This is a genomic window from Alteromonas sp. ABE4_545 (assembly GCF_056161325.1).
The window spans coordinates 57,672-173,014 of the sequence record NZ_JBSWYY010000006.1 but is presented as its reverse complement, the minus strand read 5'-3'; the positions used below and the strand labels follow the sequence as shown (position 1 = coordinate 173,014).

At 43.8% G+C, this 115,343-nt stretch carries 103 protein-coding genes and 1 other RNA gene (1 of these 104 only partly in view); 58 read left to right on the top strand and 46 right to left on the bottom strand.

The window, feature by feature from the left end; translation table 11 throughout:
* Window positions 1-204: 204 nt before the first annotated feature.
* Together ACXAH6_RS08375 and ACXAH6_RS08370 are read right to left on the bottom strand one after the other, a co-directional pair.
* A complete protein-coding gene (locus ACXAH6_RS08375; RefSeq protein ID WP_474876205.1) occupies window positions 205-759 on the bottom strand; it encodes a GDSL-type esterase/lipase family protein in 555 nt (184 codons plus the stop codon).
* Window positions 760-866: 107 nt separating this feature from the next.
* Complete coding sequence (locus tag ACXAH6_RS08370; RefSeq protein WP_474876204.1) at window positions 867-2,717, bottom strand: acyltransferase family protein; 1,851 nt, start codon at window positions 2,715-2,717, stop codon at window positions 867-869.
* A 226-nt stretch (window positions 2,718-2,943) separates the two neighbouring features.
* Here ACXAH6_RS08370 and ACXAH6_RS08365 point away from each other — a divergent pair, with 226 nt between their 5' ends.
* The 4 genes from ACXAH6_RS08365 (at window position 2,944) to ACXAH6_RS08350 (ending at window position 8,141) form a co-directional block, all read left to right on the top strand.
* The gene (locus ACXAH6_RS08365) at window positions 2,944-4,083 is read left to right on the top strand and encodes a glycosyltransferase (protein WP_474876203.1); all 1,140 of its coding nucleotides are present in this window, start codon (window positions 2,944-2,946) and stop codon (window positions 4,081-4,083) included.
* Window positions 4,052-4,834 carry a heparin lyase I family protein gene (locus ACXAH6_RS08360; protein WP_474876202.1) on the top strand — a complete coding sequence of 261 codons (783 nt, stop codon included), beginning with the start codon at window positions 4,052-4,054 and terminating at the stop codon, window positions 4,832-4,834. Before ACXAH6_RS08365 ends, ACXAH6_RS08360 begins: the two co-directional genes overlap by 32 nt.
* Before the next feature lie 25 nt (window positions 4,835-4,859).
* Entirely contained in the window at window positions 4,860-6,119 is a 1,260-nt protein-coding gene (locus ACXAH6_RS08355; RefSeq protein WP_474876201.1) for an O-antigen ligase family protein, read from the top strand.
* 63 nt (window positions 6,120-6,182) lie between these two features.
* The gene (locus ACXAH6_RS08350; protein ID WP_474876200.1) at window positions 6,183-8,141 is read left to right on the top strand and encodes an acyltransferase family protein; all 1,959 of its coding nucleotides are present in this window, start codon (window positions 6,183-6,185) and stop codon (window positions 8,139-8,141) included.
* On the opposite strand, the gene ACXAH6_RS08345 is transcribed toward ACXAH6_RS08350, so the two are convergent.
* The 4 genes from ACXAH6_RS08345 to ACXAH6_RS08330 are packed head-to-tail and all read right to left on the bottom strand — an operon-like array spanning window position 8,138 to window position 11,171.
* Window positions 8,138-8,626 carry a glycosyltransferase gene (locus ACXAH6_RS08345; RefSeq protein WP_474876199.1) on the bottom strand — a complete coding sequence of 163 codons (489 nt, stop codon included), beginning with the start codon at window positions 8,624-8,626 and terminating at the stop codon, window positions 8,138-8,140. The genes ACXAH6_RS08350 and ACXAH6_RS08345 overlap by 4 nt on opposite strands.
* Window positions 8,623-9,075, bottom strand: a complete 453-nt coding sequence (locus ACXAH6_RS08340) for a hypothetical protein (RefSeq protein ID WP_474876198.1) — start codon at window positions 9,073-9,075, stop codon at window positions 8,623-8,625. The genes ACXAH6_RS08345 and ACXAH6_RS08340 overlap by 4 nt, the downstream gene beginning before the upstream one ends.
* A gap of 18 nt (window positions 9,076-9,093) precedes the next feature.
* Window positions 9,094-9,987 carry a glycosyltransferase family 2 protein gene (locus ACXAH6_RS08335; RefSeq protein WP_474876197.1) on the bottom strand — a complete coding sequence of 298 codons (894 nt, stop codon included), beginning with the start codon at window positions 9,985-9,987 and terminating at the stop codon, window positions 9,094-9,096.
* A gap of 35 nt (window positions 9,988-10,022) precedes the next feature.
* Window positions 10,023-11,171: a glycosyltransferase gene (locus ACXAH6_RS08330; RefSeq protein ID WP_474876196.1), complete on the bottom strand. Its 1,149-nt coding sequence runs from the start codon at window positions 11,169-11,171 to the stop codon at window positions 10,023-10,025.
* A gap of 369 nt (window positions 11,172-11,540) precedes the next feature.
* On the opposite strand from ACXAH6_RS08330, the gene ACXAH6_RS08325 reads away from it, so the two are divergent.
* On the top strand, window positions 11,541-12,173 hold the full coding sequence (locus tag ACXAH6_RS08325; protein ID WP_474876195.1) for a hypothetical protein: 633 nt from the start codon (window positions 11,541-11,543) through the stop codon (window positions 12,171-12,173).
* 66 nt (window positions 12,174-12,239) lie between these two features.
* The gene (locus ACXAH6_RS08320) at window positions 12,240-13,628 is read left to right on the top strand and encodes an O-antigen ligase family protein (protein WP_474876194.1); all 1,389 of its coding nucleotides are present in this window, start codon (window positions 12,240-12,242) and stop codon (window positions 13,626-13,628) included.
* Here the strand turns inward: ACXAH6_RS08320 and ACXAH6_RS08315 are convergent.
* From ACXAH6_RS08315 to ACXAH6_RS08300, 4 genes are read right to left on the bottom strand one after another with little or no spacing between them, the layout of a single operon-like run.
* Complete coding sequence (locus tag ACXAH6_RS08315; RefSeq protein ID WP_474876193.1) at window positions 13,609-14,301, bottom strand: VpsP family polysaccharide biosynthesis protein; 693 nt, start codon at window positions 14,299-14,301, stop codon at window positions 13,609-13,611. The genes ACXAH6_RS08320 and ACXAH6_RS08315 overlap by 20 nt on opposite strands.
* Before the next feature lie 30 nt (window positions 14,302-14,331).
* Window positions 14,332-16,560 (bottom strand): GumC family protein, encoded by a 2,229-nt coding sequence (locus tag ACXAH6_RS08310; RefSeq protein WP_474876192.1) that lies wholly within the window; start codon window positions 16,558-16,560, stop codon window positions 14,332-14,334.
* Window positions 16,561-16,583: 23 nt separating this feature from the next.
* Window positions 16,584-17,123 (bottom strand): polysaccharide biosynthesis/export family protein, encoded by a 540-nt coding sequence (locus ACXAH6_RS08305; RefSeq protein ID WP_474876191.1) that lies wholly within the window; start codon window positions 17,121-17,123, stop codon window positions 16,584-16,586.
* A gap of 9 nt (window positions 17,124-17,132) precedes the next feature.
* The gene (locus ACXAH6_RS08300; protein ID WP_474876190.1) at window positions 17,133-18,323 is read right to left on the bottom strand and encodes an outer membrane beta-barrel protein; all 1,191 of its coding nucleotides are present in this window, start codon (window positions 18,321-18,323) and stop codon (window positions 17,133-17,135) included.
* A 308-nt stretch (window positions 18,324-18,631) separates the two neighbouring features.
* Here ACXAH6_RS08300 and ACXAH6_RS08295 point away from each other — a divergent pair, with 308 nt between their 5' ends.
* From ACXAH6_RS08295 to ACXAH6_RS08265, 7 genes are all read left to right on the top strand, one after another.
* Window positions 18,632-20,086: an undecaprenyl-phosphate glucose phosphotransferase gene (locus ACXAH6_RS08295; protein ID WP_474876189.1), complete on the top strand. Its 1,455-nt coding sequence runs from the start codon at window positions 18,632-18,634 to the stop codon at window positions 20,084-20,086.
* Between the two features lie 179 nt (window positions 20,087-20,265).
* Window positions 20,266-21,174 carry a LysR substrate-binding domain-containing protein gene (locus ACXAH6_RS08290; RefSeq protein ID WP_474876188.1) on the top strand — a complete coding sequence of 303 codons (909 nt, stop codon included), beginning with the start codon at window positions 20,266-20,268 and terminating at the stop codon, window positions 21,172-21,174.
* A 209-nt stretch (window positions 21,175-21,383) separates the two neighbouring features.
* Window positions 21,384-21,926 carry an RNA polymerase sigma factor gene (locus tag ACXAH6_RS08285; RefSeq protein ID WP_474876187.1) on the top strand — a complete coding sequence of 181 codons (543 nt, stop codon included), beginning with the start codon at window positions 21,384-21,386 and terminating at the stop codon, window positions 21,924-21,926.
* The gene (locus tag ACXAH6_RS08280) at window positions 21,919-22,602 is read left to right on the top strand and encodes a hypothetical protein (RefSeq protein WP_474876186.1); all 684 of its coding nucleotides are present in this window, start codon (window positions 21,919-21,921) and stop codon (window positions 22,600-22,602) included. Before ACXAH6_RS08285 ends, ACXAH6_RS08280 begins: the two co-directional genes overlap by 8 nt.
* Before the next feature lie 13 nt (window positions 22,603-22,615).
* A complete protein-coding gene (locus ACXAH6_RS08275; RefSeq protein WP_474876185.1) occupies window positions 22,616-23,539 on the top strand; it encodes a hypothetical protein in 924 nt (307 codons plus the stop codon).
* 225 nt (window positions 23,540-23,764) lie between these two features.
* Window positions 23,765-24,421, top strand: a complete 657-nt coding sequence (locus ACXAH6_RS08270; protein ID WP_474876239.1) for a transglutaminase-like cysteine peptidase — start codon at window positions 23,765-23,767, stop codon at window positions 24,419-24,421.
* A gap of 11 nt (window positions 24,422-24,432) precedes the next feature.
* Complete coding sequence (locus ACXAH6_RS08265) at window positions 24,433-26,361, top strand: bifunctional diguanylate cyclase/phosphodiesterase (RefSeq protein WP_474876184.1); 1,929 nt, start codon at window positions 24,433-24,435, stop codon at window positions 26,359-26,361.
* A 493-nt stretch (window positions 26,362-26,854) separates the two neighbouring features.
* Here the strand turns inward: ACXAH6_RS08265 and ACXAH6_RS08260 are convergent, their stop codons facing one another.
* The 7 genes from ACXAH6_RS08260 to ACXAH6_RS08230 form a co-directional block, all read right to left on the bottom strand.
* Window positions 26,855-28,609, bottom strand: coding sequence for a metallophosphoesterase (locus ACXAH6_RS08260; protein WP_474876183.1), 1,755 nt, complete (start codon window positions 28,607-28,609; stop codon window positions 26,855-26,857).
* Between the two features lie 72 nt (window positions 28,610-28,681).
* Entirely contained in the window at window positions 28,682-29,653 is a 972-nt protein-coding gene (locus tag ACXAH6_RS08255) for a universal stress protein (protein WP_474876182.1), read from the bottom strand.
* Between the two features lie 126 nt (window positions 29,654-29,779).
* Entirely contained in the window at window positions 29,780-31,051 is a 1,272-nt protein-coding gene (locus tag ACXAH6_RS08250; protein ID WP_474876181.1) for an inorganic phosphate transporter, read from the bottom strand.
* A gap of 283 nt (window positions 31,052-31,334) precedes the next feature.
* Window positions 31,335-32,051 (bottom strand): phosphate signaling complex protein PhoU, encoded by a 717-nt coding sequence (gene phoU, locus ACXAH6_RS08245; RefSeq protein WP_474876180.1) that lies wholly within the window; start codon window positions 32,049-32,051, stop codon window positions 31,335-31,337.
* Window positions 32,052-32,065: 14 nt separating this feature from the next.
* The gene (gene pstB / locus ACXAH6_RS08240) at window positions 32,066-32,872 is read right to left on the bottom strand and encodes a phosphate ABC transporter ATP-binding protein PstB (protein WP_474876179.1); all 807 of its coding nucleotides are present in this window, start codon (window positions 32,870-32,872) and stop codon (window positions 32,066-32,068) included.
* An 8-nt stretch (window positions 32,873-32,880) separates the two neighbouring features.
* Window positions 32,881-34,512: a phosphate ABC transporter permease PstA gene (gene pstA, locus ACXAH6_RS08235; RefSeq protein ID WP_474876178.1), complete on the bottom strand. Its 1,632-nt coding sequence runs from the start codon at window positions 34,510-34,512 to the stop codon at window positions 32,881-32,883.
* On the bottom strand, window positions 34,505-36,676 hold the full coding sequence (locus ACXAH6_RS08230; protein WP_474876177.1) for an ABC transporter permease subunit: 2,172 nt from the start codon (window positions 36,674-36,676) through the stop codon (window positions 34,505-34,507). The genes pstA and ACXAH6_RS08230 overlap by 8 nt, the downstream gene beginning before the upstream one ends.
* A 149-nt stretch (window positions 36,677-36,825) precedes the next feature.
* On the opposite strand from ACXAH6_RS08230, the gene ACXAH6_RS08225 reads away from it, so the two are divergent.
* From ACXAH6_RS08225 to ppx, 3 genes are all read left to right on the top strand, one after another.
* Entirely contained in the window at window positions 36,826-37,332 is a 507-nt protein-coding gene (locus ACXAH6_RS08225; RefSeq protein WP_474876176.1) for a glycine cleavage system transcriptional repressor, read from the top strand.
* Window positions 37,333-37,422: 90 nt separating this feature from the next.
* Window positions 37,423-39,495 carry a polyphosphate kinase 1 gene (ppk1, locus tag ACXAH6_RS08220; protein WP_474876175.1) on the top strand — a complete coding sequence of 691 codons (2,073 nt, stop codon included), beginning with the start codon at window positions 37,423-37,425 and terminating at the stop codon, window positions 39,493-39,495.
* A complete protein-coding gene (gene ppx, locus ACXAH6_RS08215; RefSeq protein ID WP_474876174.1) occupies window positions 39,492-41,042 on the top strand; it encodes an exopolyphosphatase in 1,551 nt (516 codons plus the stop codon). The genes ppk1 and ppx overlap by 4 nt, the downstream gene beginning before the upstream one ends.
* A gap of 2 nt (window positions 41,043-41,044) precedes the next feature.
* Here the strand turns inward: ppx and ACXAH6_RS08210 are convergent, their stop codons facing one another.
* The 4 genes from ACXAH6_RS08210 to epd all read right to left on the bottom strand — a co-directional run bounded on the left by ACXAH6_RS08210 (window position 41,045) and on the right by epd (window position 45,716).
* Window positions 41,045-42,220 (bottom strand): GGDEF domain-containing protein, encoded by a 1,176-nt coding sequence (locus ACXAH6_RS08210; protein ID WP_474876173.1) that lies wholly within the window; start codon window positions 42,218-42,220, stop codon window positions 41,045-41,047.
* A 246-nt stretch (window positions 42,221-42,466) separates the two neighbouring features.
* Complete coding sequence (locus ACXAH6_RS08205) at window positions 42,467-43,366, bottom strand: fructose bisphosphate aldolase (protein ID WP_474876172.1); 900 nt, start codon at window positions 43,364-43,366, stop codon at window positions 42,467-42,469.
* Between the two features lie 133 nt (window positions 43,367-43,499).
* Complete coding sequence (locus ACXAH6_RS08200) at window positions 43,500-44,675, bottom strand: phosphoglycerate kinase (RefSeq protein ID WP_474876171.1); 1,176 nt, start codon at window positions 44,673-44,675, stop codon at window positions 43,500-43,502.
* Window positions 44,676-44,705: 30 nt separating this feature from the next.
* Window positions 44,706-45,716 (bottom strand): erythrose-4-phosphate dehydrogenase, encoded by a 1,011-nt coding sequence (epd, locus tag ACXAH6_RS08195; protein ID WP_474876170.1) that lies wholly within the window; start codon window positions 45,714-45,716, stop codon window positions 44,706-44,708.
* A gap of 721 nt (window positions 45,717-46,437) precedes the next feature.
* On the opposite strand from epd, the gene metK reads away from it, so the two are divergent.
* Window positions 46,438-47,583 carry a methionine adenosyltransferase gene (gene metK / locus ACXAH6_RS08190; protein ID WP_474876169.1) on the top strand — a complete coding sequence of 382 codons (1,146 nt, stop codon included), beginning with the start codon at window positions 46,438-46,440 and terminating at the stop codon, window positions 47,581-47,583.
* Window positions 47,584-47,763: 180 nt separating this feature from the next.
* Entirely contained in the window at window positions 47,764-48,261 is a 498-nt protein-coding gene (locus ACXAH6_RS08185) for a hypothetical protein (RefSeq protein ID WP_474876168.1), read from the top strand.
* A 6-nt stretch (window positions 48,262-48,267) separates the two neighbouring features.
* Here ACXAH6_RS08185 and ACXAH6_RS08180 read toward each other — a convergent pair whose 3' ends face one another.
* Window positions 48,268-49,005 (bottom strand): hypothetical protein, encoded by a 738-nt coding sequence (locus tag ACXAH6_RS08180; protein WP_474876167.1) that lies wholly within the window; start codon window positions 49,003-49,005, stop codon window positions 48,268-48,270.
* A gap of 166 nt (window positions 49,006-49,171) precedes the next feature.
* Between ACXAH6_RS08180 and ACXAH6_RS08175 the strand changes: the two genes are divergently transcribed.
* A complete protein-coding gene (locus ACXAH6_RS08175) occupies window positions 49,172-50,311 on the top strand; it encodes a histidine kinase (protein WP_474876166.1) in 1,140 nt (379 codons plus the stop codon).
* Window positions 50,308-50,952 (top strand): response regulator, encoded by a 645-nt coding sequence (locus ACXAH6_RS08170; RefSeq protein ID WP_474876165.1) that lies wholly within the window; start codon window positions 50,308-50,310, stop codon window positions 50,950-50,952. The genes ACXAH6_RS08175 and ACXAH6_RS08170 overlap by 4 nt, the downstream gene beginning before the upstream one ends.
* Here the strand turns inward: ACXAH6_RS08170 and ACXAH6_RS08165 are convergent.
* Both ACXAH6_RS08165 and ACXAH6_RS08160 read right to left on the bottom strand, forming a co-directional pair.
* Entirely contained in the window at window positions 50,949-51,461 is a 513-nt protein-coding gene (locus ACXAH6_RS08165; RefSeq protein ID WP_474876164.1) for a 3'-5' exonuclease, read from the bottom strand. The genes ACXAH6_RS08170 and ACXAH6_RS08165 overlap by 4 nt on opposite strands.
* A gap of 153 nt (window positions 51,462-51,614) precedes the next feature.
* Window positions 51,615-52,760: an iron-containing alcohol dehydrogenase gene (locus tag ACXAH6_RS08160; protein ID WP_474876163.1), complete on the bottom strand. Its 1,146-nt coding sequence runs from the start codon at window positions 52,758-52,760 to the stop codon at window positions 51,615-51,617.
* A gap of 162 nt (window positions 52,761-52,922) precedes the next feature.
* Here ACXAH6_RS08160 and ACXAH6_RS08155 point away from each other — a divergent pair, with 162 nt between their 5' ends.
* The 9 genes from ACXAH6_RS08155 to ACXAH6_RS08115 all read left to right on the top strand — a co-directional run bounded on the left by ACXAH6_RS08155 (window position 52,923) and on the right by ACXAH6_RS08115 (window position 66,088).
* Window positions 52,923-53,837, top strand: coding sequence for an AraC family transcriptional regulator (locus tag ACXAH6_RS08155; RefSeq protein WP_474876162.1), 915 nt, complete (start codon window positions 52,923-52,925; stop codon window positions 53,835-53,837).
* Between the two features lie 72 nt (window positions 53,838-53,909).
* Complete coding sequence (locus ACXAH6_RS08150; protein ID WP_474876161.1) at window positions 53,910-54,644, top strand: queuosine precursor transporter; 735 nt, start codon at window positions 53,910-53,912, stop codon at window positions 54,642-54,644.
* Between the two features lie 244 nt (window positions 54,645-54,888).
* Entirely contained in the window at window positions 54,889-55,602 is a 714-nt protein-coding gene (locus ACXAH6_RS08145; protein ID WP_474876160.1) for a hypothetical protein, read from the top strand.
* Window positions 55,603-55,814: 212 nt separating this feature from the next.
* Window positions 55,815-58,502 carry a TonB-dependent receptor gene (locus tag ACXAH6_RS08140; protein ID WP_474876159.1) on the top strand — a complete coding sequence of 896 codons (2,688 nt, stop codon included), beginning with the start codon at window positions 55,815-55,817 and terminating at the stop codon, window positions 58,500-58,502.
* A gap of 61 nt (window positions 58,503-58,563) precedes the next feature.
* On the top strand, window positions 58,564-60,012 hold the full coding sequence (locus ACXAH6_RS08135; RefSeq protein WP_474876158.1) for a CehA/McbA family metallohydrolase domain-containing protein: 1,449 nt from the start codon (window positions 58,564-58,566) through the stop codon (window positions 60,010-60,012).
* Between the two features lie 177 nt (window positions 60,013-60,189).
* Entirely contained in the window at window positions 60,190-61,491 is a 1,302-nt protein-coding gene (locus ACXAH6_RS08130; protein WP_474876157.1) for a jacalin-like lectin, read from the top strand.
* A gap of 225 nt (window positions 61,492-61,716) precedes the next feature.
* A complete protein-coding gene (locus ACXAH6_RS08125) occupies window positions 61,717-62,208 on the top strand; it encodes an RNA polymerase sigma factor (protein ID WP_474876156.1) in 492 nt (163 codons plus the stop codon).
* A gap of 20 nt (window positions 62,209-62,228) precedes the next feature.
* Complete coding sequence (locus ACXAH6_RS08120) at window positions 62,229-63,197, top strand: FecR family protein (protein ID WP_474876155.1); 969 nt, start codon at window positions 62,229-62,231, stop codon at window positions 63,195-63,197.
* 5 nt (window positions 63,198-63,202) lie between these two features.
* Window positions 63,203-66,088 (top strand): TonB-dependent receptor, encoded by a 2,886-nt coding sequence (locus tag ACXAH6_RS08115; RefSeq protein WP_474876154.1) that lies wholly within the window; start codon window positions 63,203-63,205, stop codon window positions 66,086-66,088.
* Window positions 66,089-66,153: 65 nt separating this feature from the next.
* On the opposite strand, the gene metE is transcribed toward ACXAH6_RS08115, so the two are convergent.
* On the bottom strand, window positions 66,154-68,433 hold the full coding sequence (gene metE, locus ACXAH6_RS08110; RefSeq protein WP_474876153.1) for a 5-methyltetrahydropteroyltriglutamate--homocysteine S-methyltransferase: 2,280 nt from the start codon (window positions 68,431-68,433) through the stop codon (window positions 66,154-66,156).
* 117 nt (window positions 68,434-68,550) lie between these two features.
* Between metE and ACXAH6_RS08105 the strand changes: the two genes are divergently transcribed.
* From ACXAH6_RS08105 to ACXAH6_RS08095, 3 genes are all read left to right on the top strand, one after another.
* A complete protein-coding gene (locus ACXAH6_RS08105; RefSeq protein ID WP_474876152.1) occupies window positions 68,551-69,459 on the top strand; it encodes a LysR family transcriptional regulator in 909 nt (302 codons plus the stop codon).
* Between the two features lie 385 nt (window positions 69,460-69,844).
* Window positions 69,845-70,831 carry a DUF1852 domain-containing protein gene (locus ACXAH6_RS08100; protein ID WP_474876151.1) on the top strand — a complete coding sequence of 329 codons (987 nt, stop codon included), beginning with the start codon at window positions 69,845-69,847 and terminating at the stop codon, window positions 70,829-70,831.
* Between the two features lie 25 nt (window positions 70,832-70,856).
* The gene (locus ACXAH6_RS08095; protein ID WP_474876150.1) at window positions 70,857-71,885 is read left to right on the top strand and encodes a methionine synthase; all 1,029 of its coding nucleotides are present in this window, start codon (window positions 70,857-70,859) and stop codon (window positions 71,883-71,885) included.
* A gap of 632 nt (window positions 71,886-72,517) precedes the next feature.
* On the opposite strand, the gene ACXAH6_RS08090 is transcribed toward ACXAH6_RS08095, so the two are convergent.
* The 3 genes from ACXAH6_RS08090 to ACXAH6_RS08080 all read right to left on the bottom strand — a co-directional run bounded on the left by ACXAH6_RS08090 (window position 72,518) and on the right by ACXAH6_RS08080 (window position 74,831).
* Window positions 72,518-72,829 carry a hypothetical protein gene (locus tag ACXAH6_RS08090; protein WP_474876149.1) on the bottom strand — a complete coding sequence of 104 codons (312 nt, stop codon included), beginning with the start codon at window positions 72,827-72,829 and terminating at the stop codon, window positions 72,518-72,520.
* A gap of 182 nt (window positions 72,830-73,011) precedes the next feature.
* Window positions 73,012-73,941 (bottom strand): hypothetical protein, encoded by a 930-nt coding sequence (locus ACXAH6_RS08085; protein WP_474876148.1) that lies wholly within the window; start codon window positions 73,939-73,941, stop codon window positions 73,012-73,014.
* A 65-nt stretch (window positions 73,942-74,006) separates the two neighbouring features.
* Entirely contained in the window at window positions 74,007-74,831 is an 825-nt protein-coding gene (locus ACXAH6_RS08080) for a hypothetical protein (protein WP_474876147.1), read from the bottom strand.
* 177 nt (window positions 74,832-75,008) lie between these two features.
* On the opposite strand from ACXAH6_RS08080, the gene ACXAH6_RS08075 reads away from it, so the two are divergent.
* Together ACXAH6_RS08075 and ACXAH6_RS08070 are read left to right on the top strand one after the other, a co-directional pair.
* On the top strand, window positions 75,009-75,764 hold the full coding sequence (locus ACXAH6_RS08075) for a DNA/RNA non-specific endonuclease (protein WP_474876146.1): 756 nt from the start codon (window positions 75,009-75,011) through the stop codon (window positions 75,762-75,764).
* Window positions 75,765-75,894: 130 nt separating this feature from the next.
* Window positions 75,895-76,836: a hypothetical protein gene (locus ACXAH6_RS08070; RefSeq protein WP_474876145.1), complete on the top strand. Its 942-nt coding sequence runs from the start codon at window positions 75,895-75,897 to the stop codon at window positions 76,834-76,836.
* A 39-nt stretch (window positions 76,837-76,875) separates the two neighbouring features.
* On the opposite strand, the gene ACXAH6_RS08065 is transcribed toward ACXAH6_RS08070, so the two are convergent.
* Window positions 76,876-77,130, bottom strand: a complete 255-nt coding sequence (locus ACXAH6_RS08065; RefSeq protein WP_474876144.1) for a recombinase family protein — start codon at window positions 77,128-77,130, stop codon at window positions 76,876-76,878.
* Between the two features lie 166 nt (window positions 77,131-77,296).
* Here ACXAH6_RS08065 and ACXAH6_RS08060 point away from each other — a divergent pair, with 166 nt between their 5' ends.
* Together ACXAH6_RS08060 and ACXAH6_RS08055 are read left to right on the top strand one after the other, a co-directional pair.
* Complete coding sequence (locus ACXAH6_RS08060; protein WP_474876143.1) at window positions 77,297-77,806, top strand: hypothetical protein; 510 nt, start codon at window positions 77,297-77,299, stop codon at window positions 77,804-77,806.
* On the top strand, window positions 77,806-78,210 hold the full coding sequence (locus ACXAH6_RS08055) for a hypothetical protein (protein ID WP_474876142.1): 405 nt from the start codon (window positions 77,806-77,808) through the stop codon (window positions 78,208-78,210). The genes ACXAH6_RS08060 and ACXAH6_RS08055 overlap by 1 nt, the downstream gene beginning before the upstream one ends.
* A gap of 128 nt (window positions 78,211-78,338) precedes the next feature.
* Here the strand turns inward: ACXAH6_RS08055 and ACXAH6_RS08050 are convergent, their stop codons facing one another.
* A complete protein-coding gene (locus ACXAH6_RS08050; protein ID WP_474876141.1) occupies window positions 78,339-78,884 on the bottom strand; it encodes a recombinase family protein in 546 nt (181 codons plus the stop codon).
* A gap of 145 nt (window positions 78,885-79,029) precedes the next feature.
* Between ACXAH6_RS08050 and ACXAH6_RS08045 the strand changes: the two genes are divergently transcribed.
* Window positions 79,030-79,995, top strand: a complete 966-nt coding sequence (locus ACXAH6_RS08045) for a hypothetical protein (protein ID WP_474876140.1) — start codon at window positions 79,030-79,032, stop codon at window positions 79,993-79,995.
* Here the strand turns inward: ACXAH6_RS08045 and ACXAH6_RS08040 are convergent.
* From ACXAH6_RS08040 to rnpB, 4 genes are all read right to left on the bottom strand, one after another.
* Window positions 79,992-80,186, bottom strand: a complete 195-nt coding sequence (locus ACXAH6_RS08040) for a hypothetical protein (RefSeq protein WP_474876139.1) — start codon at window positions 80,184-80,186, stop codon at window positions 79,992-79,994. The two genes, ACXAH6_RS08045 and ACXAH6_RS08040, sit on opposite strands and share 4 nt — an antisense overlap.
* Window positions 80,187-80,608: 422 nt before the next feature.
* Window positions 80,609-80,947, bottom strand: a complete 339-nt coding sequence (locus ACXAH6_RS08035) for a hypothetical protein (RefSeq protein ID WP_474876138.1) — start codon at window positions 80,945-80,947, stop codon at window positions 80,609-80,611.
* Between the two features lie 358 nt (window positions 80,948-81,305).
* Window positions 81,306-82,781: a tyrosine-type recombinase/integrase gene (locus tag ACXAH6_RS08030; protein WP_474876137.1), complete on the bottom strand. Its 1,476-nt coding sequence runs from the start codon at window positions 82,779-82,781 to the stop codon at window positions 81,306-81,308.
* Between the two features lie 265 nt (window positions 82,782-83,046).
* An RNA gene (gene rnpB / locus ACXAH6_RS08025) (RNase P RNA component class A) lies at window positions 83,047-83,396 on the bottom strand.
* A 440-nt stretch (window positions 83,397-83,836) separates the two neighbouring features.
* Here rnpB and ACXAH6_RS08020 point away from each other — a divergent pair.
* The 4 genes from ACXAH6_RS08020 (at window position 83,837) to ACXAH6_RS08005 (ending at window position 89,858) form a co-directional block, all read left to right on the top strand.
* Window positions 83,837-86,746, top strand: a complete 2,910-nt coding sequence (locus ACXAH6_RS08020) for a TonB-dependent receptor (protein ID WP_474876136.1) — start codon at window positions 83,837-83,839, stop codon at window positions 86,744-86,746.
* Between the two features lie 135 nt (window positions 86,747-86,881).
* Window positions 86,882-88,438 carry a tryptophan halogenase family protein gene (locus ACXAH6_RS08015; RefSeq protein ID WP_474876135.1) on the top strand — a complete coding sequence of 519 codons (1,557 nt, stop codon included), beginning with the start codon at window positions 86,882-86,884 and terminating at the stop codon, window positions 88,436-88,438.
* Between the two features lie 15 nt (window positions 88,439-88,453).
* Complete coding sequence (locus ACXAH6_RS08010; RefSeq protein ID WP_474876134.1) at window positions 88,454-89,188, top strand: SapC family protein; 735 nt, start codon at window positions 88,454-88,456, stop codon at window positions 89,186-89,188.
* The gene (locus ACXAH6_RS08005) at window positions 89,181-89,858 is read left to right on the top strand and encodes a DUF6445 family protein (protein WP_474876133.1); all 678 of its coding nucleotides are present in this window, start codon (window positions 89,181-89,183) and stop codon (window positions 89,856-89,858) included. The genes ACXAH6_RS08010 and ACXAH6_RS08005 overlap by 8 nt, the downstream gene beginning before the upstream one ends.
* A gap of 1 nt (window position 89,859) precedes the next feature.
* Here ACXAH6_RS08005 and ACXAH6_RS08000 read toward each other — a convergent pair whose 3' ends face one another.
* Window positions 89,860-92,961, bottom strand: coding sequence for a TonB-dependent receptor (locus ACXAH6_RS08000; protein WP_474876132.1), 3,102 nt, complete (start codon window positions 92,959-92,961; stop codon window positions 89,860-89,862).
* Window positions 92,962-93,223: 262 nt separating this feature from the next.
* Between ACXAH6_RS08000 and ACXAH6_RS07995 the strand changes: the two genes are divergently transcribed.
* Window positions 93,224-93,781 (top strand): RNA polymerase sigma factor, encoded by a 558-nt coding sequence (locus tag ACXAH6_RS07995; RefSeq protein ID WP_474876238.1) that lies wholly within the window; start codon window positions 93,224-93,226, stop codon window positions 93,779-93,781.
* Window positions 93,774-94,817, top strand: a complete 1,044-nt coding sequence (locus ACXAH6_RS07990; RefSeq protein WP_474876131.1) for a FecR family protein — start codon at window positions 93,774-93,776, stop codon at window positions 94,815-94,817. The genes ACXAH6_RS07995 and ACXAH6_RS07990 overlap by 8 nt, the downstream gene beginning before the upstream one ends.
* A gap of 93 nt (window positions 94,818-94,910) precedes the next feature.
* On the opposite strand, the gene ACXAH6_RS07985 is transcribed toward ACXAH6_RS07990, so the two are convergent.
* The gene (locus ACXAH6_RS07985) at window positions 94,911-95,636 is read right to left on the bottom strand and encodes a YebC/PmpR family DNA-binding transcriptional regulator (protein WP_474876130.1); all 726 of its coding nucleotides are present in this window, start codon (window positions 95,634-95,636) and stop codon (window positions 94,911-94,913) included.
* A gap of 108 nt (window positions 95,637-95,744) precedes the next feature.
* A complete protein-coding gene (zapE, locus tag ACXAH6_RS07980; RefSeq protein WP_474876129.1) occupies window positions 95,745-96,848 on the bottom strand; it encodes a cell division protein ZapE in 1,104 nt (367 codons plus the stop codon).
* A 389-nt stretch (window positions 96,849-97,237) separates the two neighbouring features.
* On the opposite strand from zapE, the gene ACXAH6_RS07975 reads away from it, so the two are divergent.
* The 4 genes from ACXAH6_RS07975 (at window position 97,238) to ACXAH6_RS07960 (ending at window position 100,878) form a co-directional block, all read left to right on the top strand.
* Window positions 97,238-97,678 carry a ZapG family protein gene (locus ACXAH6_RS07975; protein ID WP_474876128.1) on the top strand — a complete coding sequence of 147 codons (441 nt, stop codon included), beginning with the start codon at window positions 97,238-97,240 and terminating at the stop codon, window positions 97,676-97,678.
* An 82-nt stretch (window positions 97,679-97,760) separates the two neighbouring features.
* Window positions 97,761-99,125 (top strand): DegQ family serine endoprotease, encoded by a 1,365-nt coding sequence (locus ACXAH6_RS07970; RefSeq protein ID WP_474876127.1) that lies wholly within the window; start codon window positions 97,761-97,763, stop codon window positions 99,123-99,125.
* A 188-nt stretch (window positions 99,126-99,313) separates the two neighbouring features.
* Window positions 99,314-100,387, top strand: coding sequence for a trypsin-like peptidase domain-containing protein (locus ACXAH6_RS07965; RefSeq protein WP_474876126.1), 1,074 nt, complete (start codon window positions 99,314-99,316; stop codon window positions 100,385-100,387).
* A 32-nt stretch (window positions 100,388-100,419) separates the two neighbouring features.
* A complete protein-coding gene (locus ACXAH6_RS07960; RefSeq protein WP_474876125.1) occupies window positions 100,420-100,878 on the top strand; it encodes a hypothetical protein in 459 nt (152 codons plus the stop codon).
* A 91-nt stretch (window positions 100,879-100,969) separates the two neighbouring features.
* Here the strand turns inward: ACXAH6_RS07960 and murA are convergent, their stop codons facing one another.
* Genes murA through ACXAH6_RS07925 form a run of 7 tightly spaced genes read right to left on the bottom strand, consistent with a single transcriptional unit; the run spans window position 100,970 to window position 105,641 of the window.
* Window positions 100,970-102,238, bottom strand: coding sequence for a UDP-N-acetylglucosamine 1-carboxyvinyltransferase (gene murA / locus ACXAH6_RS07955; RefSeq protein WP_474876124.1), 1,269 nt, complete (start codon window positions 102,236-102,238; stop codon window positions 100,970-100,972).
* A gap of 16 nt (window positions 102,239-102,254) precedes the next feature.
* The gene (locus tag ACXAH6_RS07950) at window positions 102,255-102,512 is read right to left on the bottom strand and encodes a BolA family protein (RefSeq protein WP_474876123.1); all 258 of its coding nucleotides are present in this window, start codon (window positions 102,510-102,512) and stop codon (window positions 102,255-102,257) included.
* 35 nt (window positions 102,513-102,547) lie between these two features.
* A complete protein-coding gene (locus tag ACXAH6_RS07945; protein WP_474876122.1) occupies window positions 102,548-102,856 on the bottom strand; it encodes an STAS domain-containing protein in 309 nt (102 codons plus the stop codon).
* A complete protein-coding gene (locus tag ACXAH6_RS07940; RefSeq protein WP_474876237.1) occupies window positions 102,856-103,524 on the bottom strand; it encodes an MlaC/ttg2D family ABC transporter substrate-binding protein in 669 nt (222 codons plus the stop codon). Before ACXAH6_RS07940 ends, ACXAH6_RS07945 begins: the two co-directional genes overlap by 1 nt.
* 60 nt (window positions 103,525-103,584) lie before the next feature.
* Window positions 103,585-104,055: an outer membrane lipid asymmetry maintenance protein MlaD gene (mlaD, locus tag ACXAH6_RS07935; protein WP_474876121.1), complete on the bottom strand. Its 471-nt coding sequence runs from the start codon at window positions 104,053-104,055 to the stop codon at window positions 103,585-103,587.
* 12 nt (window positions 104,056-104,067) lie between these two features.
* Entirely contained in the window at window positions 104,068-104,844 is a 777-nt protein-coding gene (mlaE, locus tag ACXAH6_RS07930) for a lipid asymmetry maintenance ABC transporter permease subunit MlaE (RefSeq protein WP_474876120.1), read from the bottom strand.
* Window positions 104,844-105,641, bottom strand: coding sequence for an ATP-binding cassette domain-containing protein (locus tag ACXAH6_RS07925; protein ID WP_474876236.1), 798 nt, complete (start codon window positions 105,639-105,641; stop codon window positions 104,844-104,846). Before ACXAH6_RS07925 ends, mlaE begins: the two co-directional genes overlap by 1 nt.
* Before the next feature lie 489 nt (window positions 105,642-106,130).
* Between ACXAH6_RS07925 and ACXAH6_RS07920 the strand changes: the two genes are divergently transcribed.
* The 11 genes from ACXAH6_RS07920 to ACXAH6_RS07870 all read left to right on the top strand — a co-directional run bounded on the left by ACXAH6_RS07920 (window position 106,131) and on the right by ACXAH6_RS07870 (window position 113,875).
* The gene (locus ACXAH6_RS07920; protein ID WP_474876119.1) at window positions 106,131-107,087 is read left to right on the top strand and encodes a calcium/sodium antiporter; all 957 of its coding nucleotides are present in this window, start codon (window positions 106,131-106,133) and stop codon (window positions 107,085-107,087) included.
* Window positions 107,088-108,065, top strand: a complete 978-nt coding sequence (locus ACXAH6_RS07915) for a KpsF/GutQ family sugar-phosphate isomerase (RefSeq protein ID WP_474876118.1) — start codon at window positions 107,088-107,090, stop codon at window positions 108,063-108,065.
* Window positions 108,066-108,620, top strand: coding sequence for a 3-deoxy-manno-octulosonate-8-phosphatase KdsC (gene kdsC / locus ACXAH6_RS07910; RefSeq protein ID WP_474876117.1), 555 nt, complete (start codon window positions 108,066-108,068; stop codon window positions 108,618-108,620). It begins immediately after the preceding gene.
* Window positions 108,617-109,180 carry an LPS export ABC transporter periplasmic protein LptC gene (lptC, locus tag ACXAH6_RS07905; protein WP_474876116.1) on the top strand — a complete coding sequence of 188 codons (564 nt, stop codon included), beginning with the start codon at window positions 108,617-108,619 and terminating at the stop codon, window positions 109,178-109,180. The genes kdsC and lptC overlap by 4 nt, the downstream gene beginning before the upstream one ends.
* The gene (gene lptA / locus ACXAH6_RS07900; RefSeq protein WP_474876115.1) at window positions 109,149-109,676 is read left to right on the top strand and encodes a lipopolysaccharide transport periplasmic protein LptA; all 528 of its coding nucleotides are present in this window, start codon (window positions 109,149-109,151) and stop codon (window positions 109,674-109,676) included. The genes lptC and lptA overlap by 32 nt, the downstream gene beginning before the upstream one ends.
* The gene (gene lptB, locus ACXAH6_RS07895) at window positions 109,676-110,401 is read left to right on the top strand and encodes an LPS export ABC transporter ATP-binding protein (RefSeq protein ID WP_474876114.1); all 726 of its coding nucleotides are present in this window, start codon (window positions 109,676-109,678) and stop codon (window positions 110,399-110,401) included. The genes lptA and lptB overlap by 1 nt, the downstream gene beginning before the upstream one ends.
* Before the next feature lie 68 nt (window positions 110,402-110,469).
* The gene (locus ACXAH6_RS07890; RefSeq protein WP_474876113.1) at window positions 110,470-111,954 is read left to right on the top strand and encodes an RNA polymerase factor sigma-54; all 1,485 of its coding nucleotides are present in this window, start codon (window positions 110,470-110,472) and stop codon (window positions 111,952-111,954) included.
* Between the two features lie 29 nt (window positions 111,955-111,983).
* Window positions 111,984-112,271, top strand: a complete 288-nt coding sequence (gene hpf / locus ACXAH6_RS07885) for a ribosome hibernation promoting factor (protein WP_474876112.1) — start codon at window positions 111,984-111,986, stop codon at window positions 112,269-112,271.
* A 10-nt stretch (window positions 112,272-112,281) separates the two neighbouring features.
* Window positions 112,282-112,728 (top strand): PTS IIA-like nitrogen regulatory protein PtsN, encoded by a 447-nt coding sequence (gene ptsN, locus ACXAH6_RS07880; protein ID WP_474876111.1) that lies wholly within the window; start codon window positions 112,282-112,284, stop codon window positions 112,726-112,728.
* 29 nt (window positions 112,729-112,757) lie between these two features.
* Entirely contained in the window at window positions 112,758-113,603 is an 846-nt protein-coding gene (gene rapZ, locus ACXAH6_RS07875; protein WP_474876110.1) for an RNase adapter RapZ, read from the top strand.
* Complete coding sequence (locus tag ACXAH6_RS07870; protein WP_474876109.1) at window positions 113,603-113,875, top strand: HPr family phosphocarrier protein; 273 nt, start codon at window positions 113,603-113,605, stop codon at window positions 113,873-113,875. The genes rapZ and ACXAH6_RS07870 overlap by 1 nt, the downstream gene beginning before the upstream one ends.
* 20 nt (window positions 113,876-113,895) lie before the next feature.
* Here ACXAH6_RS07870 and ACXAH6_RS07865 read toward each other — a convergent pair whose 3' ends face one another.
* Window positions 113,896-114,711, bottom strand: a complete 816-nt coding sequence (locus tag ACXAH6_RS07865; RefSeq protein ID WP_474876108.1) for a hypothetical protein — start codon at window positions 114,709-114,711, stop codon at window positions 113,896-113,898.
* Between the two features lie 94 nt (window positions 114,712-114,805).
* On the bottom strand, window positions 114,806-115,343 hold the 3' portion of the coding sequence (locus ACXAH6_RS07860; RefSeq protein ID WP_474876107.1) for a DUF2145 domain-containing protein. Its footprint extends 266 nt past the window's final position; the window shows 538 of its 804 coding nt (coding positions 267-804); the start codon falls outside the window, past its right edge — the gene reads right to left on this strand; its stop codon occupies window positions 114,806-114,808.

Here is a 115,343-nt window from a genome sequence, read left to right as displayed (position 1 = left end):
CAAAAGAGGTGCTGTTGAAACTTTGACTTACCTTATCGTCTTCCGGTTTGATCTATCGGCTAATTTTTCATCTGTAGCGTCTTTTGTTAAGTTCTGAGTGGTAACCCTGGTTTTCTATGCATCATCAAACTACTGATAATACTCCTTTTCATATTTGACTAGAGACACCTACTATTTAGACTTTTTAAAGGGAAGTAGACGAAGCTATTTATCACAATACGATAATATAGACTCTTCAATAATTTTGTAGGAATCGGCAGTTAAATGTAAACCGTCCGTCCATAGTTCAACATGACGGCGTAGCTCTTTTCGAAATAATAAATTTGTATCCAAGACTCTTATCTGTGGAGCTTCCAACTCCGCTAGTCTATCGTTAAGGACTTTAATCTTAGAGTTATCTCTAATAAATCCATCAGTAAGTATGACCTGATACAAGATTATCTCTTGTACCGAAAGTTTCAAGTAATCCACAATATCTGTAATATTACCAAACACGGTATCAACAGCTTCATTACGACCAATATCGTTAACTCCAACCATTAAAACAACTTTTGAACTTGGACTAAAAGAGTAACTTTGAATCCTTTTCTTCAAAAGTGAAGATGTTTCACCAGATATCGCCAAATTAGTAATACTACAATTACTAAAATTATCTATAGCCAATTGTGAGAGTAAACTGTCTCCTAACAAAACAATGTCAGCTTGAGATACTTCTATCAGGCTAAGTTCTCTCACTTTTTTACGGTAATAGTCTGTCACAGATACATCGGGAGTCCGTAATTTACGGCACTCGCCCACTATCCAATGAAAGTTGGTTGCCACTACGACAGTAAATATCAGAAAAAATAGGATGAAAACTACCGACTTCATTTTAGAAAAATAGTAGGTTTTTGCTTAATATAAGCATTAGCTAGCCACATATTCCCATAGATACTCAAATGATCTTTATCGAAGTAAAACACTTTTTCACCATCTTTAAATTTTGTCGCGTCTTCTACAAAAATAAATGGGTCAAAAAAATCGACGTTATTTGAAGTGGCGATATCCCGAATGACATTGTTATATGAAGGGTATAAGGCTGAAAAACTAAGTGAGTTTCCACAATCTAAACCTAATCGATTACAATTGATCACTTTAGCCGGATTTTGCTCCAATAAAGGCGGCTGAGCCAATAGAATAACTCTTGTAGCCTGTTCTTTGACCTCTTTCAGCAATCGTTCTAACGCGATTAAAAATCTCGTGTTTTTAACATCGAGATCCCATCGAAATGCGATAACAACTACGTCAGGTTTATCTGTTTTTATTGCTTGGAAAAACGCCTCCCGTATCCTTGAGCAAGTGAGATCATTACTCCCAACTTCACAACCGCCCTTTGCATATAGCTCTGCGCGATAATTCATACTCTCAGCTACGGATGATACGAATTCAAAATAGTGTTGAGCGTGACTATTACCAAAAAGAATAACACTTTTTTTCGAATCAACAGCCCCAGCTAAGCACCCTATATGTGATAAACCAGGGCATTTATCCCTGTCGATGTGAGTAAACTGCATTTTAGCTTTAACATGCTCTGTATCGAGCCTTGATGGAACTCCGTCCTTTAGAAAAATAAATGACGACAGCGTTAGTATTATTAACGTCGGGCTTAAAAAATAAAGTACAGCCGTTGAACGAGGAGATATGTTGATGTTTCGGAGAGGTTTTTCTACGAAATGATAAGAAAAAATACTTATGCTGACCATACACAAAGCACACAGAATTTGGACATGCGTCTCTAATTCCACTGAACCGTCAACATTGAAAAGATAACGAGTATAGGCAAGTACTGGCCAATGAAACAAATATAATGAGTATGAGAGCAAACCGAAGTTAATCATAATTCGATTTTCAAAGAACAATTTGGTGACCCGATTGTCAGAATTGATGATAATTGCAGCTAAAAGACACAAAAGTAACGCTATAAAACCCGGAAATACCGTTCGTTCGTTAACCAAAAAAAGCATGATGAGTAAACTAGCGAAAGCAATCCCAGTGACGAACGAAGATCGAGTCCTCTTAATAACATTTTGTGCTTGGCATAAGGCTAATAGGGAACCAACCAATAGCTCTCCCATTCTTGTGCCAACAAAGTAATAACTATAACCCTTCAGTTCTTCTGTTCTACTAAACCATTCAGCTAAACAAAAACTAGATAATGCGATAATAGAAAGAATGAGTAACTTGTGCTTTCTGCACTTAAGTAAACAAACAAAAAGTAAAAGAGGGAAAAGAAAGTAATATTGCTCTTCAACTGACAAGCTCCAAGTATGAAGCAACGGCCATTCAGCGGAGTCGTTTGAAAAATAATCACCTGTACGCATAGCATATTGCATATTGGCCACAAATAGAACCACGCTAGCTGATGAAATCGCAAGCTTATAATATTCATAGGGGAGAAGTAGCCAATAACCAGCCGCTAGTACAATAAACAACATGAAAAATAGCGGAGGTAAGATACGTTTAGCTCTACGCTTGTAAAACTCGGCAAAAGAAAAAGAGTCATTTAACTTCTGCTTATAGATAATACCAGTTATCAAATAACCTGATATAACAAAAAAAACGTCTACTCCCAAAAACCCCCCAGGCATGTAGCGTTCATGGATGTGAAAAATTACCACTGCCAACACCGCTAACGCTCGCATTCCATCTATGTGGGCTTGATACTTAATACTCGACATATTCTTGTTTATCCTTCAACGAAGAGATGATTATATTTACGACGCCAGCCTGACACCCATGATGTCTGTAGTAAAGGTTCCCCCTTCATTTTCGCATTGCGTCAGAGACTTATTCAACGAAAAAAGTATGGCTACTATTTAACCTCAATGAATTTAGGATGACATTAGGCAACCAATTCGTCATTATATGGTATAAGTTTGCTGAATAAACACAGGATTAGGCACAATGCCAAGCAAGGAACTTGCAATACACCTCTTTGCTTTTATCACAAGCAACAATTACGGTGACTATCATCGTCGACGCGAACTAGAAGCCCTCACTAGTAAAATTGAAGCAGCTGGAGGTTCTGTCACTGTATTTGAAAAGCCCAAATTTATACTCTCATGGCTTTGGGAAAAATTCAAAACAAACAAGCCTCGGTGCGTTAAAGAATCAAAACCGCTACTTACATTTGGTTCAATTCAATATTTAATTGACCACCCCATGCTTTTTAAACTTTTAATTGCGCTTCCAATTCAAATCCAGATCAGCTTACGTAAGAAAAATCGCCTTCATGCGCTTGCTCTCATATACAAGCCTGATCAAGCACGTTATTTTCAAAGCAAGCTGCCATATATTTATATTCAGTACGACAACTACTCCAAAGATAGCGGGTACTTTCTCGCTCAGAATCCAAGTTTTGAGACAATCAATCAAGAAGTCATTAAAAAAAGTGTAATTTCGATGTTTTCTAGTAGAGCTTTATTAGAGGAACTGTCTGGAAACCTCATAGATGACAAGTGTTTTCACTATCCAAATGCAATAGATCGCAATTGGTTAGGATACTATGAACCGAAACTCTCAACAAAAAAGCAGAATATCATTGGTTTCGTTGGACAGATAGATTGCAGCTTTGACGAATTATTAGTCGAAAAGATTGCGCGAGCATATCCTAAAAGTACATTAAGAATAGTCGGAAGCATTAAAAACGAACATGCATTAGAGAACTTAAAAAATCTAAGTAACGTGGAGTTTTTGGGAAAAGTCTCCCACTCTGAGTTACCAACAATACTTCAAGACTTCGACATTGGAATTTGCCCTTATAAACAAGATGATTTCAGTAAATATAGAAACCCACTGAAAGTATATGAATATTTTTCTGTTGGACTGCCTATCGTTACAATGCCATGTGACCTACCAAAAGACGCAATAGAGTTATTGTACTACGCAGAAAATCACGAGCAATTTTTGAGCTTAATAAAGTTTGCCTGTTCCGAACAAGATTATGCTAAGAAAACACAACGTATTAGTTATTCATCATCAAATTGCTGGGATAACCGAGCAGTTTTTTTGATTGAAAAAGTCTCCCCCCATATACTTAATTGAAAATTCTCGTAAAAAAATGATACTTCATAGGAATAAATTACTAACTTTTATTATTTTACTTTTAATCACTAGCGGTTGTTCGACCACTAATATCAGTAAAAATATGTTAAAACCCAATTTTATGGAATGGGAGGTAGAATGCAAAAAAGGATTATTAGTTGACGCTACCACTATTGATATAAAATTGCCATATCGACAACGAAGATGTGAATTAGTGAACCATGATTGGCTTCAGCTTGATCAGCCTTTTCAACTATCATTTAACCTTGAGCCATTAACACTGAATACGGAAGATGGTGAATGGCATATTATTGGGCAAATTCACTCTTTTCCAGATCCAGGAGAAAATTGGCGTTGCCCAATATTATCGCTTGAGGTCAAAAATGGTATGTTACGTATGTATAACCGTTGGGATGACAATCACATTTCAAAAACACCAAATGGTCCGTGTGCAACGAAAGACAACACCATTAAATCAAGGCTTGTTTTTAAAGATTATCAACTAGAACTCCATAAACGTTATGACATTAATATAAAAGGAAAGCTGTCTTTTCGTTCAGATGGTTGGCTGACAATATACGTTAATGGTGAGAAAGTTGGCGACATACAAGGTGCTACAGCATTTAATGATAAACGAGGGCCCTATTTAAAGTTGGGCGTTTACAAACCCACACGATGGGTATCTATAGAAAAGCCATATTATAGATACACAAATATCCGCTTTCAACGCACATTTCAAAATATACTGTGAGTTCTCAGAAATTATGCACCTACAATTGAGATTTAACAAAGCTAAATTCGATCGAACTATCTTAAATGCATTAGTTTGGTTGGTTTTAATTCGTGGCACAGACATGGGGTTTGGTTACCCAAGCCACCAAGACATGATAGGCTCAATCCAATACGGGCCACAAAAAGTTATGCAAGCCATTGTATTTCTATTACTGCTCTTATTTATTCTAGTTAGAGGGAAGAGCCTCATAGGTATTCTCAAGCCGACACCACTGATGACCACATTTATCGGTATTGTCGTACTATCAACCATCTTTTCAGAAAGTTTTTTCGAAACACTAAGGTTTGTGGTTTTGGTAACCACAATATTTTTACCTTTATATCTGTACAGCCGGTTCTACGGCTCACAAGAACTTTATAATATATTTCTAACGTTCTGTGTTTACGTAGTCATGATTAACTTCGTATATACAATTGCATTCCCCCAATACGGTATGATGACAGGTTTGGGACAAGACGGAGCATGGAGAGGCATGTTTGTGCATAAAAACGTTTTTGGCGGATTTACCGTAGTAGCTACAGGCTTGTTTTTTTATCATGGATTCATTCTCAAAAACCAGACTAACTTCTATTACAAATTAGCTTTTTTAGTTGGCCTTTTATCAATACTGATGTGTAAGTCGGCAACCGCTATAGTATTAACAACCCTATTTTTCAGCAGCTTTATATTCTTGAGTTTTTTGAGTCGCCAAAGTGGCCCAAAAAGGCGGACAGTCTATTTTCTTCTTTTTTTATTTATATCGGTTTCTATTCTGTCACTGATCAATGCTTATCTTGATGATATTTTGGCGGCGTTAGGCAAAGACCCTACACTTACTGGTAGAACTGAATTATGGGAAGTCTTATTTAATGAAATTCATAAAAATCCCCTATTGGGATTTGGCTTAGGTCATTTTACTCGACCTGAAGTTATGTTTCAGTTCTCAGTAGACTTTGGTTGGGTAGCAAAATCTTCACACAACTCATTTTTAGATTTGTTACTAGGTATTGGCTGGTTTGGTTTTGGTTGCTTTATATATTTATTTCTAGCTAAATTAATATCCCTAATTCTATTTCAAAAATCTTCAATTTTTCCAGGAAAAATTGCAATGTTAGTTAGTTGTGTGATTACAATCATTTGTTATGGATTTTCTTCAAGCAATGTTATTTTATCACCAACAATCATGTGGATAATTACGTTAATATTGATTTTCACACTCTATGATTTCCCCCCCATTAAAAATAAAAAAAATCTTGATTCATAAACTTAGCCACTGTAGTTTAACCATATAAAGCTTATTCACAATCAACAAAATTCTTCCTGAAAAATGAAATATAGACCCGAAATCGATGGTTTAAGAGCAATAGCTGTTATTCCCGTAATACTTTTCCATGCAGGTTACAGTTTTTTTATTGGCGGGTTTGTCGGAGTAGACATATTTTTCGTTTTAAGTGGTTACTTAATTACAACAATTATTTTAACTGAACTTAAAAACGAAAGCTTTAGCATCGTTAATTTTTATGAGCGTCGCGCAAGACGTATCCTACCATCGTTGTTTTTTGTTTTGACCTGTAGCTTCTTGGTCGGCTACTTTTGGCTTTTACCTAGCGACTTACAAGCTTTTTGCCAAAGTTTAATTGCAGTTGTTATTTTTTGCTCAAATTTATTTTTCTGGCAGACCATTGGATATTTTTCCTCAGCAGCAGAGCTATTACCTTTGCTTCACACCTGGAGCTTGGCAGTAGAAGAACAGTACTATGTATTTTTCCCTCTCGTTTTAATGTTTGTTTTTCGATTAGGCTTTAAGTTTATTGCGCTCATTACCTTAGCCACATTTATTTTTAGTCTCGCACTTAGTCACATAATTACAGACCTAAAACCTGAAGCAGCCTTTTTTCTACTGCCAACCAGAGCATGGGAACTACTTCTTGGTGCTATCATAGCCATGTATATTGACCGCTATGGTTTTGAGGAAATAACTAAGAAACGTCTGACAAGTCAATGTTTGAGTTTCATAGGTTTAATACTTATCCTAACCTCTATTATTACATTAGACCAAAACTCTGGCTTCCCAGGCCTTATTGCATTAATTCCTACTGTTGGTACTGGATTAATCATTTTATTTGCCATTCCAGGCACTCTTGCTTTTAGGATCTTAAGTCACCGTTTGTTAGTAGGTATTGGGCTCATTAGCTACAGTGCGTACTTATGGCATCAACCTTTGATGGCTTTCGCTCGACACAGAGCACTAAAAGAACCTGACCATTTTATAATGGGAATTATATGTGTATTGACCCTTGGGCTTGCCTATTTGAGTTGGAGATTCATAGAAACCCCTTTCAGAAATAAAAATCGATTTTCACGCTCGAGTATTTTTAAGCTTAGTGCTTGTGCAAGTGTCATTTTTATTCTTATTGGAGTAGCAGGTATAGTCACAAATGGGTTTTCGAGCAGGGTAGATAACAACGAAGTAGTAAAGTTAGAATCGCTTATCCGGCACAACCCAGGGCTTTCAGAAAACTGCACTGACAAATATACAGAAAGTTCAGACTGTACTTCTGGTAGTAATGAAAAAGTACTTCTTTGGGGTGATTCATATGCAATGCATTTAGCTAATGCATTGAAAGACAGTAGTACAACATTTGCATTCCGCCAACACACGATTCACTCTTGCAGACCCATACTAGATATATCAACTAATGAGTTCGGAAAAAGTTGGCAAAAGCAGTGCATAAAGCAAAACAAGCGAGTATTAGAATGGATAAAGTCTTCTGAAACCATTAAATATGTCGTAATAGGCTCTATCTTTTCTTTATCTAACAAAGGGTATGTGTTGGAAAATGGAAAACTTCAGCCCTACAAGCGTGAAGAAGTTTTACGTTATATAAGTAATACTGTTCAACAATTAGTTGCATTAGATGTAAGACCCATCATAGTTGCTCCCCCACCAAAACCTGACTTCAATGTAGGCCCATGCGTATTAAAAGCGACTTGGTTTTCACAGGACATCAATGAGTGTGACTTTAGTTTGTCTGAAAACCGACCAGCGTTACAAGAAACCTACAAGCTACTCTCGGAGGTTGAGAAATTTGCGCCAGTGTATTGGCTTCATAGCCTGACATGTGAAGGTGACATTTGTAGGTCAACAGTAGGAGAAATACCTATTTACGGAGACCGAGGGCATTTCTCAATTGAGGCTTCTAGTTATCTTGGAGAGCAATACGATATGATGGGGGCATTAATCGACCTAGCAGATAAATTTGATTATGCTGAAACTAGTTATTAGGAATCAGCAAACACTCTATTGATTTTTGACTCTAGGAAGCTCTTCATCATTGCTTTTTCATCACTATCAAAACCACTGGGAGGTGCTAAACTATGACGTTGTTTAATTAGCTCAATAAGGTCTCGCTCATCATAAATCACATAGACACCTTCGACATTTCCAAACGCTTCAACAGTATCAACTTGGTGGTCATTGCGGTGTTCTTTAAATTTACTTAACCTTGGCATGACTATAATGGGAATACCAAGATTCACACAGTTAATGATTGTCCCCATACCAGCGTGAGAAATAACCAATGTGGCTTGGTCCAGTAAATTTTCCATTTCATCAGGAGACATGAACTGTGATGTTTGTATATTCTTAGCCTGATAATCAGAATCGCCTATTTGAGCAACGACTTCTTCTTTAAAGTAGTGGGCGTTATCATCAATTACAGAAACTAAGCGGTCAAATGGCAATTGGGTACCGACAGTGAGAAGTATCATATCAGCCTCCCCGCATAACCAACATTTTCTGAGTCAGCTACGTTCTTCCACTGACTAACTACTTCACACCTTATTATCTTTGCAATTTTTGCGGACAACGACAGCTTTTTAGTATTAGCTATACTATCAATCCAAATACATTTAATACGAAAGAATTTACTCACTAAAAGCATTATTAGAGCTGGGGCAGCACCAGTAGAAATTACTATTTTTGGTTTTTCTTTCAGAATGATGAGAAAACATTGAATCAATACAACAATACCTTTAAAAAAGTTATCTCTATTGAAGTCCGAGATTTTATGGTAATGCGAACAATCCACCGAACCAGGTTGGGTTTTGTATGTACTCACTATTGTTAGATTGTGACCATTTAGCATTTTTGCAACCAGTCCCAATTCTATAAAGTGTCCACCTGGAGAGGATACCAATAATATATTTTTTGGGTTCACTTTAATCCTTATATCAGCTTACTGTGAACGTGCTTTTTTTCTTTTAACCCGGATATCAATTAAATCACGGATATTGTGAGGGAAAAACGTTATCTCAGACTCTCTGATCATATTAATCATGTTCTTAATATCTCTTAAAGATATAACTTTTCTGTATTTCAATAATATTAGAACAAAAGAATTTCTAAATCTATTCAATCCATATTCACGGCAAGTCATGCAACGCTCAATTTCAACTAAAAAGCGTGCCCGAATAACATCATAATCATAACGTTTAGTTAGAGAACCTTGACCACAAGTTACACAATAAATGACTGATTCACATACCTTGAAGTGCTTTAAGCTCAATCCCAATTTTAAAGAAAACATAACATCGTTAGATGCAATAACTTCATCAAAATAGATGTTCTGTTCTAATAAATAAGCACGTTTAATTACCTTACTCCAAGGTACGTAAAACTTATACTTAATTGAAAGATCTTTGTATTTATTGTAGCGCTCTACTAGATCTGCAAAGTCTACATGGCGATCTGATAGGCCGCCATTTTTCAAAGATAAGCTAGTTGGCTTGAAGAAAATTACCTCACTATTTTTATCAATTTCAGTATCAATAAGGTTGAATGCACCATCAACAAAAAAATCATCTGCGTCAGCAAAAATAATCCATTCCCCAACAGCTTGGTTTATCCCGATATTTCTGCAAGTCCCAGCGCCTTTTTTCTTAGTTGTGTTCGTTAGTTTATAAACTGTCGAACATTCAAAGTTGATGTTCAAGTTAACATCATAATGACTATTGTCATCAACAACGATCACCTCAATATCACCCCGGTCAGGTATTGAAGAAATTAGTTTTTGCAATCCGTCAATGCTGTTGTAATGAGGAATGATTATTGAATATTTAATGTTCTTCATTCGTTATTCCTCTATTAAATTAATGACTAACCTTTTCACTTCTGATCTTCCTTGAACTTGTTTATCACATCATTATAAATTTGCTCCAGCTCATGACACTGAGTATCAAGGTCATGATGCTCGAGTACAAAGTTTCGTGCATTTTTGTGGTATTCGAGCCATTGATCTTCGTCTCTACTTAGCAAATTTATCGACCTAGCGAGCTGTTCAACATCACGCTCCTCAACAACTATACCTGTCTTTCCATTATCGATGGCTTCAGGCATACCTCCTGACTTGAATACAATAGCAGGGGTTCCCACCGCTTGAGCTTCTACAATTGTAAGTGCTAATGCTTCTTCCTGGCCATTATCTAGTCTGACACTTGGCTGTACATAAACCCTAGCTCTACGCATCCAATTCAAAACTTCTTCCGAAGTCTGTCTTCCAACAAATCTTACCTTTATTCTGTCACGACGTGCGATATTCTTTAAATTTTCTAACTCTTCTCCATCCCCCACAAGTACTAACTCTAACTCAGGATGTTCAGCTTGAACCAACTTCATTGACGATAACAAGTACTCGTGCCCTTTATAAGCCGTCATTCGCGCGACGCACAATATAATATTCTCACGACGAACAGATTCATCTGGACAGAACTTTGTTGTATCTATTCCAATATAATGCCGAACGATTTTATTTTCGGGAAATCCAGCCATTATTAAGCGCTTTTTGATACGCTCAGAGACTGCTATGAACAAATTACCGGCATGTGCCAATTTTGCTCGTTTTTTGTAATAACGAACATGAAGTCTTCCGTGCTTTTTCATATCCGGTTTTTCGATAAGATCAAAACCATGAAAAGTAACAACCAACGGTATCGATTTATCTCTTAAAAGTGTTGTAGCTGTCATTCCGTTCGGGCCGAAGTGAGCGTGGAACAAACTTGGTTTGATTGTTTCAAAAAACCTTTTGACTGCTTTGTTTGGCAGACTAAAACCTAGTTTCAGCGCTTTATCATAAAGCTTTCCATAGACACCTTCAGTAAACACAGTAGTGCGCTCAGACGGCATTTTTAAGCCGCTATCAACATAATTGCTACCTAAATAACAAGCCTGGAATTGTTTAAGTTTTTCACCTTGAGATAGGATAAAAGTTTGTGAGTAGGGCAAAAGGTGATTTGAGAAAACAACGAGATTGTCCATATACACCAATGTTTTTCAATCGACATGTCAACACTATATCAAGAGTATAGAAAATATATAGTCAAATTTATTGATCCATCGAATACATATTTTTTATATGTTTCTAAAATCCTGTGCAATGACATCGATCAACTACAACATAAATATTTAATCAGACTATCCTTAATACACACTTAAAAAACTAGACATTGCTGTTAACACTTTTCACTTAATGTCGGCATTATAATTGAGTGAAATTCGTTTCAGTAACTAAAGACTACATCACCCGTTCAAAAAACAAACATTTTGAGTGCATAAGATAATCCATGTGGTATACTTGAACACATATTAGCTTTTCTCCCTTTTTTCTTTCTGAATTCGGAGTTGTCAATGATAAAACGTAAATCCTCATTATCAATAATAGGTCTGTTGGTGATATCGAGCTGTTCACTTACAGCTTTAGCGCAAGACGAGTTAACTGAAGTAACTTCCGAAAGTTTTGAAGCGGTAGCAACTGCACTTGAAGGTAAGGGAGCAAAGCTTCTAGACGAGGCTAAAGCCTTGGTTGAAGGTGGCGAGAGTATCGATGTTGCGGTGTCTAATGTTGTCGATAATGCTTTAACTGAAAGCAATGACTTGTTGAGCGAAGATCAAAAGTTATTAGTATCTGAGAATGCAGATATTGCAAAGGCTCTATTGTTGGCAATATATAACGAGCAAGACGTTTTAGCTGCAATCACTGAAGTCACTGGTACTTATCAGGATAGAATCCGTGAAGTGGTTGCCACTGCCGTGGCTTTATTTCCCGGTAACGCCAATGATATTGTCATAGCGGCGTCCCTAACAGGGTTGTTAACAGAAGATGAACTTATTGAGATCGCCCTTCAAAATGGGGCATCTGAAGAACAATTAAGTACTGCAACAGCAGCAGGCGGAGATGCAGGTCCAGATGTAACCCCTCTAGGAGAAGGCGTAGGCGCTGGTGGTAATGGTGGTGGAGATCCATCAGCTTCGACGAATTAATGGTTCACAACGCCCTCCAAGAGGGCGTTGTGATATTAATCGCTTAATAAGGCATGTCCAGCAGTAATGACATCCAAACTCTCTGCGTTCGCATTTATAAACTTCCTTTTATTAATCTTATGGGCTCCCCTACCACTAGGTTCCAATAGGCCGTGGGCTTGGTCTTTACTCGAACTTCATACCTTCGTCATTTTTTTATGCGTAGTATTCGCATATCAGGAACGTTTATTTCAGTCGATAAGGCAAATTCGATTCGCTGTTTTGGGTCTCACAGCCATATTTTCTTGGATGGTAATTCAGACTATTCCACTTCCAATTGAGCTCATTGAGATTTTATCCCCACATGCTTACCAAGCATATTCTGAGAACGTTATAAATAAAAGTGGAAGTTTTTATATTTCCTTGGATACTGCCCAAACCAACAAAAACATATTAAAGACACTATGCTACATCCTCTTATTTATAACCACATTCACTTTGCTAGATAATTTCCGCAGGGTTAAATATCTCCTATTTACAGTTACACTAAGTGGTGTTTTGCAAGCTGTTTATGGGAGTTTCGAGGTTCTATCAGGTCTAGCAGAAAGTTTGGTTTTCGAATTACCGGTTACAAAATCAGCGACAGGTACATTTGTATACCGGAACCATTACGCTAATTATTTAGTGCTAACACTTTCAATAGGAATAGGTTTTCTAATCTCTACAATGGGACAAAGGGAATCTACCGATACGAAAACAAAGCTCCGAAATATATTATCAATGACTTTACAGCCAAAAGCGCTAGTCAGACTCGGTGTTGCACTCATTGTAATCGCGTTAGTTCTCTCACGTTCTAGAATGGGGAACATAGCGTTTTATTCTAGCTTAACTATCACATTTTTTATTGCATTCTTTACCTTTAAGAACCGGCCCAAGGGCTTCGTAATGCTATGTGTGAGTATGCTTATTGTTGACGTACTATTAGTAAGCTCCTGGTTTGGATTAGATAAAGTTCAAGAACGGCTAATGCAAACAACACTGCAATCAGAATCACGAGATGAGGTGGTATTAGACTCTATTCCTATGTTAGAGGATTATTGGCTTACCGGAATTGGAGCAGGTAGTTACTACTCTGTTTTTCCCGGATATCAAGATAAAGGTGTCGGTTTATTCTATGATCACGCTCACAATGACTATTTAGAATTTGCAATTGAACTGGGGATACCTACTTTATTTATACTTGGCCTAATAGTACTATCGGCTTTTATCAACGCACTATGGGCATTAAGAAATCGGAAAAGAAGTTTATTAAAAGGAGCAGCGTTTGGCTGCGTAATGACGATTATATCTATGCAAACTCATATGTTTGTAGACTTCCCATTACAAGCGCCCGCCAACACAATGCTATACATAGTAATTTTAGCTTTAACCTATACAACAAGAAATTTAAAAATTACTAAAGCCATTGGCATTTAAGAAGCCTGTAGACGTAATCATTTTTTGATAATTCGAACCAATCACAAACGTCACGACTCATATTCAGTTCATTGATTCGTTTAAATGCTCTGTTTCTTACACTGGGTTTATTAAGAGCTTGGGATGTATGCCAGATGATATCATCTCTATATTTCACAAACTGAATATCTCTATTCTTATACAAAAGTAACCCGAACTCTAAAAATAAGACATGAACTTCATCCTTGGTTTGTCCTAGCTGATTCGCTTTTTGTAGATAGTTATAAAAATCTCTATCCAATTCGACTTCATTCAATTTTAAAACTGCTAAATTCGCCCAAGTGACTGGCCACGTAGGCCTCAAATCAAGTGATTTAAGATAAGTGGCTCGTATTTCTTTAACTTTGTCGTCTCTATTTAGATAACCTTTATATATCCCCCAAGACATAACATTTGCTAACGCATCTAAGTAGAGAGGTTCTGAATTGGATATATTTAAAGTCTCATGTGCAAGTGCTAATTCACTAATAAATTCCATTTTATCAGCTGGTCCATCATTTTTATTCCAACGCTGGAGTGTATTTTTAGTGTTATAATATGAGACCGATGCTAAAAACTGCTTAATAGCCAATGATGAAGCTATTAAAACCATGAATGTTATAATTGCTAAGCAAAGTGGTTTTAATAGCTTCAAGTTAGTCTCGCTTTTAAACTTTAATCAAATTTAACTCTTAGGCGTGTCATTTAATTCTTGACTAGGCGTGTGATAACCATATGAGTCATAAAATCCGGAATAGTTAATTCCTGACCCACTTTTACTGACCACTAACTGGTTAATTACCACACCGCTAATACGCTTACCCAATTTCATAAAACGGTCCAGTCCTGAATTTATAACTTTTACACTTGTAGAATCTGCTTTTACAACATATAAAATAGAATCAACAACATTTGATAACAAAAATGCATCACTGACCGCTTGAGTGGGAGCGGTATCAATAACTATATGGTCGTAAGCACTTTTAAAGTTATTTACATAATCCACGAACTTATTAGACCCTAATAACTCTTGAGGGTTTGAAGGAACCATCCCAGCCGGCAATATATCTATATTTGTACTCTTTTCAGAGACTAAGCATTCGTTCAAAGAGTGTGTACCAGATATCAGATTTGCTAATCCTGGTTGAAACCCCGCTAACCCAAAGCGTTTAGCAATACTTGGTCTGCGTAAATCAGCGTCAATCAATAACACCCTGCCAACTTGACCCAATGCAAACGCTAAGTTGAGCGCGATGGTCGTTTTTCCCTCTTTTGGTACGCTAGATGTTACCATGACAACTTTCGCGTCACGATTTAACAGCTTTAAACTAGTACGTAATGTTCTGATCGACTCACTAAAAGCGTGATGTTCAGGGTCAAAATACTGTTTTAGAGGAAGATCTTGCTTTTTAGCATGTTTTTGCCATGGCACAAGCCCAAGCATGTGCTGGCTAAGTTTCTTTTCAACGTCATCTACAGAGCGAATACCTTGGTTTAATGCCTCAAGGACAAGAGTAACAACAACCCCAAACCCACAACTTAAAATAAAAGAAGCTAACACGATTAGAACTTTATTTGGTTTAGATGGTTTCACAGGGACTTCTGCTGCATCTAATACTCTCGCATTGGCCGTTTCTAATCCACCTATCTCATTAGTTTCCTTTAATCGGGTGAAAAACGAATCATATAGTTGTTGATTAATATCAACTTCTCTCTGTAATGTTTGGCGCTTAGCTTCAAGAGCTGAAAGCCTCCGAAATTCGACTTTAGCTTGAGAAACATAAGTTTTTAAACTTTCGACTCTAGATTTAGCCTGTTTGAATTCATTTGTAATCCCCGAAACCAAATCACGGACTTGCTTAGCTAAACTTGCTCGGATTGAATTCAATTCCGCCATAGCAGAGATCATTTTCTGGTGCTTTGGTCCATAAACCTCACTTAGTTCAGAAACTCGACTTGCTGCTTCTAGCTCGGCTCTTTTTACGTTTTGAATTGAGGGATGATTTAATACCTCGGAGACTCGTGAGAGCTCATCGACATCACCATTGTGTTTATTTACTTCTTCATAGACTAACTCTGCTTGCTTTAACTTTGTTTCAGCTTCAAGTAAGTCTCTGGTTAATTGCTGTAATTCATCACTCGCTAGACCAACCACACCATCTACATCAACCAATTGGTTATCTTCGTAGAATGCAGCTAACCGTTGTTCTGATTCGGACAATTTATCGCGTAATCCCTGTAGACTTTCACTTAGCCAGCTAGTGGCCTTTGAAGTCATCTCTAATTTTGCCTCGAGATAACTTTCTATGTAAGTATCCGCAATTTCATTAGCGATCATCGCTGCTAGTTCAGGAGATTCACTCTCAAACTCAATTACAACTACTTGGGTATTTCGAACTGGAGAAATAGTCAACGAGCTGAAATACTTACCCATTACAGTTCGTAATTTTGCATCTTCAATAGCTTCCGCATCTGGCTCGTTTGTGCTTTTTTGTGGCATAAACGGAAGCCAATCCTTAATTAAATTTTTAAATTGTTTAACAAGGCTTGGTTTGGCATTTGGGTCAATAAAATATGGGTTATTAACCAAATCCAAATCAGAAATTACTTTTGCAGCTATTTTTTTTGACTTTAAAATTTCATATTGCGTTTGAAAATATTCTTTTTGTTTTGTATCAACACCGTAGATCTCTTCTATCGAAACCACTTTTGCATTGGTTGATTCAATTAAAACTGATGTGCTGCCAGTGTAAATAGGAGTTATCGATAAAGAAATTAAGGCAGAAAAAACCGTGATAACTACCGATAACGCCAATATACGCCATTTATTTTTTAAAATTGCTTTAATGTATTGCTGTAAATCAATGTCGTCTTCTAGTGACGAGTCCACCAAACCTGTTCCATTTGTTGACATACTAATATGTTCCGATTTTTCTGCTAGAAAAAGCTTTGCTTTATATTAACGATATCACCGGGAAGAACTACGGTGGTAGGCTCTGCAAGTATCTCTACTCGCTCTCCTTGATCTTCCCTTACTATCGTTATTTTTTGTTTTGAAGCACGTTCAGTATAGCCACCAGCAATAGCTGCTGCTTTATCAACAGTTAAAGCAGGTTGAAAAGAATAGCTGCCTGGCTTTTTTACCTCCCCGTTTATAAAAAATGGTCGGTAATCTAAAATTGAGACTGATACTGATGGGCTAACCAAGTAATCGCCTTTCAAACCATTATAAATTAAGCTCTCTAGTTCAGAAATAGTCTTGCCCGTTACCTTTATCTCCCCAAGGTACGGATAATTCAAAACTCCGATATCGGACAATCTAGTCTCAACAGTTAAATCATCCTGCCCATATACTAAAATTTGAACTCTATCACCAGAACCTAAACGGTATGTTTCCATTGATGTTGGCTGAGCCAAACTCAGTGAGCTAAAACATATTAAAAGTAGGAAACACACTCCCCACGTAAACCACTTCATACTTCACCTTTACAACGACACACTAGCTATTAAAGTAATTGAGTTTTGATCATAATCTATTGAATTTACAGTACTGTCCCGTTCACTATACTTATATTCAAAGCCTAACACCAACCAGCGACGAGCTTCATAATTGAGTTTTAGTTGAGTATTCGTATTTTCATCATCACGTGGCGTTACAGCACCTACGTACTCGTCTGTATCAAAACTTAAGACAACTTCTGAACTAAATCGTTCTAGCCAATGGTGTTTCCAAGACGCAGAATAAGTGCGACTTTTAATAAAGTCACCGTCGCCATTCGTTTCAAATGTGTTTGAAGCCGTAGAAACAGTCACTGTCGAGTTTTGTTGAGGTTGCCAATTAACCTCGGCTTCCCAGTCAACTCCATTAAAGTCTTCTCGTACTGCTGAACTAAAATTCTTTTCGCGATAACCAAGTTTAGCTTTACCTGATGTTTTAGCGGTAGAGTCCCATTTAACACCTAACAATACCTTATTCTCTGTACTATCTAGAGAACTATCTTCAGTTAAGGAGAAGTCATAGTTCATGTCAGTAAACTGATAATCAAGGGTCAAATCGGTGGCTGCCCCAACCGCGTAATAAAACACTCCCCCAACAACGTTGCCAACTCGATCTCTAACGCGATATTCATCGGTGTCAATATCATAATCAACACTTGTTCTTCCAAGGTTTATATCCAATCGTGCGGGAGAAGTGAGACTTCCGTAGGTATAAGTCACATCAATAGAGGAATTTTTGTACGTATCAGGGGTTGATAACGTTTCTCCACTACCAATACTAAAACGCGCACCTCTGGCGTCATGTCCGTCTTCTAAAAACAGATCGACTACTACTTTATTTTTAGAATTAAATTCATGATCAACAAGAAAGTTCAGGAAATGGTCTGTGTAGTTATCATCTTGGCTGGAGAAGTAATTAGCCCGCTGGAGTCGGTATCCCAACTGAACTCTGCTCGCTTCATATTCATTCAATAATACCAAACTTGGAGTAACAACAAGTCCACTCGATTCAACTTCGTCTTGATCGGAATACAAAAGGTTATCTGTATACACGTAACGGGCTTTTGCAGTTGGGATCAGTTCAAATCCCCCCAGGTCTATTCCCATTGCATCTTGAGCAAACACGCTCGGGGAGAGAATCATTGCAGTAGTGCACGAAGAAAAAATAAATCTACGCATAATCAGTTCCTTTATTTCTAGCGAATATTGCTGTCTAAATCACAATCAATTTTTTAGTTGACCGGAATTCTGTGGAAGATGAGCACTTCGACTATTTCCACTAAGACATGAGCTTCCAGCTAGTTACAGTTTACGCTATTTAAATTCATGGATAAAGAAACTTACGTATTAACTCTGATTAAATTTAAAACAATCACAAACAGTGCAAAATTTTAACAAAATAGAAACATAAAAAAGAAAGTTAAGTGTATTTAAATTAAAAAATGCAAGGCATAATGGCTAAATCGCAACTTTAAGTGTTCTTATCTATGAATAAAGAAGGGATATCTTCAAAAAGTATAAAAACACCCATATCAAATAGGGGGGCTAACAACGGCTTTGTTGTACCTCACCAAAGTGGTTTCTCAACGGTCTATCGTTTGATCGATCTATCAATAGTCACAATTTTATACTATTTAGCATCGTTCTATTACGGCATAGGCATTACCAATTTAGGGTTAGTGCTGTTGTTCACCTTTATCATTGCCTTTCAGCTTATTGCAGAAGCAATCGACTTGTATCGCTCATGGCGCGGCCACCGTACAACTGAGATGTTAAAAGCAGCGGGCGTATGTTGGTTTTTCAGCTGCTTAATTGCGCTGACAATTGGCTTTTTCTTTGTTGAGAATATCAGCATTCCCACTGCCGCCATTATCCTGTGGTTTTCGTCTTCTTTCGTTGCATTGGTCAGTTGGCGTTTTGTATTCAGAAAGTTTTTGTTCCACATTCGCCGCAGTGGTATGAACTCACGTGATGCCATTGTTATTGGCGCTACTCAGTTGGGTTATAACTTGGCTTTACAAATCATCCAGAATGAACAGCTAGGTATTCGTTTCCGCGGTTTATACGATGACCGCCAAGAAGAACGCCTACCCCATGAGTTCAAAAATCAAGTGCTCGGCCGAATAGAAGATGCAATCGAACAGGCTAAAAACAACAAAGTCGATTACATCTATATTGCGTTGCCGATGGCTGCCGAAAGCCGTATTCAAAACATTTTGGAGAAGTGCAGCGATACTACCGCCAATGTGTACATTATTCCTAACTTCTTTATGTACAACTTGCTTAATGCGCGTTGGCAAAGTATCGGCTCGGTTCAAGCGTTAAGTGTTTACGATACGCCCTTCCAAGGCGCGAGCAATGTACTCAAGCGTTTAGAAGATATTGTTTTGAGTTTTATCATACTTTGCATGTTAGCCTTCCCTATGCTCTGCATTGGACTAGCGGTAAAACTAACGTCAAAAGGACCGATGATATTCAAACAAAAGCGCTATGGTCTTGATGGGAAAAAAATACTGGTCTACAAGTTCCGCTCGATGAAAACTCAAGATAACGGCCCTGTGGTTAAACAAGCAACCAAAGGCGACCCTCGTATCACTAAACTTGGGGCTTTCCTGCGTAAAACCTCATTAGACGAACTTCCTCAGTTTATCAATGTATTGCAAGGGCGCATGTCTATAGTCGGTCCTCGTCCCCATGCTGTGGCGCACAATGAAGAATACCGTAAGCTAATTAAAGGCTACATGTTACGGCACAAAGTGCGTCCGGGCATCACTGGGTGGGCACAGGTAAACGGGCTTCGCGGAGAAACCGAAACCATTAATAAGATGGTACAACGTGTCGAATACGACCTAGACTATATTCACCGTTGGTCTGTATGGTTCGATTTAAAAATTATCTTCATGACGGTATTTAAAGGGTTTACTAACAAGAATGCTTATTAACCCTTTGTTGAACGTTCACTAGCCGGCTTTATGCCGGCTTTTTTGTTTTTAGCAATAATGATTACCGAAGCGCACATTTTTACACTGAAGCCACTACAGAAAATAAGGAAATACATAGCCAACTCCTAATCTATATGATAGATTAAAAATACAACTTCTAATTCATATAGGCAGTAGCAATGAAATGGCCCAACCTTAAACATTTGCATTACCTAGTTACGCTACATCAAGAGCAGCATTTTCATCGTGCCGCTCAGCGTTGCAATGTAAGTCAGTCGACATTAAGTACGGCGATCCAAAACTTGGAAGAGCATTTTGGTAGTCAGCTACTGGAGCGTGAACACAAAACATTTGTATTCACCGCCTTGGGTTTAGATGTAGTTGAACGCTCAAAAATACTATTGCAGGAAGCTGGTGAACTGGTTGAATACGCGCAAAATGCAGGAAACTGGCAGCGCGGTAAGTTGCGCTTGGGGGTTATTCCTACTATTGCCCCCTTCATGTTTGAAGCTATGCTCGGCGCGTTTAAGAGCTTTTTGCCTGAAATTAATCTAGAGCTGCAAGAAGACACTACCAAGAACTTACTCCAACAACTTACTGATGGCCGATTAGACTTGCTAATTTTAGCACTGCCCATGGAAACTCCCGGCTGCAAGCAATTGGTAATGGGTCACGACCCTTTTCACTTAGTCGCACACAAAGAGCTTGCTAATGACCTACCAACGCCGTTGGACATCTCGTCACTGCCAAAGAAAAGTATTTTCCTCCTTCAACAAGAACACTGTATGACTGGCCACGCGGTCAGCGCGTGTAATTTGCAGCATCAAGATCAAGTGAGTAGCTTAGCTGCAAGTTCGCTCTATACGTTAGTTCAGTTGGCAAATAGCAAACTCGGTTACACCTTTTTGCCTGAGCTAGCTTTAAACCAAGGGCTACTCAAAAATACTGAACTCACTAAATTCCCTGCAGAAGAAGAAGCTTACCGTGAAATCGGTTTAGTTTGGCGCTCAGGTACTACACGTATGCGTTTATTCCGCCGTGTGGCAGAAATCATTTCACCACTTCTTCCCATCCCCGCACTCAAATAAATATAAAAAGTGGCAAAAAATCCAAACTTTTTTGCCACCTTCCTCGACTATACCGTTGTAAAAAGAAAAAGCTAAGGCTTAGTACTTAGCGAAACAACAATAATATAGAGTATGTATTGAACGTCAGGGGCATGTGATGCACATCATCAATGTCATCACAGAAACCACGTGTGAGACGTACCGCAAACTCAACTCTCGAGGAAGGCGCAGTGTTCGAAAAGCGCGACGAACAATTGATTCAACAAGCGTTGAAAGGGAATAAAAAAGCCTGGTTCGCGCTAATAAAGCGTTATGAACAAGCTATCTATCAGTATGGCTATCGTATGACGGGAAACTCGCATGACGCGTCTGATCTTATGCAGGACATTTTTGTTTCTGTTTACAGAAGCCTAAGTAACTACCGAGGTGACGGCAGCTTTAAAGCTTGGTTATTTCGTGTTGCCCATTATCGATGCATAGAGTTTTATCGCAAAAAGCGGCCAGAACAGGGGTTAGACGATGTCCCTGAGCCAATCAGTGAAACAGTCTGCCCCGAGCAATCAATGATGCAGGAGAACACCAATCAAGCATTAACTAACGCGATGCAGAAACTCCCCATCGCACAACGGGCAGTTATAGAATTAAAGTATTTTGGACAGTTTACCTTTGACGAAATTGCCGACCAACTGGGCCTTTCCCCCAACACGGTAAAATCGCGGCTTTACACCGCCATGTCGACGTTAAAACTGAATTTGGAGGTTGAAAATGTCTGATCATAAAGCAGAACAGCTATTTGCCAAATGGTTAGAAGGTACATTATCAGAGCAAGAACAGTGTGATTTTGAGTCTTTATGCATCCAAGACACAAGCTTTGCTGAGCGAGTTGAAACGGCTAATCAAGTTATGTTTACGGCAGAGCAGTTTCCTGACATGCCTATTCCAGCTTGGGATATGCACAGTACTATGCCCGTTTCTGAAAAAACATCGTGGTGGCATTGGCGAGGCTTGCCCGCTCTATCCATGGCGTGTTCAGTGGTAGCCATTCTAATGGTAACCACTGGGTTTTCTGTTTCTCGTCACAATGGCACTGTGACCATGGGTTTTGGCAACCACGTTGACGAGCAAACTATTAATCAGGTTGTCGCGGCAAGGCTGAAAGAATACCAAGATGTGAACCAAAAAATGTTCGCGCAATACGTTGCCGCTCTACATACGCAACAGCAGGAAAACAGTTCTCAACTCACGCAGTATTTGCTGACATCTAGTCGACAAGAACGCCGTGAAGACTTTGCTGAACTCATTAAGTTTATCAACGAACAGCGAGATGATGACCAGCGCTTTTATGCTCGTCAACTCAACTCGATGCAACAAGAAATCAACGCTTTGGATCAAGCTTATTTAACTAATCCAACGCTTCCGAATAGTAACTACTCACTTTCAGTCGAATAAGCAGGTGTACCCGATGAAACCTTCAATTATTGCTACTCTAATTGCTGCGACAATTAGCAGCGGTGCGATGGCCCAAGATTTAGATTCACTGAGTAAAGAGCTGGAGATTATGTCTGGCGTGATTAAAACCTCACTACAACAAGATACTGGACGCTCGGGTATTCGCCTTCGCAGTATTAACTCGACTTACTTAGCCAATCAAGGAGTGGTATTTGAGATAAATACCAGCGGTAAAGGTTACTCCATTTCATTCAATGGCAAAGACATTAGCTTTCCTGCTCCGCCTGCGCCGCCAGCTCCTGTTGCAGTAATTACCGACGAAGTGATGGTGAGCGAAAACAATTTTGAGTTTATTGTTGAGCAAGAATGGGAAGAACAAGTCAACGAAGCTGTGCACATAGTACGTGAAGTCTTCTCTGAGCGCAGTGATGAGTTGCGCGACCTAACCAGCGAACTCAGAGACATGGCTTGGGAACAGCGAGAAATTGAGCGCCGCAAGCGTGACTATGAGTTTGAATTACGTGCTGCCGAGCGAGAAAGAGCGGCTGAAATAAAAAAAGAAATGGCTGAGTTGGAAAAAGAAGTGGCTCAGGTAGAGAAGCGTTCAAAGGCCTTGAAAGAAAAAGCCGAAGAACTGAAAACCAAGCAAAAAGAAGACAATAAGAAACGCAAAGAAGCTCAAGAAAAAGCAGAAAAGTCGTTTCTTGCCGGCTTTGAAGCCAGTGTTGGCGATACCTTGTGTCGATACGGCTTAGGGTTGAAAGAAGTGCCTGATGCTGAAAATATCAGTTTTGTGATCAAAGACTTTGCAAAGAGTGCTGCAGGCAAAACTCAAGACAAGGTGTACGTATTTAACAAGCAGAAAGTAAAACAGTGTGTTCAAGAGCGCATTGATGTGGAAGGTTTATTAGCGAGCGCCAAGGTATATGCTTTTTAAATCGATAGCATAATCCCCTGATTTCCCTGAGTAAAAGCCGCAGAATTTGGTCTGCGGTTTTTTATTTTCTCCCCCACCATTTCATCGCCACACTAATTATCGCTAATTCAAAAACCCTAATTGATCGCCTATAGTCAATCAAGTAGGATGAACTTCGCGTTTGCCTCTTTTCACATCTCGAATGCCAATGACTAGGACAGCTTAGTGCGAACAAACATTTCCTCAATGAAATCCATTCGATGGTTAGCACTCATTGCCTTAGTGTGCATATTCCAGCATCGATTATTTGCGGTGGGGAATATTGCGTTTACACCTGAGCTCTATGCCAAAGTCAAACAAGAGTATGGTGATAACGCCGTAGAACGGGTTGAAGACTGGCAAGAGATGATGGAAGACGTGCAAGGTGATGACGAAGAAGAAAAAGTGTACGAGGTAAACCGCTTTTTTAATTCATTACCTTTCGTCGATGATATCGATCATTGGCATCAAAAAGATTATTGGGCCACACCTATCGAATTCTTAGGTACAAATGGCGGCGACTGCGAAGACTTTACCATCGCCAAATATTTTAGCCTTCGCGCACTTGGTGTCGCCGAAGAAAAACTGCGCTTTATGTATGTAAAAGCGCTGAAATACAACCAAGCACATATGGTGCTAGCTTATTATCCCGAACCCGACGCAGTACCTTTGGTACTCGACAATATAAACAAGCGTATTTTACCGGCATTTAAACGCCGTGACTTATTACCTGTTTACAGTTTTAATGGTTCAGGATTGTGGTTAGCAAAAGCACAAGGCCGAGGAAAACAACTATCAAATGGCCCCAAGCACAATATGTGGGACGACTTAACTACTCGTATTGAACGAGATTATAAAAGCTAGCAGGTAAGCGAATGTCACTTTCAAAGCAATTTGGTTTTGGTTTTATTTTTATTTTGATCATCGTATTTATCAGTTCGTTATGGATAAACGTAGATAGCACTCGAAAATACATTGATGACCAACTTTTGTCTCACGCACAGGATACTGCCACATCTCTTGGCCTATCAATCTCTCCCTATTTGGGTGATGAATCAGATATTCCCATTGTAGACACTATGGTTAATGCCATTTTTGACCGTGGTTATTATGAATCTATCGTACTCACTAATACGAAAGAAAAAATCTTGCTAGAAAAGGAAAACCCGCCTCTGCCTGAGATGGTACCGAGCTGGTTTGTTAGCCTGTTCCCTTTAACACCGCCAGAAGCAGAAACTGAAGTAAACAATGGGTGGATGATTGCGGGCACGTTAAAAGTAAAAAGCCACCCAGGTTTAGGCTACGCACAACTCTGGACCAACGCGAAAAAGATTTTTGTATTCACCTCCCTGTTGTTTGTTGTTGGTGCTGTACTGCTGTTCATGTTGCTTAAACTCATTACAACCCCAATTAAAGCCGTGGTTTTGGCTTCAGAAAAAATCAGCGCCCGAGACTTCTCAGAAATTCACCCAGTGCCTAAAACCAAGGAATTGCGGTTTATGGTTAACGCCATCAATAAAATGGCGAATATTCTGAATAAGCAACACAAGGAGCTCACAGCACAAGCAGAAAGTTATTATCAAACGGCTTATATCGACGCGTTAACGCAATTAGGCAACAAGCTTGCGCTAGACAATAAGTTAGCACGTACTTTCGCTGAAGATGAGATAAACACAAGTGGTTACCTCATTCTTGTTCGTCTTTCTAGCTTAAACCATGTTAACGAATCTGAAGGTGCGCAAACTGCCGATATCTACATTAAAACGGTTAGCCATATTCTCTACCGTTATGATTACCCCGGCGAATCTGAGGTATTTCGTGTACGTGGTGGAGATTTTGCGATCTTGTTAGGCTCGGTTAATGAACAGCAATGTATTAAAGCAATGCAGGATTTATCTGAGGAATTACAGGAACAAGAGTTACCTATTTACGTGCAAGGTTGTGCTCACATGGGCGCGGCACATTACACCAAAGCAACGGGCAAAGTGTCTCTGTTTGAAAAAGCCGATGCCGCGCTGACTACAGCAAGAAACAGCCCTGAGCGTTGGCAAATCGCCAGTGCTATTGCCATTCACCAAAGCCAGCATGCTTGGCGAGAAGAATTCAGTCGAATCTTGGAACAACGCGCAGTTGAAGTTGTTATTCAAGGCGTATTCGATTTCGACAAGAAAGTGGTGTATTCGGAGTGTTTTGCCCGCTTTAGAGCAGAAAACGGTACCGACTACTTACCAATGTCCCAGTTAGTGCCTGAGTCTGAGCGATTGCGTGTAGCGGCGAAACTCGACTTGTTGATCATTGAGAAGGTTGTAGCGCTTCACAAAGAGAAAACCTCTCATGTGGCCATTAACTTATCGGCCAATACCGTGGCTGACGAAGAGATGCTAGAGCAAATCTTTAAATTAGTGGCCTCAGAACCAGGCTTCGCGGAGTACATGACTATAGAACTGCACGAGAAGTGCTTAATTCGCGCTCCACAAAACTGTCAGTGGATAGCGGATAAAGTCAGGGAGCTTGGCGGCAAACTCACGATAGAACGTGTGGGTACGAGTATTGCGGCGTTCACACACTTGCGCACTCTCCGCCCTGATTTCATCAAGATTGATGGTAGCTTTACACGTGATATTCAGAACTCAGAAGACAACCAATTCTTTGTTCGTTCATTGGTTAACATTGCCCACGGTTTAAATATATTAGTGATTGCAGAACTGGTTGAAACTCAAGAAGAGGCAGACACGTTACAAAGCCTGTTCGTAGATTACACTCAAGGCTATTTCAACAGTGCGCCAGTGGTTTGGTCTAATTAATTCGAGCTCTGTACGAAGAAACAGAGGCAGATGCACAAAGGAAGAGCGACCAGCAGTGGGCAAGTTCGTGTCAGAAACCGTTTGCCGCGGGGATGCGGCAACCCGAGCGCACACGGAAGTGTTCACAGCGTGTTTCTGAGCCGAACTTGTTCACTGCCAAGCGGCCTACGAAGAAACAGAGACACATGTACAAAGGAAGAGCGACCAGCAGTGGACAGGTTCGAGTCAGAAACCGTTTGCCGCAGGGATGCGGCAACCCGAGCGCACACGGAAGTGTTCACAGCGTGTTTCTGAGCCGAACTTGTTCACTGCCAAGCGGCCTACGAAGAAACAGAGGCACATGTACAAAGGAAGAGCGACCAGCAGTGGGCAAGTTCGTGTCAGAAACCGTTTGCCGCAGGGATGCGGCAACCCGAGCGCACACGGATGTGTTTACAGCGTGTTTCTGAGCCGAACTTGTTCACTGCCAAGCGAATGGCTACGAAGAGACAAACTACAACGAAATCCGCAACGACGTCACATCTTCATCACTCGCAGTATCAGCAAGCAACACAAAGAATTGCCTCACAAGCGCCGCCCCCTCACCGTCAGAAGCACAACGCCCAGCCCCAACTTCAGTAGCCAAAGCTCGATAAAAGCCACGACGACCATCCAAGTCAGCAAACTGACCCGCACCACGCAAACGATAGAAATCAAAAGCCATTAGTAGTGCCGGTTCATTTAACCACTCCGCGCCCGACGCTTTTAATTCTGGCCCCACAGCACAACCAGCACTCCCAACCAACTCATTTACTGAAGATTGTTTAATAGAAGACGCCAAACTTTCAGGCCACTCACGGCCCAAATAACGCTGCACCACCACTTCTTTTAAATGACCATCGGTAAAATCAAGGTAATCACGCGCCGCTAAAATACGCTTATCCCAGTTAGGTAACCCCTTTGACTCACGGTAAGCCCACTCTTGCTCATAAATAGGGAACAATCTATCAAAATCAGGTACATCAGATAGAATAATCGTCTCGATTTCCGCTTCGTGATCAGGCAATAAACGCACAATACTGTACCCAGGCTGATAAGCCGCAAGCGAAGGCACTTGAATATTCACAAGCGAATCAGACGCCGCGTTACCCACATCATAAATATGCATATGACCCGCCATATGCAGTTTTAAGCCCGTTTCGACCAGTGCTCGAGTCGTCTCAGCCGTAGGCATACGCTTTAACTGCATCCCCGTTTCGCCAAACAACGACGCCAACTCAGGCTGCGTATGATCATAAAAATCAGTCATCGGAAAGTGACTAAAAGCAACCAACCGTTTGCCTTGTTTTTCAGCCCGTTTTACCACGTCGGCAATCCACGCCATCAACTTAGGTTTATACTCGATTAACGCGTTATACCCCGCATTGCCCGACCCATTGAATTGCTTATTGGCATAACTGCCTTTAGGAATGTACACATTGGCATCGATCGCCAGTAACCACACCCCATCTACCGGCTCAGATAAATAACTCGCATCAGGCATAAACACACAATCTTGATTGTCATCACACCACTGCCAACCTCGCTTGGAAAAGTCTTTACTCCCAAACGGCGTTTCAAAATACAGATCGTGGTCATGACCAAAAAAACCATGTGCCGATAATGCATCAACAATACCTGCATAACCCCACTCCCGTAGCGCGTCATTACACTGCCAAGCCGAATTCGTTTTACAGGCGTCGTGATCAGGGCTGTACACTGACACTTCTTGCCCATGCTTGTTCAAGAAGTCTCGTTTGCCGCCTGCGCGTGTAAAAGGTCGCGTTGGGTCATGATTACCCGTAATCGAGAAAAAACGCATACCAAAATGTTGGCTGTATTCGTCTAGAATGGCATTTAACGCAATAACGTTACTTGGCTGCCCATCATCAGAGAAATCGCCTGGTAGCGCCACTAGCTTTATCCCACGCTTAGCAATGTCGTCCAGTGCAGCACGAAACACAAAGTAATTTTCATTAAACAACCGAGTTGAATTGAGCTGTGCTTGCATACTGCGCATCAGCAAGGGTTCTTGGCTCAAAGGATCAAGAGGTAGATCGTCATCCGCTACTCGCTCACCAGCGGCGTAAAAGTCATGCAAATGAACATCTGCCAGAAAGGCAATTTGAGTAACTGAGGCTTGTTTATCGACTTCATGATGAACTGAAGTTTCTGGTCGACAAGCAGCAATAAATAATATTGCTGCGACAATGAAATACACACGTACCACTTAACCGTCCTTATTAAAAACTAAACATCACGTAAACGGTTAAACTAACGAAAAGGGGACAGGATCACAAAATTACTTTACCGGCGATACAAATCCTTCCGGTTTTAATGCCAACACGGCGCAGTGAATACGGTTTAGCACATCTTCTGCGGTATTGCCCATGATAAAGCCCGGTACGCCTAGGCGGGCTACCGTTCCCATTACAATTGCATCAGCATTGAGTGCTTTTGCCTTGTCTGCCACTTCGACTCGTGCGTTACCATGCACTAAATGGCATTGTGGCTTAAGGAAATCCATCACTTCGTCATCTAGCTCTGCAGACAACTGCTCAACTAGCGCGTTAAGTTCTGCTTCGCGCTCTGCTTTTAGCGCCACCAAGTCTTCTTCTAAGCGCTTTTCATCTATGCTAATAAAGCCATCTCGGAGGATGTGTTCAGGAAATACGTCGTATACGTGCACCACGTGCAGTTGCGCAAACTCCAATAACGCAACCCGTGCTGCTTGACGCAAAATTTCTTCGTTGAGTTTACGGCGTACAGAAACTTCGTGATCAGGATAATGGTAATTCACATCCACCGCCGCTACCACGGTATTGTATTGCTTGCTTTGACCGCGATGAACCAACCAAACAGGACAAGGGCACTTGCGAAGTAAGTGCATGTCTTCACTGCCAAACAACCTATCGGTGAAGGTATCTTCTGAAAGCTTGATCACCAAATCGATCTTTTTCGCCTGAACTTCATGTACCACTTCAACAAATGGCTGACCAAATACCACCTTGCCAGATAGCGGATACTTTTCTGACCAGGTCGCCACTTGCTCTTCCATCCACTTATCCGCTGCGTCATTCATAGACTGCTGTGAATCAATGTACGAAAACGAGTTCATGACCATGCTCGCATTCGCCGGCAAACTGTCGAGTGCGAGTACCAGTTGCAATTTTGCCTGATGAATTTTGGCAATATGTATGGCCTGAGCAATCAGCTCGTCCTGCTTGTGCGTATCACGCATCATACAAATAATATTTTCGAATCGGCCTGTCATCACTGGTTTCCTCATGTCGTCCTGATTAGTGATAAGTATACTGCGCTACAAAAAAGTCAGCATGGTTACCTTCAATAAAAATGCCGACATAACGTCGGCATTTCAAGGGTAATCAATGAATCGTGTTTAGCTCAGCCCGAACATTGCCTTCAATGAGAAGAAGAAAATGATCGACAAGATAGCGCCCGCAGGCAGTGTGACTATCCAGCTCACAATGATATTGCGCACTACACCAATATTTAGTGCAGATACGCCACGCGCTAAACCTACACCCAACACAGCCCCAACAAGGGTTTGTGTGGTGGAAATGGGTAAACCTGTACCTGATGCGATAACCACGGTACATGCAGCCGCTAACTCAGCAGCAAAACCACGACTTGGTGTTAAGTGGGTAATACCTTGACCAATGGTGCGAATAACGCGGTGACCGAATAATGCCAAACCGGCAACGATCCCCAAGCCACCTAATGGCAAAATCCATCCTGCAAGCGATGCACTGGCGTTAATTTCACCGCCTGAGCTTACTACACTAACTACTGCAGCTAATGGGCCAATGGCGTTCGCTACGTCGTTTGAACCATGCGCGAAAGCCATACAACATGCAGTAACAACCATAAGCACGGCAAACACTTTCTCGATGTTCGCAGCTTGTACATCTACGTCATCTGACTTGGCAAAGTTTAGACGGGCAATGAAGACGCGGCCTAATAGCGCTACCGCTACGGCAATCGCTAGGGCCAACAAATACCCATTTATCGCCGATAGTTCCAAGCCAATGTGCTTTAACCCTTTTTTAATGGTTACCAGCGACATCACAAAACCCGCAAAGCCCATATATACAGGGACATAACGGCGTGCATTGGCAAACGGAGTGGCGGTGTTAAAAATCAGCTTTTGGGCACTCATGAAAATGAGGTAAGCAATAATGCCTGCAATACCTGGCGTAATAATCCAACTGCCCACGATACCGCCCACTTTACCCCAAGACACAGCGTCAAAACTGATACCTGTAGCAGTAAAGCCAATGATAGCACCGATAATAGAGTGCGTAGTCGACACCGGCCACCCCAAATATGAGGCTACTGCGAGCCAAATACCTGCGGCCAATAACGACGCAATCATACCCAAAACAAGTAGTTCTGGCGTATCGGTAAAGAAATTGGAATCAATGATCCCTTTTCGAATGGTTGATGTGACTTCACCACCTGCCAAATAGGCACCGGCAAACTCAAAAATCATGGCAATGAAAATTGCTTGCTTGATCGTGAGGGCTTTCGACCCTACTGACGTACCCATGGCATTGGCAACATCATTTGCACCAATACCCCAGGCCATAATAAACCCGACCACGGCCGCCATGATGATCAGCATCATGCCATAGCTTTGTAGGAATTCCACGGAAATCGCTCCTGGCTCTATACGCGATTAAAGTTATAGTCTGCGCTCACGCGCAATGAACTCAATAACCAACCAAGGCGAAGGTTAACGATGAATTTTCTTTTCGTCATAATCTATTTGTTTAATATTTAAACTAATCTTTCTTGGCTGCGGCGCATGATAACGTAAAGCAAGCCGAAGCCATAGAGTAAAATCGTCGAATTAGACGTTTTTGAAACTAAGCTGTCATCAAACGTACACATTTAGAGCAAATATTTCAGTTTTGTGACAATACAGGCCCAAATTATGACAGGTTTGCTAATTTCTGCTGCATATTTTCTAGAGGGCCATGCCGCACGTCTTTACCACAGCTTAAATAAACGATGTACTCACAGATATTTTTGCACCGATCACCAATGCGTTCCAAAGACCGCAAGGCCCAGAGTATTTCCAGCCAGTCTTGCATTTTGCCTGGGTCTTTTTTCATTTCGTCGGTGGTGTACGTTAATAAGCGCTTATATTCGCTGTCTATGCGGTTGTCTTGATCATACACTTCTAAGGCGGCGTGTTCGTCTTGACGGGCCATGGCATCAAACGTGCCGCGCATCATCGAGGTCACACGATTACCTATCATCAGCATGCTACTTTTGATCACTTCCGATTCGGGAATTTTTTGTTTGGTGACCAAACGTGCAATGCGCTCTATTTCATCGCCAATACGTTCAATATCAGTAATGGTTTTCGACACTGTCATGATCATTCGCAGGTCACTGGCCGTTGGGTGACGCTTAGCGATAATCCGCAAGCACTCTTCGTCTATCTGCACTTCCATTGAATTGACTTTCAAATCGTTCAGAATAACTTTTTCTGCCAGACTCGGGTTATTGTCTTGAATCGCTTCAAGCGTATCGATGAGTTGCTGTTCAACTTCGCCGCCCATCGTCAGTACCGAATTACGCAGGTTTTCAAGCTCAGTATTAAATTTGCCAGAGATGTGCGTATTGAGTGCTAAAGGTCGCATGTTTAACTCCTCACTTAACCGTATCGGCCGGTTATGTAATCTTCGGTTTGCTTTTTCTCTGGCATCGTAAACAGTGAGTCGCTGTCACTGTATTCTACCAGTTCACCTTGGTGTAAGAACGCAGTGTAATCTGACACCCGAGCGGCTTGCTGCATATTGTGAGTCACAATAACTATGGTACAGCGCTTCTTCAGCTCAGCCATTAATTCTTCAATAAACAAGGTGGTAAGTGGGTCGAGTGCAGAAGTAGGCTCGTCTAACAGCAAAATTTCAGGCTTTAATGCCAAAGCTCGGGCAATCACCAAGCGTTGCTGCTGACCACCAGAAAGTACGTTAGCCGTTTCAAATAAACGGTCTTTTACCTCGTTCCATAATGCCGCTTCTTTCAGTGCGCGCTCTACGGCATCGTCTAACTCTCGTCTCACCTTAATGCCTTGTAGTTTTAGGCCAAAGCACACATTATCGTAAATACTCATGGGAAACGGGTTAGGACGCTGAAATACCATACCTACGCGTGTGCGAAGCTGAGACACACTTTCACGCTTGCGGTTGATATTGCGCCCACCAATGTAAATTTCGCCGCTATAGCTACATCCGCTGACTAAATCATTCATACGGTTGAAGCTGCTGATCAACGTCGACTTACCACAGCCGCTTTGTCCGATCAGCGCCGTAATTTTGTTTTTGGGTATACGCATTGAAATGTCGCGCAGTACTTGCTTTTGACCAAACTTCAAATTGAGGTCTTGCACTTTGATCGCCGTTTGCTCATCGGTCAGTTCGTTGACCGCCAAGTGTTCGCGTTCAAACAAATTCAACATACTGATACCTAATCTTGTAAATAGCGTTTACGCAGACGATTTCGCAAAATCACTGCCAATATATTCAATACAAACACCACAACCAACAGCAACAAACAAGACGCAAACATCATAGATGCGCCTTTTGCGTCGGTTTGACTGTGAAATGCGCCGTCGTATATCAATACCCCAAGGTGCATAAACTGTCGGTCGAGATGCAAATACGGGAATTCACCATCAAACGGTAAGTTAGGTGCAAACTTCACCGCCCCAACTAACATCAATGGCGCGACTTCTCCAGCCGCCCTTGCAATGGCCAATATGACTCCCGTCATAATTCCCGGGCTAGCAATAGGAATGACGGTATGCCAAATCGTCTCAATTTTAGTTGCACCAAGGGCAAAGCTGCCTTTTTTCAAACCTTCAGGTACCCGGCGCAATCCCTCTTCGGTAGCAACAATCACTACGGGAAGAGTAAGCAATGCCATGGTTAACGCGGCCCAAAATACCCCTGGGCTACCCATGGTCGGGGCCGGTAACGCTTGGCTAAAAAACAGCTCATCGATATGGCCGCCCAAGGTATACACAAAAAAGCCCAAGCCAAATACGCCATACACGATAGAAGGCACGCCAGCCATGTTACTAACGCAAATACGTATTGTGGTTGTCATTGCATTTTCGGGGGCGTATTCGTGTAAATATACCGCCGCCAGCACACCAAATGGCGTGACAATAATGGTCATTAACAACACCATTAATACCGTACCAAACAAAGCTGGGAATACGCCTCCCGCCGTGTTGGCTTGTTTAGGTGATTCAGAGAGAAAACTGCCTAAACTCGAGAGTAAATACTGAATTTTTTGCCACCACGCCATCTGGCCGGGATACCAAAAGTCTTGGATATCGGTCACTGCCAAAGAAGTTGACTGACCATCGATAAACCTGATCCGCAAGCGGTATTCAGCCAGCGTACTTTCCAGAGCGATAACTTGCCGGTGCCATTTTTCAAAAGCTTGAATAAAACGCAAACGCGCTGGCGCATCAGCTTCCACGTTGCGCTGGTCGAGTTCAGCTAACTTTAAGTGAATTGGAGCAAGTTCACTTTGCCTAATTGCTTCAATTTTACTTTCAATACCGTCAACTTGCGCTTTTATCACAGCGTACTGCGTTAACTCGACTTCATCACCATTAGGCAACACAATCATTTCTGGTGCACCGAGTACCGTGCGCCCATCATTCAGCGTAATTTCAGCGCTTTTGGTGCTTTCCACCATCGATTTCACTTGAAACGCTTCGATTAGAGTTTGCTCTGAAAACGGCACAGTACCCGACGAGTAACGCAGCCAAATAATGGTATTACTTGGCAAAGCCTCACCGATGGGCAGATCGACAGCGTGATGAGGCTCATCACTGGGTAGCCTACCTTGGCGCTCTACCCTTACTTGAGCCTGAATATGCCGTGAAGTAGACGCATCCGCCTCGCGATAAACCACTTCGTAAATATCGTCCGGCCAGAAAAACGTACTACCGCGATACACAATAATCCCGAGAATACACACCAAGACAACCAACAACAAACTGGCCAAAAACGCCGTTAGGCTAATCACAAACGACTGGCGTTGAATATGGGTCATGGCCATCAGTGATTTAGTATTAATCATAATAGGCATTCCTTCGTAAACGCTGTCGTAGAAGTTCTGCCAAGGTATTAATCACAAAGGTAAAAGCAAATAAAATACAAGCTGTGAGAAACAACACTTTGTAATGAATACTGCCCACGTCGGCTTCAGGTAGTTCAATTGCTAGGTTTGCCGTAAGCGCCCGCAAGCCTTCAAATAAATCCCAACTGGCAATTGGCGTATTACCGGTCACCATCAATACAATCATGGTTTCGCCAAACGCCCTGCCTAGGCCGAGCATTATGGCTGCAACTATACCTGGCATGGCTACACGCAACACCACATGTTGCAGGGTTTGTAAGCGTGTTGCTCCGAGCGCATAAGCCGCGTGTTTCAACGATGCCGGTACGCCGTGTATTGCATCTTCAGTGAGTGAATAAATACTGGGAGATATCGCCACGCCTAGTGCAATCGCTACGATAATAGTCGTTTTGCCAACAGGCACATCGGTGGAATTTGCAATGCCGTTAACCGAGTCAAAGTCGAACATTAGCCTGAGCCAGTCTGGCGCCCATTGCATACTGATATAGCCCAGTAAGAAGACCCCAGTGAAAGTCATCAGTATTTCAGTGCCATAACGCAAACGCGCTGGCAGCCATTTTGCTACGCGATTTTGTGTAAGGGCAGCAGCAACCAGAATCAGAGGTACGGTGATCAGAAAAAACGCAAAAGAAAACAAAAAGCGCTCAGCTAAGGGAGCAAGCCAAATGGCCGCAATAAAGCCAATCAGTACCGAAGGCACAGCCTCCAGCATTTCAATACTGGGCTTTAGCCAGCCTCTAACACGAGAACGCGCGAAGTACGCGGTATAAATGGCTGCTCCAAGGGCAACGGGGATAGCAATAAACAACGCTAGTAGAGAGGCTTTTAAACTGCCAATGAGCAAGGGCACTAAGCTCATTTTGCTTTCTTGATAATCGGTAGCACTGGTGGTTTGCCAAATTAATGCGTTATCGGCATGCCCTTCAAACTGCTGAGGTTCAAACAACGAACGGTACGTTGTGATCCCAGCCAAGTTTTCAATATTAAAAATCCGAATCGCCCCCGCTTCTGCCAGATACAGGCGGTTTCCCTGCCAACTCATTGCATAGGTGGGTTCTGCTAGCGAATACCGGTACAACACCTCGCCAGATACGCGATTAAACAATAGTAAACGTTGCTGATCGGTTAAGATCAAACCGCCGTTCGAGCTACCGTGAGCGTATAGTTGCAACGGGTTTTCATCTTTAAATAGGTCTAAAGAATAACTCGGCTGATAAGTCAACACGCCTTGGTTATTAAACAATACAAAACGCTGAAGTTCTCCGCTGGCATATTGCAAGAAAATACTTCGGTTTTTCGGCAAGGTCCACGCTTTCACAACGGGTTTAGACAATGGGATGGTAGCCGACACCTCACCGTGTTGATTTATCAAGGTCATTTGCGACGGATAAATCGCCAAAACCTGACGTGTGTTGGGCAAAGGCAACACATGCAACGGCTCGGTTAATTGAAATTGGTATTGCTCTGTTGGGTCTTCGCGATTCACCCAATACAAATGGTGAGTTGGTCGAGACGACGCATCTTTTGTATTCACATTTACTGCAACCCATGAACCACCTAACGAAAGTGACCACTCACTTTTATTGTGCCAAATGTGTTCATCAATTTTGAACGTTAGATGGTTGAACTGGTTACCGGGCAACCCCGACGCTAGTGAAGTTTCGATATGCGCGCCGATATCAGCAGCAGAAGACAACCGCACAATCCCCTGCGCAGAAACATCAACGATATAATGTTGATTGAGATACGAGACAACACTCAGTTCGTGAGTGCAAGGGCGCACAAACCGAGAAACCGGCGTCATTTCACGGCCATTCGCTTCAAGGCGAGCCAGCCGACATGCAGAAGACTGCCCAATAGCACTCTGCCCTTCTTTTATATCGTCGATAGCCTTGAGTTCAAATGAGGCAGGTACACTATAACGGCCCGACGATGCCATGGCAGGCGGCTTGATTATTCCCCATGCTTGAGAAACAAGATGCCAAATTAACACCACCATTGTTAATAGCACTGCCCCACCGAAAGCACTAATCACTCGCCTCGCGAGATTGTCTTTCCGGTGTCGCAGCTTATTCATTTTTCTCAGTTGTGCTACGGCAGTCATTCTCTATCACAAATATTGGCATCAATTGCACTGCTGAGCAGTTTAAGTTGTGTTAACTTAAGATCAAGCGAAAACTTTTCCTGAACCTGTCTATAGTTATCTTTGCCTAATAGTCAGCAGAAAAAGTCAAAAGGACTAGGAGTAATAGAATGAAGCCTCTCGTAATGACCATTATTGGTAATGACAAACCCGGACTGGTGGACACGCTCGCTAAATCTGTTTATCAATCAGGGGGGAATTGGCAGAGTAGCAGTTTTGCCCATATGGCAGGTCAATTTGCTGGTTTCTTGGAAGTGTTAGTGCCAGAGGATAACCATCCAACATTAATCGACAGCTTAAACCGCATCGACGGGTTAACCGTTCACTCTGTATCTGTCGGAGACAATGCATCTGGCGCATCAGCCTCATTGGCGATAGAAGTTATGGGCAATGACAAGCCCGGTATTGTGCAAGAACTCACCAGCACGTTAAATCGCTTTAATTTAAACATACAAACCTTTGATTCTCATTGCGAAAGCGCCCCCAATTGGGGTAGCTTGATGTTTAAAGCAAAAGCGGTCATCTCTGTGCCTGAGGGATTCGACGTCGACGAGCTACAAAGTGCTTTAGAAGATGTTGCCAACGATCTGGTTGTCGACATTAACACTCACCTGTAATGAAGGGGCGCAAGCCCCAAATGTCATCGGTATGTCATTAATAGTTGGCATACTTGGCACTTTTTATATCTGGTATTACGATAGGTCATAATGGAACCAAACGAGCTTTATTACCCCAAAGAAATCAGTTGGCTAGCGTTTAACGAAAGAGTTTTGCAAGAAGCCGCCGACAAGAATAACCCTGCGGTTGAACGCATACGATTTCTTGGTATTTACTCCAACAATCTTGACGAATATTTCCGCGTCAGAGTCGCCGACGTAAAACGCCTCATTACCATCGCACAGAACGACGGTAACGACGAAGAAGCGGAGCAAAAAATAGAGCTGCTCGCCGATATTCAGCGCAAAGTCGTTACCTTGTCGCAGAAGTTTGACGAAATTCACAAAGATGTTGTTAAAGCATTAGCCCGTTACAATATTTACATATTGTCTGTAGATCAGTTTGATGATTACCAACGCAACTGGCTGCGCAACTTTTTTGTCAACAAAGTGCTGCGTCATATTGCACCAGTACTGATCGACAACAAAACAGATTTGTTGAGTCGCCTCAATGGAACCGCCGTTTATCTTTACGTTGCCATTCGTCGAGAGGGTAAAAACCCCAAGTTCGCCGCCATTCAGGTGCCGACCAATGAAATGTCGCGTTTCGTCCAAATTCCGCCGCAGAAAAGTCGTAAAAACAAACACATCGTATTGCTCGACGATATTATTAAACTGTGTTTAGAAGATATTTTTCGCGGCTTTATTAAGTTTGATGAACTCGAGGCATTTTCATTCAAAATGACGCGAGACGCCGAATACTCGATTAACGACGAGATTGACGAAAGTTACGTTGAAAAAATGTCGGAGAGTATGAAGCAGCGTCTTATTGCTGAACCTGTACGCGTGATCTACGACACTGCGATGGCAAAAGACATGGTGCAAGACTTGCGGAAACGTCTAAAAATCACCAACCTCGACACCATGCACGCAGCCGGGCATTACCGCAACTTTAAAGACTTTATCGGCTTCCCCAATGTGGGGCGCGACTACTTGGAAAACCCGCCATTACCGGCTATCAACACCAAAGATTTTTCAAGCTACAACACAGTATTCGAAGCCATCACTGCTCACGATATCTTGTTGTACTACCCGTATCACCGCTTTATACACTTTACCGAGTTTGTTCGCCAAGCGGCGTTCGACCCAAGCGTAAAAACCATTCGCATAAATATTTATCGGGTGGCAAGTAATTCTCGTATCGTGAACTCATTAATCGACGCCGTCGACAACGGAAAAAAAGTGACTGTGGTTGTAGAACTACGTGCGCGATTTGACGAAGAGGCCAATATTGAATGGTCTAAACGAATGACAGACGCAGGGATTCGTGTGGTACTTGGCGTACCTACGCTTAAAATCCACAGTAAGTTGTGTATTGTAAGTCGAGAAGAACGAGGCAATCTAGTTCACTATGCACACTTTGGCACAGGTAACTTTAACGAGAAAACAGCGAAAATTTATACCGATTTCAGTTTGTTTACGCGCAACCAAGATTTAGCGAATGAAGCGGTGAACGTATTCGATTTGATTTCATACCCATATCGCCGCTACAAATTTCAGCACTTGCAAATTTCACCACTGAACGCGCGAACCAAAATACAATCTTTGATCCGTCAAGAAATTCAGTATTTAAAAGAAGGGCACGACGCACGGATCACGTTTAAAATTAACAATTTAGATGACAAAGAATTGATCGATGACCTCTATCGAGCGAGCCAGGCAGGAGTCAAAATTCGCGGTATCGTTCGGGGTATGTGTTCACTTGTACCTGGGTTAAAAGGCATCAGTGAAAACATCGAAATCATTTCTGTTGTCGACCGTTTTCTAGAGCACCCACGCGTGATGATTTTTGAAGGGGGCGGCGATCGCAAAGTATATATTTCCTCTGCGGACTGGATGACGCGTAATATGGACAACCGCATAGAGGTAGGTTGCCCAATATACGACCGCGCTCTGCAGAAAAAAATCGTCGATATTATGGAAATTCAGTTCCGTGACACATTAAAGGCTCGCGTTATCGACAAAGATCAGGTAAACCGTTATGTAAAACGTGGCAATCGTAAGAAGCTCCGCTCTCAACACGAAGTCTACGACTACTTAATTAAATGTGAAAACGATAAATGAGCCCAGAAACCTCAGCCTTCGCCAGTGTAGAAACCCGAGACAGCAGTAAAGTAGCTGCACTGGATATTGGCTCTAACAGCTTCCACCTCGTGATAGCCCGCATCGTCGCGGGCTCAGTACAAATACTTCACCGGGTAAAACAAAAAGTACGCTTGGCAGAAGGGTTAGACGACAACAATATCCTGTCTGATGAAGCCATTGAACGCGGTTTAGAGTCACTGCGTGTTGTTGCTGAGAGTTTAAAAGGGTTTGAGCCAGACTCTGTACGCATTGTTGCTACCCATACCTTGCGTCGCGCCCGCAACGCCCATCAGTTTATCTACGCGGCACGCGGCGTGTTACCCTACCCCATCGAAGTCATTTCGGGGCCGGAAGAAGCGCGCTTAATTTATTCAGGCGTGGCCCACACCAACCATGATGAAGGGCAGCGTTTAGTCACTGATATTGGTGGAGGCTCTACCGAATTTGTCATAGGTGAAGGCTTCGATGCCAAAATTTGCCGCAGTTTGCAAATGGGCTGCGTGAGTTACACGCAGCGTTTTTTCCCCAATGGCGAACTAAAAGCCAAGGCTTTCCAACGCGCGATCACCGCGGCTGAGCAAGAGCTTGAAATGATCGCCGACAAATACCAACGGTTAGGCTGGACCCGCTGTATCGGTACGTCGGGAACCATTAAAACACTTTATGCCTTATGCCAGTCTGACGACACCCCCCACGAGCAACCCGTAACCTTGAAAGCACTCAAAGGTTTGATGAAGCAATTTGTTGAAGCCGGGCATATCGACAAACTTACTCATTCTGCGATCAGTGAAGATCGCCGAGCAGTGATCCCCGGTGGGTTAGCGATCTTAATTGGCATTTTTGAATCTCTTAAAATTGAAGAACTCACATTTTCAACTGCCGCCCTGCGCGAAGGGGTGCTGTATCAAATGGAAGATGAGTTAAATCACGCAGACATACGTGAGCGCACCGCCATGAGTCTTGCACAGCGCTACGATGTAGACACAGAGCATGCACAACGTGTGTTGCGTACGTCACTGTTTTTATTTGATGAATGTGCGTCAACTTGGAAGCTGTCAAATCAGGACTGTCGCAGTATGCTAGGCTGGTCAGCATTGTTACACGAAGTGGGGCTGCAAATTAATTCCCGCGGTGTACAACGGCATTCAGCCTATATTCTGCAGCATTTGGATATGCCGGGATTCACTCAGGAAGAACAAAGCTTACTCGCAACATTAGTGCGTTTTCACCGCAAGAAAATTCGCTCGGCCGACATTCCTGAATTTTACCAATTTAGCAATTCAACGGTATTTCAAATGCTGGCCTTGTTGCGATTGGGCGTGCTGCTCAACATTAAGCGGCAAAATGAGTTCGTACCTGACATTGCTGTAACCGTGAAAAAAAGCGCGCTAACACTCAGCTTCCCGGAAGGCTGGTTAGCAACCAAACCCATTATTTCTGCCGACTTACTTCGTGAGCAACAATATTGGTCGACCCTAGATCTAACGCTTAATATTGAAGGCCTATCAGAAAGTGAAGTGGCCTAAGGCTATTTCACTGATGAAAGATGGCGCACCTGCACAACTTGATTACGGCCTCTATTTTTAGCTTTGATCAATGCATCATCGGCACTTTTGATCCCAGCAAAAATATCACTGCTTTCATCAATTTCCACCACACCAAACGAAGCCGTCACTTCAATAAGATGATTTTCACACTCTAGCACCGTATGACTGATTTTTTCGCGTAACCGCTCTGCCATCAGGGTGACTTGTTCCAAATTGCAGTTCGGAGACAACACTAAGAACTCCTCTCCGCCCATTCGGATCAGCGTATCTTCACTGCGTAGCTCTTGTTGAATAATTTGGCTGAATCGCTTCAGTGCTTTGTCGCCCACTACATGACCATATTCATCATTAATGCGCTTAAAGTGATCAATGTCACAGGCGACTACAGACAAACGCTGATGATGTTGATGAGTACGCATACTAAGTCGTGGCGCCACTTCATAGAAAAAATGTCGGTTTTTAGCCCCCGTGAGCGGGTCGGTATTAAGCTGATAATGTAAGCGATGAACCAAGGAATGCACCACACTCACAGAAAACGCCAACATAAATAGCATCATTAATATCAATATTAAGCCGAAGCTGATCATGTTGTACCATTCTGCATCCCAGTGCTCAAACAGCCCATACACAACAGAAGCTCCCAACACCACAACCAGCGCTATGTGTAACGCCGTGTAAAGCATCACATCGCCCTGATTGCTGTTGCGTAATCGAGGCTTAATACATTGCCGGGCAACAAACACAGGAACAGCGCAATTCAGTAGTAAAACGAGATTCCTGACTACTGGCATGTCATCTACCCAGTAGTAGTACTGGGTTATCGCAAGCACAATACTCGCATGACTAATGCAGTACAGGAATTGTTGAGACGTTAAAGACATACCGTAACGTTTAATCACGGTCATCATTAGCATATAGGCGCTGAGCAAAGCGAAAAGGTAAAACCCTAGCCCATAAAGCACAGCAACATTGAGGTATTTCATGGTTGTTGCAACTTGCACCAACCACATTGCAAAAAGATAAAGTCGAGCAAACGCCGTCGACTGTGCCTTTTGCGAATTATTCGGTGTAGGTAAAGCAAACGTAAAAACAATACCCACCAACGCCACCAGCCCCATTATGATCGACTGGCTCAGAATTATTTCATGCGAAGCCACATGTATCCCTTAATATGCGCGTGATGGCACAAACTCCGTGTCAATTGGCGCTTAGCACTAAAGCCTATAGTTCTTATGTTATTCGCGCAGCAGTATAGTGTAGCATTTACAATTTTGCTACATCAGTGTTTAAAAATTACGCTTTTGATTCAGTCGTCGAACTTGGTTTACTCTCTATCGCCAGTGCACCTGGTAGCACATAGAAAAAAGGCCACAATCACGTGGCCTCAGTACAAACAACATTGATTAGGCTTTAGACGCCTGATAGATGCTTTCTATTGCTGTATCCAGTGTTGCTGCAAATTCAGCATCAGACTGCTGCGCAGACACCCCTTCGGTTAACGCACGAGAAAAGCTCGCTATCATGCCTTGGTTTTCGGCCAGTTTAGCGTTTGCATCTTCACGGCTGTAGCCACCGGATAAAGCAACGACTTTGATCACTTTAGGGTGATCAACAAGTTCTTTATAGAAGTTAGTTTGAGTTGGAATAGTCAGCTTAAGCATCACTTTTTGGTCATCGTTGAGTAAATTCAACTGTGCCAAAATTTCTAATTTAAGTAACGCTTCGGCCTCGGCTTTTTCAGGGCTGTTAATATCAACCTCTGGCTCGATAATGGGTACGAGTCCTGCCGCAATAATGACTTTACCTACTTCAAATTGCTGCGCGACTACCGCGCGAATCCCGTCAGCATTTGCAAGCTTCACCACAGAACGCATTTTTGTTCCAAATACGTCTTGTGCATTTGCTTTCGCAAGTAGCGCTTCTAAGTTTGCGATGGGCTTCATAACTTGCACGCCGTCCGCTTCCGCTTCTAAGCCTTTATCAACTTTTAAAAACGGAACTACGCGTTTTTTCTGCCACAAGAAATGCGCAGAAGACATGCCTTCGATTTCCCTATCCAGTGTGTTTTCAAACAAAATTGCGCCGAGAACACGATCGCCGTTAAATGGCTCACTGGTAATAATGCGCGTACGCATTTGATGAACAAGATCAAACATCTCTTCATCAGTGCTATAGGCGCTCTCCTCTACCCCGTAAAGCTTTAACGCTTTTGGGGTACTACCACCACTCTGATCCAAAGCAGCAATAAAGCCGCTCTGCGTGATGATCTTATCAAGCATAGCTTGCTGTGCCTGTGATGCCATGTGCAACACTCCTTAGTTTATTATTCCACTTGTTACCAAGCGGGCGTAGGGTTGGTATTTATAGTAAAACTTTTAGAGTATTGTGCCGGTTGGCTTATTTTACCGGCACGTCAAATTGTATTTAGCCTAGGCCTTAGCTGTTTTTTTCTTCTAATATAGCTACGGCTGGCAGGGTTTTGCCTTCAAGGAATTCCAAGAACGCGCCACCACCAGTAGAGATGTACGATACTTTGTCGGCAATCTCATACTTATCAACGGCTGCTAGTGTATCACCACCACCTGCAATAGAGAATGCATCGCTCTGTGCAATTGCTTGCGCAATAGCTTTTGTTCCAGATGAGAACTGTTCAAATTCAAAAACGCCCACTGGACCATTCCAAACAATGGTACCGGCCTTCTTCAAAATCTCTTCTAATACGGCAATAGAGTCAGGACCAATATCAAACACCATATCGTCAGTTGCAATCTCAGCAACAGGTTTTAACGTAGCTGGTGTCGTTTCAGAGAATTCAGTTCCCACAACAACATCTGTAGGTACAGGAATGTCGCCACCGTTTGCTTGTGCTTGGGCAATCAAACGCTTAGATTCGTCAACCAAATCCATTTCAACCAACGACTTACCTACATCGTGACCTTGTGCGGCAATAAAGGTATTAGCAATACCGCCGCCCACAATAAGTTGGTCAACTTTGTCAGCTAACGATTTCAATACCGTTAATTTGGTCGACACTTTTGAGCCACCCACAATCGCTACCATTGGGCGAGCTGGGTTGTCTAATGCTTTAGCTAGCGCGTCGAGTTCGGCTGCTAACAATGGGCCTGCTACTGCTTGCGGAGCAAACTTTGCCACACCGTGAGTTGACGCTTGAGCGCGGTGCGCCGTTCCAAACGCATCCATGACGAATACGTCACAAAGTGCTGCGTACTGTTGCGATAATGTCTCGTCATCTTTCTTTTCGCCCTTGTTAAAGCGAACGTTTTCAAGAATCACTAGTTCACCAGCAGCAACTTCAACGCCGTTGAGGTAGTCTTTGACCAATGACACAGGCACATCCAGCGCCTCATTTAAGTAGTCAACAACAGGCTGTAGTGAAAACTCGTCAGCCGGCTCACCTTCTGTCGGGCGGCCCAAGTGCGACATCACCATCACTGCTGCGCCAGCGGCTAGTGCGGCTTTAATAGTAGGAATAGATGCTTTGATACGTGCATCTGAAGTGACTTTACCGTTTTTAACTGGCACATTGAGATCTTGACGAATGAGAACGCGTTTACCGCTAAGTTCGATATCCAACATACTTGGAATTGCCATGATTATTTCCCTTATTGTGTGTGTAATGAGTTATCCGGTTTGATACATCGCCAATGTGGTGTCGAGCATGCGATTCGCAAAGCCCCATTCGTTGTCACACCACACTAGTGTTTTTACGAGTTGCTTGTGACTGACTCGTGTTTGCGTGCCGTCGACGATGCAAGAATGCGGGTCGTGATTAAAATCGACCGACACTAACGGCTCTTCGGTGTAGCCTAAAATACCTTGTAAGCGCCCTTCTCTGGCACATTTTAGCGCTTGATTAACTTCTGCTATGGTTACTTGCGCATCTAAGGTTACGCTCAAATCCATAGCGGTTACATTAATCGTTGGAACGCGCACAGCAATCGCTTCAAACTTTCCAGCAAACTTAGGCAGAATACGCTCGATGCCTCGCGCTAACCGCGTATCAACGGGGATAATAGATTGACTCGCAGCGCGTGTGCGGCGCAAGTCATCGTGATACGCATCTATCACTTGCTGGTCGTGCATCGATGAATGAATAGTGGTAATTGTGCCGCTGAGTACCCCAAAAGCATTATCGAGGGTTTGAATAACGGGTACGATACAATTGGTTGTACACGAGCCATTGGAAACCAGTTTATCACTTGCTTTAAGTGTATCGTCGTTACTGCCATAGATAATTGTATTATCGAGATCGGGGTCGCCTGGCTGGGAATACAAGACCTTTTTCGCCCCTGCTTTCAAATGGGCTTCACCACTAGCTCGGTCTGCGTGTACACCGGTACATTCGAGTACTATATCAACGGCTAACTCGCCCCACGGCAATGCGGTAATATCGGTACTGGAAAAGAGCGCGATTGGCTCTCCGGCTACAACTAATTGATTGTTTTGTAACGCTACGTCATAAGCGAAGCGTCCATGAGAGGTGTCGTATTTGAGCAGGTGTGCAATGCCTTCGGGCTTTGCAATTTCATTAATAGCGACAACCTGAATGGCTTGGTTTCGCCCAGTTTCGTAGAGTGCTCGCAGCACATTACGACCAATTCGCCCAAAGCCATTGATGGCAACTCTTACCATGTATCCCGCTACTTATCTGTGAAATGCGATTGTTTGCCTGTGAAACCAGCAAACCTAAGCTATGGCGTTATTTTCACCCAGAGCGTCGGGTAGTGCAACGTGTTTCTGAATTGCAACCGTTTACATTTTCACAGTCAGTGAAATATGCGCGGTTAACGCCAAAGAAACGCGGTAGGATGCCTAAAGTTAGAGCGCCAAGCCGGATACCACAGTGGATGTCTCCGATGCACACCGTAGCGATTATCTTCGGTATGAAAACACGCCGTAAATATATCCCTATAGGCTCTGCGGCTGCATCCATGCAGCCGAAGGTTTTATACCGAAGATAATCCCTACTGAAGTGTTGTATTCGAGCCTGATTCTCTTTCCTTAAAAGCACAAAAGCTTAAATCCACACAGAACTAAGAGAGCGATAAGCGGTGGCAGTGTGCATCAGAAACCGTTTGCCGCAGGGATGCGGCAACCCGAGCGCCCAGGGACTGGGTTTACAGCGCGTTTCTGATGCACACTGTTACCGCCAAGCGAACGGGCTACGAAGCAAACGACGGAGAAACCCACTAAGATGCTAGAAACACATCAAAACGTGTAAACCAATCGCAACACAACATCATTTAGACGTCTAGAAGTAAAGACTGGTATAAAAAATAAAACACGCTACAATATGACAACAAAGTGACAAGACTTTGCCAATTAACCGGCCACCAACAGTTATGGAGACCTTATGTCAACGCACTTATTCACTTCAGAGTCAGTATCTGAAGGCCACCCGGATAAAATTGCCGATCAGATTTCAGATGCCGTACTGGATGCGATCCTAGAGCAAGATGCTCACGCACGTGTAGCATGTGAAACGTACGTCAAAACCGGCATGGTATTGGTGGGCGGCGAAATAACCACATCAGCATGGGTAGACATCGAAGAACTAACCCGTAAAACCGTACGTGAAATAGGTTACACCCATTCAGACATGGGCTTTGACGCAGACTCATGTGCCGTATTGAACGCCATCGGTAAACAGTCACCCGATATCAACCAAGGTGTTGACCGCTCACGCCCAGAAGAACAAGGCGCCGGTGACCAAGGCCTAATGTTCGGTTACGCCAGTGACGAAACCGACGTGCTCATGCCAGCACCCATCACCTATTCTCATCGCTTAGTACAACGCCAAGCCGAAGTACGTAAGTCAGGCAAGCTCGATTGGTTACGCCCCGATGCCAAAAGTCAGGTGACATTCAAGTACGAGAACGACAAACCAGTCGGCATTGATGCCGTTGTATTGTCGACGCAACATTGCGATTCAGTCAGCACAGAAACCGTGCGTGAAGCCGTAATGGAAGAAATCATCAAGCCAGTACTTCCAGCAGAGTGGCTAGATGCCAAAACCCAATTTCACATTAACCCCACAGGCCGATTCGTTATCGGCGGTCCAATGGGTGATTGCGGCCTGACAGGTCGTAAAATCATTGTTGATACCTACGGTGGTATGGCACGTCACGGCGGTGGAGCTTTTTCAGGTAAAGATCCATCAAAAGTTGACCGTTCAGCCGCTTACGCAGGCCGCTATGTAGCGAAAAACATTGTTGCAGCAGGCTTAGCCAAACGCTGTGAGATCCAAGTGTCTTACGCCATTGGTGTGGCAGAGCCAACGTCAATCAACGTAGAAACCTTCGGTACAGGTATTGTTGATAATGCGACTTTGGTAGCCTTGGTACGTGAGCATTTCGACCTACGCCCATACGGCCTCATTCAAATGCTTGACCTAGAGCGCCCTATTTACCAGCCCACTGCGGCATACGGCCACTTTGGTCGCGAAGCGTTCCCTTGGGAAGCCACAGACAAAGCCGAAGCACTTAAAGCGTCAGTATAACTTTCGCTCCAGCTTCTCTAAAAGCACATCCTCGGATGTGCTTTTTTGTTATTTATGCTCCAATTTAAGTGCCAAGTAACGCACCACACACCGAAAGTACTAGGAATTTTTTTGTCGGTGTTACTAGTCAATGGCGTCTTGTTGACTATAGTTAAATAAAACACCCCAACACACTCAACTATGACAACGCTCATCATTCGGCTCGTGATGCTGCTTGTCTGCGCGGCGGTAACAAATGCGTGGGCTAACAGTCCGTCTATTATCGTTAACCCTGGCGTTTCTGAAGGGGCGGCAGCGTTTCGCCAGCAAACCCTGTTTTTTCAAACCGACGTGATGCCGACTTGGCGCTTTGATGTCGATTTAGGCCAGCTACAACCCACCAGCTCTGAAACACTCACCCCGTTACAGCCCTTGTTAAGTATGGAGTCTATCCGTATATCAGCAAGTCGCGCATTGCCCCTCGACACCCCACAATGGGTATATGCCAGTTTAGGCGCAAGCAGCTTCGATACAACGCAAACCACGCTTTGGATTTACCCCCTCGAAGATGAGGCAGTGGCAGCCAGTATTGGGTGGCGACTCGGCGAGTCTAATCGTTTTATCATTGAGTATGAGTATCGAAGCCAAGGCGAAACCACAGTGAACGCCTTAGTGATGGGCGTTCACTATAAATTCTAATCATCATCACCGCAGATTTTCAGATTCCGACTGAGGTGAATATCGCTTAGACATCACGTAAATTGAAACCGCACCAACCACACCAGGCAAAACCCACACAACCAGTTGCCAATAACCAAAATCGGCCAATAAACTGCGTGCACCAAAAGCAAAAAAAGCGGTGTGCGAGCCAATACCCGACCCAATCATTGCGCCCAAGTGTTCTTTAATTTGGTCGGCTTTTGTATTTAGAGACTTTGCAGTGTAACGCAGCATGCCCACGGCAATCATGATCCCCAATACACCAAACACGATAAACAAGACCTGTTGGTTAGCTAGGCCAATCGATAAATAAAAAATGCCCGACATCACACACAACACCAAAGGCAAACGATAGTGCCAGCGACGTAAATTTTGGCTCTGCGTGGTAGACAACACGGCAAGCCCATGTCTAACACTAATGAAAATAATTAAGCTCAAATGTAAGAGGTAACCCCAAAATAGCTGAATGCGCGCTATCGTGCCCTCTACATTCACATCGCCTTCAAAATACTCAGGTTTAATCACCGTCGGCATAGTCATCACCATAAGCGACATCAATGCACCAGAGCCCGCTACGGCATACATTACTTTGGCGTAATAGTGCCCAAATTTGATATGGTCTAACCCGCCTTTTTTGGTCAACGTCGGTATCCAAAACAACAGTAATGACATACTGCCGAACAAAATGTGAAGATAAATTAAACTCTGGTGGATCCATTGCATAGTCTCAACTCCAAATGTGTGTCAGTGAGGCCATGCTAAAAAAGTATCGCACGAGTCAACAGTGCCAAAAGTCACGACCGACAAAATGACTTCTGGCCTATTGCTCCGACAGACACGTTCGGTATACGCTGATTGCTCACGATCCAGCAAGCAACAATAGTGAGCTATGCTACTTAACTACATTAAACAACATTACGACATCAGCCATGGTGTGGCGTTAGTCACTTGGGCGCTTGTCGCCAGTACTTCGCTCATATTTACTGCTCAACTCGCCAGTATTCCCCGCTATTCGATTGTGCTCGCAGGGTGTTTATTTGCCATTTATATCGTCATCTGGCTCTACGCAACTAGTATACAAACACGTAGCAACCGTCATATCCGCGTGGCATTTATTGCCATAGTCCTCTGTGTATTCGGCTTGTTTTTCTTAATACCTTTTACCTACGTATCGATATTGTTGATTATTGGCACCTGTGTTTTGCCCTATCTCACCACAATGCGTAACGCTAGTATCATTGTGGCTTTGTTGCATCTGCCGCTTTATCTGATTTACAAGTTTTATTGGCAAGAGAGCAGTATATTTATCACGACAGTGCTGTTTTACACCTTCGCTCTGTTCGCCTTAACCATGATCAACAGTACCCGAAAAGAGCGTCTAGCGCGGGAAGAATCAGAGCAACTCAATCGCGAGCTAAAAGTAACGCAAGCTCTATTAAAAGAAGCATCAGAGCACGCTGAGCGCACTCGCATAGCCCGTAACATTCACGACCTACTCGGCCACCATCTAACGGCCTTGGCCATTAAACTACAGGTGGCGAGCCATTTAAGTGATGGTGAAGCCAAACAGCATATTGATGAATGTCATCAACTATCAAAATTACTGCTCAGTGATGTAAGAGAAGCAGTAAGTGAAATGAGAGAAAATAGCGCAATTGACATGCAAGAAGCCATTGCGCGCATTGTCGCACTTACCCCCGGCATTCAGGTGTCTATAACCATTGCAGAGCACCTGATTATTGACGATATCGGGATAGCCACCACCATATTGCGTACCATACAAGAGTCATTAACCAACACCCTCAAGCACTCTCAGGCCACCGCCTGTGATATAGAATTGAGTGTTGTGCAAAACCAGTTCGTACTGAATATTTGCGACAGTGGTGGCAACAGTAACGCAACCATCAACGAAGGCAATGGCCTCACCGGTATTCGCGAGCGCGTCGCTCAAAAAGCCGGAACCGTTGTTTATAAGCTCACACCACAAGGCTTTCATACTTGTGTTTCAATTCCAATGGAGGCCGCATGATCCGCGTGCTATTAGTCGACGATCAACAATTGGTCCGCAGCGGTATTAAAAGCTTACTTGGGTTGAGCCAAAAAGTTGAAGTAGTGGCAGAGGCGAGCCACGGCCAAGAGGCCATTGGGTTAGCAAATAAGCTTGAGATTGATGTGATCTTAATGGATATACAAATGCCGGTACTCGACGGAATTCAAGCCCTCGACGGTTTATACCAAGCAAGGGTTAATACTCCCGTTGTCATGCTCACCACTTTTGATGACAAACAACGAGTAGTCGAAGCCGTGAGTAAAGGGGCGAAAGGCTATTTACTAAAAGACGTTGATCTCGAAGAGCTGGTGGAGGCAATAGAACAAGTGCATCAAGGCAAAACCCTCATTCAACCAGCGTCACTCGCTTCAGCCAAGTTACATTTGGCCGAACACACCCCTTCAACACATCCGCTAGTAGAGAGCGCAGAGCCGTTAACCGAGAAAGAAACAGAGGTATTGCGCCTAATGGCTGCTGGCTACAGTAATCAAGAAATAGGGGAAATTATGCATAAGTCCACTGGCACTATCAAAAATCAAGTGTCCAGTGTACTCGCCAAACTTGGTGTACGAGACCGCACCCGGGCCGTGCTCAGAGCTATAGAACTGAATTTACTCTAACCTGCCACGCGCAAACTGGCAGCCGTACGCATATACGTTTGCTGAATAATTTCAGCATCAACACTGGCGCGATGGCGTTTTTCTGGCAGCTCACGCGTAACGATACGCTTCACTGTGTGCCATTGATTCATTTGCTTTTCTTTTAGAATGTACTCGAGTGCCGACAAACGAAATGTCATTGCAACGCCCGCAGCAGCATAAAGCTTATTTAACCACGGTGAGTCGACTACCCAGCCATCAGAATAGGCCGTTTGCCCAGACATAAAGCTGTTGAGTTGATGACAAACCTCTACACCACTGAGACCAAACTCAACCAAATGTTGTCGAGAAATACCGTGTAGATGTTGTGCTTCATCGTCCCAATGTGTCCATGAAGCGAATGGCTTAATTAACCGGCAAAAACGAGCGCCATCATACCTCGCGATGCCAATCTCGATAGGGTAACTTTCTGAGCCAAAGCCGCTGGCTTCTATATCTAAAATCGTAGGTGGAACAAACGTAGCCGTCACAAGGCAGCATATCTTATTAATATAACAATACATTAACGCTACGTGCTGATAGGCGATTGTGCAAGTTTATTTGCCAGTAAATGCCCAAGATATACGTTAGGTGCCTGACGCGTCGCGCAGGTCAGGCACCCTAGTCAAAAGCGAAAACTGACTTTACGCGACAGCCGTAGAAAGGATGTCTCGACTAACTTCCAGCGTAATGGCCTGATTTTCGCCAATCGCGGTTAACCCATGCAAAGACAACTTAGCGACAATGTCATCAATAGCTTGTTCGCGATCACCCGTATATTCGGTTAACTGAGTGGCTACTTGTAATGACTGATAGAATTGCTCGATAGCGTCAATGGTGCGCTCAGCCACATCGTCTGATTGACTCAATCCAAATACATTCACTCCCATTTGTGCCAATTTGTCGCGCTTATTGGCAATTTGGCATCGCAGCAGCGAAGGTTGCACAATGGCAAGAGAGCGGGCATGGTCAACACCATAAAGCGCCGTTAATTCATGTCCAATCATGTGCGTTGCCCAGTCTTGTGCTACGCCAGTGCCAATTAAGCCGTTAAGCGCTTGGTTAGCAGACCACATTAAATTAGCACGCCATTCGTCAGTTTGATTGTCAAAACTCTGCCCCAATGCGATCAACGTTCGAAGCAAAGCTTCTGCATAGCCGTCTTGTACCATAGCATTGTGCGTAAACGTTAAGTACTGCTCACACACATGCACAAAAGCATCCACGATCCCATTGATAACTTGGCGCTCAGGTAGCGACTTCACTACATCTGGATCTAATACCGCAAATTGGGGGAACACCGCTGGCGAGATAAAAGCGAGTTTCTCTTGTGTCGCTTTGCGACTAATCACTGATGCACCGTTAGATTCAGAGCCAGTTGCAGGCAAGGTTAAAATAGCCCCCAACGGTAACGCCTCTTCCACAATGTGATCGCCCGTAAGAATATCCCAGCCATCTCCATCGTACTTAGCCGCACCAGCAATATATTTTGAACCATCAATGACAGAGCCACCGCCAACAGCAAGGATGTAATTAATCCCTTCCGCCTTAATTTTCGCTACGGCCTTATTTAAGGTTTCAACTGTCGGGTTAGGTTCGACACCACCAAACTCAACCCATTGATGATGTTCAAGCGCCGACACGACTTGATCATAAACACCGTTTTTCTTGATTGATCCACCACCGTAAACCACGATCACGCTGGCATCTTTTGGAATAAGATCAGCAATACTGGCAATTTGGCCTTGGCCAAACTGAATTTGAGTGGGGTTTTTATAGCTAAATTGCATGCCTGTTTCCTCATATTTAAATGAATTAAGCGAGTACTCTTTTCGGTTTTGGCTTGCACCCGCAAAGTCAACAATTGCATAATAGTGGCAGAACAACGGTATTAAAATGACAGATAAAGGATTTTATTTGCCTATTTCTACCAGAATTAGAGAGTAATGTTTATGACCACTATTAATGAACTCGTTGCCGAAATGGATAAAACCTTAGCGATCTTGTCGATCACCGAGCTACAAGGTCATCACAATACCTCGATCAAAGGGGTCCACCTGTTTAGAGATAGCCAAGGCAATGATCGTACACCTTTGCTTTATCAGTCTGGTATTATCTTTATGCTTCAAGGCACTAAAAATATTTACTTAGATGACGTGAAGGTGACATATCAACAAGGCGATTTTGTTACCATTGGTGTGCCGCTGCCTCTCGAATGTGAAGCGATTTGCCATAATAACCAACCAATTCTAGGCTTGGTTGTTGATGCCACGCCCAAGCATTTAGCTGAAATTCAACAAGCGCAAACTCATGCCCTGTCTGATCATTCACCTTGTCGCTGTCAAACGTCATTGAAAAAGCAACACCTCAATGAAGAATTACTGCGCTTGTGTTACAGACTAATTCGAATGATACGCAACCCAGTAGAGGCCGAGCTCTTTGGCGACGCGCTGGTAAAAGAAATTGTCTATCGCGTGACACAATCTCCCCATGGCAGCATACTGACCGACCTCACCAATATGGACAGCCATTATTCACGGATAGCTAAAACGCTGACCGATATTCATGCCCATTACGACCAAGGGCTTACGGTGGAGGAACTGGCAGAGCGCGTGGCAATGAGCGTGTCGTCGTTCCATCGCGCATTTCGACAAGTTACCTTGTCTTCACCAACGCAGTACATTAAACAAGTAAGACTAAACAAAGCGCGAGATTTAATAGTGAAACAAAACATGCGGGTAAACGATGCCGCCTTTGCGGTGGGGTATCGTAGTATTTCGCAGTTCTCCAGAGAGTATAAGCGTTATTTTTCTGCCACCCCCAGTGAACATCGCCAACAAATGCAAACTGTTGCACAAACCGCCTAAATGATTGGCGCTTTGCATTTTTAAAGGGCTATGGCAAAGTAGTTGAAAAGCATCTACTTTTCGAGACAAGGTATGTCACCTTCGCCAAGCCTCACCCCATTAGCAGCGCCCGATAAACACGTTTTCAAATACTATGATCTCGTGCTGGCTTTTACGTGTGTAATTATTGTATGCGCCAACATCATAGGTGCAGGAAAAGTCGCTGAAATTGCTGGGTTTAGTTTTGGCGCAGGGGTTTTATTCTTTCCGTTGTCTTACATTCTGGGCGATGTTCTCACTGAAGTGTACGGCTACCAACGCGCTCGCCGAGCTATTTGGTGTGGCTTCTGCGCTGCCACTTTCGCGGCTTTCATGGCGTGGTTTATTACTGAAATGCCCCCCGCAGCAGGGTGGAATGTCGACGTGGGGGGCATCGACAGACAAACAGTATTTGAACTCAACTTTGCCCAAGCCCCTCGTATTGTATTGGCTTCTGTTCTCGCGCTTTGGATGGGCGAATTCTCCAACGCCTTTGTAATGGCAAAAATGAAAGTGTGGTCCAAAGGCTCGGCACTGTATCAACGCACCATAGGGTCAACACTGGTGGGACAAGGTATTGATACATTGATATTTTACCCACTTGCGTTTTATGGGGTTTGGTCGAATGATCAAATTATTGCCGTGATGATTGCGAATTATTTGCTCAAAGTTGGATGGGAAGTGTGTTTAACACCTGTTACTTATCAGGTTGTTGGGCGTTTGAAAAAAGCTGAGGGAGTGGATGTGTACGACGCCCACACTAACTTTACGCCGTTTTCCATTCGTTAACCGCATACCATCAAAAACTGACTGCGTTTTTTTGCCCATTGATTGCCAAAGAAAAACAGAAATTATCACCAAAAAGCCAGACCAAAGACATACAAAAGTCACACAACATTGACTAGACTATGACAGTTATTTACATTTCTTAACTGAGTTTTTTCCATCTTCGCAGCTTTAGGATTGAAGCAATCATTAGGGGGATAGTGTGCGTCGTATCTTTTTTATCTTTATATTCGCTATAAGTGGGTGTGTGTCTAACGATTTAACCCGCGTTGAGAAAATTACTCCCAATAACACTATTTTGGTCGTATCAACGTTAAGTAACACCATGCCTGTGGTGACAGTAGGCACAACCATCTTTCAAAATGAGCAGTTTGAAATCCCGGTGGCGAATTGGCACATTCCGCAATATGCAGAGTCTGTGGTTATTGATTATTTAACGCCGGCCTATCACGCAACCACCGACGCGCGACTTCGCGCAGTCATAGCTCCACCAGAAAATGACTTTTTCACGGGCTACCCCTCTGCACTGAGCAACCAGCAGGTTTTTGACATCGCAAAAGAACATCAAGCCGACTACATTCTGGTGATTTCAGCAGTTGAATTTCAAGATGCTTACTTTGGTACTAACCAATTTTTTGAAGGCCTTGGTGTCTATCAACGCACATTTTTAGGCTCAGAGAAAATCATTCAATTTGCCCAAGTCGGTCTCAACTTGTTCGACGCACACACGGGTGAATTTGTGGCGACCAATGGCACGGTTGGGCACAATGGCGGCGACTCAGTTTGGATTTCACATCAAGCCCTAAACTGCGATTTAATTGACTCTAAAGGCGAGTTAACAGCAGACAACAAGCAGCTCATCAAAACCACTAATGAAGCCTTGGTCAGTAAAATAGTCGAACGCAGTTTAAAGTATATGGCGTTTGATATTTCAGCCACATTACACGCTCAAAACCCATAAAATACTCGCCCGCTAACGCGGGCTGCTTATTTCCAATACGCGTCAAATCACATCCCCCTCAGTTCAGCTCAGAAACGAGTGTCACAAAAACTTCATTAAATTAATTGTCCGGTTTTGTTCTATGCCGCGCTCTTCATCCATGTCACCGCACAACAAATCTATCGGTGCTTTTTAATTGGCTAACAGGCTTTTCACTTAATTTGATGGACTCAATGATGAAACACACGCTAAACAAAACACGTTTATCCTTAGCGGTATTCACGGCACTATCTGGTATCACAGCCCCGCAAGTGTATGCTCAAGACACACAAAACGACGACATGATGGAAGTGATTGAAGTCACGTCTTTCAGAAGCTCTTTGATTAAAGCCAAAGATCTCAAACGCGACGCCATAATTTCACGCGACAGTATTTTGGCCGAAGACATCGCCGACTTCCCAGACCTTAACCTCGCTGATTCGTTACAACGGGTACCGGGTATTACTATCACCCGCGAAGCCGGTGAAGGCCGCCAAATCTCTCTCCGCGGTCTTGGCCCCGATTTTACTCGTGTACAAGTGAACGGCATGGAAGCGATGGGCACCTCAGCGTCACCAATGGATGCAAAAGGCAGTGTTAGCCGTACACGAGGCTTCGACTTCAACGTTTTTGCCTCAGAATTATTTAATCGAATCGATGTGAATAAAACCTATTCTGCCGATCAAGAAGAAGGCGGTATTGGCGGCACAGTTGGCCTATACACGGCCAAACCTTTTGATTACTCAGGCTTTAAGAGCGCCGTATCATTGCGCGGTGGCTACAACGACAGTAGCGAAGAAACCGACCCGCGTATTGCGGCCTTGGTGTCGAATACCTGGGATAAGTTTGGCGCCTTGGTCTCAATTGCCTACAGTGAACGCCATACCACCGAATATGGTACTAACACCACACGTTGGCGTCGCGAAACAGGTAAAACCGCTGCCGATGCCAGTAACACGGCATTGCAAGCAGAGTTGGATTCAGGCGAGTTGTGGTTCCCACGAGGGCACCGCTATTCTTTGTGGAACAACGACCAAAAACGCTTAGGTGTGACTGCCGCATTGCAATTTAAACCTAACGACGACCTCAACCTGACTCTCGACATCATGCACGCGAAGCTTGAAAACAATCAGGATGAACATCACGCTGCGGTAAAAGACAACAAAGTGGTGAATGACCTACAGTGGGTTGACAACAACGGCCACAAAGAAGTGGTATATGCCAGTTATGAGAACGCGACGTGGCGCAACGAAAACAGTGTGCGTTACAACGAGTCGACCTTCAATCAGTACACGCTTACTGCAGAATGGCAACTTACCGACACCTTAAGTATGACTGGGTTAGTCGGAACCAGTTCATCAGACTTCGACCAACCGCGCGTACAAAAGTCGAACATTCACGCCAAAGGAAAAGTCGATATCATCAGCGACTTTTCCCAAGACCGTTTTTACGGCCTGAGCTACTCGCCCGATTTCGACACCACCGGCATCGATGGCTACGAAATTAAAGATATTTACTTACAAGAAAACTATATTACCAACGACTTTGACACCGCTAAGGTCGATTTTACTTACCTAACCGGTGACACCGGCGAATTGAGCTTTGGTGCAAACTACAAGAAATTTGAAAACAGCGAATATCAGTTATCGCAAAGCAATGCGCAAAATAGCGCGCCACAGAATGCAGGCGAAACTACCCTGTCTGAAGACATGACGTCAGTATTCACACAGCACCCTGACATGCAGTGGCGACAAGGTGATCTGCAAGCATTACTCGACTACTATGGCCTGACAGATTATCGCTTAGATAGCAGTGCGATCACACGTAATGACAAATCTCCCGTTATAGAAGAAACCCTGGCCCTATATGCAACCTATGGTTGGGAATTAACACTTGCAGGCCAGCCTCTGCGCATTCATACCGGCCTGCGTTATTTTGATACCGAAATTACCGCTGCCGGCGTGTCTAATGGCGTGAATATCGAAACTTCACGCACTTATTCAGACGTGCTGCCGTCATTAAATATGGTGTACGAACTCAACGATGCAATGTTAGTGCGTTTTGGCGCCAGCCAAAATATCACTCGTCCGTCTCTAGGTTCGGTGAGTTACAACGCGTCTGTGTCACAAACCTCGGGCGATGCAATCACCAGTGTTTCTATGGGGAACCCAGCACTCGATCCATTTGAGTCAACCAACCTGGATCTCGCCTACGAATGGTACTTTGATGAAGTGGGTTATTTGTCTGCCGCCTTATTCCATAAAAAGATCGATAACTTCATTGTTTCAACCACAACAGAAGTCGTGTATTCCTCTCTTGGCCTACCAGAATCCTTGCTTCCCGCGGATAAAACCATGGACAGCATCTTCTACCTCGACCGTCCTGAAAACTTAGATTCGTCAACCATCAAAGGGATTGAATTGTCGTTTTCTCGCGACCTAGATTTTCTACCTGCGCCATTTGACAACTTAGGAGTAATCGCCAACTACACCTATTCAGACGGCGACGCTCTGTATCGCAATATCTATGGCGAATCTGGAAATGACCAATACAAAGCCTTCACTGGTCTGTCGAAAAACAGCTACAACTTAACCGTGTACTATGAAGAAGAAAACTGGGGAGCTCGTGTGTCTGCCGCCCACAGAAGCCCGTATATCGCCAGCGCCTCATCAACGGGAGACCAAGATGAAAGTGGTTATCACGCAACCACTTACTTCGACTTTTCTGCTTTCTATCAGCTCACAGAAAGTGTTAAGTTTAACTTGGAAGGCATTAACCTTACCGACGAACGCGAAGAGCTTTACAGTGATTCACACGATCGTCAGTACAACACAACCAGCAGTGGCCGTACTATTATGGCCGGTGTGACTGTGCAATTTTAATCGCCACCGCTTCCTGCTTTACGTAGGGAGCGTTTCTCTCTTTTAATTACTTTGAGATATTATGCAACGTTGTACTCAGTTCACTTTACTCTTCGCCTGTATGAGCACCATGATAGGGTGCCAACCAAACACTTCATCAACGTCAGGGCCTCAAGACCAACGCCAGTGGCTGGCTGGTGACCATCACATTCATAGCCATTACAGTGTAGGCTGGGATAAATCAGTGACTCCGCCAAAGCCAATAATGGCGGGAGACGCTCACTACTCTACCCCAATGAATGCCCAAATGGCGCATTTTCACGGCTTAGATTGGATGGTAACCACAGACCATGGTGGGCCAAACCACAGTAAATTGAATTTAGACGTCGCCTACCCTGAATTACAAGCATCGCGCAAAGCCATCCCACAAGTACTGCAATTTTACGGCATGGAACTGGATACCCCCGGAGCACGCCATAGTAGCTTGATCATTCCTCACAGCGACGAAGAAGCACAGCAACTCTTCCACATCGAAAAAAATTACAACCGCCGTGAAGTCATTCACGAAATAGAGCGTGATAAAGAGTCGTTAATGCTTGAAGCTCTTGCGGATATGCAAGGTCAATCTCGCCAACCCATTGTTTTTGCCAATCATCCGGGGCGAACAGCTACAGATTTGGGCGAATATACTAAAGTCACGCCAAGAGAATTGCGAGATTGGAACGATACCGCACCGAATGTAGCCATAGGTATGGAAGGGGCACCCGGCCATCAAGCCAATGCCATCAACCCAGACGGCAGCATTGACCCAACAGGGGTTCGTGGTGGTTACGACAACTACCCGACCATGGGCGGTTTCGACCAAATGACAGCCCGCCTTGGTGGTTTTTGGGATAGCATGTTAGGAGAAGGGCGACATTGGTTTATTACCGCCACCTCAGATTCTCATGTGCATTACACCGAAGGGCGCACCGATTTTTGGCCTGGTGAATATTCTAAAACCTATGTGTACGCAGAAAAAACCTATGACAGTGTGTTAGAAAACCTGCGAAATGGGCATGTGTTTGTCACCACGGGTGACTTGATCAACGCACTGTTTGTTACATTAGAAAACAAGCGAACCGGTGACACCGCCGATATTGCTGACACACTTCACGCTCAACCCAACGACACCTTAACCTTAACGGTACGCTTTCGCGACCCAGACAGCTTGAACTTCTACGATGAAAACCCTAAGGTCAATCGCGTTGATATTATCGTTGGTGACATAGGCGCGCCGGTTACAGACCGCACGACTGATACAAACCCAAGCACGCGCGTGATCCAGCGGCTCTACGCCAAAGACTGGCAACAAGACGACGATGGCTTCGCGACGATTAGTGTTACGCTACCGGCATTAACAACGTCGAGTTACCTTCGCATAAGAGGCACGAGTAATACCTCTGAACTAGAGCCAAATATTGACCCCGCGGGTGAAAACCCTTGGCACGATCTGTGGTTTTATAGCAACCCGATTTTTATTCAACACTAAACTGAGCAAACCTCTTCCTATGTGGCAGCACGCTCATTGCAGTGCTGTCACAAAAACTTCACCCAATTTTCTGTCCCAATTGTCGGCTTTTTCGTTCTACATAATGAGCACTTTTTGTACGCAGTCACTGCACTACTGAAATGCTCACTCATAATCACGACAACAAAAGGACATCTTATGCATTTTCGCCAATCACTGTTGGTGGCCGCAGCCACCTTTACCTTATCAACCAACAGTTTCGCTGAAACCGGTACGTTCAGTACTTTAACGTACAATGTGGCCGGCTTATTAGAGCTGTTTTCCAGTGCCGACACCGACCGCCAAAGCGCGACGGAACAAATTAGTTGTTATGTAAATGCCTATGACATTGTTAATGTGCAAGAAGACTTTAACTACCACGCGGCTCTTTACGACACCTGTAATACCCACACCCATCGCACCGCGACAACCGGAGGAATGGGGTTCGGCAGTGGCTTAAACACCATGAGCTATTACCCCTTCCCTAACGTGTATCGTGAGTCTTGGAATGATTGCAACGGGGTTGATTGCTTAACGCCTAAAGGCTTCACCCTGACTCAAGTGCAACTCAGTGAAGGCGTATACGTAGATGTGTATAACTTGCATACCCAAGCGCAAGTGGAAGAGGCCGACCTGAATGCTCGTCGTGCTAACCTTTTGCAGTTGGTTGATTACATCAACACCCACAGTGCCGACAACGCAGTGATTGTGATGGGCGACACCAATACGCGATACACGCGTACTGGCGATAACATTCGCACTTTGATTGATATTGGCTTTCAGGATGTATGGATAGACATGATTCGACAAGGCGACACACCGGCGCTAGGTGCAGACGCTTTGGTATGCGACCCCAAAATTACCGATGCTCAATGTGAAATAGTAGACAAAGTACTGTACCGCAATAACGCCTATATCACACTAACGCCAACCGACTACCAAGTGCGTACTGATGACGAAAACAGCCAAGGCGAAAAGCTCTCCGACCATCCGCCGATATCCACGCAATGGCAATACCACACAAACGCTAATCTACAATTGTCTGACTATACAGGCGGTACTGGTGGCAACTTTTTTAGTGATGTGACAACGGTTGCATCAAGCCAAACACCTGCAACGGTTTGGTTACGCGCAGGCTCTCGGGTGGACCAAATTGGTTTATCAACTGACACGGGAACAAACCTCGTTCACGGTGGAAATGGTGGGACATATCAAAGCATGACACTGCAAGCAAACGAGCACATCAGTAAAGTAGATGTGTGCATTGGCGAGCGCAACGGCAGTGACCGCGTATTTTATGTCAGTGTTACCACAACCAATGCTCGTACCCTCAGTGGTGGCGCGACTACGGCAAACTGCACTCAGTACCAAGCTCCCAGTGGCTGGAAAATTAGCGGCTTCCACGGCCGTGCAGCCGACGAACTAGACGCCCTAGGCGTGATTTATTCGCCTCTTCCCTAACCTGCTACTTAATAGCCCGCTGCGCGCACGTGCAGTGGGCTGTCATAAAAATTTCATTAAAAAAAGTGTCCGGCTTTGGCCGGTTTCTGCCTCTACCAGTTAAAACAACAGTGTTTATTGACCGCGAAAGCCCCTCATTGGTGTTAACTAGCCACTCGCTGAAGGACTGTCGCTAATTTGTCATAACAATGTCATAAACTCACACTCAACGAATCGATCACAGCTATGTCAGACGTCAACGTGAGCAGTCAGGATATTCATCGACAAATTGTCGAGGGTGCACAACTTAATCGCTACCTCAACCGGCACGCCAAGAGTGCGGATGAAGCGGCCGATATTTATCAGGAGTCGATTGTGCGGGTGCTTGAGCAATCTCGCCGCCATCGTATTGATAACCCGTTAGCATACGCTATTCGCGTAGCTCGTAACCTGTTGAGTGCACGACACACCGAAGAAGAGTCAGACGAAATAGACGGGATAGCCTGTTCTCGCTACGCCCCGGAAGAACATGTTGAGCATGCACAAACGTGTGCTCAGCTATCAGAAGTATTAGACAGTATGCCGCCATTACGCAAAAAAGTATTTATTCTCCGCCGTATGGAAGGAGAAACCCGTCAACACATTGCTAAGCATTTAAATATCAGTGTAGAAGCGGTATCGAAACATTTAAGCCGAGCGATGGCTGATGTGCAACGCCACCTCGATCAACACCGATAAGCAGGCTCAGGACAGATAACGTGAACACACCCCACATTTCTCCTGAAGTTTATGAGCACGCAGCTGATTGGCTTGAGCGATTGTCTTCTGGCCCCTTAGACAAACTCAGTAAACGCCGTTTTATAAACTGGATCGACGCCGACCCGGCCCACAAGCAGGTGTTTGAGTCGATGCTTTCAACTTGGTCGTCTCCTGCGCTACATCAGGCATTAGCCGACACACGACAAAACATGACGCTAAAAGATCGTATTCAATATACCCCATCAAGCAGATGGTGGCAGGCCGCTACATTGTGTGTAGTTTGCCTGGTGATGGTGATAGCTTGGCAATGGCGTCCTCAGCAAGTCGGGCCAATTACTCATCAATACGCCACCGCCATCGGCGAGAGTCGCGACATCACCATTGAAGATGGTAGTGTGTTAACCATGAGCGCTGCCAGTGATGTGTTTGTTAAACTTACCGATGACCGAAGGCTCATTAACCTCAAAAAAGGCGCTGCCTATTTCGATGTCGCCAGCAATAAACAACGCCCGTTTGAGGTAAAAATTGGTAGTGCGAGTGTGGTAGCCGTGGGTACCGAGTTTAATATAGATCGCGGGCAAAACTTTACTGACGTGGTGGTACACGAAGGCGCCGTTGAAGTAAAAGCCAGCATCGACGATACGCCTATTTTACTAAAAGCCGGTGAACGGGTACGAATAACAGGGCAGACTTTAACCGATACCGAGGCTGTCGACCTTACACGCACACTCGACTGGCGTTCCGGTTGGCTGGAGCTAACCAACGAATCACTCCCCTATTTGGTTGAACGCTTAAATCGCGAATCCCATAAAGCTATTCGTATCGAATCAGCGGCTTTAGCCAATTTGCGAATTGCTGGACGTTTTCGGTTAAAAGACACAGAACAAGCGCTCCATTTATTGGCCGAGGCATACCCTCTCATCGTTGAGGAGCGGGGCAGCTACTATTCCATTCAACGGCAACCGTAAACGCCATGCGTCAGGCTCTCGTTCGTAACGCTTTGGTTATGGCTCTACTGGCGCAACCTTTCACGGTATTGGCAACTACCACTGCCGTAGCCCCAGCGCAAACTCAAAGCGACGTCACTGCCCTCCTCACACTGCCGCCACAGCGGCTAGACAAAGCGCTGGTGGCTTTTGCCCGTGCCACTAATCAAACCTTAGTGTACGACCCAACACTCGCGAGCCGTTTTCAAGCACCTGCGCTACATCATCCGGTATCGGTCTTAAGCGGGCTTGAAGCCCTGCTGTCTCTCAGTTCTTTACAAGCAAAAGCCGTTGCTCACGGATGGGTGATTACTGCGGCCCCCAACGAGCCCGCGATTAACACCAAGCGCGCCGACACACTCGCTCCCACGACAATGGAAGAAGTGACGGTAACAGCAAGTTATAGCGACAGTTTGCACAAAGCGAGAATGCAAAAACGCTTTGCTCCGCAAACCCAAGAAGTTGTAATGGCGACGGATATTGCCGAATTCCCCGCCCTAAATATTGCAGATGCGCTCAACCGCACTCCGGGGGTTTCTGTAGAGCGCGACCGCGGAGAAGCTCTGTTTGTCAGTATCCGTGGGTTGCCCACTCAATTTAATACGCTGAGCGTGAATGGCTTACCGATTGCCGCCAACGAAAATGTACGTACCTCTGAGCAATACGGACGACGGTTTCACTACGACACTTTGCCTGCCGAGTTGGTGGCAAGTGTAGAAGTTAATAAAACCGCTATGGCATCAGATATCGCTGGCGCTATTGGCGGCAGTGTCAATATTGAAACGTATCGGCCGCTCACTTTGGGTAAGCAACAATTTGCCCTTAAAGCAATGTCGAGTAAATCTCCTTTAGCCGCCCACCTAGACCCTCGTTTTTCAATGCTGGGCAACTGGCTCAACGACAACGAAGATTTTGGTGTTTTGATTGCTGCAACCTATGCCCAACGACACATTCGACAAGATCGCGTGTTGTCATTCGACTGGGCCATAGATGATGGTGAGCCGGTGAACAAGCAGGGCGATATTTTCTACACTCCGAATATTCGTCCCACCCAAGAACAGGAATCCCGTGAACGCATTGGGTTAAGTGTGGCGCTAGATTGGCAACGTTCTGAAAACCAGCGGTTGTCGGTGTCGTACTTAGGGCTGAGCCAGCACATCGATTATGACGAGTTTGCCTACAGCGCCGATTACAACTACACCGAGCTTAGCCCAGATTCAGCGCAATGGGATGGCAACACGCTCATAGGCGGGCACACTAGCACGGGTTCAGTACAAATTAGCCGAGAAACAGCCGGCCTGAAAGACGCAAGCCACAGTATGACGTTCGACCATTTGTGGCGTACTGAGCGCTGGGAATGGCAAACTCAATTGGGCTTTTCTTATGCCACCAGCGCAAACGACGATCCGATAAAACGCACTCGACTACGACGCAAAGACGATGCAAGTTTAACGTTTCGCTATAACCAATCACGGCCCGCTAAAATTCCCGATATTGTCTATCACAACGTCGACTTGTTAGCAGCACAAGATTTCCCTGGGCGCCGCTTAGAGTGGCGAGTAAACACGACACATGACAGCCAACAATTTGCTAACTTTCACCTCAACAAGGCAATGAATTGGGCAGGATTTACCGGCTTTGAAGCAGGCATCTTGATACAAAGACACGAACGAAAATACCGCCGTCGAGACGTCATTTTTACCGATGGAATAAAAGGGGAATATTTCGATGCGTCTTATTTTTTCATTAATGACAGTGGTTTTCTCAACAACGCATCACATACGTTACCAACTCAGTGGTTGGTGCCGCACCAATCAGCGTTTTGGGCGTCGATCGACGACAGAGAGTTACGCCAATCCGAACCATCACAAAGCGATTTATTTAACTCCTATCGCATAGCAGAAAACACCAGTAGCGGATTTGTGCAACTCAATTTTGATTATCCTTCCGTGTGGGGGAATGTGGGCACGCGGTTGGTTAACACTTATCAAACCAGCCATGGATATTTTGTTGAATCGAATGATACATCTACTTTAACACCCGTATCGTTCGATTCAGACTATTACCACTTTCTTCCCGCAGCCAATATCAATGTAAGCATCAGTCCAGAATGGCAAGTTCGCAGTAGTTTATCACGCGCATTGAGCCGCCCAGATCTCCCGGATCTGGCGCCGCGACTAACCCTTAATTCAGGAGACGACCTAACAGCCAAGGGCGGCAACCCGTACTTACAACCAATCCAAGCTTGGCAGTTAGATTTTAGCGCAGAGCGCTACACTGAGAATCAAGGGCTTATTGGGCTTAGCCTTTTTTACAAACGACTCGACAGTTTTATTCAATATGAACTATCACAATTAGTGGTGAACCAGAAGTCGTACTTGTTACAAGGAAAGTCTAACGGCGGCAATGCCAAAGTGTATGGCGTAGAGTTCACTTATCAAGGAAGTACAAATCCTTTCTCGTTAGCCGACCACCAATTAGGCTGCCACCTAAATTTTACACTCACAGGTTCGCAAGCCACGTATCAACAAGACAATGTTCGCTGGGAAGACGCACTAGAAGGCGTTGCCAAACGAACATTTAACGCCGAAGTCTTTTACGAAACACCACGGTGGGCGATGCGCGCTAATTACAACTGGACCAGCGACATACTCCAACAAACGGCGCTCAGTAACCTGCCCGCCCGCTACAGCGCGCCATTTGGCGCGTTGAGTGTGCATGCGTCATACCACCTCACGCCGAGTGTTGTGGTGTTTGCCGAAGGCATGAATTTATTAAACGCCGCCGAGACCGACTACGTGCTCAACCACTACTTTGCCAACTATACGTACTATGGGAAGACATTCTCACTGGGCATACGAATGACCCTGTAAACGGTAAGAGGCAAATCAGGGCTGAGCGGGCTTAATACCTAGCGTAGCCACTATGATGATGTCAGTTACGTCGCTGATGCCCGTAGGGATTTTGCCGCAGACACCATATTTTGCAACGCAGGGATCACTTCTGGCCATTGGCGTGTTTTTAAACCACAATCTGGGTTAACCCACAAACGCTCTGCCGGAATTCGCTCTGCCGCTTTACTCATTAAATTAACGATTTGTTCCTCATGAGGAATATTGGGTGAATGGATATCATATACCCCCGGACCTATTTCATTTGGATAATGGAACCGCTCAAATACATTCAACAGCTCCATATCTGAGCGGGAGGTTTCGATCGTGATTACGTCCGCATCCATATGTGCGATGGCTTCAATAATGTCATTGAACTCTGAATAACACATATGCGTATGGATCTGAGTTTCGTCACTGACGCCATTGGCAGCGATTCGGTACGATTCTACCGCCCAATCGAGATAGCTTTGCCATTCAGACTGACGTAACGGTAAGCCTTCTCGCAGTGCCGCCTCATCAATTTGAATCACTTTTACCCCAGCGCGCTCTAAATCTTGCACTTCATCACGAATAGCCAAAGCTAACTGTAAACAGGTTTCTTGGCGGGGCTGATCATCTCGTACAAAAGACCAGTTAAGAATGGTAACCGGTCCAGTCAACATACCTTTCATCGGTTTATCTGTCAGTGATTGGGCATATTTGGTCCAATCAACCGTCATCGCCTTAGGGCGACTGATATCACCAAATAAAATAGGCGGTTTAACACAACGGGAACCATAAGACTGTACCCAACCAAATTGGCTAAACACATAACCTTGAAGCTGTTCGCCAAAATACTCCACCATATCATTGCGTTCTGCTTCACCGTGAACCAGCACGTCTAAGCCGAGTTTTTCTTGCTCACGCACAGCGTGTTCAATTTCCGCTTTCATCTTGGAAATGTATTCCTGCTTGGTTATTTGGCGCTTTTTGTACGCCAGTCGAGCACTGCGAATATCGGACGTTTGTGGAAATGAGCCTATCGTTGTTGTGGGATACAGCGGTAAATTAAGATACTTTTGTTGTTTAGCAATGCGCTCAACATACGGGCTGTTTCGTTTACCAAACTGTTTTGTAATCCGCTTTACTGCCGCTTTAACGTCAGGATTGTGAACACGTAGCGAGTTTACCCGACTATTAACTGCAGCCTGATTAGCAGCCAGCTCGTCAGCGACGGCACTCCGGCCTTCATTGATCGCCCTGCCTAATATCAATAGTTCTTGCAACTTCTGCTTAGCAAAAGCCAACCAACTGCGTATATCGTCATCCAATTGTTGTTCGCTATCCAGGTCAACGGGTACGTGAAGCAATGAACACGAGGGCGCAATCCATAAACGGTCACCTAATTTATTAGCGATAGGCTCCAACCAATCCAAAGTGGCATTCAAATCGGTTAGCCAAACATTACGACCATCAATAGCACCTACAGACAACACCTTATCTACGGGTAGCGAATCTACAATTTGCTTAACTTCTGCTTTACCCCGAACCGCATCGATATGCAATCCCGCTACGGGTAACTCAACGGCTTGCTGCAAGTTTTCTTGCAAGGTGCCGAAATATGTCGTCAACAGAATCTGAATAGGACTTGCTTTGAATGTCTGGTAGGCAGTATCAAAGGCTTTTTTCCATGACACATCCAGTTCTGTCACCAAAATAGGTTCATCTACCTGAACCCAATCAGCCCCTGCCGTTGCTAACTGCGCTAATAACTCACAATAAACGGGTAATATTTGCGCCAATAAATCTAAACGATTAACGTCGTCTTTTTCCTTACAGAGCCACAGGTAAGTAACCGGACCAATAATGACTGGCTTAACATTTATGCCAATGCTTTTGGCCTCAGCGATTTGCGTCAATAATCGCTCAGCATTTAATGAGAACTGCGTATCCTTTGTCACCTCTGGTACTATGTAATGGTAGTTAGTATCAAACCATTTGGTCATTTCACCTGCATGAACACCATTGCAATGTTGATCATTGGCTGAGCGCCCTCTCGCGACACGAAAATAACTATCCAGATCTGAACCTTCCAAACCTTTCACCCGTGCAGGTATGTTGCCCAAGGTAAAACTCATATCAAGAACCTGGTCATACAGTGAAAAATCACCTACCGGGATATAGTTCAATACGTTCTGCGCCTCCCAATGACGAGTGCGTAACGCTTTCGCCGTCGACAGTAGCTCCAATTCAGTACTGTGCCCTTTCCAATACGCTTCTTGAGCAAATTTCAACTCACGCTTGCCGCCAACACGAGGAAAACCCAGATTATGTATCAATGCCATGCCTTCTTTCCTTTTGATAAATTGAGAGAACGATTAATTGAAGGCAGCTTAGAATAGATTTTAGATGAGAAAAAATGATATATTTTAAACAATCAATTATTTTTATTCATACATAAAATGTTAGAGCGCATCCATCTCAAAATTATTCATGCCGTCCATCAGCAAGGCTCACTCACTGCTGCCGCTAAGGAACTTTGTGTCACCCAGTCCGCTCTCAGCCATACGATGCGTAAACTGGAAGATAACCTAGGTACAGAAGTCTGGTTACGTGACGGAAGAAGTTTAAAGCTCACTCAGGCAGGCCAATACCTGCTCAATATCGCCAACCGGGTTCTGCCTTTGTTAGGCAGTGCGGAAGAAAGGCTAAAACAAATCGCCTTGGGCGAACGCGGTACATTGCGAATCGGTATGGAATGCCACCCTTGCTATCAATGGCTGTTAAAAGTGGTATCGCCGTTCCTGGAAAAATGGCCTGATGTTGATGTGGATGTGAAACAAAAATTTCAGTTTGGCGGTGTGGGCGCGTTGTTGGACTACGAAATTGATCTTCTGGTAACACCCGATCCCTATTACAAAAGTGGTCTTAGTTTTGAACCTGTGTTTGATTATGAGCAGGTGTTAGTTGTCTCCACATCACACCACTTAGCGGCGCGTCAATATGCCAAAGCTGAAGACCTTCAAGATCAGGTACTATTTACCTACCCAGTTGCAAAGGATCGCCTAGATATTTACACGCAGTTTCTTAATCCAGCGCAAGTGATTCCTCGAAAACACAAAACCATCGAAACCACCGACATCATGCTACAAATGGTCGCTTGTGGTCGGGGCGTTGCGGCATTACCGCGTTGGCTGGCCGAAGAGTATTGTTTAAAATTGCCGTTATCCGTTGTGCGTTTAGGTGAACAAGGCATTGCCAAACAAATTTATTTAGGCACTCGCGAAGGAGACAACAATATCGATTACCTCAAAGCCTTTATAAAAATGGCCCACAGCTACAAACACCCTTTGGCAATAAACCATGAGTAAATTGATTAATTCTGCCCAAGTACAGCCTTTAGCACTGCCCAACGGCCACAGCAAAGTGTTGCGTGATACTAACTAACACCGACTGGCTCACGGACGAGAAAAATTCGAGCTAGGAGTCATGCTCTATCGCAATGAAGAACCTGCGCAGGGTGTAGATAAAGAGAAGTAGGCAATAGCGGTCTCGCTTCTCCTTTTCATCCCGCTGTATTTCACCCTGCCGTATTTCACGCCGCTGCATTATCCATTCGGTTTCCAAACGCACAATCATGAAGAATATTCATAGGGCCACAAAATAAAATCAATATTAATCATAGGTCATTCAACCTAGAATTGCTTCAAGACATTAGCAGTCAGATTTTATTTACGTTCAAGGCACCAGATTATCATGAGTAGCGATTTCACCTATTCCATTAAAACTGTTCGATTTGATGAGCACTATTCACCTTCGAATGACACACGTCTTACGACAAACTTTGCTAACCTAGCACGCGGTGAAGTACGCCAAGAAAACCTTCGCAAAGCGATTAACATGATCAACAACTGTTTTAATAGCCTTGCCAGTTGGGACAACCCCAACAAAGACCGTTATTCAGTTGAACTCGATATTGTACATGTCGACATTGACGTAGAAGGCAATGGTGAGACCTTTCCCACCATTGAAGTATTAAAAACCTACATAATTGACAATAAAACCAATCAACGTATTGAAGGTATTGTTGGTAACAATTTTTCTTCCTATGTACGCGACTACGATTTCAGCGTGGTATTACGCAAACACAATGAAGGGAAAGATCACTTTTCAGTGCCTGATAACTATGGCGAATTGCACGGTAAAATGTTCAAAGATTTTATCAATTCCAGTGCATACAAAGAAAACTTTAGTAAGCCGCCTGTCATTTGTTTGAGTGTGTCGGATAACAAAACCTATCATCGCACAAATAATCAACATCCGGTTCTAGGTGTTGAATACAAGCCTAATGAATCTTCGTTGACAGAACAATATTTCAAAACCATGGGGATGGAAGTTCGCTACTTCATGCCAGCAAACAGTGTGGCCCCCTATGCATTCTTTTTCTTCGGCGATTTATTGAATGACTACAGCACACTGGAACTCATCAGCACCTTAAGCACCATGGAAACCTTCCAGAAAATTTATCGCCCAGAGATTTATAACGCCAACTCTGTTGCCGGTGAAGTGTATAAGCCGAGCTTGAAAAACTTAGATTGCTCTCTAACCCAAGTGGTTTATGACCGAGAAGAACGCGCTCGCCTTGCGATTGAACAAGGCAAATGGTGTGAAGAGAATTTCATTCAAAGGCACGAAAAAACGCTTCAGCAGTGGGCTGCCAATTACGCTGAGCCATCTTTTTGAAATTAAGGTATAGATAGCATTAACTATGAAAAAACTATTCCCGACCTCCACCGCTGGAAGTCTGCCAAAACCGTCTTGGTTGGCTCAACCTGAACAACTCTGGTCTCCATGGAAATTAGAAGGAGAAGCACTGGTAGCAGGCAAACAGGACGCACTGCGAGTGACATTACAAGAACAGGCTAGTGCAGGTATTGATATTGTCAGCGACGGTGAACAAACACGTCAGCACTTTGTTACCACCTTTATCGAAAACTTGAGCGGTGTTGACTTTGAAAATAAAAAAACAGTCAGAATTCGCGACCGTTATGATGCCAGTGTGCCTGGTGTTATTGGTCCAGTCAGTCGTCAAAAACCCGTTTTCGTCGATGATGCCAAATTTCTTCGCTCGCAAACTAATCAGCCAATAAAATGGGCATTGCCTGGGCCGATGACCATGGTAGACACCCTCTATGATGACTACTATCAGGATCGTAAAACCCTTGCATTTGAATTTGCTAAAGCATTGAACCAAGAAGCCAAAGAATTGGAAGCCGCTGGCGTTAATATCATTCAATTTGATGAACCCGCGTTTAACGTGTTTCTGGATGAGGTCAATGAGTGGGGCATCGAAGCATTAGAAATAGCCTGTGAAGGTTTAAAATGCGAAACAGCCATCCATATTTGTTATGGATATGGGATAAAAGCCAATACCGACTGGAAAAAGACCTTAGGTGCAGAGTGGCGCCACTATGAAAGAACGTTTCCGGCGATTCAAAAGTCGAGCATTGATATTATTTCGTTAGAGTGTCATAACGGTCGTGTGCCATTTGAAGTTCTTGAGTTGCTTAAAGGCAAGAAAGTCATGGTTGGCGCCATTGATGTGGCAACCAATGACATTGAAACTCCCGATGAAGTTGCCGCGACCATTCGCGAAGCGCTTAAGTACGTCGATGCTGACAAGCTCTACCCTTGCACTAACTGTGGAATGGCCCCTCTGTCACGGGATGTGGCAAGAGGTAAACTCCAAGCTTTAGCCGCAGGCGCTGAAATAGTCAGAAAAGAGCTCTCTGCTTAATTTTCTCACTTACTTCATTCAACCAACAAATGGGGCCCCATTTGTTGGTTTTTGTCTTTTTCAGTCCATCCAATCCAAGTGAAGCAATAATATCACTGACAAGATTCAAAGCTCGATTACTTCGTTGAGTACTTAGGGAATATCGATAAATGCCGTCATTAATCCGTAGATTTAAGCAGTAAGTAGCACCACGTTTTATGGTGTATGGAACAGAAATGTGTGACATCTTGTGTGGCTCTTTACTAATTTAGTCATCACGCAAGGCTAATAATAGCTAATAACCCAATGATTTATATAGAAATAAATCAGAAAAGTCGGAGTTGGCCGATAAGCCGAGTATTCAAAAAACAGGTCTACATCATATCAATAAGTTAAGTTACTTCAATAACTTTTGGATTCCACAATTAGTATCTTATTGTGTGACACAACGATAGGCCGTTTTACATCCTTGTGATACACAAGAACTGTAAACCAACTTTGTGATCGAAAGCTTTGACAAAGAGGGGTAACAACAATACCCGAAAAAAGGTAAAAAGTGTTTTGTAATCACACACAGTTACTGCTGTATATCTAAGAGGTAAAGTTGAAACTAGCACACACTACTTCGAATCTTTCCATTCAGTTTTTATATTTTAATGTAGTAAATTTTTTTGAGCTAAATCATGCCTTACTATTGTGCATGATTTACTCAATCTTGATGAGGTGTTTCGATAATCAATCAAGCCAATGTCATGAAGTTTTGACATCCAATTACTGACTTGTGGCTGGTGACAATCCAGCACTATGGCTAATTCTTCTTGCTTAGGAGTGTATAGCTTCCCACGAACAATTGCATTTTCGTAGCTGATGCAAAGGTGCATATACAGCATTAGCTCTGAATGGGTGAGTATCTTTGATTTAATTAACTCAATATAGAATGAGTCGCGAGTTTGTGATTCTATCATATGTTTCTCCAAAATATTTTTGTTGTTCAAATACTAAACGGAGAAAGAATCGAATGTAGATATGCTAAAACTTTTTTCAACTTCTAATATAAGTATAACACTTAAAAAAAATAATGTCAAGCAAACTTCATGCCAAAGAAGGCGTGGCGTTGATTATTATATAGTTTAAACCTCACCCTATGTCAGGTTTCATAGGGCTTACACAACTCATTTACCCTTTCGAGAATTTTCCATTCTCTAATTTTATTTGGAAGTTTGAACAATTTTTCACACTCAAAAAGCACCATTACTTCTGATGCATTAGCAGACCTTGAAGTCTCACCTTTTACATCTTCATTTATTTCTTGCTGCTTAGTTATTAGTACTTCTAAGTTAGCATTTGTTGATTTTTGCTCTTCAACCGTATTGTTAAGCGATTGCAATATAGACTCTATATCAACAATTGCTGTTGTATTTTCTTCGATATTAAGTTCTTCTGCACGTTGTCTAGAAAGATAATGCTGAAAATATTCCAGAAACTCAGCATATTGATTCGGCATGGTGATCGTTGGAGTAATTGGCTGTTGTCTTGAAATTTCGTCTACCCTACCATCGATACTATTAACCTTACTTCTCAACTCTTGATAATCGTTCTTTAATCCAGAAAATTTTTCTATGTTTTGATCTACCTTTTTCTCCACAGTTTCTCTCGTAGTATCTAAAGTGACGTTCACACTCACTACTACAGAAAAGCTTAAGGATGATAAAAATGAAAACATATGAATTTTATCACTCAAGACTTCCTTGGTTTCACTCGAAGGAGATAAAATATCACGAGTTAACTCTTTTGTTTTATCTGATATAAACGAAAAGAAGCCAAACATACCATTCAATAGCAGATCAATCGCGACACCGTAGTAGATAGTCTGAATTAATAAGGTTAGATGTTCTTTACTATTTTCGTTAATGAAACTTACATTTGACAGCATATCTTTGTAAAAAAGCATAGCTCCGCCCAATACTGAAGATCCTATCAATAGTAAGCTTTTCCCTATTATTTTGGGGATTTTATAATTGTCTTTTTTAATTATTACGATGAATGAATCTAATAACTTTCCGAATTCCTTTCGCATTGTAATCTTCCTAAATAGAATCTTAATTTTGGATTAGTTACTGAGACATAGATTTATTACTTGAACTAAAACGTAGAAGAGAACATAAGCATTACTCCTCGCGAGTCTACCGAACGCAATAAGTTCGCGGGATCAGTTGCTGTAGTAGTGCTACCGTCTTCAATATTTTCTCGAAATACCTGTCCGTCGGTATCAAGGAAAAATCCAATTCCTACATTAAAAGACCCACCTTCGTCATCTTTAGCACCTAGCATTGCTCCAAATCCAAAAGTACTCAGAGGCTCAACACCTTCTTCTCCTAATAGACCTACTGCGATATAAGGCCCAATCCCAATATCGTTATGCCACATTGTCCCTCGATAGAACCAATAGTGATACTCAACTAGTAACAAAGCGCGTTGTTTTCCAGAGTCTTGGACTTGAACTATTCCATCAACAATCGTTGCATCATAAATAAGTTCGTCTCCTACAGAGGTATAAGCTAGACCGACTCCCCAGTTAAAGCCTGCAAATTTATTATCAGAATCAATTTCTTTTTCTATAGCTGCATTCAATTCACCAGCTGCGATAGCTCTGACTTTCTCACTTTCGGTTACACTACCCCCATCATTTAAACATGCAGTAAAATCCTGATATCCATTCGTAACATTATTTGTGCTACTTTCGAATTCCAGCTTTATATTCTTATATGTGCCTGATTTGATCCCCCAGCAATTTCCACTCGAAGATTTTAGAACCAAAACATCGTGAGTAAATCCAATAATATCTCTTCCAAAACTATGAGTGTTCTTATCAATTGAGCTTGCTTCAGCAAGCAGGTAGCATGACTGGAACAAAATGATAAACAGAGAGAAAACAAATTTGTTAAATAGAGAGGTAACTCTTTTCATGTCAAATTCCTTTTTAACTTTCAAGCGTAAGAACTGATATACTTGTACAAAAATCAAACAGATTCAATTGATTTATCCAACTTTTACAAATACTTTAGAGTTAACAAGAAAATGTTGGTAAGTTGGCTGTGATAAACACAGACTGGCTAACGTACAAAAAACAAAGTTTTCAATACCATGTTAATTTCTAAACTTATGATCAAAATATTACTCTTAATTTCAATTATTTTATCGTTTACATCGATTGCCGAGATAAGAAGCGTACATTGTCCATTAGGATGCCCAAGCTTAGATATTGAAAATAATGATGTTGTTTTCAACCACACCTACGCAATCAGTAACGATGCAAAAACAAAGTTTGCTGACTGGGTAGCTTATGAAGTTAATGTTCTTAATTTTGGAGACTCGCCGGGACGAAACTGGGGGAATGATCCGTTAATTGACGATGATGAAAGTTTAGAAGAAGCAGACTACAAAGGTGCTAACAAAGCACTCAAAGTAGATAAAGGTCATCTAGCACCATTAGCTAGTTTTGCAGGTCACCCTAACTGGAGTGAACTCAATTACCTATCAAATATTACACCACAAAAATCTGAATTGAACCAAGGCGCTTGGGGGGACTTAGAAGATGCCGTTAGAAGCGCTGTAAGCTTCAGGAAGCCACTTTATGTCATCACTGGAACAATTTATCAAGAACGAGAACTGAGCTTACCAGCAGCCGATGAGAGCCATAAAATACCATCGGCTTTTTTCAAGGTTGTTTATGATTTGAAAGGAAATTCAGCTAGTTTTATTTTCGACCAAGAATTACCTCGTAGTGCCAAGTATTGTGATTCTATCGTAACAAATAAAGTAATGAATCAGTCAGTTGATTTTGCCATGCCTTCTTTTAACGATTCAGAAGTAGTTAAGAATATGCTGAAATGCCGATGAACATTATTGGTGTTACATTCAATGTTTATGGGTGTTTAAAGCACTAACTTACACCCCTTCTAAGTTTCTGGTAATTTTAAAATATCATAGATGAAAAAATACAATTCACACCTAATACCAAAGGATTACTATGAACTTTAAAGGCATCGACTTTGTCAGTTTTGTTCTTCCGTTGTTCTTAGTTGCTTTATCATTATTGTTTGTTCTTGCAACTATTGTTATTAACAACTTAGAAGCTAAAGACGTTGTTTTTTCTTTTACTGCTCTTATTGCAGCTTTTGTATTATTTGCTTTGAATACAATGCTTTCATTGAAAAATGAAGAATCTACAACTCGTGTCAACTCTCAACTTTCTTTTAATCCTGTAAACCAATGTGTTGACTTAAGGGTTTTTCAAGGAGAACACAAAAGCGAATTTATTCTTAAACATGCTACGAGTCTTGCGTCGAATTTCGAATTAGTTAAAAAACTAAATGATCTTAGAAATTCTGATGGAAAGAACTATCAATCGCAAAAAAATTTAGCTGAAGAAGCCATATTAAATGTCTATAAGTTTGCGATTGTTGCCCATCTCATTGAGTCATATCGAGATTGGGATTTAAATCATGTTCAATTTCGGGGCTCTGATAAAATTATTCAACGTATTAATGGTAATGGACAGAATGATACAGAGCTTTCAATGAGAGAGTTATCCCATGAAATGGGAAATATCGTTGATTTTAGTTCTCACGTAGTACCCCAAAGAGCTACTTGGCTTCTTCCAGCCGATACTAAATTTCGCTCAGATAAAAATGGCTTACTTTTGGATAACCCATTTGTAAAATTAAGGATTAGCATTGAGTCTGACTTGGATACTTGGGCTACAGGGCTCTATAAAACTAATCGATACTTAAAACAAGCCTGTATTGATAGTCAAGAAAATCAAGAAATAGTAAACTATAACAATAACATAGTCATAAATGTAAACTTTAAAAAACAAAGAAATGGAAGTACACAAAAACAGAAATATAAGGACTGGGTTGAAAAATTACTATCTTCAATAAATCAAGGATTTAGTTCTTATCCAGATTAGTTTTGATGTTTTCTCCCATGCACATTATCGGTTATCGACTCAAATTATGTTTCTAGCAAGCGCATATACTGTCGCTCCACCAGCTAATTCCTTTCTAATACGCTTTTTTTGTTCATCATCAAACATACTTTTACGACCTAGCTTAACACCTCGTTCCTTAGCGGCCTTAATTCCCTCTGAGGTGCGCTGTATGATGAGATCTCTTTCTAGTTGAGAAAATGCACCAATCAATGATAGCTGCGCTACAGCGAACGGATAGGCGTATGTAGTTATTTTGTGACAACTGCGTATCAATAAGTTAGGATTAGTTAATAACTATTTTGTGGCATAAATTTTACTTTTTGTGTAGCAATTCTTCACACTAATCAGAACGATACAGCCATAATAGTTCTCTATAATTACTGAAGTTCATTGTGCTAAAACACTTCAATATTTCTTGGTTTTAAGGGAGTAAACCAATTTGACAGATATCCCAATTAATGAAAACCGCGGCTCCTCTGGTGGTCAATCACATCCCCCCGAGGGGACGGTGCAAATAGAAAAGTCTCCATTTCAAGGGATGTCAGACGTGTTACAAGGTCTATCTGCTGGTAACTCAAGAAGCTTTGGAGGAGAAATAGGCGCTGGACTATTAAGAGCTAGCTTTTGTCAAATGGAAGAGTCATTAAAAAATAAGGACTCACAGCTAAAAAATAAAGAGCACCAATTAGAGGAATTAAAAGAAAAATTAGACCAAGTTCGCGAAGAATTGAGTGAATATAAGACCGAAGTTTCAGTATTAAAAGAAAGGGTAGCTGCTAACGGAAAAATAAGAAAACTAGGCAATATATCAATAACCTTAGGAACTGCATTAGTCGGTGTCGCTATTGAACTATATAGAAATAAATTAGTTTCAGCATCAACAGTTGTGTGCTTCATTGGAGTTGGACTAATTATTTTGGGATGGTTTACAGGACATGGAGACAAGTAATGGTTCTAGATGACTTGTACGAAATAAAAATCGTTAACGTAAATGATAGAGGTGTTCCAAACAAGGAATGCATCGCTATTCAAATCAATCAACCCCTTAACATTGGTCAATATGGAGTGATGATAGGACACCAACCATTAGGACATAACCAAGCAATACCCTTGAGAGATAACTTATATTGGTTTGGTGACGCAATCCTTAATGTTGGTGACTGGATTTTTCTGTACACTGGGCCAGGCAATTTTCATGAAGATGCACTACCCAATGGTAATAAGTTGTATTCAGTCTATTGGAATAGGGCCAATACTATTTTTGCAGCATCAGAAACAGTCCCAATCCTTTTCAAAGTTGGAGCGGTACAATTAGGTTCGCAACCAAAAAATTTGCCACACACATCGAATTAATAAAGTGATTTTTTTAAAATTACCTGAAAGAGCTAAGAAAATGTAAAATAGATAAAAATCATTGCTTGTGTCAGGGTGTTAATCATCAGAATATCAGTCCGTCGAAAAGCACTGATAATTTTAAAATATCAACGATAGCGATATACAGTAGCCCTACTAATACCAAGCTTTTTGGCTACCTCAGTAGGTCTCAGGCCACTTTCTAACAGTCGCTTTACCCTTTCCTCATCTGTTGTCTTTTTGCGCCCCTGATAAGCTTCAGGGCGTTCTTGTTTAGCTTTAGCAATACCGGCTAGTTGTCTTTCTTTGCGTAGATTAGTTTCAAACTCTGCGAAGACTCCCAACATTTGAAGAAATGCCTTACCCGAAGCAGTGCCTGTATCAATCTTTTGATCCAATACCTCTAGCGAAGCTTTCTTTGATTCTAAAGTTTCTACTATTTCCAATAAATCTTTAAGGTTTCTGCCTAGTCGGTCTAGCTTCCAAACCACCAGCTTATCGCCTTCACCAATCATCTCTAGTAAAAGTGAAAGTACATCCCTTGTATCTACTGTTGTACCGCTCTTTTTTTCATGTCTAATTACGACCTCGGGATATGCTTTGCGGATGTCTGATTCCTGCATTCCAGTATCTTGATCTAATGTACTTACACGGCAATAACCAAAAATAGCCATATTGATTTCTCATTTGGATTTAAACCCTAGCAAGAATATGTCTAATAACTAGATAAATCAACCCTAATGAAACACTTTTTAAATGTCTCACTTAGGTATACCTTAATAAGAAAAGTTAACTCCTATTTATAATTCAGGTAGAGTAGTGCTAAATGGTCAATTCGAATTAAAAATGGAATTTATTAAGAACTTAACTAAACCTTTTGAAAGCGCTTCTGACTTTTTAAGAGAAAGGCTAGCTACGAGGTTAGCTTCAGCTTACGCCATATCGTGGCTGGTTTATAACTGGAGATTGGTATACTACTTCATCACTAGTGACGCTGATACAGAAACTAAAATCAACATTATCGATATAAAATATATCGACCACCCCTATATGTATGTATTTCCACTATTCTTTGCTTTTGGCTACATAATCCTTTATCCCCCTTTATCAGCATTAGCTGATTTTTTTTGGACTCTGCTTGATAATTTACCCCGAAGAAGATTCAAAGCATTCCTAGAAGGCCAAGTTCCATTATACGAAGACGATAGAGTTGCACTGTTTTCGTACGTACACGCTCAATCAGAAAAAGCAAATGAAGAAATCAATCGGAAAAATAAGGAAATCGCTTCATTACGGGCACTTTTAGCGAATTCTGGAGTTCTAAATTCTGAAATTGAGAATGCAGAAGAAATTACAGATAACGACGAAGACGTATACGACTACGACAGTATCATCAACTCTGGAGCGCTTAATAGTGAAAACACGATTTATTTTCTAAGGCGTTGGCTTTCATCTAAGTTTTTCCTATCTGTTGAAGACCCTGTGCATCAGCTTGACTTAGATAGAATAGTATTAGTGATACAGTCTATTGCCCGTTCGCATCCAGAACCTTGGAAAATAAAGGAATTAACACTAAGTACTAAAGACGGTAGGAAAAAAATAATAACGATTGAGGTGGTTAAGTCAATTATTATAAGATTAGTAGGTATAGGTATGATTATACCGCCCTATCATGGTCTAAAAGGTCTAAATGATCTGGGTAGTAAAGAAGGTGAATTCGACGACCTTTTTGTACTTACTAAAGAAGGCGTGAAACAAATTCAAGAGTTTATCGCTACTACCTAATCAAGTTTCAGACACTTAATAGCAGTTTCCAAACTAACAATCACATCATCAAATGGAATGATGAATTTGTCTGCGTCTGGATTCCTGAGAGCTAGTAAGTTGCTAATAAGCACCTCAGCTTGTTCCATACGAATGTTTGCTTCTAGCACTGCTCTATGAGCTTCTACAGGGGTTAAATAGGTATCTAACACTGGAATAAACCTCAATTAATTTGAATATATCCGATGATATAGAGGTTTAATTCAGTTACAGCTGATCTAAAGGTGTGAATAACACCATCTATTGGTGTTTATAATTATTTATTAGTCATTCGGATTTATGTAACTGATTGAATGGTAATGGTAAATCTATTTTCTAGTGGTATAAAAATATAAATTTGATAGACTAGTGAAACGATGTATGGATCTCGTCTTGTTAAACATCTCGTATAACGCCCTGTAATCAATTCTTAGAGCATTTGCACCTCACCCTTAGGGTATGCATTACCTTTGTGTCTTTATGCTCGTAGGGAGCTTTACAGTGAGTATTTTGGGCATCTGGACTTGCAATATTCCGTTAGTATTATTTTAACACTCTCAAGTTTACTTTTTCAGATAACAGATAAGAACATAGATTAGTTAAATTTGAGCGCTTGTCGATTGGGAATCTTCTTGCGATTAAGCTCACCATATCGTTGAAAGTTACCAGCTAAGTACTTATTAATATCATGAGGTTTTTGCTTTAATACCGCACTTCGATACTTCTCTGAACGATCAAAAGGAAACTCTTGTAACGTGAATTTGTAATCGTTACTGCAAGAAAATTCCTTAATTGAACTAATCCTTTCAAGTTTAGGTAACTTAGGTTCAGATAAACAAAAATAAGTAATCATTGGGGCTGTAACCCTTTGAATACGAATATCAAAATCCTGTTCTTCAAACTCCCTAAATGCAGCTTTACGTGTATTATTCAAGCATACTCTGTAAAGAAAGCCGATATCTGGATTAGTTCTACTGATCGACTTATTTATTGACCTGAGATGTTCAGACAATTTAAGTCTAAAATCATAACTTTTAAAGTACAAATTAAGCTTGAAACACCAGTTGTTGTTATCGAGCAATTTAACGAATTTTCTTTTTGTTTTATCTTCCGATGTTTCACTCATAAATAACTTATTAAAATGATATTATTCAAAGGGAGCGTATATTCCATAGTAACTCATCTTTATTTTAACGTTACATTATTCTACCTAATCCTCAGCCAGACATGCCCTTTACGTCAAATCCCGCTTTGCAAAAAAACAAAAACACTGTCCCAAGTATGCGGTGACTTTAAGCGAAATCCGTGCTTATTCTATCGATGTATTCTTTCATTAATTTTATATTATCTGGGTGAGTATAATTCTTTGTAATACTCTTTTCAGAGGTTATAGAATGACCCACCATGACTTCAATGTAAGGTTGTGGTACATCTTTCTCCATCAAACGAGTAATAACAAAGTGTCTAAAGCTATACAGTGTTAATAATTTTCCATCGAAAGCCTTAAGTGGTATCTGACAATTAGGCCTAATGTAGTTGGTGTAGATACGAGTCAAAAACTTTTCTGATTTCGAATACCTATGAAATAGATACTCTTCACTACAGTCTTTTACAAAATCAATAAAGCCTTTATCAATCAAAACCTTATGAACTGGTACGATACGATTGCTATTGGCAGTTTTTACCTTTCCAGCTTCTTTGGTTATTCTGAAAAACCATATGCCAGTATCATCTTTGATAACATCACATTTCCGCAATTGCATTACTTCAGAGTTGCGCATACCTGTATACGCCATAATATTCACAGGCCATTTTTTTCCTAAACCGAGATTATCAACGTATGAAAGAATATTTGAAAATTGAATATCTGAAAACCGTCCTCTTTCATTCACATCAAGTTTCTCAAAATTCATTTTTTTAATGACGCTCATATCTCCGTCGTACTCACGACAATAAAAATTAAAGTAAGTGTAAAGCTTTTTACTGAATTCATTTACAAATTTAGGACTTACGATATCGACCTCATCAATGTCACCTCCCTGCGTTAATTTAACCCTTTCTTCAATCGACATCTTATTATAAGGAGACACATTCCCTTTAGGTAAATTTGAAACGACTTCAACCAATAACGAATCCAAATCACTAGATTTAACATCCCCGACAAATACATCTTGAAAATAACAATTTAAAACGGCAACAAACCTTTCGTTATCAGCTAAATTCTTTTTATTCCAAGGAACACCTTTATAACTTTGACTTCTGGGTAACTTCCCCTTCTCGCCAGCATTTATAAAAGTTTTAGAAAAGTCAGAGAAAAGTACCTCTTTTTTTCTTTCATCGACTAAGTTTTGGAAGTATTTTGAAGCCTTTGGGTAATCACCCTCACATAGAACCTTTCTTATAAATTCAAGTTGAGAGAAGAACTTTATTAGTTTTTCCTCTGCCTCAAATAAATTTCTATCGATATCAGTTACATCAACATCGATTACATCTTCTTTTGTAAATAAACTAGAAAATAGACTATTTACTAAAGTATCAGGTGGGGAGCTTGGAAAAGAGTCGTCAATTTTATACTGCCAAAAAGAAGGAATATCATCTAGATCAGTGGGATACCCGCAATTATTAAACTGCCCTCTCATTCTTTTATATTGGTAGCTTTGAACTAGGTTTTCAGTATGTGGACTATCCTTATCAAATACGCTACTCACCTTATATAGGTATTTAGATATCGTGTCTTTTACTAAAGCGTCTAGCTTGCTTTTCTCCATGTTTCCTATTTCCTTCTTTGAAACCCTAGCAAGGATACTACTAACTATTTTGAGTGCTTCATAGGAATTATCCGTATGCAAAGAATGTCTCACAAAAACATCTTTAAAGCGGATATTGAAGTAGTAAATCCTACCTCTCTTTATGGTATGTGGTACACGAATGTGTGACACTTTGTGTTACACCTCTTAGACAAAGAGGCTTTTGCAGACCAAGAAAAACTTTAACACACTGATAATTAAAAGAAATTAAAAGTGAAATCAGAAAAGTTGGAGTTGGCCGATAAGCCGGGTTCTGTCGTGGACAATCATTCCTCTAGGCCAGCAATTGCTCACTGGCTCAAGCAACCTACCCGCTCCCCGTGCGGGCCGCACGTAAAGGGAGCCTATTTGGTCTTGCTCCGGGTGGAGTTTACCTTGCCACACACTGTTACCAGCGGTGCGGTGCGCTCTTACCGCACCCTTTCACCCTTACCTCAGTTTACACCGAGGCGGTCTCCTCTCTGCTGCACTTGTCGTCGGCTCACGCCGCCCAGACGTTATCTGGCACCCTGCCCTTTGGAGCCCGGACTTTCCTCCCCTTTCGCAAGCGAAAGCGGCGATTGTCTGGCCAACTCCGGCGCGCATTCTACCTAAGTCTGAAACGTATTACGACCGAAACCTCACATTCCCTCTCAACTTTGCCCTTCACACTCAAATAACAGCGAGCTATTGGCACTTACCCAATTTTTTATTCGCTATTTTTTTAGTTTTTTTGCGATTTATAAAAAAATAAAAAACCAATTAACAACAGTGATTTACGAAGCCCAACCCTACCCCCCCGCCAATCCATGTGTGTTTTTTGTAAATTTTTTGTAGGGGATTTTTCAAACCTGTTCGTCTTTGTTCATAAGCGGTGATATTGCCGCGGGTCTAACACTCAACACAAATGTAGACCGAATACGTAAACAACTGTTGCAACGTAACTTTTATCCGTGGTTGCTGCGAGTAGAGCACGAATAACGTTACCTTTGATGTTTACTTCTAATTAACAATAATTAGTCAGGACAGCAGTCAACATGTATAAGAAAACAAAAGTATCCTGCGCGGTCGCTGCGGTATTCACCTCAATGGTGAGCATGCCGAATGCAATGGCTCAACAAGCCGCGTCAGAGCAGGAAGTCGAAACCATTGCCGTTACCGGTATCCGTTCATCTGTTGCCAAATCAATGGATGTAAAACGCAGCTCTTCTGGCGTAGTAGACGCCATCAGTGCTGAAGATATTGGTGATTTCCCAGATACCAACCTTGCCGAATCCCTACAACGTATTACCGGTGTGTCGATTGACCGCTCTGGTGGTGAAGGTCAATTAATTACCGTTCGTGGTTTTGGACCGCAATTTAACACCGTACTGGTAAACGGCCGTCAAATTGCTTCTGAAAACCAAAGCCGTGCGTTCAGCTTCGACACCATCGCCTCTGAGTTGGTTAGTAGCTTAGACGTTCATAAAACGTCTACAGCCACTAAGCAATCTGGTGGTGTTGGTTCTACAATTAATATCAATACCGCTCGCCCTTTTGCCATTGGTGGTTTTAAAGTCGCGGGAAGCATTAAAGGGGTGTACGACGAAAATAGCGAAGAAACCACACCGCAATTTTCTGGTTTGATCAGCAACACCTTTAACGACGACACCTTTGGTGTATTGTTCGCGATCTCGCACCAAGAACGCAAAACCCGTTTAAACCAAGCGCAAATCGATGGTTGGTTAGAAAACGTTGGAGTACCAAACCCTGTCACAGAAAGTGGCGACGCATACACTGGCAATGTGTTTTCACCACGTAACTACGACCACAAAGTCACATTTGAAGAACGCACTCGTACCAATGCTAACTTAGTACTGCAATATGCACCGAATGACGAATTAGTGATCACGGCTGACGCCTTGTACTCAGATTTCGACACAAAATCGAGCGCCACATCGTATGGTCATTGGTTTACTGCACCGAATATTCAAGGTGTAGCTGATGATGGCAGTTTATTCGACGCCGACGGCAACCGATTAAGCCCAACGGTAGATGCCAACGGCACGGTTGTCGACTTATATCAAGAAGTGGGTTTAGCCACAGATATGCACGCTAAGCGCTTTGACCGCCTGACAGAAACCGTAGCGCTGGGCCTTAACTTTGATTATCAATACAGCGATAACTTAAACCTACAATTCGACTTGAGCCACTCGAAAGCAGAACGCGAAGCCAATAACGGCGGCGGTGATCAGCTTTCTTTGATCGGTTATGCGAACCGCGTTCGCTTTCAAGTAGACAACAATATTCTGCCCGTCGCGAGTATGTTTGCTGAAGCAAATCCAAACATCTACAGCGGCCAGCAGGAAATAGACGGCGCTATCACCACATCACCGGTTGATGGTTTCCCTGCTTACGACAGCAGCGTTACTCCTGATGGGGTTAGTACACTGCTTGATAAAGCGAACAGTCGTGCGCACGTTATGCTTCGCCGAGGTTGGGCGGTTGAAGATGAAGTCACACAATTGCGCTTCGACGGTGACTATTTCACCGATACAGGTGGCATCACAGAGATCCGCTTTGGTACACAATACAGTAACGAAACCAAGCGTTTAACTCGCTGGGATAATGAAGGCGTAGGCATTCATTGTACGTACTGTGGCTACCCAGATCTCCCTGAAATTCCTGCTGATGCCCAGTATGTGTTCGATGCGGGCAGTGACTTCCTCGGTAATGTGAGTGGTAGCGGCCGTATGCCTACCTCATGGTTAGCGCATGACGGCGAAGCAAACTTTGCTTATTTAGAAAACTACTACCAAAGCGTTAACGGCGACAGCATCAGTTTTGACGCAGTGCGTCGCAATAACAGCTTTGAAGTAGAAGAACAAATCTTGTCGGCCTACTTAGAAATGGATTTTGAAGGCGAAGTAGCTAACATGCCATTGTATGCAACCGCAGGATTCCGTTACGAGTCGACCGACGTTACTGTAACCGGTACTGAAGCTCCCATCACCAGCTTAACCGTGCTCGACCAAACAGAAATGTTGGCTAACTATGGCGATGCACAAGCTATTGATGTGGGTGCAGATTACGATGTTATTCTGCCTAACTTCAGCCTTAAACTCGAAATTACCGACGACTTAATTGCGCGTGCCGCTGTGTCTACCACAATCACGCGCCCAACTTTGGAAAGCATGTCGCCGGTAACGGTGATCACAACCACACGTCAAGGTGGTGACTTAACCTCAACCAGTGGTAACCCTGGGTTAGAGCCGTTTGAGTCTGATAACCTCGACTTCTCACTCGAATGGTATTACGACGTAGCCAGCTACGCGTCTATTGGCTACTTCCGCAAACACGTATCTAACTTTATTGTGAACAGTCAACAAGATCGTACGTTTACCCTGAGTGACGGCAGCTTGCTAACTGATCCTTCAACAGGCTCAGATACCAGTGGCGCTGACGCAGCAGATAGCGCTGCCGTGTTTACCAATACACTGCCAAACAACGGTGAAAACGCCATTGTTGACGGTTTTGAAATGGCAGTACAGCACACCTTTGACTCTGGCTTTGGCTTTATTGTGAATGCAACCTTGGTTGACAGTGACGCCGAACTAGACCCATACGACATCAACCAAGTGTTTGCCCTCACCGGCTTAAGTGACTCTTACAACTTGGTAGGTTTCTATGAAAACGACGACTTTATGGTTCGCCTTGCCTACAACTGGCGTGGTGAATTCGTTCAGTCTCTCACTCAATCTCAAGGTGATGGCCCAACCATTGTCGAAGACTACCAACAGCTAGATCTGAGCGCGAGCTACAATCTGTCTGATTCTATGTCGGTTTTCTTTGAAGGTATAAACCTCACCGAAGAGTTTGTGCACAAACGTGGTCGCTTCTCTAACCATATGTTGTTGGTTGAAGACAGCGGTCGCCGTTGGGCACTGGGTGTAAGAGGTAGCTTCTAAACTAAGCTACACTTTACCGACGCAGCATATGTCCCGGTTGTTGCGTCGGTAATTCCCATTGTGCTCTTTGAGCAGAATGAGACATAACCATTTGGCCAAGTGATTATGCCTCATTGCAATACAGTGGAGTTTACAGTGTCGAAGTCAACACTTCCTATTCGTACAGTAGTCGTCGTCGGTGGCGGTGCCGCTGGCTGGATTACGGCTGGACGTATCGCGGCCGAACACGGCAAAAAAGACCACCATCCGGTAAAAGTGGTACTGATAGAGTCTCCTCAAGTTCCCACCATCGGCGTAGGTGAAGGCACCTGGCCAACAATGCGGAATACGCTGATAAAGTTAGGCATTACAGAAACCGATTTCATCCGCGAGTGCGATGCCAGCTTCAAGCAGGGGGCAAAATTTGCCAAGTGGACTACCGGCGCTGAAGATGACTTTTACTACCACCCACTTATGCTTCCTCAGGGGTTTGCTCAGGGGAATTTAGGGCCTTATTGGCAGCAACACCAACACACTATTGGGCAGTCTTTCTCTGAAGCCGTGTGTTTTCAAGAAGCCTTGTGTGAGCACAATTTAGCGCCTAAGTCGATCCGCCACGCCGAATTTGCTGCCGTCGCCAACTACGCTTACCACCTTGATGCGGGCAAGTTCACCCAACTTCTCACACGGCATTGCACCGAAAAACTCGGCGTTACCCATATTCTCGACAATGTTACCGGTATTGTCAGCCATGATAATGGTGATATTGCAGCCCTTGAAACCTCACAAAACGGGCTGTTGAATGGCGATTTATTTGTTGACTGTTCGGGGTTTAAATCTCTGCTGTTGGGCCAGCATTATCAGGTGCCTTTTGTGCCGTGTGATGATGTTTTGTTTATCGACCGAGCATTGGCTGTTCACGTACCCTATGAAGACGAAAACAGCCCGATAGCAACTCACACTATTTCAACCGCCCAAGACGCTGGCTGGATATGGGATATCGGTTTACAGCAACGTCGTGGTGTAGGGCATGTTTATGCGTCTCGTTACCAGAGTCAGGATGAAGCCATGCAACGTCTAGCTGCTTATGTAGGCCCCGCATTTGACGAGTCGTCGGTGAGAGAAATTCCGATACAAAGTGGCCACCGTCAGCACTTTTGGCAAAATAACTGTGTTGCTGTTGGTCTGTCTGCGGGCTTCCTTGAACCTTTGGAAGCCTCGGCCTTGGTTTTAGTTGAATTGTCTGCCGCAATGATCGCAGAGCAACTGCCTGTAAATCAGCAAACCATGCCTATTATTGCCAAGCGATTTAACGACACCTTTCAATATCGCTGGCAACGTATAATCGACTTTCTCAAGCTACATTACATGCTAAGCAAACGCGATGACTCTGCGTTTTGGCGTGATAATCGCGACCCTGCAACAATCCCAGAAAGTCTGCAAACCCTGCTGGCACTGTGGCAATACCACCCACCTTATGACCACGACTTTACCAGTAACAATGAAGTCTTTCCGGCGGCCAGCTATCAATATGTTATGTATGGGATGGGCTTTACCTCTGATTTGTCCTTTGGGCAAAAACAGGTGGCCGACACCTTTGCCCAATCTCAACTGGCGATGGCACAGCAAGCCAAACACAAAGTATTGCAAGCGTTACCCACTCACAGAGCGCTGCTCAATAAAATTAAACAGTTCGGCCTTCAGCCGGTGTAATAAAAGAGATACCCTATGTCTATGATTGCCTTAAATCCAAACACTCATCAACACTTGCGCGTTGACCCCGATAATGCAGTAAAGGTGGGCGCCGATCAGCATTTGATCCCCGTGGTTGTGTCTGAATTCCAAAAACTAGTCGTAACTTATCCGATTGTACTGACCAAGCATGCAGAAACCGGACAATTTACTTGCTCTGTACTCACAGGTTTTGACGAAGGCGAGAATCTGTTTTGGCAAGAAAACCAATGGCAAGCATTGTCGGTCCCCGCTCAGATTGAACGCCACCCTTTTTTTGTTGGTGAAGAAACCCGCGAAGATGGGCAGGCGCATGCCGTAGTATGTATTGACGAAGCTAGCCTAGCACTTAGCCAAAACGAGGGAGAGGCAATATTTGATGCCGAGGGTCACCCCACGGTTTTCTTTAACAACAAGCAACAGTTATTGGCTCAATTACTCGACGGTGAACAACAAACCCGAGCCTTTATCGACATATTGTTGTCGTACGAACTCATTACCCCCATTACCCTTGATATTACATTTGGCGATGGCTCAAGCAAAAAAGTACAAGGGCTTTTTACCATTGATGAAGACAAGCTTGCTGCTTTGCCAAGCGACGCTATTGGCTCGCTTCATTCGCAAAAATGGTTGCCATACATTTATACGTTGATCGCGTCGAATGCACAGATTTATCACCTCATAGATCGCAAGAATAAACGTATAGCACAAGGAAATGCTTGGTTTGGCTGATTGTGCGGTTAGTGTTCATCACATTGGTGAAAGTCTCACTCCACTGCTCGTGGTTGATCACTTTCACCCTCACCCCTCGGCATTAATTGAGGCCGCGAACAGTCAAACTTTTAGCGCGTTACAAGGCGATTTCTACCCCGGTTTACGCGCGCCTTTCCCAGCGCATTACCTCGATTATCTCCAGCAGACGCTCCCCCAACTCTTGCAGCATGCCGGTCGGGCAAATGCTCCTGTGTCTTTGTCGCTGAATCAGTTTTCTATTACCACAACGCCACAAGACAAACTCAAACCCATTCAATGCATTCCACACATTGATACCACAGCCGATAACGAATGGGCGATGGTGCATTATCTATTTCATCACGCGAATGATGGTACGGCCTTTTATCGACATCGGGCCACCGCGTTAGAACGCGTGCATCAGCATAATTACGCCCAGTACATGCAATGTTTGAAAACACAAGCAACAACTGAAGGCTTACCGCAAAAAGCCTATATTCAAAATACAACATCGTTGTTTGAGCAAATTGGTCAGGTAGAAGGGGTATTTAATCGCGCCATATTCTATCCAGCAAACGTGTTTCACTCAGGGCGGATCAATGTGAGCAACGGATTGAGCGAAAGCCCCGCACTGGGTAGGCTAACGGCCAATGCCTGTATTCAGTGGTAAGCTAGTAGGTAGCCCGCACACCTATGGCATAGCGGGCGCCGGCATCTTGTACTAGCAATAACTGATTGTTAAACCGCCCGTGTTTGTGCACAGTTTCATTGGTCAGGTTGATCCCTTCCACATAAACCGACACTTGATGACTGAGTTGGTATGACGCACTTGCATCCCATTGTTCATAGGGGTTAACAAAGGTTGGCTCATTGCTTTGCGACTGCACCAAAGATTGTAAGAACCCCCCGCGCAGGTTCCACGCTACGCGCCACTGCCAAGGCCCTTTTTCATAAAATAGCACGACATTTCCTGCGCCCGATAAACCCGTTAAGGCGAATTTTCGTCTTACATCGTAACGGTCAAGTTCTGCATTGCTGTCGACTGCGCTAATGTTGGCCTGTAGTCCAAAACCCGATTCGCCAAACGCATGTTGCCAACTCGCCTCCACACCTTGCACCATTGCAGTTTGACCGTTTGCCGGCCGCATAATATCGAACACGGCTTCGCTGTCTTGTGCATCGGGAGCGTCTGGATCACTCCCTGTACTGGGGTCGGTAATACCAGCGAATAACACGTCTTCGTTATCGCTCACTATAAAATTGTCTACGTATTTACGAAAATATGCCGCCGAAAGATAACTGTCTTTTTGATAGTAGTATTCCAGTGCAACATCGAAATTACGCGACTCAAAAGGCGTTAATTTAGGGTTGCCCGCCGCCCCGCGTAAATCCCCACCTTGTCGGGTTGTAGTAAAGGTGATCCCCGGTGACATTTGCGACAACGTAGGTCGAGTAATGCTGTGAGAATACGCACCGCGCAATACCCAGTTGTCGTACAGCATGGCTTTTACATTGATACTGGGCAGCCAATGTAAGTATGATTGCGAGGCTTGTATCGATATGGGCGACCCTGTAATCGGGGCCAATTCGGTTTTATCTAAAATCACTAACGATTCTAAATTTTCCGTAATGCCGCTTACCGTTACATCGGTGTATTCCACCCGCATTCCACCATGAGCAACAACCGCTAGCGGAGACCAATCCCATTCAAACGACAGATCGGAATACGCCGAATAAGTGGTTTCAGCAATTTCATAGGAGTTATTGCGTTTTTGCGCACCGAGATCCACACCCCCTACTGATTCCAAATAAGTAAATAAGGCTTCTCCGTCATGTCGTAGCCATTGAGTCGGAATAGACTGATGGCCGCTAATGCCGCCGAGAAAATCTTCACCGGCGTTAAACAAGGTCTGAAAGTTGTCGGGAATATCAGGCGAATCAAAATAACCACAAAAGGTACAATGGCGGGCGTTGCCCTCGTTGTCATAGCGCGTATTTCGTTTCGTTTGCTTGCCGATGCGCCAGCCAAAATTCCACTGTGTTAAACCTTGGCTTTGTAATAACCATTGACCGTCGAGTTTCCACTGGGCCACATCATCCTGAACATCCCAGCCTCGCTTTAGCATAACGTGAGCACGACCATTGGCGGGGTCTAGGTAGTGCCCAACGCCAGAGGCATTGCCGTAGGCATCGCGTTGGGAAGCCAGCGGAGACTCAAACCCATAAATTGCCGGGAGAACATTGCCCGCTCGATGATCGAAGGTCGATCGATTCAAATACCCTATTAACGACAGCGCATTGCCGCTGCCATTTTTATCTTCAGACGACGCCCGAGAATAGGATAAATCGGTATCGATGATCACATGATCACGGGCGAACCACTGTACATTAAGGCCGAGAGCATCGAGTTGGCTTTCGCGATTAAATGTTCTGGCATGAAAGTCTGTCGCATGGCCTTGCTGTTGAGAAAAATACACCGCAGTGCCTTGCGAATCCACCTCTACGTTTTCTAAATTGCTAGACGTAAACCAATGCCCCATCGACGTTGCCGAGGTGTTCACATCAAAATGCGAGCCCAAATAATCGAGTGTAATGTCGATGTCGTCACTAGGGCGATATTGCAATACCAGTGTACCGCCGGTACGTGATCGCTCATCAAACCGAACTCGTTGATCGTAATTCCTCGGCACATACAAGGTGTCGACGGGTCGCGACAGTTCACTGTCTGGTACGTCTGTGTTCACAAGCCAACCGTCGATTTGCGCTTCGTCTATTCGCGCCTGACGCTGATGATGGGTCAGTGAGAACAACACCCCAAACTTGTGATTATTATACGTATTGCGAAATAACAAAGAGCCTTGAGGGCGAGTACTTTCAGCATTGGTATCGTATTGGGCTTCAACACTACCGGCAATACGCATGCCCCGATACGACAATGGCTTGTCTGTCACTATGTCTATGGTGGCGCCGATCCCGCCCGATTGTTGTGTTGCCTGCCCTTGCTTATAAACCGTTACATTACTAACCAGCTCAGACGCTAAGGTATCAAAGCTGAATTCCCGCCCGAGGGAGTCTGTGGCAAGTTGACGACCGTTGATCATCACACGGTTAAACTCAGGGCCAAACCCCCGCACGGTTACGTACTTTCCCTCGCCTTCAGAACGGTCAATCGACACCCCCGATACCCGTTGTAGCGCCTCAGCAAGGTTTTGATCAGGAAACTTCCCCATTTCTACCGACTGAATGGTGTCTAATAAAAAGTCGGCGTCGCGTTTAATACCAAGAGATTGCGCCGTTCTCGCCCGTAAACCTCGTACTTCAATGTATTCAACCAGACGCGTCTGGTCATCCACGGGTACGCTCAGCATAGCGTCTTGTTCAGCCACAAGGCTGCGTAGCCAGCGTTGAATAAATCCAGACGAATCTTCCTCTTCCGCTACGGTAATCTTGATTTGCCCTTGGCTGCTTACTTCGGCACTGAGGCGTGTGCCAGCGAGCAACAACGCCATAGCTTCGGTAACTGAATAAGCCCCTACTACCGCATTGGCCTGTGTGTGCCGCACCTTATTGAAGGGAAAAATAATGGTAAGATCTGCTTGGCTGGCAAAATCGATCAGCGCTTCATCAGCGCGTTTAGCTGGAATGGAAAAATTAACAATCTTGCGATTTTGTACCACCTTGTCGTTGTGTGTATTGGCATGCGTAGCAAACGATGAAAAAGCGAACACAGCAGCAATTGGCGCCAAATTCAAATTAACCAATTTACCCAACATTCACCTCACGTTTGGCGATAATAACTTCACAATCGCTACACAAAACAACTACAAACCAAATTCACTCTAGGCATATTTACGCCTCAGCACTAGGCCACAACCCTATAATAGTGGGTGGCGAAGTGTAAAGTAAAAATCACAATTGGTTAACAATAATTAACCATTAGTCTACCTATCCAAAGTTGAATATTTTTCATCTCCCAATTGGGGGAAAATAACCGTCCATTCGTCATGACATTAGGTAACGCAAGATTTCATGAAAATGTCGGTTGATAAAACAATACATAATGCCTACATGCTCGCACGTAACGGGATGGCCAAAATGCTGTCGCGCCTCGTGCCGCCCAAAGAAGTTGACGACATTCTTCAAGATACCTACGTTCGCTTGTGTCAGGTAAAAGACACCAGCCATATCCGTGAGCCGCGTTCATTTTTGTATAAAACGGCCCGCAATCTTGCTTACGATCATCTTAAACGTGCAGACGTTCGATTAATTGATGATGCAATTGAAGCCCATGACCATCTGGAAAATCACCACGGTGACGACACTGATGAAACCTTGAAGCAATCAGCCAATCAGCAAGAGTTTTCGCATTTTTGCGATGCGGTGAGGGCGCTTCCGCCACAATGCCGACGAGCATTTGTACTTAAAAAGGTCTACGGCTATTCTCAAAAAGAAATTGCATCTGAACTAGGAATAAGTGAAAAGACAGTGGAAAAGCACATCGCCGAAGGCATAAAACGATGTACTGTGTATATGCGTAACATTGAACAGGGGAACCAACCTGACCGGAGTCAGCGAGGTAATCAACATGGATAATCAGGTTAACAATGTCGTGCCACTGCACAATCACGATAAAATTTTAGATGAGGCAAGCCTGTGGTTAACCAAGCTAGATGAAGGGCTAACCCATGAAGAAACACAGGCATTAAAACAGTGGCTGCGTTATCGTCCGCATCAAAACACATTTTTAGAAATGGCAAAGTTATGGGACAACATGGAAGTGCTGTCAAAGCTTGCCGACTTGGTGCCGCCCCCTCGTACTCAAAAGCGAGTGATGAGTCCGTTGAAAATAGCGGCATCGTTCGCTCTTGTTGCCATACTCGGTGTGTTTGCTTTTAATCAAATGCCCACCGACTCAACACCGGCCATAGCACACATCCAATCGAGTATGCCATACAACACTAAGGTGGGTGAGCAGCGAGAAGTACAATTAGCAGATGGTAGCCGCCTAGTACTAAATACCAATACTCACGTGGTGGTGACATATACCGACCATCAACGCTTGATAGAATTGGCACAAGGCGAAATTCACATTGATGTAGCTAAAGACAAAGCCCGCCCTCTTAATGTCATTGCCGACGGCCAAATGATCCAAGCCGTAGGCACGGCATTTAATGTACAGTGGGTTGATAACAACCTCGATTTAATTGTTACAGAAGGGCGTGTTCGCGTGGCTACGCAAACCCTAGATACCAACGCTTTAAGACAAGCGACGGAAGTGCGGTTGCCTGTTACGTCTATGTCGCTAACCCAAGGTCAACAATCGTATTTGTCTGCGCCTGAGAAGGTTATCACTCGCCTTGCTCAAGACGACATTAACGCTGACCTATCCTGGCGTGCGGGTAAGCTAGTGTTTCGCGGAGAACCGCTGTCTGAAGTTATTGCCGAGGTCAGCCGCTACACCGATACCCAACTGCAATTAGCCGACCCAGCATTGGGTAACATTCAAGTAGCTGGGCTGTTCAATACCCAAGACCTTGACGGCTTACTCACCGCGTTGGCAGAAAACTTTCATCTTAGCTATCAGCGTAATGCCAACAAAACAGTGTTAATCAATAAAGCTGAAGGGTAGTTTTATTCATTCCCTTTTGGGCGACAACAACGTTTAAGGCACAAAAAAACGCCGGTGGCTTTCGCGCACCAGCGTTTTTTATTACAACCCTAATTACGCGTCAGGCGTAATCGCGTTGTGGTAAACGTCTTGTACGTCGTCACAGTCGTTCAACATGTCCATAAATTTCTCAAACATTGGCATGTCGTCTTCACTAATTTCAACTTCCGTTTGTGGCATAAAGCTGATTTCTTCTGCCTCAAAGTTGATATCAGGGTATGCGTCAGTCAATGCTGTTTTTACCGCATAAAACTCAGTATGTGGTGCATAAACGGTGACTTTGCCGTCTTCTACTTCCACGTCTGTTACATCAACGTCTGCTTCCATTAATACTTCTAAGATTGCATCTTCATCATCGCCTGCGAATTGGAAAATCGCCTGATGATCGAACATGTGCGCTACCGCCCCCTGAGCACCAATTTTAGCGCCTGTTTTGGTGAAGCAGTTACGTACATCTGTGATAGTACGGTTGTTGTTGTCGGTTAGACAGTCAACAATCACCATACAGTTGCCGGGGCCAAAGCCTTCATAACGCGCAGGCACGAAATCTTCACCTGCACCACCCACTGCTTTATCAATCGCTTTGTCGATAACGTGGCTAGGTACCTGATCTTTTTTCGCTTTTTCAATCAAACGCTTAAGCGACAGGTTGGTGTCCGGCTCTGGACCACCATTTTTTGCGCACACGTAAATTTCTTTACCGTACTTAGAATAAACTTTAGTTTTCGCGCCAGCGGTCTTCGCCATGGCGTTCTTTCTTACTTCAAATGCTCTGCCCATCTTTTATCTCTTCTGTAAGAACAATTGCGCCGTCACGACGCTGGAATATAAAAATATTGCGGATTTTACCGATTTTGCCGCTTAGTTTACAGTTTTTGCACAAAACAATTATGGCAAATGTTCTCTTGCGAGGTATTCGCGAGACTGCATTTCTTTTAACCGGCTTAAACAACGCTGGAATTCAAAGCTCAATCGCCCGTCGGTATATAATGCAGTGAGTGCCACTTCAGCAGACATGATCAGCTTAACGTGACGCTCATAAAATTCATCGACCATGGCAATAAATCGGCGTGCTACATCGTCATTTTGCTGCCCCATTTGCTTCACGTTAGCCAACAAAACAGTGTGATACACACGGCTCAACTCAATGTAGTCACTCTGACTGCGCGGCCCTTCACACAGCTGTGCAAAGTCGATCATTAATACCCCGTCGGTGTGATTCAGGGTTTTAATTTGTCGATTGTTTACATTGATCACCGCGTCTTTTACGCCAGCTTCTGGCGACAGTTGAGCAAAATAACACATCAAATTTTCTGTTGCGGCTTTGTCTAATGGATAATGGAATATCTCGGCTTGCTCTAGCGTACGCAAACGGTAATCCACCCCACTATCAACATTGATCACTCGGGTGTGTTTATTAATCAGCGCAATGGCTGGTAAGAAGCGCGCACGTTGCAGCCCGTTGCGATATAGCTCGTCGGGAACAATGTTAGAGGTAGCAACCAACACAATACCATGAGCGAACAGGGCTTCCATTAGGGTGCCAAGGATCATGGCATCGGTAATGTCAGAAACGAAGAACTCGTCAAAGCAAATCACCCGCGCTTCTTTGGCAATATTCGCAGCGACAATTTGCAATGGGTCTTGCTCTCCCCCCAATTGCTTAAGATCTGCGTGAACGCGGTGCATAAAACGGTGAAAATGCACCCGCATTTTTTTATCAAAAGGCAAGCAATCAAAAAATGTGTCTACAAGGTACGTTTTACCTCGGCCTACTCCGCCATAAAAATAAATACCATCAATTGAGGATTTCGCTGCGGCTTTGCCAAACAGCCCTGACACTTTGCCAAATAACCCTGAAGGTTTGTTGTTCTGTTGGTTAACTAGGTCGTCAAATAAGCGTTGTAATTCTTTAACGGCGTTTTGTTGCGCTGGGTCATGATGAAAATCCTCACGCTTTAAGTCTTCTTGATACTTTTCCCATGGTGTCATAGACAGCGGTAACTCCCGAATACATCGTCGATGTGTGCGCGAAAAACGGCAAACTCATCATTAAAAGTCAGCAAGGTTCACAAAGTGGTGCTAAGGCTTCTGAATAATAGCTGCACCGACCTGCTTGAAAATTGTAATTATGACCTTAATTTATCGCTAAATCACGGTAGAATCGCCGGATAGCGCGGTTTCACCTGCAAACCACAGCACAAAACGATAATGTTGTGGGTTACAGGGTGGAAAAACAAACTGGCGGCGACAGTGTTCAGACATATTCTGCCACAAAGTGTCAGCGCAAAGTGAGTTTGATCTTGCTATAGTCTGAATATACTTGCCTGAATATATGATTCAGGTGATCACGTGATTGAGTTGGAATTTTGGAGACCCCAATGGAAGTAATCATCCCTCTCGCTTTATTGATTGTTGGTTTAGTTATTGGCTTTTTTGTTGCCCGATTTGTTTACACAAAAGAAGGCGCGATTAAAGCGAATGAACAAGCAGAACGCGCGTTAAAGTCGCTAATGGCAGAACAAGCTTCTCACCACTTGGCACAAACGCGTCATTCACTTGAACTGATCCAAAACCAATGCGAGGGATTAAAGAAAGATCTTGACAGCTATGAAAAGCTGTTAGCGCAGGATCCTGAAAACGCCGAACCTCGCGTTCCGTTTTTTGGCGAAGAAGCAACAACGTACCTTCGCAATAACTTGAAATCGAATGAGCAAAGCCGTGTGCAAACCACTCCAGGTGCGCAACCAAGAGACTTCGCAAAGTCGGGTTCAGGGCTATTCGTCGGCACTTCAACGCCATCTGCCGCAGAAAAAGAATAGTATTCGGAACTTTCATTCTGCATTGAGGGTCACTGACAAAGCATACGCATAACGCATTGAAACTTGAGGAGTGTAAGCGTCTATGAATAAGTATCTTCGCCAGTTTGTATTGGTGTCAGGAGTGGTTGTGGGTTCGTTAACGTTAACCGCACAATCACAAGCCGCATTGCCATTTTTTGGTTCTGACAAAGAAGCCGTTCCCTCACTGGCACCTATGTTAGAAGAAGCAAAACCCGCGGTTGTCACAATTTCAGTCGAAGGCACGCAAGTAGCCAGACAGAATGTGCCCGAAATGTTCCGCTATTTCTTCGGTGGGCCTCAGGAGCAAGTTCAAGAGCGTCCATTTAAGGGCCTGGGTTCGGGTGTGATTATCGACGCTGAAAACGGTTACGTTGTGACCAACAATCACGTAGTGGATAACGCTGACAAGATTACCGTTACCCTTACCGACGGCCGTAAAATTTCAGCCAAGAAACTGGGTGCCGATGAGAAAAGCGACATTGCATTACTGAAAATTGATGCAGAAGACCTTGTAGCACTACCCATTGCCGACTCAGACGACTTGCGGGTGGGTGATTTTGTTGTGGCGATTGGTAACCCTTTCGGCCTCTCTCAAACCGTGACGTCAGGTATTGTTAGCGCATTGGGTCGCTCTGGTTTGAATATTGGTGGCTACGAAGACTTTATTCAAACAGATGCCGCCATTAACCGTGGTAACTCGGGCGGTGCCTTAGTTAACCTAAACGGCGAGTTGGTAGGTATTAACACAGCAATTTTTGGGCCGAACGGTGGCAACGTGGGCATTGGCTTTGCCATCCCGAGTACCATGATGAAAAACTTGGTCGACCAAATTGCTGAATTTGGTGAAGTGCGTCGTGGTCGTTTAGGTATTCTAGGGTCTGACGTAGACCCTGACCTCGCGAAAGCCATGAAGTATCCGACCAATATTGGCGCGTTTGTCAGTGAAGTACAAGAAGACTCTGCTGCCGAAAAAGGCGGTCTTCAAGCTGGTGACATCATTACTAAAATCAATGGTAAAAAGCTCAGTGGTTTTGGTGAATTAAGCGCGAAAATCGCCAGTATGGGTGCCGGTGCCGAAGTTGAAGTAACCGTTATCCGCCAAGGCGACGAAGTGACCCTAGAGGTTGTACTGGACGACGCCACCAGCTCAGAAGTTGTGGCTAAAAATATTCACGCCGCCCTTGAAGGTGCATCACTCGCCAATGGCGAAGACGACGCAGGCAACCAAGGCATTAGCGTAGAAGACGTGGCCAGTGGCAGCCCTGCACAGAGCATTGGTTTGCGTAAAGGCGACTTAATTATCGGTGTAAACCGACAGCGAGTACGTACCATGAGTGAGTTCCGCACCCATGTAGACGACAACGAGGGCGTGCTTGCCTTGAACGTCAAACGCGGTAATTCGACCCTGTACTTGGTTATTCGCTAAACTAGGTTAATAATCAATCCAAAGCCCCATGCTTAAGCTGGGGCTTTTTTATGTAAGGTAAAATACGTCAAGGTATTGTTTTAACAAGTACAAAAACTAGTTGAAAATGCCTTTCAGTGTTATCCTTTGCGCTACTATTCACTTCCCCCACTATTGCATATGGGGCGGGACTAAAAGAAAGATTAACCGTGACTGGCAAGCCGTTTTTAACATTTCTACTTCGTTCATCACTCATGGGCCTCATCGTTGCTGTGGTGATGCTATTGTTTGTGCCAGGTTTACGTGGCAGTGGTAGCTTTGGCTCAGACTGGTTAAATTCAGCGTCTCCCGCTACAACGCGAGAATCCTACTTTACCGCCTTAAGCAAATCTGCCCCTGCGGTTGTGAATATTTACAGTATTAGTGTTGAGCGTGAAATCGGCTTATTCAGGAACCGCTCACGCGAACGAGCTAGCTTGGGGTCTGGCGTAATCATGACAGATAGCGGCTACATCTTAACCTGTTATCACGTCGTTAAAGATGCAGACGACATCCGCGTGGCTGTACAAGACCAAAACCGACTTATCGATGCCCAGCTAGTCGGGATCGACCCAGCCACCGACCTCGCCGTATTAAAAGTGAATTCAGAAAACCTGCACGTTATCCCCCAATTAGAAAAAACCGATATTCGCGTAGGCGATGTGGTTATGGCAATTGGTAATCCTTACAACGTTGGTCAAACAATTACACAAGGCATTGTGAGTCGAACTGGCCGCAACGGTTTGTCGAACTTTGTTGATTTTATTCAAACCGATGCCGTGCTTAACCAAGGAAACTCTGGTGGTGCCTTGGTTGACAGTAATGGTTATTTGGTCGGGATCACCAATGCCAATTTCCAGATTAGAGAAAACAATCGCGTGCGCCAAATTGACGGTATTAACTTTGCGGTTCCCTACGCGTTAGCCAAACGCATTATGGACAAAATTATTGCCAATGGCCGAGTGGTACGTGGCCAATTAGGTTTTGAAGGGGCCGAGAACACCAACGGCGCTGGCGGTATATTGGTAACAATGACAAGCCCGAATAGTGCGGCGGAACGCGCGGGCTTGCGCCCAGGAGACTTAATTGTTGCCATTGATGGCAAAGCATTAGAGAGCGCGGCAAAAACCCTCGATTTGATTGCCGAAACCGCACCAGGTACAAAAATAGAGTTAGAGATCAGTCGCGACGGCGAACCATTAACACTCATCGCGACACTGGATGAGTTTGAATATACTCAATAGCGATACATTTCACGAAGGCGAAGCACACAGCATTGGACACTGAAGTCATATTTTCACAAACGCATAAGCACGGCAGCTTTACTATTAAAGCGAGTGGCGATCTGCTCATCGCATTCCCAAAAGGTACATGGTCTACCTCTTGCCTCGACGACTATATTGAAACCATCACCGAATTGCGGCGCAAGCGAAACATGACTCGCTTTGCCAGCATTATCTGTATGCGCCATTGGCAATTAGCACCACCAGAAGTACTGGCTACCATGCGCAGCTTTAACCAGCACGCCAAAAATCAAGGTATGGTCGCCCAATGGTTAATTGGCCGCCCTTCTAACATGGTGGCGTTACGCGTTGCAGAACAAACGCTAAAGCAAAAAGTGGATTTTGTTAAAACCAGTATTGAAGTAGAAGACTGCTTAGACGAGTTACAAAGTTTAGGCCTGAGCTTCGACCCCAGCCGTGTTATTTCCGCATTTGAGAAGTATTCGGTGTAGTGTGAAAGGCGTGGTCAACGCTATTTAGGATGGGTCAAACACATAAAAAAAGAGCGTATTCACGCTCTTTTTTTATCAGTAATATGTGTGTTTAGGCTTCTTCTTTTGCCCGCACAATCTCTGCTCCTAATCCACCGAGTTTGGTTTCGATAGACTCATAGCCTCTGTCGAGGTGATAAATACGGTTTAAGTGTGTTTCACCTTCGGCAACTAAACCGGCAATCACAAGGCTCGCTGAGGCGCGTAAATCGGTTGCCATCACAGGCGCGCCTTTCAGTACCGACTCGCCTTTAGACACTGCGCTATTTCCTTCGAGCGCTATTTCAGCTCCCATGCGATGTAGCTCTGGGACATGCATAAAACGATTCTCGAAAATGGTTTCGGTTACCACGCCAGTGCCCTTGGCAACGGCATTTAAGGCAACGAATTGCGCCTGCATGTCGGTGGGGAAACCAGGGTGCGGAGCGGTTTTTACCTTAACAGCGACCAGTTCACGCCCTGCCATGTCCAGCTCAATCCAGTCGTCACCACAGGTTACTTTGGCACCGGCTTGAGACAACTTATCGAGCACGGCATCGAGGGTTTCTGGCGCCGCATTAAGACAACGCACTTTACCACCAGTAACGGCAGCGGCGACCAAGAAGGTGCCGGTTTCAATGCGATCAGGTAACACGCGGTAATCGCAACCGTGCAATGACTCAACACCTTGAATATGAATACTGTCAGAGCCTGCACCGGTAATTTTCGCGCCCATTTGATTGAGGCAGTTAGCCAAATCAACAATTTCAGGTTCGCGGGCGGCATTCTCAATAACTGTCTCGCCCTCTGCAAGGGTCGCAGCCATCATTAAGTTTTCTGTGGCGCCAACACTCACAATATCCATAAAGATGCGTGCGCCTTTCAAGCGTCCGTCGACGTGCGCGCGAATATAACCTTCATCCACGGTGATCTTCGCACCCATTCGCTCTAAGCCTTTAAGGTGCAGATCAACCGGACGAGCGCCTATCGCACATCCACCCGGTAAAGACACATTGGCAGTACCGTGACGCGCTAACAAGGGGCCAAGCACAAGGATAGACGCGCGCATTGTACGAACAAGTTCATAAGACGCGGTATCGCTTGATAATTCAGAGGCTGTCAAAGTAACCTGATTTGCCTCGTTGTCGCTCACCGCAACACCTAACCCTTTGAGCAACGCAATCGTAGTATTAATATCGCGTAACGCAGGTACGTTTGTGTATCGACAAGGTTCTGCAGTTAGTAAGCTAGTCATGAGCAGCGGAAGTGCCGCGTTCTTAGCGCCGGAAATCACCACCTCGCCTTGTAGGGAGGGGCTTTTTTTAATGATGAGTTTATCCACTGGCAGAGCCTGTCAGTTATTGCGGTACATGGAACTGGCGTTCGCGCTGCCAGTCTTTTTCAGAAAACGTCTTAATTGAAATAGCATGCATTGAACCGTCGGCAATTTTATCAGCCAATGGTGCATAGACTGCTTGCTGCCGCTTCACACGGCTCATGTCGTTAAACGCATCGCTAACGGCAATGATATTAAAATGTGAGCCTTCGCCCGTTACATGCACTTCAGTCAGGTCGAGTGCGTCTTTTAATAAGGTTTCTATTTCCTGAAGATCCATAAATCCACTATTGGTCAGTCGAAAATGTTAATTCGTCATTCTACCGTCAAAAAGTCTTCAACGTCGCTAATTTTTGCTAATTTAATTAACTTATCAGGAATTGATTCCAGCTGTAGCTGAATCCCCTTCTGCTTTGTATCACGCATGGCATTAATTAGCCAGGCAAGTCCAGCACTGTCAATACGCTTAACCTGCCCTAGATTTAACTGACAACGCTGGGCACGGATAAGTTCCTCGCGCTCTTTGGCCGACAATAACTGCCACCAATTCTGTTTGATGTGTTCGCGGTCAAGTGCACTTGTTACCACGAACCCATCACTAGGGCTACCTGTGTAGCTAATCACTACTCTTCGCCCTCGTCGTCTTTCACGCCACTTTGCTTCAATTTGTCCATTTCGCTGGTATCAGACAAATCTACAGGTTTAGCAATTTTGTCTCGCATAAGCGCAAGTACAGGCTCAATACCGTCCTGACGCAAAATCGATTCAAACTCACTGCGCTTGCTCGACAACAAACTGATGCCTTCAGCTACCATGTCGTATGCTTTCCACTCGTTTGTTTTCGCGTTCTTGCGCACTTTAAATGCAATGTTTATCTCTGGTCGTGTTGGGTCTTGCACCACTGCACGAACCGTTACTGATTTTTTGTCGGCAAACTCGCCATTCGGCTCAAACACCACTTCTTGGTTATCGTAATAACCCATCGCCACCGCGTATGTGGTGATCAAATACTGACGAAATACACTGACGTACTCTTCCAGCTTGTCTTTCGGTACGGTTTTAAAATGTTTCCCTAGCACCATAAAGGCGGCAAATTGATAATCAATATGCGGTAGCAACTCTTCTTCCATGATAGTGCGAAGCATTTCAGGGTTTTGCTTAATTTCAGTCTGATTTGCTTTAATTCGAGCGAAAGTGCGGCTTGCCACGTCTTTCACCATTTCATAGGGGTTCTGCTCGTTCACTTCTTGCGCCTGTAGCGGCGATGTGATCACGAACAGGCAAAATGCCATCAAACCTACTAACTTTTTCAACGTACTTGCTCCTAACACACTTTTCATAGAGACCAACGCTTATTCATCGCTGCCGCGATTAAACAAAAACTGGCCGATCAAATCTTCTAGCACCAACGCAGACTTGGTATCTTGGATATAATCCCCGTCTTGCAAATTTTCAATACCGTCAAAGGCGAAACCGGGTTGAAAACCAATATATTGTTCGCCCAATAAGCCCGACGTTAAAATTGACACCGAACTGGTCTCTGGGAACTCGCCATATTCACTTTGAATACTCAGTTCAACCACAGGGGTAAAATCGCTGTCGTCTAATTTAATCGACGCCACACGGCCTACGGTTACTCCACCCACTTTCACCGCTGAGCGCACTTTTAAGCTGCCGATGTTGTCGAATTTGGCATAGAGCGTATAAGTATCACCGTCGGCTGACATCGACTTGTTTGCCACTTGTAATGCCAACAACAACAGTGCTCCTACGGTAAGAATGACGAACACGCCTACCATCATCTCAGTTTTATACTTGTTCATTTACGCTCCCAATTACTCAATACCGAACATCAAAGCAGTGAGCACGAAATCCAGCCCCAACACTGCCAAAGATGAAAAAACAACTGTCTGTGTGGTTGCCTGGCTGATCCCTTCCGACGTGGGAATTGAATCATAGCCCTTAAATATGGCAATCCAGGTCACAACTAGGGCAAAAACAAGGCTTTTTATCACCCCGTTTACCACATCTTCATTCCATTCAACGGTCGATTGCATAATCGACCAATAACTACCGGCATCGACACCTAACCAATCAACACCAACTAGATGGCCGCCAAGGATACCTATTGCACTGAAAATCAGTGCCAACATTGGCATTGAAATAATCCCCGCCCAAAATCGCGGTGCAACAACTCGACGTAGAGGATCAACAGCCATCATTTCTAAACTGCTCAATTGCTCTGTCGCTTTCATTAAGCCAATTTCAGCGGTGAGTGCAGAGCCTGCTCGGCCAGCAAACAACAAAGCGGTGACCACTGGGCCAAGCTCTCGCAACAAAGACAACGCAACCATTGGCCCCAAACTTCCTTCGGCGCCATAGCCGACGAGAATGGTGTAACCTTGGAGCGCCATAACCATGCCGATAAACAAGCCTGACACGATAATAATTAACAGTGACTGAACACCCACTACATATACTTGGCGTATGGTAAGTGGCATGTTTTTTAATTGTGGCAACGCGAACAACGCGCCAAACAACATCATGCCCGCCCGTCCGAAAGCCGCAACTTTCGCTAACGTGTTAGCGCCGACTGACTGAATAAAGTTCATTATTTGCCTCCTAGCAAGGCTTGCTTGAGGTCATCAGCAGGAAAGTGGAAGGGCACAGGCCCATCTGCATTGCCGCGTAAAAACTGTTGAACTAACTCAGAATCACTGTTTTTGATTTGCTCTGGTGTACCCGCACCAATAATGCGTTTATCAGCCAAAATATAAATGTAATCGGCAATGGTCAGTACTTCGGTAACGTCGTGCGTAACCACAATACTGGTTAAGTTCAAGGCATCATTTAGCTCTTTGATAAGCTTCACTAGTACACCCATTGATATGGGGTCTTGCCCAGCAAAAGGCTCGTCGTACATGATTAAATCTGGATCTAATGCAATCGCACGGGCGAGAGCGGCACGTCTCGCCATGCCGCCAGAGAGTTCGCTCGGCATCAAACTGGCTGCACCACGTAACCCCACAGCTTGAAGCTTGAGTGATACGACGGTTTTAATAATATCTTCAGACAGCTTAGTGTGTTCACGCAGCGGAAAAGCCACATTGTCGAACACTGTCATCTCTGTGAACAAAGCGCCGCTTTGAAACAACATACTCATACGTCGGCGCGTTTCGTATAAACGGCGACGACTCATTGAAACGATAGACTCACCATCAAATTCAATATCACCTTCATCTGGGGTAAGCTGCCCCCCGATGAGTTTTAATAATGTCGTTTTGCCAATTCCGCTTGGCCCCATAACCGCTGTGATAGCGCCTTTTCGCACGTCTAACGAAATATCTTCATAGATAACTCGTTGACCGCGACGAAATGTCATGTCTTTGACTGTTACTAATTTATCCATCATTCGGTCGATTTTATGTATCCCAAAGAGGCTGCGTTAAGTTTCTGAAACGTCTGACTAACAGACCGGTAAAAAGTTTTGTCACTTTCAAATCCAGGCCACCATTTTACGCAATAATTGCGCTTGTCCCCAAACGTAAAAAGTTACAAGTTATGTTCTAAAATATAGAACTGAATGAAATGTAATGGAGGCGGTTATTAGGCGCGCACTGTCGCAATTGCGCGACTATGCGTCAATTTGGTTGCCGAGTCAACTACACATCATTTATTCCATTTAAAATTACACAAACTGCCTATAAACCTTTAAGCACTGCGATAAGAGTTTTACACTCATTTACGTCTATAGTGACCCAAAAGCCCTTTTCAATTTGTATAAAATTGTACCTGTGTAGCACTTTCAGCAATATCTGAACCAGTTTTGCAGTATCTGTAAAACCGAATTACAGTGTGAAAGCGAGCTCGACGCCTTTAAACAATACGTGGTAACTAAGTGATAACTCAGATTTGTATATTTTTGATTGGACTTATTATTCTGAGCTGGAGCGCAGACAAATTTGTTGTTGGCGCTTCTGGCTTAGCCAAAAATTTTGGTATCTCGCCCATGATCATTGGATTAACCATTGTTGCCATGGGTTCCTCGGCACCGGAGATTGTCGTCTCTGTGATAGCTTCTGTCAATGATAAAACGAACACAGCCATAGGCAATGCAATAGGCTCGAATATCGCCAACATAGCGTTGGTACTGGGGATCACCGCACTCATCCGACCTATTCAAGTACGTTCATTAACGGTCAAACGAGAGCTGCCTATCCTACTTTGTGTAACCGGTGGTGCAATTCATTTACTGCTAGATTACGAGCTTTCACGTCTCGACGGCATTATTTTACTCTCTCTACTGGTTCTTTTTATTGGCCTTATGCTTGTACTGGCGTGGCATTCAAGCCAGTCAGATCCGCTTGTGGACGAACAAGAAGCCGAGCTAAGTGCCACCATTACCAGCCAAAAGGCGACCCTATGGATTATAGTCGGGCTAGTTTTATTACCGCTGAGTGCCAAGTATATGGTGGATTCGGCAGTGAACATTGCTCATATGCTCGGTGTCAGTGATCTGGTGATTGGCCTGACTATTTTGGCCATTGGCACCAGTTTGCCTGAGTTGGCAGCCAGTATTGCAGGCGTATTGAAAAAGGAAGATGAACTAGCCCTTGGCAACATTATTGGCTCTAACACCTTTAATTTACTTGCAGTTTTAAGTATGCCGGGGTTGATTGCACCGGGGCTTGTAGACGACAATGCCGTGTCACGGGATATCTGGGTGATGGCTGCGTTAACGCTAATGCTGTTTGTTTTTAGTTTTAATTTTCGTGGCACACGTAGGATTAACCGGTGGGAAGCAGGTATACTCTGCATTAGCTTTGTGCTTTATCAGTGGTGGTTATTTAAATAAATGTCTGAACAAGCAAACTTATTTTTGTCGTCGGCCAAACAGGTCATCGACATAGAATCGTCGGCAATTGCGTCTTTGGGCGACCGCTTAAACAGCGATTTTGTCGCCGCCTGTAATATGTTGATGCAGTGCAAAGGCAAAGTCGTTGTGTCGGGTATGGGCAAATCTGGTCACGTTGGCCACAAGATCGCAGCAACACTCGCCAGTACCGGTACTCCTGCCTTTTTTATGCACCCAGGTGAAGCCAATCACGGCGACCTTGGTATGTTAAGCGAAAACGACGTGCTACTGGCTATATCTAACAGTGGTGAAACCGCCGAATTGCTCAACTTACTGCCTGTAGTCAAACGCTTGTCTGTACCTGTTATCGCCATGACTAACAAAGCCACCAGCGCGTTGGGCCAACATGCCGATGTTTGGCTAGATATCAGTGTAGATCGCGAAGCCTGCTCATTGGGCTTAGCCCCTACAACCAGTACTACCGTTACATTGGTCCTAGGCGACGCCCTCGCCGTTGCCCTGCTCGATGCCAGAGGCTTCACTTCAGACGATTTTGCCCTATCTCACCCCGGCGGCAGTTTAGGCAGAAAATTACTAATGAAAGTGGCCGACATTATGGTGAGTGACGACAACATTCCGTGTGTACAGCAAACAGCCACAGTTTCTCAAGCATTGCTCGAAATATCCCAGAAAGGCTTGGGCATGACAGGTGTACTCAATGACCAACAACAACTTGTTGGCGTGTTTACCGATGGCGACCTCCGACGTATTCTCGATGCCCGCGTAGACCTGCACACCACGCAAGTAGAAAAGGTCATGACCCGAGGCGGTAAAACCACAACTGCAGATAAATTGGCCGTTGAAGCACTAAATCTCATGGAAAGTCATAAAATCAGTGCATTATTGGTTGTAGACAAGGATAATCACCCCATCGGAGCATTTAATATGCATATGTTACTCAAAGCAGGGGTAGTCTAAGTGAGTCAAACCAACACCTTATATGGTGAGATTAATACCGCGTTGTTCGAGCAATTACACCAAATTAAGTTATTTGTATGTGATATCGATGGTGTATTTTCTGACGGTCGTATTTACCTAGGCAACCAAGGCGAAGAACTCAAAGCATTTCACACCCGTGATGGTTATGGCGTTAAAGCGCTCGTAAAAATGGGGGTAAACGTGGCGGTTATCACCGGCAGAAAGTCAAATATTGTTGCCCAGCGCATGCGTTCACTCAACGTTGCTCATATTATTCAAGGCGAAGAAAACAAAGCAGATGCGCTAATTAACCTGATGAATGAATTAGGCTTAGCGGCGCATGAAGTGGCGGCAATCGGCGACGACGTACCCGATTTAGGAATGTACGAACACGCATCTGTACGTATTGCGGTTGCTGATGCTCACCCTCAGGTTCTCGAGCAAGCGAACTGGATCACCAAAACCCGTGGCGGCTTTGGCGCAGTAAGAGAGGTGTGTGACACAATGCTACAAGCACAAGGCCAACTTAACGAAATTCACGGTGCAAGTGTATGAGCCGAGTCGGCCTCAGTATCGCAGGGCTTTTTATATTAGCGCTGTTGCTATACGTGCCAAGCTGGATGTCACCGCCCCCTGAAGTCTCACAAGAGCAAGATATCCGGGCGTTAACGCCCACATACAAAGCGAAAAATATAACCACGCGAATTTACGATGAAGCCGGACACCTCAGTCACCAAGTGTTTGCGAAATCAATGGAACACTATGATTTACTAGGTTTTGTTCTGTTTAGTGAACCTGATTATACCTTATACACAGATGATACAAGTCAACCCTGGCATCTGCACGCTGATGAAGGCACCTTATACGACAACAATTTGATTCACTTAGAATCAAACGTCAGTATCACGAATGAAGATAACGACAATTTCGTACGCTCAATCAGTACCGAATTTATTGAAATTAACCTAAAAACCAAGATCGCAACATCCAACGAACCCATGATTATAAAAGGGGTGAACTTTGTGGTGACCGGCAATGGTTTTAATGCAAATTTAGAAACAAAACAGTACGAGTTAAGTCATCATGTTGAAACGATTTACACCCCTAGCCTGTAGCCTAGTATTGGGCTGGTTGCTGATTCCACAGGCTGTGGCTGGCGAAGCAGATTTCAAACAACAGATCCATATTAAAGCGGAAGACCAAAATCTGGATGGCGTTACCAAAACGCTTATACTCACGCGAAATGTCGCCATCAGCCAAGGCACTTTGTTAATTAAAGCTGATCGCGTAGAAGTGGTTAAAGGTGAAAATTCAGATGAAGGTTTTGAGGTCATTGTTGCTACTGGGAATCCGGCGAGCTATCAGCAGGATCTGGACAATGGTGAAACCGTATTTGCCAGCGCTAACGAGATCCGCTATGAAGTGGCCAACCGCATATTGACTATGGCTGGCGACGCCAAACTGGATCGCGACACCATTAAAATGACCAGTAATAATATTGTTTTCGACTTAATTAAAGAGCAAGTTCGCGCCGCAGACAGTGAAGGGGTTGAAACCGTACTAAGCCCAGAGTCATTTAACCAGTTGAAAGAAAAGGAACCGGAGCAGTAATGGCAACATTAACCGCGACCCATCTCGCCAAATCTTATAAATCTCGCCAAGTTGTGCGCGATGTAAGTTTGGAAGTATCAACCGGACAAATTGTTGGCTTGCTCGGCCCCAACGGTGCGGGTAAAACCACCACCTTTTATATGATTGTCGGTCTTGTTCCTTTAGACAAAGGGAACATTACCATCGACCAGCATTCACTCACGCATCAACCGATGCATGAGCGCGCTCGACAAGGTATTGGCTATTTACCTCAGGAAGCGTCTATATTTCGTAAACTCACCGTGTATGAAAACATCATGGCGATTTTACAAACACGCAAAGCGCTGACAAAAGCCCAGCGTGAAAGCGAAGCTGATTCACTACTTGATGAATTTAACATCAACCATATACGTAATAGTACAGGGATGAGTTTATCAGGGGGCGAACGCCGCCGAGTAGAAATAGCACGGGCACTTGCCGCCGATCCCAAATTTATTTTGTTGGACGAACCATTTGCTGGTGTTGATCCTATATCGGTTAATGATATAAAGAAGATAATCCAACACTTGCGTGATCGAGACATCGGAATTTTGATTACCGATCATAACGTTAGAGAGACGCTGGATGTATGCGAAAAAGCTTACATCGTGAGCCACGGAGAGTTAATTGCACAGGGTACTGCCGAAGACGTTTTGAGTAATCAAAAAGTGAAGGATGTATACCTAGGTGAGCAATTCAGGCTATAGTTAGGGTATCAAAGGAATATTTGTCTAACCAGCTACTACAGGTTAAAGCGTATTAAGATAAGAAGTAGATGAAGCCATCTTTACAACTCAAATTCAGCCAACAGTTAACGATGACGCCGCAGCTCCAGCAGGCGATCAAGCTGTTGCAGCTTTCCACTCTAGACCTCCAGCAGGAAATTCAGGAAGCGCTGGACGCTAACCCATTACTTGAAGTTGAAGAGGGTAGCGATTTCGACAACCTAGAGAAAAGTAACTTAGACAAGCTTACTGAGGGTGAGTCGACGACGGTGTCTTCTTCAGACAGTATTGAAAGTGGTGATGCGCTAGAAAAAAACGAACTGCCCGACGAACTGCCTATCGACAGTACATGGGATGAATACTATTCGGCCTCATCAGCGCCCGCATCGTCGTCTTCAAGCAGTGACGATGAACACGTTTATCAAGGCGAAACAACAGACGATATTCAAGCGCACTTATTGTGGCAAATGCGTCTCACGCCATTCAGCGACCTCGACCGCGCTATTGCCATTGCCATCATTGATTCCATTGACGAATCTGGTTATCTCACTTCGCCTATCGAAGATATTCTCAACAGCATAAATGAAGACGAAGACCTAGAAGAGCCTGTCGAGCTTGATGAAGTGGAATGCGTGCTTAAACGCATTCAGATGTTTGACCCAATCGGTTCTGGCTCGCGCTCACCTCAAGAGTGCTTGATGGTGCAATTGAAGCAATTCTCGCCCGACACGCCTTGGCTTGCCGAAGCCAAAATGCTGATTCAAGAGTACACTGACTTACTTGGCAGCAAAGATTATCGAACCTTAATGCGTAAAACGCGTCTGAAAGAAGACGAGTTACGCGAAGCTATGCGACTGCTCCAGAGCTTAAACCCTCGCCCGGGCAGTGCGTTAGTGACAAAAGAACCCGAATACGTGATTCCTGACGTATCGGTAGCGAAAAAGAACGGCCGTTGGAGTGTTGAATTAAACCCCGACAGCCTGCCAAAACTGAATGTGAATCAGCAATACGCAGCCATGAGTCGAAACTCGAAAAGCAGCAGTGATTCCCAATTCATTCGTTCTCATATGCAAGAAGCCAAATGGTTTATAAAAAGTTTGGAGTCGCGCAACGAGACATTGTTAAAAGTAGCGAACTGTATCGTACAACAACAGTTAGGTTTCTTTGAACATGGGCCAGAAATGATGAAGCCTATGGTACTGAACGACGTAGCTGAAATGGTGGACATGCACGAATCTACGATATCGCGTGTTACCACGCAGAAGTACATGCACACACCTAGAGGTATTTTTGAACTGAAATACTTCTTCTCTAGCCATGTTGCCACTGAATCGGGTGGTGAATGCTCTTCAACGGCTATTCGTGCATTGATCAAAAAATTGGTGGCGGCTGAAAAGCCAGCTAAACCGCTCAGCGACAGCAAGATTGCTCAATTGTTGGCCGACCAAGGCATTAAAGTAGCCCGGCGGACAATAGCAAAATACCGGGAATCGTTATCGATTCCACCGTCTAACCAACGCAAGAGCTTAATTTAATTAAGCTGCAAACCAAAAGGAAGACGACTATGCAAATAAACCTTACTGGTCATCATATTGAGATCACAGATTCTTTGCGTACTTATGTCGATACCAAGTTCAGCAAACTTGAGCGTCATTTTGATCATATTTCTAACGTGCACGTGATATTAAATGTTGAGAAACTCAACCAAAAAGCCGAAGCCACGATGCATTTGAGTGGAGCAGAAGTATTTGCTTCATCTGAAAACACCGATATGTATGCTGCGATCGATAGCATGGTCGATAAACTCGACCGTCAAGTGATCAAGCATAAAGAAAAGCTTAAAAAACACTAATTAAGACAGCATGGATATTAAAGCCATTGTTAGCCTGAACCGCACCGAGTGTGCGGTTCAGTGCAATAGTAAAAAAAGAATTCTCGAAATCATTAGCGATATCGCCGAAAAAACGACCCCAAATGTCGACAAAGTAGACGTACTCACGGCCTTATTAGCACGTGAAAAAATGGGTAGTACAGGTATTGGTAATGGTATTGCGCTCCCTCATGGTCGGCTTCCTGGCTTGGACAGAGTCATTGCCATTATTGTCACCAGCGAACCTCCCATCCAGTTCGATGCTATCGATAATAAACCCGTCGATATCTTTTTTAGTTTACTGGTTCCTGAAGAACAAACCGAAGGCCACTTACAAACCTTGGCCACAATTGCCGGTAAACTGAGCGATAAAGACACCGTAAAAGCCATTAGAAACGCCACTAACGGCGATGATATTCTTACCGCACTAGGCGAATAGTAGCGTAAAGCGATTTAGGGAGAAGCGCATTGAAACTCATCATTATTAGTGGCCGCTCAGGTTCAGGAAAATCGGTCGCATTACGCGCCCTCGAAGACTTAGGCTACTATTGCGTCGACAATATTCCCGTTAATCTTTTGCCCACCCTCACACACACAGTGGTTGACGAATACGACCAAGTGGCCGTGAGTATAGACGTTCGCAATCTGCCTAAAGACCCGAACGAACTGGTAGAAATACTCGATTACCTGCCAGCGTCTTGGTCAATGACAATCGTGTATATCGACGCCAGTGATGACATTCTGGTGAAGCGCTTCAGCGAAACTCGCCGTTTGCACCCTTTAGCCAAGCTCAATAAGTCGCTGTCAGAGGCCATACAAGCAGAAAAAGCCTTGTTAGCGCCGATAGCCGAGCGCGCAGATTTGTATTTAGACACAGATAAACTGTCAATTCATCAACTCGCCGAACTCATTCGTGAGCGTATTTTAGGAAAGAAAAGCTCTCGCTTAGTGTTGGTATTTGAATCCTTTGGTTTCAAACATGGCATTCCCAAAGACGCAGACTATGTTTTCGATGCGCGATTTCTACCCAACCCTCATTGGGAGCCCGACCTAAAACACCTTACTGGTCTGGATGCTCCTGTTGAGGTATTTCTTGGGTCGCAACCCATAGTGACAAAGTTTATTTGGCAAATTCAGAATTTATTAACCACGTGGTTACCGCATTTAGAACGCAATAACCGCAGTTATGTCACTATCGCTATTGGGTGCACAGGAGGCCAGCACCGCTCGGTTTTTGTTGCCCAAAGCCTAGCGAAAAACTTCAGCGACATACATCCAGATGTTCAAATTCGCCACCGAGAGTTGAATCAATAATGCGTATTGAAAAAACCGTCACTATCGTCAACAAGCTAGGATTACATGCACGAGCAGCGACTCAACTGGTGCAATTGGCCAACCAATTCGATGCTCAAATTATGCTTCACAAAGGCGATAAACAAGCCAACGCCAATAGTGTATTAGGGTTAATGATGATGGAGAGCCATCAAGGCGAGCAAATACTCTTAGTCAGTGAAGGCCCCGATGCTGAAGCTGCGCTCGACGCTGTGGAAGCGCTCATTGCCGGTCGGTTTAATGAGGCTGAGTAAAACACTCAGCCCCACCCTATTTACTCCAATTTAATGTAATTGCCTGAACACGAGCTATTAACCGCCAGACCGTCTTCTTGAGCACTCAGGTTAATCCCCAAGCGACAACGTTCGACCACTTCTACCCAGCGTTCATTCAAGTCACTATCGAGAATAATCAACAGAGAACGTTGAGAGGTTGCTCGCAGTTTAGCAAGTAGCACCAAATACGGCACATCTTCGCTAACAGTCATCGGCATCACTTGCACCGATGTTAAATAGGAATACTCACACAGATTCTCGAATTGATACTTTACCTCATTGTTCTGACTCAAGCGCAATACACAAGATTCAGAATCCGCGACTGACCAGTCCTTACCTTGCCAACTAAAATATTGTGGAGTGTCGTCGCTATCTAACCGTGACCATTGATAGAGGTTTTCTGTATCACCGTCCATCATGCGTATTGGGTACGCTTCAACATTATTGCGTACTAATACACGTGGCTCCTGAGCCGCTTCAATATCAGCGTAAGAGTTCACACCTAGTAAGGTCGCGATACCACTTGCACTGAAAATAGCGGCAATAGTCATGGTAATGAACACACCTTTTGGTACTTGCCAGTCCCATTTTTTTACGCGCATAAACTTACACACCACAAAGCTCACTATGGCGGTAACCGCGCCCCAAAACACGGCGACAAAGGGAAGTAGGAAATCGCCGATGGCATGCGTTGAACTGGGGCGCCCCAACTGCGCCACAAGGTTTTGCTGAGTATGAAGGCTAAAGTAAATAAAGCTGGCCACGATCAAACTGAGAGACACGGGCAAATGTTTTAATAACGATGTTGATTTCACGACATTCTCCTTGAGTTGATTCAAGCCCTGCGCTTGATAACAGGGCTATCAGTCTTATTCCTTAGTAGGTTTTGATGTATTCACGCCCTGTCTCCTAACTCGCTTTTTCGAACAAAGGTGTAATTAGGGTGGAATCGATGGTGACGACTTCTTGGGTCAGTTGGTACTCATGTAAATATTCGGCAATCGTGGTGAACGTGGCGGTTTTCACTTTGCCAGGATGGTCATTCAAACTCACACCACTGGAAAACATACTGCCAAGAGAAAGTTTAAACCGGCTCATATGAACAGGTTGAGCGTCAAAGTACGCTTTTGTATTTTGTTTTAACCTCGCTTGATCGGTTGTGTCGTAAATTGCCGAATTGATCAAGTCTAACGTGTATTCTGTGCAATTTTGGCGTTCAGACGTGTAAGGGCTAGCAATCACAGAATAATAAGGTACGTGAAGGGTACGGGCTTTTTCACTAGCAAGTAACGCGACCAGTTTGTGCTGAAGTTCAGGGGTAGGAATAATCACACCTGCTTTCAGTGCTTTCGCTCCCCAGAAAAAATCTACCGGATAATCCGTAACTAAGTCGCTTATCCCCGGATCTTGAGCGCGTTGATACAAATTGTGGATCGCATAGCCGTAT

What these genes read in the sequence shown, in the direction of transcription:
- ACXAH6_RS08370 (WP_474876204.1), bottom strand. Translation starts at nt 2,717, where the DNA reads ATGTCGAGTATTAAGTATCAAGCCCACATAGATGGAATGCGAGCGTTA.
- ACXAH6_RS08365 (WP_474876203.1), top strand. Translation starts at nt 2,944, where the DNA reads ATGCCAAGCAAGGAACTTGCAATACACCTCTTTGCTTTTATCACAAGC.
- ACXAH6_RS08350 (WP_474876200.1), top strand. Translation starts at nt 6,183, where the DNA reads ATGAAATATAGACCCGAAATCGATGGTTTAAGAGCAATAGCTGTTATT.
- ACXAH6_RS08345 (WP_474876199.1), bottom strand. Translation starts at nt 8,626, where the DNA reads ATGATACTTCTCACTGTCGGTACCCAATTGCCATTTGACCGCTTAGTT.
- ACXAH6_RS08335 (WP_474876197.1), bottom strand. Translation starts at nt 9,987, where the DNA reads ATGAAGAACATTAAATATTCAATAATCATTCCTCATTACAACAGCATT.
- ACXAH6_RS08330 (WP_474876196.1), bottom strand. Translation starts at nt 11,171, where the DNA reads ATGGACAATCTCGTTGTTTTCTCAAATCACCTTTTGCCCTACTCACAA.
- ACXAH6_RS08325 (WP_474876195.1), top strand. Translation starts at nt 11,541, where the DNA reads ATGATAAAACGTAAATCCTCATTATCAATAATAGGTCTGTTGGTGATA.
- ACXAH6_RS08320 (WP_474876194.1), top strand. Translation starts at nt 12,240, where the DNA reads ATGACATCCAAACTCTCTGCGTTCGCATTTATAAACTTCCTTTTATTA.
- ACXAH6_RS08310 (WP_474876192.1), bottom strand. Translation starts at nt 16,560, where the DNA reads ATGTCAACAAATGGAACAGGTTTGGTGGACTCGTCACTAGAAGACGAC.
- ACXAH6_RS08305 (WP_474876191.1), bottom strand. Translation starts at nt 17,123, where the DNA reads ATGAAGTGGTTTACGTGGGGAGTGTGTTTCCTACTTTTAATATGTTTT.
- ACXAH6_RS08300 (WP_474876190.1), bottom strand. Translation starts at nt 18,323, where the DNA reads ATGCGTAGATTTATTTTTTCTTCGTGCACTACTGCAATGATTCTCTCC.
- ACXAH6_RS08295 (WP_474876189.1), top strand. Translation starts at nt 18,632, where the DNA reads ATGAATAAAGAAGGGATATCTTCAAAAAGTATAAAAACACCCATATCA.
- ACXAH6_RS08290 (WP_474876188.1), top strand. Translation starts at nt 20,266, where the DNA reads ATGAAATGGCCCAACCTTAAACATTTGCATTACCTAGTTACGCTACAT.
- ACXAH6_RS08280 (WP_474876186.1), top strand. Translation starts at nt 21,919, where the DNA reads ATGTCTGATCATAAAGCAGAACAGCTATTTGCCAAATGGTTAGAAGGT.
- ACXAH6_RS08275 (WP_474876185.1), top strand. Translation starts at nt 22,616, where the DNA reads ATGAAACCTTCAATTATTGCTACTCTAATTGCTGCGACAATTAGCAGC.
- ACXAH6_RS08270 (WP_474876239.1), top strand. Translation starts at nt 23,765, where the DNA reads ATGAAATCCATTCGATGGTTAGCACTCATTGCCTTAGTGTGCATATTC.
- ACXAH6_RS08265 (WP_474876184.1), top strand. Translation starts at nt 24,433, where the DNA reads ATGTCACTTTCAAAGCAATTTGGTTTTGGTTTTATTTTTATTTTGATC.
- ACXAH6_RS08255 (WP_474876182.1), bottom strand. Translation starts at nt 29,653, where the DNA reads ATGACAGGCCGATTCGAAAATATTATTTGTATGATGCGTGATACGCAC.
- phoU (WP_474876180.1), bottom strand. Translation starts at nt 32,051, where the DNA reads ATGCGACCTTTAGCACTCAATACGCACATCTCTGGCAAATTTAATACT.
- pstB (WP_474876179.1), bottom strand. Translation starts at nt 32,872, where the DNA reads ATGTTGAATTTGTTTGAACGCGAACACTTGGCGGTCAACGAACTGACC.
- pstA (WP_474876178.1), bottom strand. Translation starts at nt 34,512, where the DNA reads ATGATTAATACTAAATCACTGATGGCCATGACCCATATTCAACGCCAG.
- ACXAH6_RS08230 (WP_474876177.1), bottom strand. Translation starts at nt 36,676, where the DNA reads ATGACTGCCGTAGCACAACTGAGAAAAATGAATAAGCTGCGACACCGG.
- ACXAH6_RS08225 (WP_474876176.1), top strand. Translation starts at nt 36,826, where the DNA reads ATGAAGCCTCTCGTAATGACCATTATTGGTAATGACAAACCCGGACTG.
- ppk1 (WP_474876175.1), top strand. Translation starts at nt 37,423, where the DNA reads ATGGAACCAAACGAGCTTTATTACCCCAAAGAAATCAGTTGGCTAGCG.
- ppx (WP_474876174.1), top strand. Translation starts at nt 39,492, where the DNA reads ATGAGCCCAGAAACCTCAGCCTTCGCCAGTGTAGAAACCCGAGACAGC.
- ACXAH6_RS08205 (WP_474876172.1), bottom strand. Translation starts at nt 43,366, where the DNA reads ATGGCATCACAGGCACAGCAAGCTATGCTTGATAAGATCATCACGCAG.
- ACXAH6_RS08200 (WP_474876171.1), bottom strand. Translation starts at nt 44,675, where the DNA reads ATGGCAATTCCAAGTATGTTGGATATCGAACTTAGCGGTAAACGCGTT.
- epd (WP_474876170.1), bottom strand. Translation starts at nt 45,716, where the DNA reads ATGGTAAGAGTTGCCATCAATGGCTTTGGGCGAATTGGTCGTAATGTG.
- metK (WP_474876169.1), top strand. Translation starts at nt 46,438, where the DNA reads ATGTCAACGCACTTATTCACTTCAGAGTCAGTATCTGAAGGCCACCCG.
- ACXAH6_RS08185 (WP_474876168.1), top strand. Translation starts at nt 47,764, where the DNA reads ATGACAACGCTCATCATTCGGCTCGTGATGCTGCTTGTCTGCGCGGCG.
- ACXAH6_RS08180 (WP_474876167.1), bottom strand. Translation starts at nt 49,005, where the DNA reads ATGCAATGGATCCACCAGAGTTTAATTTATCTTCACATTTTGTTCGGC.
- ACXAH6_RS08175 (WP_474876166.1), top strand. Translation starts at nt 49,172, where the DNA reads ATGCTACTTAACTACATTAAACAACATTACGACATCAGCCATGGTGTG.
- ACXAH6_RS08170 (WP_474876165.1), top strand. Translation starts at nt 50,308, where the DNA reads ATGATCCGCGTGCTATTAGTCGACGATCAACAATTGGTCCGCAGCGGT.
- ACXAH6_RS08160 (WP_474876163.1), bottom strand. Translation starts at nt 52,760, where the DNA reads ATGCAATTTAGCTATAAAAACCCCACTCAAATTCAGTTTGGCCAAGGC.
- ACXAH6_RS08155 (WP_474876162.1), top strand. Translation starts at nt 52,923, where the DNA reads ATGACCACTATTAATGAACTCGTTGCCGAAATGGATAAAACCTTAGCG.
- ACXAH6_RS08150 (WP_474876161.1), top strand. Translation starts at nt 53,910, where the DNA reads ATGTCACCTTCGCCAAGCCTCACCCCATTAGCAGCGCCCGATAAACAC.
- ACXAH6_RS08140 (WP_474876159.1), top strand. Translation starts at nt 55,815, where the DNA reads ATGATGAAACACACGCTAAACAAAACACGTTTATCCTTAGCGGTATTC.
- ACXAH6_RS08135 (WP_474876158.1), top strand. Translation starts at nt 58,564, where the DNA reads ATGCAACGTTGTACTCAGTTCACTTTACTCTTCGCCTGTATGAGCACC.
- ACXAH6_RS08130 (WP_474876157.1), top strand. Translation starts at nt 60,190, where the DNA reads ATGCATTTTCGCCAATCACTGTTGGTGGCCGCAGCCACCTTTACCTTA.
- ACXAH6_RS08125 (WP_474876156.1), top strand. Translation starts at nt 61,717, where the DNA reads ATGTCAGACGTCAACGTGAGCAGTCAGGATATTCATCGACAAATTGTC.
- ACXAH6_RS08115 (WP_474876154.1), top strand. Translation starts at nt 63,203, where the DNA reads ATGCGTCAGGCTCTCGTTCGTAACGCTTTGGTTATGGCTCTACTGGCG.
- metE (WP_474876153.1), bottom strand. Translation starts at nt 68,433, where the DNA reads ATGGCATTGATACATAATCTGGGTTTTCCTCGTGTTGGCGGCAAGCGT.
- ACXAH6_RS08105 (WP_474876152.1), top strand. Translation starts at nt 68,551, where the DNA reads ATGTTAGAGCGCATCCATCTCAAAATTATTCATGCCGTCCATCAGCAA.
- ACXAH6_RS08100 (WP_474876151.1), top strand. Translation starts at nt 69,845, where the DNA reads ATGAGTAGCGATTTCACCTATTCCATTAAAACTGTTCGATTTGATGAG.
- ACXAH6_RS08095 (WP_474876150.1), top strand. Translation starts at nt 70,857, where the DNA reads ATGAAAAAACTATTCCCGACCTCCACCGCTGGAAGTCTGCCAAAACCG.
- ACXAH6_RS08090 (WP_474876149.1), bottom strand. Translation starts at nt 72,829, where the DNA reads ATGATAGAATCACAAACTCGCGACTCATTCTATATTGAGTTAATTAAA.
- ACXAH6_RS08085 (WP_474876148.1), bottom strand. Translation starts at nt 73,941, where the DNA reads ATGCGAAAGGAATTCGGAAAGTTATTAGATTCATTCATCGTAATAATT.
- ACXAH6_RS08080 (WP_474876147.1), bottom strand. Translation starts at nt 74,831, where the DNA reads ATGAAAAGAGTTACCTCTCTATTTAACAAATTTGTTTTCTCTCTGTTT.
- ACXAH6_RS08075 (WP_474876146.1), top strand. Translation starts at nt 75,009, where the DNA reads ATGTTAATTTCTAAACTTATGATCAAAATATTACTCTTAATTTCAATT.
- ACXAH6_RS08070 (WP_474876145.1), top strand. Translation starts at nt 75,895, where the DNA reads ATGAACTTTAAAGGCATCGACTTTGTCAGTTTTGTTCTTCCGTTGTTC.
- ACXAH6_RS08055 (WP_474876142.1), top strand. Translation starts at nt 77,806, where the DNA reads ATGGTTCTAGATGACTTGTACGAAATAAAAATCGTTAACGTAAATGAT.
- ACXAH6_RS08050 (WP_474876141.1), bottom strand. Translation starts at nt 78,884, where the DNA reads ATGGCTATTTTTGGTTATTGCCGTGTAAGTACATTAGATCAAGATACT.
- ACXAH6_RS08030 (WP_474876137.1), bottom strand. Translation starts at nt 82,781, where the DNA reads ATGGAGAAAAGCAAGCTAGACGCTTTAGTAAAAGACACGATATCTAAA.
- ACXAH6_RS08020 (WP_474876136.1), top strand. Translation starts at nt 83,837, where the DNA reads ATGTATAAGAAAACAAAAGTATCCTGCGCGGTCGCTGCGGTATTCACC.
- ACXAH6_RS08010 (WP_474876134.1), top strand. Translation starts at nt 88,454, where the DNA reads ATGTCTATGATTGCCTTAAATCCAAACACTCATCAACACTTGCGCGTT.
- ACXAH6_RS08000 (WP_474876132.1), bottom strand. Translation starts at nt 92,961, where the DNA reads ATGTTGGGTAAATTGGTTAATTTGAATTTGGCGCCAATTGCTGCTGTG.
- ACXAH6_RS07995 (WP_474876238.1), top strand. Translation starts at nt 93,224, where the DNA reads ATGTCGGTTGATAAAACAATACATAATGCCTACATGCTCGCACGTAAC.
- ACXAH6_RS07990 (WP_474876131.1), top strand. Translation starts at nt 93,774, where the DNA reads ATGGATAATCAGGTTAACAATGTCGTGCCACTGCACAATCACGATAAA.
- ACXAH6_RS07985 (WP_474876130.1), bottom strand. Translation starts at nt 95,636, where the DNA reads ATGGGCAGAGCATTTGAAGTAAGAAAGAACGCCATGGCGAAGACCGCT.
- zapE (WP_474876129.1), bottom strand. Translation starts at nt 96,848, where the DNA reads ATGACACCATGGGAAAAGTATCAAGAAGACTTAAAGCGTGAGGATTTT.
- ACXAH6_RS07975 (WP_474876128.1), top strand. Translation starts at nt 97,238, where the DNA reads ATGGAAGTAATCATCCCTCTCGCTTTATTGATTGTTGGTTTAGTTATT.
- ACXAH6_RS07970 (WP_474876127.1), top strand. Translation starts at nt 97,761, where the DNA reads ATGAATAAGTATCTTCGCCAGTTTGTATTGGTGTCAGGAGTGGTTGTG.
- ACXAH6_RS07950 (WP_474876123.1), bottom strand. Translation starts at nt 102,512, where the DNA reads ATGGATCTTCAGGAAATAGAAACCTTATTAAAAGACGCACTCGACCTG.
- ACXAH6_RS07940 (WP_474876237.1), bottom strand. Translation starts at nt 103,524, where the DNA reads ATGGCATTTTGCCTGTTCGTGATCACATCGCCGCTACAGGCGCAAGAA.
- mlaD (WP_474876121.1), bottom strand. Translation starts at nt 104,055, where the DNA reads ATGAACAAGTATAAAACTGAGATGATGGTAGGCGTGTTCGTCATTCTT.
- mlaE (WP_474876120.1), bottom strand. Translation starts at nt 104,844, where the DNA reads ATGAACTTTATTCAGTCAGTCGGCGCTAACACGTTAGCGAAAGTTGCG.
- ACXAH6_RS07925 (WP_474876236.1), bottom strand. Translation starts at nt 105,641, where the DNA reads ATGGATAAATTAGTAACAGTCAAAGACATGACATTTCGTCGCGGTCAA.
- ACXAH6_RS07915 (WP_474876118.1), top strand. Translation starts at nt 107,088, where the DNA reads ATGTCTGAACAAGCAAACTTATTTTTGTCGTCGGCCAAACAGGTCATC.
- lptC (WP_474876116.1), top strand. Translation starts at nt 108,617, where the DNA reads ATGAGCCGAGTCGGCCTCAGTATCGCAGGGCTTTTTATATTAGCGCTG.
- lptA (WP_474876115.1), top strand. Translation starts at nt 109,149, where the DNA reads ATGTTGAAACGATTTACACCCCTAGCCTGTAGCCTAGTATTGGGCTGG.
- lptB (WP_474876114.1), top strand. Translation starts at nt 109,676, where the DNA reads ATGGCAACATTAACCGCGACCCATCTCGCCAAATCTTATAAATCTCGC.
- ACXAH6_RS07890 (WP_474876113.1), top strand. Translation starts at nt 110,470, where the DNA reads ATGAAGCCATCTTTACAACTCAAATTCAGCCAACAGTTAACGATGACG.
- hpf (WP_474876112.1), top strand. Translation starts at nt 111,984, where the DNA reads ATGCAAATAAACCTTACTGGTCATCATATTGAGATCACAGATTCTTTG.
- ptsN (WP_474876111.1), top strand. Translation starts at nt 112,282, where the DNA reads ATGGATATTAAAGCCATTGTTAGCCTGAACCGCACCGAGTGTGCGGTT.
- ACXAH6_RS07870 (WP_474876109.1), top strand. Translation starts at nt 113,603, where the DNA reads ATGCGTATTGAAAAAACCGTCACTATCGTCAACAAGCTAGGATTACAT.